Consider the following 84,034-nt stretch of genomic DNA (forward strand, 5'->3'; position numbering starts at 1 on the left):
TCCTCGGCCGCGCGGCTCGCCCCCTCCCCCCGCCCTTACGTGTCGTGAAGCCGTAAGCGCCTTGTGATGGCGGTCGTTAGCGGATAGAAACGGGGGGGAATACCCACCGGAATGAACCGTTCTCCTTTGGGCAGGTAAACGTAAAATGTCTCTCGATTCATCCGACAATCTCCGCGACCAGCCTCGGCGCCCGGGGCGCATGATCGTCATCCTTGTGGTCCTCCTGGCCCTGGCCGGGGGGGTGTACTTCTTCCGGGGAAAATCCGCCGAATCGCCGCGCCAGGGCGGGCCGGGCAAGAGTTTCAAGCTTCCCGTGACCGTAACCGCGGTCGCCCGGAAGGACGTGGACCTGTACCTCTCGGGACTGGGCTCGGTGGTTCCCCTCCACACCGTGAACGTCAAGAGCCGCGTGGACGGGCACCTCATGGAGGTCTTTTTCAAGGAAGGGCAGACGGTCAAGGCCGGAGACCTCTTGGCGGTGATCGATTCGCGCCCCTTCCAGGCCCAGCTCGAGCAGGCCCAGGGCCAGATGGCCCGGGACAAGGCCCAGCTGGACAACGCCCGCAAGGACCTCAAGCGCTACGAAGACCTCATCACCACCGGGGCCATCGCCAAGCAGCAGCTGGACACCCAGGACGCCCTGGTGCGCCAGTACGAGGGCGCCACCAAGACCGACCAGGGCCAGATCGACAACGCCAAGCTCCAGATCACATACAGCCGCGTCACCGCGCCCATCACCGGGCGGGTGGGCCTCAGGCAGGTGGACCCGGGCAACATGATCCAGGCGTCCAACCAGACCCTTCTGGTCATTACCCAGATGGAGCCCATTTCCGTTGTGTTCACCATCCCCGAGGACAGCCTGCCCAGGGTTCTCGCGCGCATGAAGGCGGGCGGGGCCGTTCCCGTGGAGGCCTACGACCGCGAGCAGAAGCACAGGCTGGCCCAGGGCGTGCTTTTGACCGTGGACAACCAGATCGATCCCTCCACGGGCACGGTGAAGCTCAAGGCCCAATTCGACAACAGCGACTGGAGCCTTTTCCCCAACCAGTTCGTCAACGCCCGCATCCAGGTGGACACCCTGGCCGGGGCGCTGGTGGTTCCCGCTCCCGCAGTGCAGCGCGGACCGCAGGGGGCCACGGCCTTCGTGCTCAAGCAGGGCGGCACCGTCGAGGCCCGGCGCGTGGAGCCGGCAGAGACCGTGGAAGGCATGACCGTGATCCGCTCCGGGCTCGCGGCCGGTGAGCAGGTGGTGGTCGATGGCACCGAGCGGCTGCGCGACGGAGCCCCGGTGGAGGTGAAAGCGGAGGCCGGCGGGGAACGCCAGGGCGGCTGATGAACATTTCCAGCCCCTTCATCCGGCGTCCCGTGGCCACCACGCTCCTCATGGTGGCGGTGCTGCTGGCCGGGGCCATGGCCTACAGGCAGCTCCCCGTGGCCGCGCTGCCCCAGGTGGACTATCCCACCATCCAGGTGCGCACCTTCTATCCCGGAGCCAGCCCCGAGGTCATGGCCTCGTCCGTGACCGCGCCCCTGGAGCGCCAGTTCGGCCAGATGCCGGGCCTCACTCAGATGACGTCGAACAGCTCCAGCGGCTGTTCGGTGGTCACGCTGCAGTTCTCCCTCGACTTAAGCCTTGATGTGGCCGAACAGCAGGTTCAGGCGGCCATCAACGCCTCCTTCAACTTCCTGCCCAAGGACCTGCCCAACCCGCCGGTCTACAGCAAGGTCAACCCGGCCGACGCGCCCATTTTGACCCTGGCGCTGACTTCGGCCACGGTGCCCTTGCCCAAGGTGGAGGACCTGGCCGACACCCGCTTCGCCCAGAAGATATCCCAGCTGCCGGGCGTGGGCCTGGTGAGCCTGTCCGGCGGGCAGCGCCCGGCCGTGCGGGTGCACGCCAACCCGGCTGCCCTGGCCTCCTACGGCCTGACGCTCGAGGATTTGCGCGCGGCCATCGGCGCGGCCAACGTGGACCTGGCAAAGGGCAGCTTCGACGGCCCCAAGCAGGCCTCCATCATCGGAGCCAACGACCAGCTCTACACCAGCGAGGAGTACAAGCCCCTCATCATCGCCTACCGTAACGGCGCGCCGGTGAAGGTCTCGGACGTGGCCGACGTGGAGGACGGAGCCGAGGACGAGCGCCAGGCCGCCTGGGCCGACGCCTCGCCCGCGGTCATCGTCAACATCCAGCGCCAGCCCGGGGCCAACGTCATCGAGGTGGTGGACCGGGTCAAGCGGCTTATGCCCCAGCTCAAGGGCAGCCTGCCTCCCGGCGTGGACGTATCCGTGCTGACGGACCGCACCACCACCATCCGGGCCTCGGTGGAAGACGTGCAGTACGAGCTCATGCTGGCCGTGGCCCTGGTGGTCATGGTCATCTACCTGTTCCTGCGCAACCTCCCGGCCACCGCCATCCCGAGCGTGGCCGTGCCGCTCTCCCTGGTGGGCACCTTCGGGGCCATGTACCTGATGGGGTTCAGCCTGAACAACCTCTCGCTCATGGCCCTGACCATCTCCACGGGCTTCGTGGTGGACGACGCCATCGTCATGATCGAGAACGTGGCCCGATACGTGGAGCAGGGGGAGAACCCCTTCGAGGCGGCGCTCAAGGGATCGAAGCAGATCGGTTTCACCATCCTGTCGCTCACGGTGTCGCTCATCGCGGTGCTCATCCCGCTTCTGTTCATGAGCGACGTGGTGGGCAGGCTGTTTCGCGAGTTCGCCATCACCCTGGGGGTGTCCATCCTCATTTCGGCGGCGGTGTCGCTGACGCTGACCCCCATGATGTGCGCCAAGCTCCTGCGCCACATCCCCCCGGAGAAGGAGGGGCGCATCCACCAGTTCACCCAGCGCGGCTTCGACTGGGTGATCGAGCGCTACGGCGCAAGCCTCAAGTGGGTGCTGCGCCACCAGCCCATGGTCCTGCTGGTGGCCGTGGGCACCCTGGCGCTCACAGTAGCCCTGTACGTGTGGTCGCCCAAGGGCTTCTTCCCGGTGCAGGACACCGGGCTCATCGTGGGCATCTCCGAGGCCCCCCAGTCCATCTCCTTCCCGGCCATGGCCGAGCGCCAGCGCGAGCTTGCCGCCGTGATCCTCAAGGATCCGGCCGTTGAGAGCCTGTCGTCCTTCATCGGCGTGGACGGAACCAACGCGTCGCTTTCCAGCGGGCGCATCCAGATCAACCTGAAGCCCCTGGCCGAGCGCAAGTTGAGCGCCACCAAGGTCATCGAGCGCCTGCGGCCCCAGGTGGCCAAGGTCGGGGGCATCACCCTGCACCTGCAGCCCTCGCAGGACCTCACCGTGGACGTGCGCGTCTCCCGCACCCAGTTCCAGTACACTCTGGAAACCCCGGACGCAGCCGACCTCACACTGTGGGTCCCCCGCCTCGTGGACGCCTTGAAGCAGCGCCCGGAGCTTACGAGCGTGTCCTCCGACCTGCAGGACCGCGCCCCCCGGACCATGGTCACCATCGACCGGGCCACGGCCTCGCGCCTGGGGATCACCCCGCAGCAGATCGACGACACCCTCTATGACGCTTTCGGGCAGCGCCAGGTGTCCACCATCTACACCGAGCTCAACCAATACCGGGTGGTGCTGGCCGCCAAGCCCGGCATGCGCCGCGACGCATCGGACCTGGGAGCCATCTACCTGCGCTCCCAGGACGGCAGGCAGGTGCCGCTGACGGCCATCGCCCGGGTGGGCGATTCCTCCGGCCCCCTGGTGATAAACCGCCTGGCGCAGTTCCCGGTGGCCACGGTTTCCTTCGACGCCTCGCCCGGCAATTCGCTCGGCGACGCAGTGCGCGCCGTGGAGGAGGCGTCCGCCGGACTGAACATGCCGGCCAGCATACAGCGCGACTTCCAGGGCACGGCCAAGGCGTTCATGGCTTCGCTCTCCAACGAGGCATTGCTCATCCTGGCCGCCCTGGTCACCGTGTATATCGTGCTGGGCGTGCTCTACGAGAGCTACATCCACCCCGTGACCATCCTGTCCACGCTGCCCTCGGCCGGGGTCGGGGCGCTTCTGGCGCTTATGGTCTTCGGCATGGACCTGGACGTGCTGGCCATCATCGGCATCATCCTGCTCATCGGCATCGTGAAGAAGAACGGCATCATGATGGTGGACTTCGCCCTGGAGGCCGAGCGCGAGGAGGGCATGGCCCCCGAGGAGGCCATCTACCAGGCGTGCCTCCTGCGATTCCGCCCCATCATGATGACCACCATGGCGGCGCTCCTCGGCGCGCTGCCCCTGGCCATCGGCGGGGGCGTGGGCTCGGAGCTGAGGCGGCCGCTGGGCATCTGCATCATCGGCGGCCTGGTCATCAGCCAGCTTCTGACCCTCTACACCACGCCGGTGATCTACCTGGCCTTCGACAGGCTGTCGCGGCGCATGCGCGGCGTGCGGCCTGCAGAGGCCGGCCAGACCGGAGAGTTCGGAGCCTAGGGCCATGAACATCCCCGGAGTGTTCATCAAACGCCCGGTTGCCACAACGCTCCTGACCCTGGGGCTGGTGCTGGCCGGGATCATCAGCTTCCGGCTGCTGCCGGTCTCGCCCCTGCCCAGGGTGGACTTCCCCACCATCTCCGTGTCCGCCGGGCTGCCCGGGGCCGACCCCGAGACCATGGCCACCTCCGTGGCCGCGCCCCTGGAACGCCAGTTCGGTCGCATCGCGGGCGTCACCGAGATGACCTCCACCTGCTACCGGGGCTCGGCCAACATCACCCTGCAGTTCGACCTCAACCGGAACATCGACGGCGCGGCCCGCGACGTGCAAGCCGCCATCAACGCCGCCCGCAGCCAGCTGCCGTCCAACCTCCCCAACAACCCCACCTACCGCAAGGTCAACCCGGCCGACGCGCCCATCCTCATCCTGTCGCTCACCTCGGAAACCGTGAGCCGCGCGCGCATGTACGACGCGGCCACCACCATCCTGCAGCAGAAGCTCTCCCAGGTGGACGGGGTGGGGCAGGTGTTCGTGGGCGGCGGCGCGCTGCCCTCGGTGCGCGTGGAGCTCAACCCCGCGGCGCTGGCGCGCTACAACGTCAGCATGGAGGACGTGCGCGGGGTGCTGGCCGCCACCAACGCCAACCGGCCCAAGGGACAGCTGGCCGACGAGGCCACCTCCCGCGAGATCGACACCAACGACCAGCTCTCCAAGGCGTCGGAATATGAGCCGGTCATCGTGGCCTTCCGCTCGGGTTCGGCCGTCAAGCTCTCGGATGTGGCCGAGGTGAAGGACTCGGTGGAGGACGTGCGCACCCTGGGACTGGTGAACGCCACCCCGGCGGTGATGATCATCGTCTTCCGGCAGCCCGGGGCCAACATCATCGAGACCGTGGACAACGTGCGCGCCCTCATGCCCATGCTTGAGGCCAACCTGCCCGAGGGAGTGAAATTCTCGGCCGTGCTGGACCGCAGCCCGCCCATCCGGGCCTCGCTCGCCGAGGTGGAGCTGTCGCTGGTCATCTCGTGCCTGCTGGTGGTGCTGGTGGTGTTCGTGTTCCTGCGCACGCTCCGGGCCACGGTGATTCCCGGCGTGGCCGTGGTGGCCTCGCTCATAGGCACCTTCGGGGTGATGTACCTGGTGGGCTACAGCCTGGACAACCTCTCGCTCATGGCCCTGACCATCGCCACGGGCTTCGTGGTGGACGACGCCATCGTGGTGCTGGAAAACATCACCAGCCACCTGGAGCGCGGCCGGACGCCCTTCGAGGCGGCCATGCTCGGGGCCAAGGAGATCAGCTTCACCGTGGTCTCCATGAGCCTGTCGCTGGTGGCGGTGTTCATCCCCATCCTGCTCATGGGCGGCATCGTGGGCAGGCTCTTCCGGGAATTCGCCGTGACCCTGTCGGCGGCCATATTCATCTCCATGATCCTGTCGCTGACCACCACGCCCATGATGTGCGCGGCGCTGCTGCGGCACGGCGGCCAGGAGGGGATGGGGCGCTTCCAGCGGGCCAGCTCGCGCGTGTTCGACTCCCTGCACGCCCTCTACGAGAGGAGCCTGCGCTGGGCCATCCGCAGGAGGCGGCTCATGCTCGGGCTCACCATCGCCGCCGTGGCGCTGAACGTGGTGCTCTATTCGGCCGTGCCCAAGGGCTTCTTCCCCCAGCAGGACACCGGCAGGCTGGCCGGGGGCATCCAGGCCGCCCAGGACGTGTCTTTCCAGGACATGGCCAAGAAGCTAACGGCGGTGGTGGAGGTCATCAAGAAGGACCCCGACGTGGAGTACGTCATGGGCTTCACCGGCGGCGGGGGGCCGGGCGGGGCCACCACCAACACCGCGCGGATGTTCATCGCGCTCAAGCCCTTCGGCCAGCGCAAGGCCACCGCCGAGCAGGTGGTGGGCAGGCTCCGGGGCCGGCTTTCCCAGGTGCCGGGCGCTCCGGTGTTCCTGCAGCCCGTGCAGGAGTTGCGCGTGGGCGGCAGGCAAAGCAACGCCCTCTACCAGTACACCCTGCAGGGGGAGAGCTTCCAGGACGTGGGTGTGGCCGCCCCCCTGATGATGGCCAAGATGCGCGACATGCCCCTGGTCACGGACGTCAACAGCGACCAGCAGGACAAGGGCCTGCAGACCAGGCTGGTCATCGACCGGGCCACGGCCTCGCGCCTGGGCATAAACGCCCGGCTGGTGGACAACATCCTCTACGACGCCTTCGGCCAGCGCCAGGTGTCGGTCAACTACACGCTGCTCAACCAGTACCACGTGGTCATGGAGGTGGACCCCAGGTTCTGGCAGAGCCCGGAGAGCCTGAAGGACATCTACGTGCCCTCGTCCACGGGGACCATGGTGCCCCTGTCGGCTTTCGCGCGTTTCGAGCCGTCCTCCACCACGCTCGCCGTGAACCACCAGGGGCAGTTCCCCTCCACCACCATCTCCTTCAACCTGGCCCCGGGCGTGGCCCTGGGGCAGGCCGTGGCGGCCATCCAGGACGCGGCGGACAAGGCCGGTCTTCCTGCCGGGGTGCGCGGCACGTTCCAGGGCACGGCCCAGGCTTTCAAGGACGCCCTGGGCAACCAGCCGCTGCTTATCCTGGCGGCCCTGGCGGCGGTGTACATCGTGCTCGGCATGCTCTACGAGAGCTACGTCCACCCCGTGACCATCCTGTCCACGCTGCCCTCGGCCGGGGTGGGCGCGGTGACGGCGCTCATGATCACCGGCATCGACTTCTCGGTAATCGCCATCATCGGCGTCATCCTGCTCATCGGCATCGTGAAGAAGAACGGCATCATGATGGTGGATTTCGCCCTGGAGGCCCAGCGCGGCGAGGGCCTTCCCCCGGACGAGGCCATCTTCCAGGCGTGCCTCAAGCGCTTCCGGCCCATCATGATGACCACCATGGCCGCGCTTCTGGGCGCCCTGCCCCTGGCGCTCTCCTCGGGAGCGGGTTCGGAGCTGCGGCGGCCGCTGGGCGTCTCCATCATCGGCGGGCTGGTGGTCAGCCAGATGCTCACCCTGTACACCACCCCGGTGGTCTATCTGTACATGGACCGCTTCCGGGCCTTCGTGGCCAGGCTTCGCGGCAGGCAGCCCGCCGCGCGCGCGTAAGACTCGGGGCTTGCGCGCGGCCCCGGCATGGAATAACCCGGCCCGGCCGCAGCCACACAGCAACTTAAACAGGATCGATCCCGCATGACCTGGTTTCAGAACATTCTTTTCGCCCTGGTGCAGGGCGTGTCCGAGCTGTTCCCGGTGAGCAGCGTGGCCCACGGGGTGCTCACTCCCTGGTTCTTCGGCTGGGACTTGAGCCCCGTGTTCCTCAAGGAGCATTTCCTGCCCTACGTCGTCATGCTGCACCTGGGCACGTGCCTCGCGCTGCTGCTCTATTTCCTGGAGGACTGGAAGCGCATCGCGTCGTCCTTGTGGAACAAGGACGGCAAACGCGAGCTTCTGCTGGTGGTGGCCGGAACCGTGCCTCCCGCCGTGCTGGGTTTCGCCTTCGAGAAATCCCTGCGGCGCATCTTCGCCAGCGTCACCAGCGCGGCGGTGTTCCTCATCGTCAACGGAGTGCTGCTGTTCGTGGGGGAGCGGCTCAAGGCGCGGGGCAGCAAGCGCCTGGAGGACCTGTCCATGCCCCAGGCCCTGACCGTGGGGTTCTTCCAGTCTTTGGCCCTGATCCCCGGATTCTCGCGCTCCGGAGCCAGCATGGTGGGGGGATTCCTCTTCGGGCTCACCCATGAGGAGGCGGTGCGCTATTCGATGCTGCTGGCCACGCCTATCATCATGGGGGCCACCATCCTGGAAGCCCCCAAGCTCCTGGCGGCCGACGTGGGGGACCTTCTTTCCCAGTCCCTGGCCGGCGGGGCGGTGGCCGGAGCGGCGGCCTTCGCCAGCGTGTGGCTCATGATCCGGTGGTTCAGGAGGCACGAGGTCAACGCCATGTGGCCGTTTTCGCTCTACTGCCTGGCCCTGGGCTCGGTGGTGCTTCTGTCTCGGGCGTTGTAACCGTCGGCGGGCCGCATTTTCGCGCCGGAAAGGAACGCGCGGCGCGTGACTTAGGTGTCCGCCGGCATCTTCTCGCAGTAGTTCAGGAACTTCCGGGCCTCGTTGAATCCCGGATTGAGGGCCAGCGCCTGGCTCAGGCGCAGCTTGCAGTTCGGAATATCCTTCTTGTCGAAGTACACCCGGGCCAGGTTGAACAGAACGTGGTCGTCGCCTGGGTTGATCTCCAGGGCCTTTTCCAGAAAAGCGATGGCCTGGTCGAAGTGGCCGTTTTTGCGCAGGCGCACCCCGAAGGAGTTGAGCCGCTCGCGGTGCTCGATGGCGAAGGCGTCCTCCAGGCCCATGAGAACCCGGAGCACCTTGAGCAGTTTCTCAAACTCGTTTTTCTCCGTGTAGACCTCTCCCAGGCCGTAGTTGGCCTCCACGTTGTTTTCGTCGATCATCAGGGCCTTGACGAATTCCCTCTCGGCGGCGTCGAGCTGGCCGTCCTGGAGGTATTCCTCGCCCTTGGAGATCTTTTCGTAGAGCGACTTGAGCGCCGGGACAGTGTTGGCCTGGTAGTATCCGGGCTCGGGAGTGTATTCGGCCAGGAACTTGTCGCTCTTGATGAAGTCCCGCAATCCGGACGGCACGTGGTAGATGTTGAGGGGCTGGATGTCGAAGTTCTCGTCGCTCAACTGGCGGGCGAACCAATAGGTGAGCTTCTGGTGCTGCGTGCGCGTGGTCCCGGTCCCCACTTCGGTGAGGACGCGGTGGGAGTAGACCCCCAGGACGATCGGATATTCGGGCATTGTGCGGCGAACCTTCCCTGTGTGATGAATGTCGAGTTGCATGCCGATAGCGCGGAATACTCGCGCTGTACATCCATTTGTGCGCACGGCGGGCCTGGCCTGCACGCGGCATGCAGCCTGGAAGAAACGCCTGGGCGATTTCATTGCGCCGGGTCTTTCGGATTATCCGTGTTGGGGGTATTGCTACCGGAAATGTGGTGACGCATTCCGGAAACGCCCCCAGGAGAGGTCTGCACGATGCAACGCAAATCCATAACGCTCATGATGGTTGCCGCGGCCGCGACGCTTGTTTCGGGTGTCCTGGGCCTTTGGCTCGGCAGCGCCCAGGCGCTCTGGACAGGAGGCATGGCGGTAGGGGCGTGCTTCGCGGCCGCGCTGGCCGCCGGAATTGTCGCGGCGGGCTCCGCCGGGGCTTCGGACCGTGTGGAGGCGTTCCTGCGCCGCGTGGCCGGGGGCGACTACAAGGTGTCCCTGGATGGCGGCGGGGAGAGCGCCCTGGAGACGGCCGCGCGCGGCGCTGTGGGGCGTCTGAAGAATGACCTGGGATTCTCGCGCGGCGTGCTCATGGGCATGGCCACCCCCTGCGTTGTGGTGGACAACGACGAAGTGTTGCGCTTCACCAACAGGAACCTTTTGCGCATCCTGGAGCAGGACGGCGCTCCCGAGGATTATTACGGGCAGAACGTGGCCCACTTCTTCTACGGGGACTCCACCCGCCAGACCGTGCTCGGCGTGGCCATGCGCGAACGCCGGGAGATCACCAAGGAGGTGGAGCTCACCGGCCGCAAGGGCGGCAAGCGCAACATCCGCATCGACGCATCCCCCCTCTACGACCTGGACGGTCGGCTGATGGGCTCGCTCTGCGTCTATGCCGACCTCACCGACCTGCGCGTCCAGGAGGCCGTGCTCGTCGGCGTCAACCAGGCCATCGCCCGGACCGCCGAGCAGGCGGACGCGAGCGGCGGCCAGGTGGCCCAGGCGGTCCAGGAGCTGTCCGGGCTGGTGAGCCGCTCCCGCGACGGGGCCGAGAAGCAGCGCAGCCGCATGGGCGAGACCGCCGGGGCCGTGGAAGAGATGAGCGTCACGGTGACGGAAATGGCGCAAAGCGCCTCCCTGGCCGCCGACACTTCGGGCAACGCCCGGCGCAAGGCGCAGGAGGGCGCGGCCATCGTGGGCCAGGTGGTGGCGGGCATCGGGGATGTGGAATCCCAGGCGCGCGCCCTCAAGGCCGACATGGACGCGCTGGGCAGGCGGGCGGCGGGCATCGGACAGGTGCTGGGCGTCATCTCGGACATCGCCGACCAGACCAACCTCCTGGCGCTCAACGCGGCCATCGAGGCGGCACGGGCGGGCGAGGCCGGACGCGGCTTCGCCGTGGTGGCCGACGAGGTGCGCAAGCTGGCCGAGAAGACCCAGAACGCCACCAAGGAAGTGGAGACGGCCATCCGGGGCATCCAGGAGGAGACCGGCAAGAACGTGGACAACGTGGACCGGGCCGTGAAGACCATCGAGCAGGCCACGCTCCAGGCCGCCCGGAGCGGCGAGGCCCTGAGCGAGATCGTGGGGCTCATCGACGAGGCATCCGGGCAGGTGCGTTCCATCGCCACCGCGTCCGAACGCGAGTCGGCCTCTGCGGATGCCGTCCGGCGATCCGTGGAGGATGTCAGCGCCATCTCGTCCGAAACAGCGCAGGCCATGACCCAGGCGTCGCGGGCCGTAGCCGGGCTGGCGGACCAGGCCCAGGTGCTGCTCGGCCTCATCAGGCGGATGCGGGAAGATGGAGGGGGCCAAGCCGCCCTGACCTAGGGTGGGAGCGTCAGGACCCTAAAAACATATTCTATGGTTTTCAGGGACGCGGCACTAGGCGGACTGCGGCGGCGTCAGCGGCAGGCGGATGGTGAAGGTGGAGCCTTGTCCGGGCTTGGACTCCACCTGGATCGTGCCCTTGTGGTTGGACGTGACGATGAAATAGGACACCGAAAGCCCAAGCCCCGTGCCTTCGCCGGGCGGCTTGGTGCTGAAGAAGGGTTCGAAGACGCGGTGGCACACGTCCTCGGGGATGCCCGGCCCGTTGTCCTCCACCTCCACCCTGGCCATTGACCCCTCCCTGCGGGTGCGCAGGGTGATCCTCGGCGGCGGGCCGTCCTTGCCGCGCCCGCGCATGGCCTGGGCGGCGTTGCGCAGCAGGTTCAGGAAAACCTGCTCGATTTGGGTGGCCGCGCAGGGCACCAGGGGCAGGTCCGGGTCGTAGTCCGTGACGATTTCTATCTTGCGGAAATCATACTTCTTCTTGAGGTCGTAATCCGTGGAACTGAGCTCCACGGATTTGTCCAACAGGACGCTCAGGTCCGTGGGGGCCTGGAGGGATTCGCCCTTGCGGCTGAAATCGAGCATGCTCGCGACGATGTGGGCGGCCCGCACCGCCGACTCCCGCACCCCGGCGATAAGGGGGATGATCTCGCGGCGGTTCAGGTAGTCGAGCATGGCCTTGAAATCGATTCCCGCCTTGGCCGCGGCTTCCTGGTTGACCTTGGGGAGCGGGTCGAGGCGGCGCAGGATGACCTGCACCCCCTGCACGATGCCCCCGAGCGGATTGTTGATCTCGTGGGCCATGCCCGCGGCCAGGCCGCCAACGCTCATCATCTTCTCGGTCTGCACCATGATCCCCTCAAGCCTGACGCGCTCGGTGACGTCCTCGATGATGAGCACCACATGGCCGGGGCCCGGGGCTTCGAGCGGGTACACCAGCACGTCCGCCAGGCGCAGGCCCTCAGTGGACGGCAGGGGGATCTTCTCCAGCTTCAGGGTCCTGTTCCCGGCGCGCACGGCCTCCAGTTCCTCCCGCCTGACCGGCAGGCGCGGCAAAACCTCCAGGATATCCAGCCCGGAAACCTCCAGGGAGCGTTTCCCGAAGAAGTCCTGGGCTTTGCGGTTGAAGTGGGTGATGCGGCCCAGGCCGTCGGCCCCGATGACCGCGGCGGGCAGGGAGTCGATGATGTTGGTGATGAGCCTGTGCGAACTTTCCAGCTGGGCTTCCACCCGCTTGTGCTCGCTGATGTCGGCGATGATGCCCACCAGCCCCAGGAAAGTCCCGTCCTGCGCCTCGAGCCGCTGCCCGGAGAGGTGTCCCCAGAATTCGCTCCCATCGGCCCGGATGTAGCGACGCTCCAGGGTCACGTGGTCCAATTCCCCGGTCAGGAGCCTTCGCATGTTCTCCCCGCCCTGGGCGCGCTGGTCGGGATGGACGAGTTCAGAATATTGCTTGCCGAGAACACCGCCGGGTGGATAGCCGAAAAGTTCGGACGTCCTGTTGTTGGCCAGCACCACCGTCCCGCCATGGTCCACCTGGAAAATGGCCGAGGGCGAGGTCTCGAAGATGACCCGCAGGCGCCCTTCGTTCTCGCGCAGGGCCTTTTCGGCGTTCTTGCGTTCGGTGATGTCCCGGAAGATGCCCTCCACACCCAGGATGTTCCCCTGTGCGTCGCGGTGGTAGCCGCTGCTGGTGGAGACCACCACCGGCGAGCCGTCCTTGCGCTTGAGAACAACCTCGAAGTCGCGCACGGAGCCGTTTTTCTCGATCAGCTTCATGAATTGCTCGCGTTCGGCGGGCTTGTTCCAGAAGCTTTCGTTGGGGCGCCCCTGCATCTCGTCCAGGGAGTCGTAACCCAATACGGCCAGGGCCGAGGGGCTGACCATGACCAGCCTGCCGTCCTTGTCGGTCTGGTAGTAGACGTCGGAGATGTTCTCGATGACCGTGCGGTAGCGGGCCTCGCTTTCCTCCAGAGCGGACAACTGGGTGCGGGTCTTGTGGTCGTGGCGCCTGAAGGCCCCATAGAGCAGGAGCGCGGTGACGCTGATGAAGACCCAACCCTTGATGGTCTGGACCCACGCCAGCAGCTCCGGCCTGGCCGAGAACAGGGCGTCGGCGGCGGCGTCGGAGAAGAGAATCCAGCACGCGCCCGCCGCGGCGTACGCGGCGCTGACCTTGGCGGCCTTTGAGAGAGTCATGAAACTGCCTCGAACATATGATGGCATTAGCTTTTGCCACGTGTTTGCACAACCCGTATTCCGTTATTTGAGCAAATGTCCACCGGGCGGCTCTCCGGCGAAAGCCGCAAAATTGCGTCCCAAGCGTTGACAAACAGGCCGGGGATTGAATATTTGAACCCCATGACTGCGGTCACACGTCCTTTCGCCTCCTTCCTCCTGCTGCTACTGCCCCTCGCGGGCAAATAATCGTTTTTTTCCTTTCTCCATCGGTAATCCATCGTCCGCCCGCCCAAGGCGGGATCAGCATACGTACATTCGAGCAGGAGACAGCCACATGCAGCCAGGCGTTTCAGGTAAGTACCGTCCTTTCCCCACCGTGCCCCTCAAGGATCGAACCTGGCCGGACAAGACCATCACTCGCGCCCCGGCCTGGCTCTCCACGGACCTGCGCGACGGCAACCAGGCCCTGTTCGAGCCCCTGGACCCGGCAGGCAAGCTCAAGCTCTTCCGGATGCTCACGGACATCGGGTTCAAGGAGATCGAGGTGGCCTTCCCCTCGGCCTCCCAGACCGATTTCGACTTCGTGCGCGAGCTGATCGAGAAGGGGCACATCCCGGCCGACGTGACCATCTGCGCGCTCAGCCAGTGTCGGGAGCACCTCATCCGGCGCACCATGGAGTCCCTGGTCGGCGCGCGCCGGGCCATCGTGCACATCTACGCCGCCGTGTCCCCGGTCTACATGGAGAAAATCTTCGCCAAGACCCCGGCCGAGGTGGTGGAGATGGCCGTTTCGTCCACGAAACTCATCCGAGAGCTGGCCGCCGCGCAGCCTGACACCGAGTGGGTGCTGGAATTCAGCCCCGAGCACTTTTTCGCCTCGGAGCTGCCCTTCGCCCGAGAGATCTGCGACGCCGTGGCCGAGGCCTGGGGGGCCACGCCGGAGAGAAAGCTCATCGTCAACCTGCCCGGCACCGTGGAGATGACCACCCCCAACGTGTTCGCCGACCGCATCGAGTGGATGTGCCGCAACCTGAAGCACCGCGAGTCCATGGTCATAAGCGTGCATACCCACAACGACCGGGGCACCGCCGTGGCCGCCGCGGAGCTTGCCCTCATGGCCGGGGCCGAGCGCGTGGAGGGCTGCCTCTTCGGCAACGGCGAGCGCACCGGCAACGCCGACCTGATGACCCTGGCGCTCAACCTCTACACCCAGGGCGTGGCCTCGGGCCTGAACTTCTCGGAGCTGGACAAGATCGCCCGGGCCAACGAGGAGCTCACCGGCCTGCCCGTGCACCCGCGCCACCCCTACGCGGGCGACCTGGTGTTCACGGCGTTCTCCGGCTCCCACCAGGACGCCATCAAGAAGGGCATGGCCGGGCGCGGCGGAGCCGACGCCTGGGAGGTGCCCTACCTGCCCGTGGACCCCGAGGACCTGGGCCGGGGGTACGACTCCATCGTGCGGGTGAACAGCCAGTCCGGCAAGGGAGGCGTGGCCTACCTCATGGAGACCGCCCATGGGCTGGTCATGCCGAGAAGGCTGCAGGTGGAGTTCTCCGGAGCGGTGCAGCGCCACGCGGACGCCAAGGGCGGCGAGATCACCCCCCACGCCCTGTGGGAGCTCTTCTCGGCCGAATACCTGAAGCTCAGAAAGCCCGTGCTCTATGCCGGGCACCATCTCATCGAGCGGGCCAAGGGGCAGGGGATCAGCCTCACGGTGAGCGTGGACAAGAAGACCATCGGGCTGTCCGGCAAGGGCAACGGCCCTATCGACGCGGCGGTGCACGCCCTGGGCATGCCCATCTCCCTGCACTCCTACGAGGAGCGGGCCGTGAGCCAGGGCGCCGACTCCAAGGCCGTGGCCTTCGTGGAGGTGTCCATGGAGGGGGTCAAGGGCATGACCTTCGGGGTGGGCATCCACGAGAACATTGTGACCGCCTCCATCAAGGCCGTGGTGAGCGCGGTGAACCGGCTTTTGACCATGGCACCCAAGGAGTTGCGGACAAGCCTGCTGGAAGGGCTCGTGGAAGACTGAGCCCGGAAGGACACTCCCCGCATCCGGAGCGCGCGAGCGCGCTCCGGGCGCGGAGGTCTCGAAAACGCGGCGCTAGTTGAGCCAGGGCTCGAAGAGTTTGTGCACCTCGCGCATCTCGGCCTCCATCTCGGCGAAGGACGGCTTCTGCACGGGGTGGCGGGTGATGATGGTCTGGCGGACGATCATGGCGAACTCGTCCCAGCGGGCCAGGCCGTAGACCTCGGACAGCAGGAAGAACGCCTCCTTGCGGACCTCGGGATCGTTCAGATCCTTTCTTTCGCCCGCGAAGAAGCTTTTGACCTTTTCAATCCATTCCATTGCAAACCTCCTGCGGATCGTTGCGTGGGCGCTCGCCGCCAGGGCGGGCGCTGAAACGGCCGGCTATTGGGGATAGGCCGTGCGGCAATACCGCTGGCACCAATCGCGGGCGGCGTCGGCCGCGCCCGCGCAGTCGGAGCCGATGTACTGCCAGGTCTGCGGGCCGTGGATGGCCTCGCATTCAGCCCTGCATTTCTCCTGCGACTCCTGCTTCGTGTTCATGACCACCGTATAGGGATCGCACACGGAGATGGTGTCGCACGAGCCGTTCCTGCCTTCGCCGTATTGGTAGCAGAATCCCTTGAACTCGGATTCGGTCATGGGCCTGACCGGCCCGCACCCTCCGGCGAGAAAAACCGCCCCCGCGAGGACGGCCAACATCATTGCGCGCATGGACGCCTCCTTGCCCCGGCGCGGGAAGCTGTACCGGACGCTTCGCCAAGGCCACATCATGAATACATGGTAGCGGGCAGAAATCAATACGCCGGAGCCCGTCCGGACTTGACGGAAATCCCCTCCTGGAGACATATGCTTGAGTCATTCCCTGCCGTTTAAAGGGACACCGTCCTTGAGGAGGCTCTTCATGCGCGTGAAAACCCTTTTCGTCGCGGCCCTGGCGGCCGCGCTCCTGTGGAGCGCCTGCCCGGCCCGGGCGCAGCAGGGGACGGACGCCCAGGCCGAGGCGGTCATGCGGTCCTGCTGCCAGCGCCTGGCCGGACTTACGGCCTATTCCTTCATCGCCGAGGTGGACCGCGACTACGCCTACCCCACGGGCGACTCGGTGCGCATCTCCCAGACCCTGACCGTGTCCGTGGCCAAGCCGGACCGCTTCCGCCTGCTCGTGGACGGGGACGACCGGGATATGGAGTACGTCTACGACGGCAAGATCCTCACGGCCTACGACGCCGACGTCGGCGCCTACGGGGTCATGGAGGGGCGCGGCACCACTGACGCCACCGTGCGCCACGTCATCGACCAGTACGGCGTGCAGGCCCCGCTGGCCAACCTGCTCTACGCCGACCCCTGCGGCTCCATGGACCTGGACGCTGTGACCGGGCGCTACCTGGGCCTGCACATGGCGGCCGGGCGCGTGTGCCACCACATGATCTTCTTCGGCCAGGACATGAACTGGCAGATCTGGGTGGACGAGCAGGACGGCCTGCCCCGCAAGCTGGTGGTCACGGACAAGAGCCTGCCCGGATGGCCCCAGTACACGGCCGTCATGACCAAGTGGAACACCGGGGCCAGGTTCCCGGCCAAGACCTTCACATTCATCCCGCCCAAGGACGCCCGCAAGATTCCGGTGCTGCCCGTGGGACAGGGACAACCCACTCAACCGGGCCAGCCGGGCGCCGCGGGCAATTAGGAGGCGGGCATGGACATCACCATTTCCCGAAAAAGCGTTTCCGGCGGCTTGTGGCTTCGCGCGGGCGTCTTCTTGCTGGCCTGCCTGCTGGTCTCGGTCTTCTGCCTGGGCGACGCCTATGCCCGGGGCGGCCGGGGCGGCGGAGGCGGCCGGGGTGGAGGCGGCCGGGGCGGAGGAGGCTTCAACCGTCCTCCGGCGGCGCGCGGAGGCGGCGGTGGCGGTGGCTTCAGCCGTAGCAGCATGAACCGCGGGGGCGCGAACCGAGGGTCGTTGCAAGGCGCGACCCCGGCCAGGGGCAGCATCGGCCAGGCCGGCCGCTCAGCGTCTAGGGGGGACCGCAATGTCGGCGGCGACCGCAATGTGGGCAACCGCAGCGTCGAGCGCGGGGACCGGACCGTGGGCGACCGCAACATCGGCGGCGGCGAGCGCAACGTCGATCGCGGCGACCGCACCAGAGGGGACCGGAATGTCGATCGCGGCAACCGCAATGTCAACACGGGCAATATCAACACGGGCAACGTCAACGTGAACCGCGGGGCCTACCCCGCGCCGGTGCCGGTCCCGGCCTACGGCTACGGCGGCTATGGAGGCTACGGCTACGGGGGCGTGGCCGCGGGAGTGGCGGCCGGGGCCATGCTGACCATGCTTCCGGCCACGGCCATCGCCCTGTCCAACTCGTCCGGCGGCGACACGGTCTACATCGCGGACGACAAGTGCTACCGGGAGGTCTACGACGAGGGCCAGGTGGCCTACGAGCCCATGCCCTGCCCGTAATCCGGGGCTGGACCTTTCATCCGGGCCGGGACGAAGAAGCCCGGCCCGCCCCATCCCCGGCACGTACCGCGGTGGCGCTTGACAGCCGGGCCGATCCGGCACACCTCATGGCGGCCCCTTGTGACCAAGGGCGCGATGGGGGGATGCCTACATGAGCTATACTGTCAAGGACGTGCTGCGCCTGGAAGTCGCTCCGGCGCTCGGCTGCACCGAACCCGTGGCCGTGGCCTTGTGCGCCGCGGCCGCGGTCTCGCTTCTGCCCGGAACCTCGTTCGACTCCCTCGACGTCTGGGTGGACCCCAACATTTACAAAAACGGCCTGGCCGTCTCCATTCCCGGCACGGGCGGGCTTTCGGGCCTGGACACCGCCGCCGCGCTGGGGGCTGCCGGGGGCGATCCGGCCCTGCGCCTGGAGGTGCTCTCGACCCTCACGGACGAGTCCCTGGAGCGTGCCAAGGAGCTTCTGCGCTCGGGCGCGGTGCGGGTGCACCTGCTGGCCGACCGGCGCGGCCTGCACGTGCGCGCCGAGGCCCGCGCGGACGGGCACGTGGCCCAGGCGGTCATCGAGGAGCATCACGACCAGATAGTCTCCCTGACCTTGGACGGCGCTCCCGTGGCGGACAGCCCGCTCTGCCGCCGGGGGGACGCGGGCAAGGCAGGCGTGGGCGCGCTCGAATCCTGGCTCAAGGGGCTGCCCCTGGACAAGCTCGTCGAGCTTGTCGATGAACTCGACGACGAGGACTTGGCTTTCCTCGAGGACGGCGTGCGCCACAACATGGCCCTGGCCGACTACGGGCTCAAGCACGGCCCGGGCCTGGGCGTGGGCAAGACCTTCGAGCGCCTCGTGCGCCAGAAGCTCATGCGCAAGGACATGTTCGTGGCCGCGCGCATGCTCACCTCGGCGGCGGCCGACGCCCGCATGGACGGCGTGCGCCTGCCCGCCATGAGCTCGGCGGGCAGCGGCAACCACGGACTCACGGCCATCCTGCCCATATGGGCGGTGAAGGACTACGTGGAGTGCGACCGCCGCACGGCGCTTTCGGCCATAGGCTTGAGCCACATCATCACCGCCTACGTGAAGGCCCACACCGGCAGGCTTTCGGCGGTGTGCGGCTGCTCGGTCGCGGCCGGGGCGGGCGCCGCGGCGGGCGTGGCCTTCCTGCTCGGCGGGGACGTGCACCACGTGGCCGGAGCCATCAAGAACCTCATGGAGGACCTGGCCGGGGTGATCTGCGACGGGGCCAAGGCCGGCTGCGCCCTCAAGCTGGCCACTGCGGCCGGCACCGCCGTGCAGGCCGCGCTGTTCTCCCTGCACGGCGTGAAGGTGAAACCCACCGACGGCATCATCGCCGAGTCCCCGGAGCAGACCATGCGCAACGTGGGTGCGCTCAGCACCGAGGGGATGATCGAAACCGACCGGACAATCCTGAACATCATGCTGGAGAAGAAAATCACCGGTCTGGCGTATTGAATGTAACGGTCCGGGGCGTTTCGTCCACTTACTCCATGAGCGCGCTCACGAAGGCAAGAGCTAAGGAGAACGACGATGAAACGTATCGCAGCCGCATTGGTGCTGTTGGCCGTACTGGCCGCCACCGCCCTGGCCGCACAGGAGAAAGGCCCCGGAGGTCCCGAGGGTTTCGGTCCCGGCCACGGCAGAGGCCTCGTCAAGATGCTGGAACAGTTGAACCTGACCCCTGACCAGAAGCATCAGGTGGCTCAGATTCTTAAGGACAACCGCGAACAGGGCAAGGCTCTGCGCGAGGCTATGAAGACGTCACACGAAGCCATGCGCGAGGTCATGGACAAGACCCCCGGCGACGAGGCCGCGGTGCGCAAGGCCGCCCAGGCCATGGCCAAGGCCGGCGAGGAGCTGGCCGTGAACATGGGCAAGGTCAAGGCCGCCATCGACGCGGTGCTCACCCCCGCGCAGAAGGCCCAGCGGGACGAAATGCACGCCAAGTTCAAGGAGCATTTCAAGGGCCGCATGGGCGGACATGAAAAGGAAGTGGACGACTGGATCGCCCAGAACCTGAAGTAACCCCTCCCGAAGTCACCCCCTGATTGAAAAACCCCGGCAGGACGCACGTCCTGCCGGGGTTTCGTTTTTTCAGCCTACTCCGCATCGATCGACGCGAAGCTATAGGGGATTCCAAAGGGACGAAGTCCCTTTGGCCGCCGGAGGCATCATCCTCTTCTCTTTACTTCCCGGTCACTTCCACCCGAAGCTTCCCGTTCTCGTCCTCGACCTCGATCTGCGGGGCGCTTGCCGCCCACGCCACATCGACGGCCAGGCACTGCTCGGTGAGCCAGCCCAGGTGGGCCTCCAGGGCTTCTTTCCACACGCCGTCGGCCTCGATGCCAAGCCGGATGCGCTGGTCGTAGGCAAGATTGAGCTTCTTGCGCTGGTCCTGGATGAGGCGGTTGAGCGTCCGGGCCGCGCCTTCTCTCTTCAGTTCCGGCGTCACGGCAAGCTCAAGGCCCGTCACCAGCCCCCTGTCGGCTGCAACGCCCACGCCGTCGCTGAGTCCTTGCCAGGCGATCACGAAGTCGCCGGGCTCCACGCGGGTTCCGGCGGCCGTGAGCGCTCCGTCCGGCCCGATCTCGTAGTTTCCGGCCTTGGCGGCGGCCAGGGTGGGCCCGAAGGATCCCTTCAAGAGGGGCCCGAGCTTCTTGGCGTCCAGTTGCACGGCGCGGCTGGCGAAGGACTCGGGGCTTTCGGGGTATTCCACGGCCTTGACGTTGACCTGCTCCTCGATGAGCGCGCGGTAGGGCTCCACGGTAGCCTTGTCCACACCGGCCACCAGGATGGCCGAAAGGGGCTGGCGCAGGTTGATGCGCACCTTCTCGCGGATGGACCGGCCGCACTCGATGATGCGGCGCACGGTGTCGATCTCGGCGGTGAGTTTCAGGTCCTCGCGTCCCGGAACGGCCTGGGGCCAGTCGGCCAGGTGCACCGACTCGCCTGCCAGGTGCTTGTGGATGTGGTCCATGGCGAAGGGGATGAAGGGCGCGAAGACGCGCGAAGCTTCCACCAGGCAGGTGTAGAGGGTGTCGAAGGCCTGGCGGGCGTCGTCGTTGATGGCGTCGGTCCAGAAGCGGGGGCGGTTCAGCCGCACGTACCAGCCCGACAGGGTGTCCACGAACGTCAGGATGGCCTGGTAGCACTTGGGCAGGTCGTAGGCCTCGATGTTTGCCTCGACGGCTTTGCGCAACTCCTCGAGCTCGGCCAGGATGTGGCGGTCGGCCAGCTCCGTGGCGGTATCGATGAGCCTGGGCTCATAGCCCGTGGCCAGGGCAGCGTAGGAGGTGAAGAAGTGGAACACGTTCCAGAAGGGGATCAGGTAACGCCGGACCGCGTCCTCCACGTCGCGCTCGGAGAAGCGCAGGTCCAGACCGCGCACCACCGGCGAGGAGAGCAGGTAGATGCGCAGGGCGTCCGAGCCGTACTTGTTCACCACGTCCATGGGGTCGGGGAAGTTTTTCAGCCGCTTGGACATCTTGCGGCCGTCCTCGGCCAGCACCACGCCGTGGCAGATGCAGTTGGTGAAGGGGGCCTGGTTCTTTAAAAGCGCCCCTTCCACCAGCAGGGTGTAGAACCAGCCGCGCGTCTGGGCGATGTACTCCACGATGAAGCTGGCCGGATAGTTGGCGTCGAACCACTCCTTCTTCTCGAAGGGGTAGTGGGCCTGGCCGTAGGGCATGGCCCCGGACTCGAACCAGCAGTCGAACACCTCGGGCACGCGCTTCATGGTGCCCGAGCATCCGTCCTTGGAGCAGGACCATCCGAGCTCGTCGCAGAAGGGGCGGTGCAGGTCCTCGATCTTTTGGCCGCTCCTGGCCTCGAGCTCGGCGATGGAGCCGGGCACTTCGAGGGTGCCGCAGGTTCCGCAGCGCCACACCGGGATGGGCGTGCCCCAGAAGCGGTTCCGCGACACGGACCAGTCGCGCGCGTCGGCGATCCAGTTCTTGAAGCGGCCGGTGCCGATGTGGTTAGGCACCCAGTTGATGGGCTCGTTGCACTCGAGCAGCTTGTCGCGGTTGTCGGCCACCTTCACGTACCAGCTGGAGATGGCCCGGTAGATGAGCGGCTGGTCGCAGCGCCAGCAGTGGGGATACCTGTGGCGGTAGTTCTCCTGGGCGAACAGGGCCCCGGTCTCGCGCAGGCGGCGGGCGACGACCTTGTTGGACTCGAACACTCCCGTGCCGGTCAAGTCGGGGGCGGCCTCGGTGAACTTGCCCTGGTGGTCCACCGGGTCGAAGATCTCGATGCCCTTGGAGGTGCACAGGTTGTAGTCGTCCTCGCCGAACGCCGGGGCCATGTGCACGATGCCCGTGCCCGTGGAGGTGTCCACGAAGGAGCCCTCCAGCACCACATGGTTCTTCTCGCTGACGGCGTAGGGGAACAGGGGCTCGTAGCGGAGGCCGGCCAGGGCCGAGCCCTTGGCCTCCTCCACGATCACCGGGTTCTCGGGCAGGAATTTCTTGTAGGCCTCCATGCGTTCCTTGGCGATCCAGACCTTGTCGTCCGGGGCGATTTCCACCAGGGCGTAGGTGATGTCCGCGCCCAGGGCCAGGGCCAGGTTGGAGGGCAGGGTCCAGGGGGTGGTGGTCCAGGCCAGGAAGGAACGGGTGGGGTCGGCCTTTTCCCGGAAGCGCACGGTGATGGCCATGTCGTCGCGCTCGCGGAAGGAGTCGTCCAAGCCGGTCTCGAAGTTGGAGAGCGGGGTCATGCAGCGGTTGCAGTAAGCCACCACGCGCGGGCTCTCGTAGACCAGGCCCTTCTCGTACATCTGCGAGAAGGCCCAGAGCACGCTCTCCATGAAGGTCAGGTCCATGGTCTTGTACTGGCGGGAGAAGTCCACCCAGCGGCCGATGCGGTTGACCGCCTTTTCCCATTCGCCCGCGTAGCCCAGCACGATGTCCCGGCACTTCTGGTTGAACTTGCCGATGCCGTACTCCTGGATCTCGGCCTTGCCCGAGATGGCCAGCTTCTTCTCCACCTCGTACTCGATGGGCAGGCCGTGGCAGTCCCAGCCCCAGGTGCGGTCCACGAAGCGGCCGCGCATGGTGAAGTAGCGGGGCACGGTGTCCTTCACGTAGGAGGTGAGGATGTGGCCGTAGTGGGGCAGGCCAGTGGCGAAGGGCGGGCCGTCGTAGAAGACGTAGGGCTTGCCGTTCTTGGTCTTTTCCAGGGACTTCCAGAAAATGCGGTCTTCGTTCCAGGAAGCGAGGGTTTCTTCCTCGAGCTTGGGGAACGACACGGACGACGGGGCTGGTTTCACGTTTGGCTCCGGAGTGGCGAAATAAGGGAGGCCAGGACTTTTTATGAAAACGTCCCGCAAGTCAAGAATGGCCGGGAGGGACATGCTCCGCCGGGAGCCGTCCAGGACGGAGTTGTCCTCCTAAAAACTGTAGGCAAGGGACAGTTGTCCGCTGATGCCGGCGCTGTGTGCCCCGTCACCGATTACGCCATCGCACCGGGCCTTGGCGGTGAACGCGCCGCGCTCGGCCGTTACGCCCAAACCGGCCTTCATGAGGTCGTGGCTGTCGTAGGCTGAGGATTGGCTCACGGCGAGACCGTAGAGCGTCCCGATGCTTTCGGCTTGGGGATTGCCGAGCACCCGCTCGTATCCGAGGGTGACGGCAGGCGCTATGGTCCAGGCGCCGAGTTGTTGCCGATCAAGGCTGACCTCCAGGTCGGCCAGCAAGCTGGAAGACGTCTTGCCCATGCCATGGACGTGCAGGGCGAGGTCACTTCCGCTTTCGTTGAAACTGCCGAGGGATACACCGGACACGCGAACCCCTGCCTGCAGGGCGACGGTGAACGGAGCCGCGTAAATAACGTCGCCGAGACCAACCCGGCCGCCGTATACGGCGCCGTTGGTACTGCCGGTGGCGGTTCCCAGGCCTCCGCCCAGGCCGCGTCTGCTTTGGTAGTCGACCCAGCCTGCATCCGCGCGCGCCTCCACATACGGGCCGGCGTCGAGGGCCGAAAACCCGTACCGTCCGCCAATCGTGGCCAGAACGGTGTTGATGGTGGCGGTGGCGTCGGCGCTTGCGACCGACCCCCAATTGTAGCCGACGCCGAGATTGACGCTGGCCTGATTGTTGATGCGGCGCGTGGCCCCGATGATCGACCCGGCGCTGTACTCCGTGCTGCGGGCAGCGCCGTTGCGGCCATCGGACCAGAAGTTGCCCCCGAAGCCCGCCAGCCAGACGCGGGTCTGCCCTTCGCCGAGATCGCGGCCGTTGGCGTAGGGCGTGATGGCCTCGTCGATACGCTGGGGCTGGCGCAGCAGATACGAGGCGGCATCGGCATGCACCTGGCCGCCGACCTGCGTCTGGACGCCCCCGAGCGTGCCCTCGTCCACGGCGGACTGCAGATAGTAATTGTAGCTGGTGTAGCGGCCCGACAGGGGGGAGTTCTGCAACGCATTCAGGAAAGCGGCGCCGGAGGCGGCGTTTCCGGCTGACCCGGCTTGCCCGGGCAACATGAGGTAGTTCACCATCTTGGCGCGCAGAACGTAGATGTCCGCCAGGGTGAGCCCCAGCCCCTGAGTCAGATAGCCGTACATCGACCCATAGGAGGAGATCACCTGGTCGAGCCCGGCCTGGAGATAGCTGGACTGAACCCCCAACAGCGCATTGGCGGTCGCCGGATTCGCTCCCGGCACTTGCGAGAGGATGGCCGCCCGCGAAGACGTGATGAATGCGGCCGTATAGCTGTTGGTGGCCAGATAGTCGTTCATGATGGTCGCCGGCGACACGCCAGCGATGCTTTCGAGGATGGCGGACGTCCAGCCGGTGCGGTCCTTGCCGCCCGAACAGTGGTACACATCGGCATGGGGGTCATTGGCCAGGGTGATCAAGACGGTGCGAAATCCCGCCCGCTGGACCGGATCGGTGACAAATGACTGGTAAGCGGCCTGCATGAAACTGATCGCAACCGAGGGGGGAGCGGTAAACGGCGGCTCGGGCACGGGAGCCGGAGTGCCATAGATGTTGACGTTGGTATACGCGGCTCCAATCGGAACCACATCGGGCGTCTGACTGATTTCTGCCGGGGTTCGCAAATCGATATCCCGGCCGATGCCGAGCCGAGAGATGGTTGCCAGGTCCGCGGTGTTGAGAGAGCCCAGTTGGTCGGACCGATAGATTACCCCGGTTCGCATCACTCCGAAGTTGCTGGCCGGGTTGACGAATCCGGTCCCTCCATTGCTCGCCGAAATTCCCGCAAGATCTCTGAAATTTTGGGCGGACGTCAGGATTGGAGTCGTAATCGCCAGCTGAGCCCGCGCGGGCGAGGCAAAGAAACAAAAAAACAGCGCAAGGATGCAAAGTGAAACGTTTCGCGTCGAGACCACCTCAGGAGCCGGCATGAATAAACTCCTTCCAGATCGAGGTCGATGCCGGAGCGCCTCCGGCCTGGCCGGTGTTGCGGATGGACCACTGCCTGGAGAGCAGGGGGCGTTTACGGCGTTGCCCATGATTGTCCTGCCTCGCCTGGGGTGACCATTCGCAACCATTGACCAATATTTATGTTTTTCTAACATATCGTTGCGTTTTCCGCAATTGGCGGCCGAAGGAAGGCGGAAAGCTAAAGTCCGGCCCCTGAATATCCGATAAGGAAGGTGTCGAAACCGGAAAACGGTTTGGGTTTCATCCAGGGAGGGGTGGGCCATGAACATACAACCGACCGAAACACCGAAAGACGTCGTGGTGGCGGCGTTGGATCAGGAGCGCGCTACGGCCGCAGTGAAGCACCAGGACGAAAAGGCCCGTCCGGTGGAGAGCCAGGACGGCCAGGACCAGGACGCATCGGGCCATCCCCTGGACAAGGGCCAGGCCGAGGAACTGCTCAAGAAGGCCCAGGTCTACTTCGAGGGAAAGGGAGTGAACCTGCACTTCAAGACCATGGACGACAGCTCCGGCGATGTGCAGGTGGAGGTGACGGACGCCCAGAGCAAGAAGGTCATCCTCAAGATTCCCCAGGACGAACTGGTCAAGCTCTCGGAGAACATCAAGCGCATGGGCAAGGGCGTCCTGGACAAGGCGGTCTGAGTCCGGCGGTTCAGGCGCGCGCCCGCAGTCTCGCGGCGGCCCCGGGGGAGAGGTGTGGACCTTCCCGGGACGGGGAAACCATGGTTAACGAATTTTAAGGCCCGGACCGCTTGATGCGGGGCCGGGCTTTTACTACTTGCTTCCTCCATGAAGACCTTCATCCGCATCGTGTGCCTGGGCCTTTGCCTGGCGCTGGCCGCTCCGGCGTCCTGGGCCAAGACCGAGGACTCCGCGAAAAAATCGTCCCAGTCGAAATCCAAATCCAAGTCCGACTCGAAATCCAAGTCGAAGAGCGGCTCCAAGTCCAAGAAGGGCAAAGATCCGTCCAAGGGCAAGTCCAAGAAGGGCGCGTCCGCCAAGGCGCCCGAAGGCGGCTTCCGCAACTTGCCCTGGGGCGCGCCGCTCACGGCCCTCAAGGAGCCCGACCTGCGCGAGCAGGAAGGGGAGCTCAAGTACTACACGGTCCCCGACGACGACATGGACGTCATGGGCGCGCACATGCGCGAGATCGTCTACGTTTTCTGCAAGGACAAGCTCTCCGGGGTGCTCACCCGCTACGACGGACAGGTGAACCACCTGATTCTTTTGACAAAGCTCAGCGACACCTACGGAACGCCCCTGGAGAGCCCGCCCAACGTGCGCGGAGACCGCTCCTGGCGCTTCGACGTGAGCGAGGGCTCGTCCATCGTGATGGAGTACGCGGAGAATTCGAGCACCGGAGCCCTGGCCTGGATGGCCAAGGGGCAGCTGACGCCTTGCGAGCAGCCTGAGCAGGCCGGGCAGTAGCGCCGGCTTTGCCGGGCGCTCCTGCCGCTCGGGGTGACCGGCGCACGGGGCCCATGCGGCACCGGCCTTGGATCCAGCGCGCCGCTGCGGCCGCCCGAATCTCTCGGGCCTGTGGATTCTGGGGGCCGCAGCGCAGCCATGCGCCAAAAAATTTCGGCCGGGAGCGGGCGGATACGATCCGTCCGCTCCCGGCCGTTGTTTCAATCCCCGGTCGCCCGGGAAACGCCTGCCGTGGCTAGAGGGTCTGCTCCACCGACGTGACCGTGATCACCAGCGCGGCCCGGGCCCACTTGAATTTGGCCACGGCCTCGAAATGCGGTCCCGAGGTCTCGAAGGCGGCCGTGCCCCGGATGAGAAACCCCGCGCCGGGGCCGTTCTTCCCGGTCACCTTGCGGCTTCCCACCGTCATCAGCACCCGGTTGTCGTGGGCCACGTTCTTTTCGGTCTTGTGGTAATACCCGGCGGGGACGATGATGCGGCCGCCGTCCATGACCTTCAGGTAGCTGTTCCAGGTGTTCACCAAGTGCGGGCCGTCCTCGCCCTGGGTGGCGATGGCCGCCACGCCTTCGTTCTTTATGACCTCGAGCATTTTTTCAGGAATCATAACCGTACTCTCCATTCAATTCGTTGTTTGGAAACGACGCCGCGCGCACATGCCTGGCGGGATCGCGCCCGTTCCCTGGCAGGATCAGGCGGTGAAGGCTCGCCGGTGCGGCCCGGGCGTCATGATGCGTTGTAGAGAAATCCGCGGGGAATGACAGGTGCAGTTTCGAAAAAAGATATGGGGACAGACGGTCGGGGCGCTGGGAGCGCTTCCAGGTCAGGCTGGCGCTTGAGGCGCGGTCGCCCCTCAGTCCGTGTCCGGCAGGTCCCGGCCGAGGCATATCCCGGCGAGCAGCCGCGTGGCCCGGTCGATCTCCTCGGGGGCCATGGAGCCGAATCCCAGGAGCAGCAGGCCTTCCGCGCCGCCGCCTCCGTCCAGGGTCTCGGAGAACGGGAACAGCCGTATGCCCGCCACGCCCGCCCGGCGGATCAGCTCCCGCTCGCCAAGGGCCATGCCGGGAATCCGCAACACCACGTGCAGTCCCGCCCCCTGGCCGATGATCTCGGCCTTGTCCCCGAAATGGGCGTCCACGGCGCGCAGGAGCGCGTTGTGCTTTTTCTTGCAGCCGGTGCGCATGCGCCGGATGTGCCGGTCCCAGTGGCCCTGGGCCATGAACCTGGCCAGGGTCCGCTGTTCCAGGAGCGAAGCCGGGGCCTGGTAGTGGCGGAAAAGCTCGTGGTAGCGGGCAAGCAGGGAGCGGGGGAGCACCATGTAGCTCAGGCGTAGCGCCGGGGACAGAATCTTGGAGAACGTGCCCAGGTAGATGATGTCCCCCTCCGGATGAAGCCCTTGCAGCGAGGGGATGGGCTTTCCCTGGTAGCGCAGTTCGCTGTCGTAATCGTCCTCGATGATGACGTTGCCGCCCGCCCGCGCCCAGTCGATGAGCTTAAGCCGGGTGCCCACGGGCATGACGTGGCCCAGCGGAAACTGGTGCGAGGGGGTGACGTAGGCCACGCGGCTCCCGCTGTCCTTCAAAGCGTCGATGTCCATGCCGCCGGGGCCCACGGCGACCGGGACCACCTCCAGGGAGTTGTTGCGCAGAACGGACCGGGGGAGGAAATAGCCCGGGTTCTCGACGCCCACCCTGGGGTGCGTGTCCTTGACGAGGGTCGCGGCCATGCCCAGGGCGTGCTGCAGCCCGGAGCAGACCACGATCTGCTCCGGAGAGCAGGCCACGCCGCGCGAGCGGTCCAGGTACTCCCGGACGGCCTGGCGAAGCTCCCGTTCTCCCTGCCCGTCGCCGTAGCGGGCCAGTTCGCCGGAGCTCTCGCGCAGGCATTCCAGGTAATACTTGCGCCACAGCGGCGCGGGGAAGCTGTGCGGGTCGAGCTTGGCCGGATGGAAATCGTAGCGGCAGGGCGGCCCGGCCCCCGGATCCGCCCCGGGTGCGGCGTCCGGCCCTCGCAGCTTTCGCTTCGCGGTCGGGGGAGGGGCTTCGTGGTCCAGGGCGGACACGAAATAGCCGCTTCGGGCCCGGGCGTGAACGTACCCCTCGGCGGTAAGCTCCAGGTAGGTGTTCTCCACCGTGTTTCGGCTGACCGAAAGCTCCGCGGCCAGGTCCCTGACGGACGGGAGCTTCGCGCCCGCAGGCAACCGGCCGGACAGCACCCGTTCTCTGATCTGCCTGGCGAGCTGCGCGTAGAGCGGGTCGGGGGAGTTGTGGTCGAGGATGAACATGACGCTCCGGGTGCCGCCGCGTGGGGCGCGCGGCCGCGTTCAGTCCGAGGTCCGGTCCCCGGACTTGGCCTGGCGGGGGTTGACTCCCTCGGGGTCCAGTCCCCGGCCCGCATCGTACACGCCCACCACGTCGTCGATGCGCGCGACGCTTCGGGCGCGCTGGAAATAGCGGCGGATGTTCAAAAAATCCGATTCGTAGCCGCCTTCCCCGCCCCAACCCCGGCCGCGTCCCGCGACCAGATCCCGGGAGAGGCACAGGCACAGGGGGTCGATGTTGCCCTGGCGCACGGCCTCCTCGGCGGTGCCGGGCCGGGGGAGGTAGGGGATGTCGAAGGCGCGGCCCACGTCGATGCGGGCGATGACCATCTCGACCTCCGGATGCGACAGGAAGCTCGCGAGGGCGTTCGGGGTCAGCGCGTTGTCGTCGTCCAGGAACATCAGGCGCGCCCCCCGGGCCAGCCCGATCAGGCGGTCGCGGATGTAGTTGCCGAAGTTGCCGCTCTTGGGAAAGTCCACGAAGGTTGCGGGCACTGTCGTTTCGGGCCGTACGCCCTTGACGCCGTCGAATCCCACCAGCCATTCCACCTGCCCCGGCCGCATGAGCCCGGCGGAAACGGCGTTCGCGGCGGCTTCGTCCAGGCTCCTTGCCGCCAGGGCCAGGGCGTTCGGGCGGTCGCCCCGGCTGGGCGTCACCACGCTTATGAGAACGTCGCCTGGCGCGGCCACATGGACCTCCCGGGGTTCTTGGCGTACTGTGCTTCGGGCATGGCCCGAGTATAGTCCCAAACGCGCCGGGAGGGAACCTCGCGGCCCGTTGGTCAACCATCTGAAAATCAAGGAGCGATCATGAAAGGAGTCTGGGACGGGCTCGACAAGGAGCGCATCAGCCGGGCGGTGCTCACGGCCTTTTCCTCCGATGAATACCTGGAACTCCTGGCCGCTATCAACAACGCCGACACCGTGGCCGAGGTGGAGGCCGCCAGGGCGCAGCTCAAGGACGTCATGGCCCTGTGGCGGCAGGAGTGTCCCGAATACGCCTTCATGGTGGACTGCCTGTACCTCTTCTCCGAGAAGATGGACCTGTACCTGGCCGGGAAAGGCGCGTGAGCGCGGCTGCGGGTCCGCATCCGGACGGCCCGGACGCAAGGGTGCGCTGTCCCTGGCCGGGCTCCGACCCCCTCTATGTGGACTACCACGACCGGGAGTGGGGCACGCCGCTTCGCGACGACCGGGCGCTCTTCGAGCTTTTGGTGCTGGAGGGCTTCCAGGCCGGGCTGTCCTGGTACACCATCCTCAAACGCCGCGAGGGCTTCCGCCGGGCCTTCGGAGGCTTCATCCCCGAGGTGGTGGCCGCCTACGGTCCCAAGGAGCACGCGCGCCTGTTGGCCGATCCGGGCATCATCCGCAACCGCCTCAAGGTGGAGGCCGCGCCCCTGAACGCCCGGGCCTTTCTGGCGGTGCAGGGCAGCTTCGGCAGCTTCGCGGACTATCTCTGGGGTTTCGTGGACGGCCGTCCCGTGGTCAACGCCTGGGAGCGCGTGGACCAGGTCCCGGCCGTGACCCCGCTGTCCGACACCGTGAGCCGCGATCTGAAATCCAGGGGGTTCAAGTTCGTGGGGTCCACCAGCGTCTACGCCTACCTCCAGTCGGCCGGCATCGTGAACGACCACCTCGCCAGCTGCTTCCGCTTCGCCGAGCTGGCCGGGGCCGCCGCACGCGCATGAGCGGCGCGCGGCCCCTCGCCGTCTACGTCTCCCCGGGCCTGGCCGCCTGGCTGGACGCCTTGCCCTTCGAGACGCTCATCGTCACTCCCGGTCCGGGCATTTTTGATCTGGCCGCCGAACTTGAAACCCGGGGCGTCACCCCGGACGTCATCATCCAGGACGAGGTGCTCGCCCCGCGCACCCTGCTCAAAGGCCTGGAGAAGTTCCGCTGCCCCAAGCTGTTCTGGAGCAGGGACCCGCACCTGAACCACTATTGGCAGGCCCCTTACGCCGGACTGTTCGACGCCGTGGCCAGTACCCAGAAGGCGCAGGCCGGGCCACTGGCCCAGGCCTGCGCGGGCCCCGCCGCCTGGATCACCTGGAGCGAGACCCCGGGGCCGTGGGTTCCTCACTCCCGCAGAGCGCACGGCGCAGCCTTCGTGGGGCGGGTGACGCAGTTTCGGCCGCTTCGGCGCATGTTCACGGAACTGCTTCTGTCCCGGCATCCCATCCGGGTGGAGACGGACATCCCCCACCCCGAGGTTCCCGGCGTGTACGCTCAGGCCCGCCTGGCCCCCAACGAATCCATCCTGGGGGAGACCACCCACCGCCTTTTCGCGGCCACGGCCCAGGGCTGCCTAGTGCTGGAGCCCGCGCGCGACAACGGATTGGAGGAACTCTTCGAGCCCGGCCGGGAGGTCGTCACCTACGAGGACGGCCTGGAGCTTCTGGAGGTCATGGCCTTCTACTCCCGGCGGGACGGGCTGGCCGAGAAGATGGGCCGGGCCGCCTGGGAGCGCTGCGGGCACGACCATCGGCCCGAAAACAGACTCGTGTCCCTGGGAGAGCTGGCCCACCGGGCCGCGCCCCGCTCCCCGAGCGCCCGGGAGCACCGCAGACTGCTGGCCCTGGCCGCCGCGCACTGCCTGGAATCCTCGCTTCTGCCCGGCCGCCTGGAGGATGTCCTGGACCTCCTGGAGGAATTCCAGGACGATCCCGAATGCGTCACGGCGGCGCTTCGCCTGCTGACTTGGGCCGGCCAGCCGCGGCAGGCCCTGTCGCTGGCCGCCTTGCTCGCATCGGCCGGATTCGCCCCCGGCGACGTCTCTTTTCAGGTGTGCCTGTGCGTCCTGTTCCTGCGCCAGGATAAATTCGAGCTGGCCCGGGCCGCGTTTGGCGCGTTCGCGGCCGCCTCAGGCGAACCGGCCGGGGAGGCCGTCACCCCGGCCGGCCTATACGCCGTCCTGGGGGACAGGCTGGCCCGCCGCGGCCGGCGCTGGCGGCCCGGATTCCCCTTCGATCCGCAACGCCACCTCCCGGCCACGGCCAGCGAGTGCTACCTCCTGAGCCTGACGCATACGCCGGGCAACCTGCCCGTGCTGCGCAAAGCCGAGGCCCTGCTGCGCGACCTGCCCGGAAGCGAGCTGGCCCGCATGGCCTACCTCTCCGAGATGTCGCTTCGAAACCGCGAGGATTTCCGCCTGGGCATGTCCCTGGGCCTTGCCGACCTGCGGGCCTTCCGGGTGGACGCGGGCCTGGACGAGCTGCGCCTGGCCCGCGAGCAGGCGCTGGCCAAAGGCAAGGCGGCGGCCTTCGAGGCGGCCCTGGCCGCTCGCGACCCTTCGGGGCGCATCCGGGCGGCGCTGTGAGGGGTCAGGCGGCGAGCTTGAGGGCCGCCACTCCGGCCACGATCAGCGCCACGCCGAGGATGCGCAAAAGGCCTGCCGGGTCTCCGTAGAACGCGAGCCCCACCAGGAACGTCCCGGCCGCGCCGATCCCCGTCCAGACCGCGTAGGCCGTGCCCATGGGGATGACCTTCTGGGCCTGCAGCAGCAGAAAGCCGCTCACGGCCATGCACACCACGGCTATGACCACGCCCAGGACGGTTCTGCCCGGCGTGTACGTCATTTTCAGTCCCACCGGCCAGCCGATCTCGAAGAGGCCGGCGCAAATCAGATAGGTCCAGGCAACCTGCACTGTCGGCATCGTCTCTCCTCGCGCCAAAGGGTGAAGATTTTTTAGCATACGGGTTTTCCCGTTGCGTGTCAGGCCCTGGCCCACGGCCTGCCTCGCACTACCGGACGTCTCGGGTGGCATGCATGTTGCTATTCACACCGCGCCAGCCCCCTGCGTCTCCGGGGAAATAGCCAGCGAGGTGCCCGACCGATGGCCCGTACCCACAGAGTCTTCATTCCCGCAGCCCGGCTCGAGGAATTCTTCGCGCCCGTACGCGCCGTTCTCTCCGAGCGCGGCGTGCCCCTGCGCCTGGGCAGGCTCCGGCCCCGCCTGGAGCTGCCCGAACTGGCCTGCTTCGACCTGCGCGTGGCGGGTTCGGTCTGGCGAGGGCGCGCCCCCTACGTCTTTCCCCTCATGGCCACCATGGAGGACATGTCCTATCCGCAAGAGGATGGAACGCCTTTGGAGTGCCTCCCCGGGGTGGACTGGGTGGTTCTCGGGGGCGATCCGGCACAATTTTCCCTGGCCCTGGGCCAGGCGTCGTCGATCTGCCGCCACGAAGCCGTGGAGCTGACGCCCTATTTCGAGGTGGCGGGTCCCCTGCCCAGGCAGCGTCAAGAATCGGACGTCACGGTGCGCCTGCGCAAGAAATGGTATTTCGTCAACCATGCGGCCGTGACCAGCCATCTGGACCAGCTCCTGGCGCTGCCCGAGGAGCGCTGGCACGAGACCGGCTACGTGGCTGTGCAGGACCATTTCGAGACTTTCCGGCCCTATATCGAGGCCCGTCTGGTCCGCGAACCCCGCGTGATCGTGGAGCTGGGCTGCGGCCTGGGACAGACCGCCAGGTCTCTGGCCTTGCGCTTTCCCGAGGCCCGGGTGGTGGGCCTGGACGTGAGCCGCGAATCGCTCCGGGTGGCGCGCGAGAAATTCAGCCTTCCCAACCTGGAATTCCGCGAGTGCAACTTCGCCGACCCCTTCGCTTTCGACGACGGCTCCGTGGATCTGGCCGTCTCCTCCTCGGCCCTGAACATCTCCGACAATCAGGCCGGGACGGCGGACGAGACGTTTCGCATCCTCTCGCCCGGCGGCCTCCTGGTGAACGGCTGCATTTTCGAGGCGTTCCACAGCTACTGGGACTTCCCCCAGAGCGCCTTCACGCCCACGCGCTCCAACCTTTTCCTGGCGGACTGGCTGGCCGCGGCGCAGCGACGGGAACTCGGCATGGAGCTCCACCACTGGACCCGGGCCATCTCCACCCACTATTTCGCCTCCGGCCGCCTGGCGGCTTTCGAGGGCGCCTTCAGCCGTTGGCAGGAGGGCGTGCGCCACGAGCCCTTCGTCCCCTACGACTACGCCCAGTGCACCGGGTTCATGGTGGCTGGCGGGTCGGTGGCCACGCCCGAGGACCTCAAGGTCCCTCCGGCCCACCACCTGGACGCCATGGAGGACATCCTGGCGGCCTGCGAACGCCTGGACCGGGCCGGGCGGGAACTCACGGACATGACCTGGCTCACGGTGGCCTCCTGCACGGGGCTCTTCCCCGAAGCCGTGGGCTTTCTGGCCGCCTGCCTGCCGCGCGCCGCCGGAGTCATTCAAGGCGCTCTCGACACCAACCTGCTGCAATACATCCGCCCCCAGGCGGCCTAAGGAGACAGCCGTGCGTTATCCTCAGCACACCACGATAATGAACAACGCCCTGTACCCTTCCATGGTCGCCAACCAGGTGGCGGAAGTGCCCACTTTCCCCCAGGAGATCATGCTCACCACCACCTTCAACTGCAACTACCGCTGCCGCATGTGCTTCCAGGGGCATTACGACAAGCGGGAGATGCCCTGGGAAATGGTGGAGAAGCTGCGCGACGCCTTTTATTTCGCCGACACCATGCAGATCATCGGCGGCGAGCCCATGATCTGGTCGCACTTCAAGGCCGCGGTGGCCCTGGCCAACCAGACCTCCACCAAGGTGCGCATCACCAGCAACGGCGCGCTCATGGACGAGGCCATGCGCCAGTTCATCATCGAGAACCAGGTCTTCAACATCAAGCTCTCGGCCGACGCGGGAAGCGCCGCCACCTACAAGTACATCCGGGGCGGCAACTTCATGCGCTTCGTGAACAACGTGCTGGAACTCTCCAAGCTCAAGCTCTCCCACGGCGTGCAGTGGCCCATCCTGGAGTTCAACTTCGTGGCCCAGAAGTCCAACGTGGGCGAGCTGCCCAAGCTCCTGGCCCTGGCGGACTCCATCGGCATCTACCAGGTGAACGTCTACTACATGAACTGTACCCGCGAGGACTGGATCCACGAATCGCTCTACTTCCACCAGGACTATGCCGACGAGTGCATGCACAAGGCGGCTGCGGCGGCCAAGCAGATCGGCATCCCCATCAACCTGCCCGCGCCCTTCGGCGTCCGGGACATCGAGGAGACCCGGGTGTTCGCCAGCTGTTCCGAGCCCTGGCGGCTTCTCATGGTGAACATGGACGGGGAGTGCCAGATATGCTGCGGCGGAGCCCCGGTGATGGGCAACCTCAACAATTCGGAATTCATGGAAATCTGGAACGGAGCGAATCTTACGGGGCTTCGCGCCGCGGTCAACGGGGAAAACAAGCCCGGATACTGCCGGAACTGTTTCGGCAAGATGCAGAAGCCGGACGCCATCTACACCCATTTTTCCAGGCCCCTGGCCGACAGGATCCTGGCCGGCGAGCTGGCCCCCGTCAGGGCCGCGTCCTGAAGCGCGCGGGAAACACGGAGAACCACATGCAATACGCCCAGAACATCAAGGACCTGAACGAGCTGGCCAACAGCGTCTACATGACGAGCCACGTGGGCCGGGTGAATTCCTTCCCGGAATTCATCACCGTGATGCCCCTGGTGAAGTGCAACTACAATTGCGTCATGTGCGCCGAGTCCGAGCGCGACTCGGACAAGGAGCTCTCGGAGCTTGCCCTGTCGCGGCTGGAGGAGGTGCTGCCGTTTGCGCGCACGCTCTTCATCACCGGGGGCGAGCCCCTGATGTACCCCCATCTGGAGCGCCTGCTCCGGGCGGGCTCGCAGGCCGGGTGCGAGCTGTGGATGGTCTCCAACGGGTCGCTCCTGACCGAGAAGAAGCGCGAGATGCTCCTCGACGCCGGGCTCTCCCAGGTGAAGATCAGCCTGGACGCCGCCACCCCCAAGACCTACCAGAAGATCAGGGGCGGCAACTTCCTTAAGGTGCTGGGCAACATCGCGGCGCTCTCGGAGCTCAAGCTCAGGCGGGGCGTGCACCTGCCTTCCATCCAGTTGGGGTTCGTGGCTATGCGCTCCAATATCGCGGAGCTCGGGAAGCTGGCCGTCATCGCCGGAAACCTGGGCGTGGACTCCATCTACGTGTCCACCTGCACCATCCACCACGAGCACATGCTCGAGGAATCGCTCTATTTCCACCAGGAGTACGCCGACCACCACATGCTCAAGGCCATCGAGATGGCCCGGGCCGCCGGGGTGCGCCTGGAGCGCCCGCCCATGTTCTCGGAGCTGGCCGCCCAGGCGGCGCAGGCCGTGCACCAGGACCGCACCTCCGCCATGTGCCGCGAGCCGTGGAAGACCATCTTCGTCCGCTACGACGGCGCCGTGAACCTGTGCTGCGGCGGGGGAGGCAACTGCGGGAACCTGAACGACTCCAGCTTCTTTGATGTCTGGAACCACCCGGCCCGCGTGGTGGCCCGCGAGCGGGTCAACTCCCTTGATCCGCTGCCGGCCTGCAAGGCGTGCCATACCGTGAAGCAGACCGCCACCAACATCTCCAGCCATATCCCGAGTCCCGAGCTGGCCCGCCTGGGAGAGGAACGCTACGGCAAGGGCGCTCCCCTGAGCGAGGCGGTGTGAGGCCGGGACGATCCCCGGCGAGTGTTCCCATCCCCCCGTGCCGTGAGGCGCGGGGGGATTTTTCGTGGCGGGGGTGCGGGTTCGGGAAGGACCTGGCCCGGAGGCGAACGTCCGCCGGCCAGAGATCCGCTCCGGGAAGGCGACGCCGCAAAGGCGGGTTTACGCTTGACCTGCCATCGTATCTGATTCACAAATTATAAGATATCAATGGGGTTTTCCCCTGTGGGTGCGCACCGAACAACCCAACGGTCTCGAGAGCGACGTATTATGCCCCGCGCACACTCCTGGACGAGCCGTTTCAGGACCATCACATTCAGACTGGCCTGTCTGGTTGCAGTCTGCGTGCTCCCGGTGTGGATCAGCGCGGGCTACCTGGTCCATTACTCGTTCGAGAACAAGCGGGCGCTCATCGGGCGCCACATGCTGGAAACGGCCCGGGCGCTCTCCCTGGTGGTCGACCGGGAACTGGTGAGCATCCAGGCCGCGCTGACGGCCCTGGCCACGTCACCCTCCCTGGACACGGGCGACATGGCCGCCTTCCATGCGCAGGTCCGCGAGGTGCTCCAGTCCTACCCGGGCTCCGACATCATCATGGCGGACGTGTCCGGCCAGCAAATCATCAACTCCTATCTGCCTTTCGGCGCCCCCCTGCCCAAACGCAACAATCCTGAAGGCGTGCGGCGGGTGTTCGAGACGGGCGTGCCGAACATATCCGGGCTGTTCAAGGGGGCTGTCACGGGCCGTGCGCTCATCAGCGTGGACGCGCCCGTGAAGGACGGGGACCGCGTGGTCTACGACCTGGGCATGAGCGTGCCGTCGTCCCGTTTCGATTCTATCCTGGCCCTGCAGCAGTTTCCTGCGGACTGGGTGGGCACCATTGTGGACGCGAACTCCGTGATCGTGGCCAGAACCCTCGATCCGGAGCAGTCCGTGGGCAAGCCCCTGCCTCCCGGCAGCAGGCTCCGGGCGGCGCGGGACCTGGACGAGGGCATGCTGGAGAGCAGGAACCTGGAGGGGCTGCCCATCGTTCTGTGCTTCAGCCGTTCGCCCGTGACGGGCTGGACCGTGGCCGTCAGCGTGCCCGAATCGGTGATGATGTCCGAGCTGTGGACCTGGCTCGGCTGGACCCTCAGCGGCACCGCCCTGTTGTCCGTCATCGGGCTGGCGCTGGCCATGGGGGTGGGACGGGGCATCGCCGGTTCCATCCAGTCGCTCGTCCCCTCGGCCTTGGCCCTGGGGCGCGGCGAGGCGGTGGCGCCCGCGGGGGCTGGCCTGGCCGAGACCGACGAGGTGGCCCGAGCCCTGGAGAGCGCCTCCGACCTGCTCAGGCTCAGGGCCGAGGAGCGCGAGGCCGAGGAGCGGCGGCGCAGGGAGGCCGAGAAGCTGCTCAAGGAACGCAAGCGCATCTTCAGGATCGTCGCGGACAACTCCTACAACTGGGAATACTGGGCCGGGCCGGACGGAGCCTGCCGCTGGGTGTCTCCGGCCTGCGAGCGCATCAGCGGCTATTCCCCGAGGGAGTTCACCTCCCCTGGAGGGCCGACCATCCGGGATATCGTGCACCCGGACGACCTGGAGTCCTGGGACGCCCATTTGCGCGAGGACGGCGACAAGGGGCGGGCCCATGGCGAAATAGAGCTTCGCATCTTCAACCGCTCCGGGATGACCATCCAGATCAGCCATACCTGCGAGCCGGTGTACGGCCAGGACGGACAGTACCTCGGACGAAGAGGCTGCAACCGGGACATCACGGAGCAGAAGCGCATTGAGGCGGACCTGCTCGCCGCCAAGGAGCAGGCCGAGTCCGCCAGCCGGGCGAAAAGCGAATTCCTGGCCAACATGAGCCACGAGATACGCACACCCCTGAATGGCACCCTGGGCATGCTCCAGGTGCTGGAGGAGACGCCCCTGGACCCGCAGCAGCGGGAATTCGTGGGGACGGCCCTGAAATCGGGCCAAAGCCTGCTGACGGTCCTGAATGACATCCTGGATTTCTCCAAGATCGAGGCCGGGAAACTGGCCATGGTCAAGAAGGTGTTCCAGCCGTCCGACCTGCTCGCCGCCGTGGGCGATCTCTTCGGTGAGGAGGCCAGGAAGGCCGGGCTGGCGCTGGTCCTGGATTTAAGCCCGGACGTGCCCCCGGCGGTGCAGGGCGATTTCGCGCGGCTGCGCCAGGTGCTGTTCAATCTGGTTGGCAATTCGGTCAAGTTCACGCCGTCGGGGGAAATCCGTGTCGGCGTGGACGTGGACAGGCAAGACGGCAAGCTGGCGTTCACCGTCTCCGACACGGGCCTGGGCATTGCCAAGGACCGGCTGGCGGAGCTCTTCGAACCGTTCATCCAGGGTGACGGCTCCTACACCAGGCTCCGGCACGGCGTGGGCCTGGGGCTGTCCATCGTCAAGCGGCTGGTGAATCTCATGGGTGGCTCGCTGCGCATGGAGAGCGAGAAGGGGCACGGCACGTCCGTCCGCTTCGACATCCCCCTGGAGGAGGCGGTACCCGTGCGGGCGCCCGAAAGGGTCGCCAAGCCGGTTCCGGGATTCTCCCACCAGAGCGTGCTGCTGGCCGAGGACGAGGCCATCAACCGGATGACCATGCGCCGCATGCTCGAGAACCGGGGATTCACGGTCCACATCGCCTCTAACGGGCGCGAAGCCCTGGAGGTACTGGAACGCGAAAGCATCGACGCGGTGCTCATGGACATCCAGATGCCGGAAATGGACGGCCTTCAGGCCGTGGCGGCGATCCGCGACAAAGCCCGCTTCGGGGAGAAGGCAAACGTGCCGGTCATCGCCCTGACCGCCCACGCCATGAACGGGGACCGGGAGAATTTCATCGCCGCGGGCATGGACGACTACGTCTCCAAGCCCGTGGACCTCGCGCAGCTGCTGGAGGCGCTGCACCGTGTCCTGAATCCCTAGAGGGCGCGGTCAGGAGCCCCGCCGGGCCTCGCGCAGATAGGCCGCCTTCAGGAGCGGGTCCTCGGACGCCTCGGCCCAGTGCAGGTGCAGGGGCCTGAGCACCGAGCGGCGCAGCTCGTCCGCCAGCGCCAGCCGTTCCCGGTTCCCCCTGTCCAGCAAATCCGCCAGGAAACGCCCGCAGGCCGCCGCCCGGTGGGAGGCCCGATGGAAGGCGTCCACCTTGGCCATCCCGGCCGCGCCCATGGCCGCCGCCCTCTCCGGATTATCCAGCAGCAGGCGCGCCTTGGCCGCGCAGTCCGCTTCGTCGTCCGGGGCGTAGGCCATGAGGTCCACGCCGTCCTGGAAAAGCTCCGGAAAGCCGTTGCCTATGACGGGGGTGAGCAGGGGCTTGCCCATGGCCAGGGCCTCGAACACCCGGAAGTTGAGGTCGCCGCGCTCGGCCACGTTGAGGATCACCCGCCCGAGCGGGAAAAGGTCCTTGAAGTCGCCCCGGCGCACCGCGAGCCCCGGCAGCACGCGCGAAAGCCGTTCCAGGAAGGCGGCCCGGCCCGGCGTGGTCTGCGGGTCCACCGTGCCCGCGAAGAGCACGTCCCACTCGGGCTCGGCCGGGGTCCAGGGCATGAGCTCCCGGTTGGGGGCGTAGGCCGGGCTCCAGAGCAGGCGATCAAGGGCCAGGCGGCCCTCCGCGAAGCGGGGCAGGTCGTCCTTGAGGCCCACCAGGCAGGCGTCGAAGGCCTGGGCGTAGAGGGGATGCCAGGCGTGGATGTGGCTGTCCACGCTGTAGAAGACCGTGAGGCAGGGATAGTTTTCCAGGCCGAGGAAGGGCGGGGGATGGCTGCGGTCGCCCAGCACCAGCACGTCGGGCGCGCCGCCGCACAGGGCCGTGATCTGCTCCCAGGTGAAGATCCGGGGCTCGTGGTAGGAGTGGATGGAAAGCCGCCAGCCGGATTCGGCCAGGGACCCGGCGAAGTACTCCCTGCCGAACCAGGCCACCAGCCTGCCGCGCCCCGCCACGGCTACTCCCTGGCGGCCAGCCAACCGCCCAGGGCGGACATGACCACGGCCATGAGGGCCATGGCCGCCGTCTCCTCCAGGGGCAGGGGGCCGAGCTTGATCCACAGGGGCGGCTCGTAGAGCACTCCGGACAGAAAGAACTGCACCGCTCGCAGGGCCGCAAGCCCGGCGCCGGCGCCGGCAAGTCCGGTCATCGCCGCGCTCACCGCCCAGGGCAGGCGCACAAACCATTCCTGAGCGCCCACCAGGCGCATGATCTCAACCTCGGCCCGGCGGCCCTCCAGGCACAGCCGCGCCGCCAAGTAGGCCACCACGGCGATGGCCAGCGACAAAGACAGCGACAGGGGGATGAGCGCCGTGACCGAAAGCCCGCGCAGGGCTGTGGCCACGTCCAGCTGCATGGGGTTGATGCGCACTTTGTCCACGCCCGGCAGGGCCTTCAGGCGCTCCAGGAATATCTGCGGCTGGCGCATGTCTTCGCTCAGCACGCGAAGCGAGGCCAGCCCCGTGGCGGGCAGGGGGCTCACATTCCCCATCCAGGAAAAGTCGAAGCCCGTGCCCAGGGATTTCTTCAGGCTCTCCAGGGCCTGGTCCGGGGTGAAGCCCACGAACTCGTCCACGCCGGGCATGGCCCGGATGGCGTCCCACTGCTTGCGCACCGCGGCCAGGTCCGAGCCGGGCTTCCAGTATATCTGGAACTGGGCGTGCCCCTGGTGGGCCTGGAGGTATTCGTCCAGGTTGGTCAGGAACATGCCGAAGGCCCCGGCCAAAAAGCAGGTAAGCCCGAGCGCCAGGGCGGACATGGCGTGCAGCCCCGGGCTGCGGACGATCTGGGTGAAGGCCCGGGACAGGGCGCGTTTGAAGAGGGTCATGGCCGCCAGTCCTCAGGGTTCACGCCGGGGCCGTCCGCGTCGTCGTCCTGTTCCGCGGTCTCGTCGTCGGTGCCCCCGGAGAGCAGGAACCCCGCCTCGAGGCTGAGCACCCTGGCCTGCGGCGTGGATCGCACGATGTCCTGGTTGTGGGTGGCCATGAGGATGGTCACGCCGTGGGCGTGGAACTGCTTGAACACCTCCATGAGGCGCTGGGCCATGTTCCAGTCCAGGTTGCCGGTGGGCTCGTCGGCCAGGATCACCTTGGGGCCTCCGGCCATGGCCCGGGCGATGGCCACGCGCTGCTGCTCGCCGCCGGACAGGCTGGCGCAATCGAGCCCCGCCATGCGCGTCAGGTGCAGGGAGGAAAGCACCGAATCCACCCGGCGTTTGATCTGGTCCCAGGCCATGCCGGACACTTCCAGGGGCAGGCGGACGTTTTCCTCCACGGTGCGGTCCAGGAGGATTTTGAAGTCCTGGAAGACTACGGCCACGTCGCGGCGCAAATACGGCAGGCGGCTTTTCTTGATGGAGCCCAGGTCGTAGCCCGCAACGCGCGCCTTGCCCCGCTGCAGCGGAAGGTCGCCGTGCAGCAGGCGCAACAGCGTGGTCTTGCCCGCGCCGGAGTGGCCGGTGAGGAAGGCGAACTCCCCCTTGGCCACCCGGAAGCTCACCGCGCGCAGGGCGAGGTGGTCCGAGAAGGCGTGGGTCAGCTGGACGGCCGAGATCATTGCCTACCGCCGCATCAGCCGCACTTGGTGAAGCCGCAGGCCTTGCACACGTAGCAGCCTTCCTCGAACACGAGCTCCTCGGCGCACTCGGGGCAGGTGGGAACATTGAGGGACTGGAAGTCCTCGGCCTTGGCCCGGCCCTGGAGGTAGCGGTTCTCCAGCACCCAGGACACGGCGTCGGGCAGCGAGAGAAGCAGGCCCTTCTTCTGGAACACCGGGTTCTCGCCGCCGATGCCCTTCAACTGCCCCACCACGTCGGCCACGTCCACGCCGGAGCGCAGGGCCAGGGACACCAGGCGGCCGATGGCCTCGGCCTTGGCGGTGATGGAGCGGCCCGACTTGCCGATGGTGGCGAACATCTCGAAGGGCTTGCCGTCCACCTCGTTCACGGTGAGGTAGAGGTCGCCGTAGCCGGTCTTCACCTTCTGGGTGAAGCCGTAGCACACGTCGGGGCGGTGGCGGACCTTGGACTCCTTGCGTTCGTCGGGCTTCTCCTGCTTGGAACCGTCGCCGGTGCACAGCACCTGGGCGGACTTGCAGCCGTCGCGGTACACGGTGACGCCCTTGCAGCCCAGCTCGTAGGCCAGCCAGTAGATCTTGTGGATATCCTCCTGGGTGGCGGAGTTGGGCAGGTTCACGGTCTTGGACACGGCGTTGTCCGTGAACTTCTGGAAGGCGGCCTGCATCTTGAGGTGCCAGACGGGCTCGATGTCCATGGCCGTGACGAAGGTGCGCCGGATTTCCTCTGGGATGTAGCTGATGTGCGCGATGGAGCCCTTGGCGGCCACCTCCTCCATGAGCTTGGGGGAGTGGCACTGGGCGGCCTTCACCGCGGTCTCGAAATAGGGGTTGGACTCCACCAGCTTCTCGCCGTCCATGACGTGGCGGGCGAAGGAGAGCGCGAAGAGCGGCTCGATGCCCGACGAGCATCCGGCCAGGATGGACAGGGTGCCGGTGGGGGCGATGGTGGTGGTGGTGGCGTTGCGGAAGGGTCCCTGCTTGCGGCCCTCGAACACGGAGCCGGGGAAGTTGGGGAAGGGAGAGCGTTCTTCCGCCAGAACCTTGGAGGCCGCCTTGGACTCGGTCTGGATGAAGTCCATGATCTTTTCGGCCAGGTTCAGGGCCTCGTGGGAGTCGTACGGAATGTTCAGCTGGTACAGAAGGTCCGCGAAGCCCATGACGCCCAGGCCGATCTTGCGGTTGGCGCCCACCATTTCCGTGATGCGGTCCAGGGGGTAGACCGAGGCGTCGATGACGTTGTCCAGGAAGCGCACGGCCAGGTGCACCACGCGCTTGAGTTCGTCCCAGTCCACGCCGTCGCGGGAGTCGCGGGTCATGAGGGCCAGGTTGAGCGAACCCAGGTTGCAAGCCTCGTAGGGCAGCAGGGGCTGCTCGCCGCAGGGGTTGGTGGATTCGATCTCGCCCACGGCCGGAGTGGGGTTGTCGCGGTTGATGCGGTCCAGGAAGATGATGCCCGGATCGCCGGACTCCCAGGCCTTCTGCACCAGGATGGCGAACACCTCGCGGGCCTTGAGCTGCCCAAACACCTCCTTGGTGTGCGGGGCCACCAGGTCGTAGGGCTCGTCGTCCTCCACGGCCTGCATGAAGGCCTCGGTCAGGGCCACTGAAATATTGAAGTTGTTGAGGTCGCCCTCGCGCTCCTTGCAGCGGATGAATTCCAGGATGTCCGGATGGTCCACGCGCAGGATGCCCATGTTGGCCCCACGCCGGGTGCCGCCCTGCTTCACCTGCTCGGTGGCGGTGTTGAAGATGCGCATGAAGGAGACCGGCCCCGAGGCCACGCCGCCGGTGGAGCCCACCCGGGAGTTGGTGGGGCGAAGCCGGGAGAAGGAGAACCCGGTGCCGCCGCCGGACTTGTGGATGAGCGCCGCGTGCTTCACCGCGTCGAAGATCTCGTCCATGGAGTCGCCCACGGGGATCACGAAGCAGGCGGCCAGCTGGCCCAGGTCGGTGCCCGCGTTCATGAGCGTGGGCGAGTTGGGCAGGAACTTGAAGGAGGTCATCAGGTCGTAGAATGTCCGGGCCAGCTTGTCCGCCTTCCAGGATGACCCGGCGTAGGCGGATTCCCGCGAGGCGATGGAGTGCGCCACGCGCCAGAACAGGCCCTGCTCGTCCTCGATGGGTGCGCCGTCGGGGCCTTTGCGCAGGTAGCGTTTGGCCAGCACGAGCCTGGCGTTCTGGTTCAGATTGGGCACGGGAAGATCGGCGGGGACTTTGGCGGCGGGCATGAACTCTCCTTCGAAAAGGCAATGGGAATATCGATGAAAACGGCCGGACGGCCGCAGACAGACCCCTTACTTCAATCGGTCCGAAAAATCCACCGCAAGGCGCGTGGGGAAGGCCATGCTGACAAGATGGTAATGCTGGTGAAACTCTGTTTTTACGAGGTGTTGAAAGGCTAGGCGCGGGGGCGTTTTCAGGCCGTTAGGAACACAAATCCTTGCCGCGTCGAGCTCTTGAGGAGTAAGGCGGCCTGCGCGGCGGGGATGGATTTCGGTGTCCGCCCGCGTCCAAAGGAGAGAGTATGCTAGGTCCCTACGTAAACGGGGTTTCGGTATTGGCGGGCAGCCTGGGCGGGGCGATGCTCGGCTCGCGCCTGAGCAAAAACCTGCGCAACCGCATGCCCATGGTTTTCGGCTGCGCCTCCATGGGGCTGGGCGTGGCCATGATCGTCAAGGTGAAGTCCCTGCCGCCCATGGTGCTGGCCCTGGTTCTGGGTTCCATCCTGGGCGAGCTCGTCCACCTGGAAACCGGCGTCCAGAAGATCGCGGCTAAAACCCGCAAACTCATCGAAAAGATCTCCAAACCGTCCGGAGATTTGAGCCACGACGAATTCCTGGAGAAGTTCGTGGCCATCATGGTGCTCTTCTGCGTGAGCGGCACGGGCATCTTCGGGGCCATGAGCGAGGGCATGACCGGCGACCCCACGCTTCTCATCGTGAAGGCCATCCTGGACCTGTTCACCTCGGCCATCTTCGCGGCGTCGCTCGGCTACACCGTGGCCACCCTGGTGGTGCCGCAGTTTGCCATCCAGGCCGCGCTCTATTTCGGGGCCGCCTTCATCATGCCCCTGGCCACCCCGGCCATGGTGGCGGACTTCTCCGCCTGCGGCGGGCTCATCATGCTGGCCACGGGGTTTCGCATCTGCGGCATCAAGCAGTTCGCCGTGGCCAACATGATCCCGTCGCTGTTTCTGGTGATGCCGCTGTCGGCCTTGTGGGCGAAATACATGGGCTGATCGCGCCCCACCGGCCGGACGAAAAAGCGCCGCGGGGGCCCGGGGGGCGCGCCGCCGCGTTGGGTTTATCCCTGACCGGCGGGGCTTAGTTGCCCACGTCCACGTTGTCCGGCGGCAGACCCTGCCCGGGCTGCATGCGCTGCCCGGTCCAGGGGGTCTCGTAGCCGCCCAGGGCCTCGACCTTGGCCTTGAACGCCTCGCTCCCGATCACTTTCAGAAGCGCCTGGATGCGTGGCTCCGTAAGGCTCTCCTCGAGCATCACCAGATCGTAGCGCTCCCGGGCCAGGGGAACGAAGTCGAGCTTCAGGGCATTGGCCGCGGCGAACACGCCCAGGCCGCAGTCCGCCCCGGCGTTGGCCACGTTGGCGGCTACGCCCATGTGGGTCATCTCTTCTTGAGCGTAGCCGTGCACCTGGTCGGGGCTGATGCCGGCCATGTCCAGGTGGTAGTCCAGCAGGATGCGCGTGCCCGCGCCGCGCTGGCGGTTGACGAAGCGCACGCCCTTGCTGGCGAGGCTGGAGACGTCCTGGATGCCCTTGGGGTTCCCCTGGGCTACGATGAGTCCCTGGTGGCGGATGGCCAGGTTGATCACCGCCACGCGCTTGCCCGGCAGGTGCTTATCGATGAAGGAGAAGTTGAAATCGCCGGTGGCGGTGTCCAGAAGGTGCGATCCGGCGATCAGCGCCGATCCGTTCGCCAGGGCGGCGAGGCCTCCCAGGCTGCCCACGTGGCTGGAGGCCAGGCGCATGGGGCTGTCCAGGCGCATGAGCTCGTCGGCCAGCAGGTCCAGGGTGATGTCGTGGCTGCCCACCACCACCAGGGTGCGTTCCAGCTCGTCGGGCGAGACCAGAAGCTCCGCCGTGATCTCCTCGCCCCGGGCCACGCCCTCTTTGTCAGGAGCGATCCTGGCCACGGCCTGGGCCCGGGTGAGGGTGGTGATGAGCCCGGCCCCGCGCGAGAGCGGCAGGGCGGAGTAGGAGTCGCCCACCCGTCCCACGGCGAGGCGTAAAAATTCCGTGAGTCCGGGCCGTGAAGGCGCGTCCTTGGCCAGGCGTACCTTGGCCGTGGCCCGCTTGGGCGGCTCGCTGCGGGTGAGCCACGCGGCCAGGGGGGCCAGGAGTTCCTCGAAGCAGACCACCGCGGACACCGGATAGCCCGGCGCGCCGACCAGGAGCTTGCCCTGGGCCACGCCCAGAAGCGACGGCTTGCCTGGCATGGCCTGGATGCCGTGCACCACCACCTCGCCGAAGCGCTCCATGACTGCGCGGGTGAAATCCTTGCTTCCGGCCGAGGACCCGGCCAAAAGCGTCACGATGTGGGCCGGGGAGTTGAGGGCCTCCTCCACCGCCCGGGACAGGGCCTCCATGTTGTCGGGCACGGGGGGGCGCCTGCGCGCGTCCACGCCCCAGGAGCGCGCCAGGGCGCAGAGCATGACCGAGTTGGACTCCACCACCTGGCCGGGGCCCGGTTCGGGGCGGGTGGTGTAGTCCATCACCTCGTCGCCGGTGGGGATCACCGACATGCGCACCTGCTCGTAGACGTCGGCCTCCCAGACGCCGCAGGAGAGCAGCGCGCCGATGTCGTAGGGGGTGAGCTTGCGCCGCCTGGGCAGCACCAGTTCCGTGGCCACGATGTCCTCGCCGATGCGGCGCACGTGGGTCCAGGGGGCCACCGGGGTCTCCAGCACCGCCCGTCCGTCGTCGTCGAACACCACGTGTTCGATCATCACCACGGCGTCGAAGCCGGGGGGCAGGGGGTGGCCGGTGTTGACCATGCCGAACCCGGTGCCCGGCTCGAGGACCACGGGGCTGCCCTCTCGCGCGGCGAAGGTCGATTCGGCCAGGACGGCGATGCCGTCCATGGCCGCGCAGTGGTACGTGGGGGAGCTCAGCCTGGCCATGACCGGGCGGGCCGTCACGCGCCCCAGACAGTCTTCCACGGGCACGCTCTCCACGGCCACCAAGGCCTGGCGGTCCAGCACCGCCCGTGCCTTGGCCAAGGCTTCCTCGATGGGCACGGTCTTGAGATAGATGTTGCGCTTGATGGTCATAGGAGCATCACCCGGATGGTTGTCCCGGCCTCCAGGCCTTCCAGCCCGGCCGGAATTGCGGCCAACCCCTGGGCCTGGACCAGGGTTTTCAGAAGCCCGGATTTGCCGAGCACGGGCACTGCCTCGGGCAGGCCCTCCGAACCCGGCGCAAGACGCATGCGCACGAAGTCTTCCCGGCCCTGGCGCGAGGCCACATTGCGGGCGAGGCGTGCGAACACCTCGGCCCTGGGCCGGGTGAAGGCTTGGGCGTCACCCGCCAGATGGGCCAGGAACGGACAGCCGAACACGAACATCACCACCTGGGCCGAGGCCACCTGGCCGGGCAGGCCCCACACCGCCTTGCCGCGCGAGCGGGCCAGGATGGTGGGCTTGCCGGGGCTGACAGCCAGGCCGTGCACCAGAACCTTCGTGTCCGGCAGGAGTTCCAGGGCCTCTATGGTCAGGTCGCGCACCCCGACGGAGCTGCCTCCGGAGAGGAACACCGCGTCCGCCACGTCCAGGGCGCGCGTAAGGGCCTGGGCGATGGAGGCCACGTCGTCGCCGACGATCCCCATTTGAAGCGGCTGCGCCCCGGCCTGGGCGCACATGGCGGCCAGGGCCGGGGCGTTGGCGTCGCGAATGCTGCCTGGGCCCGGCGTGTCCGAAACCGGCACCAGCTCGTCCCCGGTGGAAAGAATCGCCGCCACGGGCCGGGCTCCCACGGGCACTTCGCAGATTCCAAGCGCCGCGAGAAGCCCGATCTCGGCCGGGCGCACAAGCGTCCCCTTGGCCAGGACCGGCTGTCCGGCCAGGGCGTCCTCCCCGGCCAGCATCATGTTCTCGCCCGGAGCGGCCGCCTTCCTGATCTCGATGGTCCCTGCGCCCAGATCCTGGGTGTGCTCCACCATGACCACGGCGTCGGCCCCCGGAGGCAGGCTCGATCCCGTGACCACCCGCACGCAGCGGCCCGGAGCCAGGGGCTCGGCGGAGACGGCCGTGATGGAGAGATCGCCGGACAGGTCCAGGTAGGAGGGGTTGGTCTCGGTGGCCCCGAAGCAGTCGCGGGCGCGCACGGCGAAGCCGTCCATGCTCGATCGGGGCAGGCGGGGCAAATCCTCGGGCGAGAGAACATCCCCGGCCAGGAAGCGCCCGGCCGCTTCATCCAGGGGGACGGTCGTGCCGGGCAGGGGGGGGGACTCGGCGAGCACCTCGCGGAAGGCGCTCGAGGAAATCAACTCCAGATAGCCTTTGTCCATGGAGATCAACCGCCGATGGCCGTCATGGGCTTTAAGCACACGCCGCGCTTCCTCCGCTCGGCCAGAAGCTTGTGCCCCATGGGCTTGCGGGCCAGGGCGCGGCGCAGCACCTCGAGGATGCGCGCTTCGCTCGTCTTGGCCGAACGCAAGAGGGGGCGCAGCCGGTATTCGGTGTCGGAATAGAGGCAGGGCCTGAGCCTGCCGTCGCAGGTCAGGCGAAGCCGGTTGCAGCTCAGGCAGTAGTGGCCGGAAAGCCCGGAGATCACTCCCAGGCGGCCCTGGCCTCCGGCGATGGTCCACATCCTGGCTGGGCCGTGGCCTTCGTCGCCGTGGTGCACGGGGGAGAGCTCGGCCATGCGTCCGGCCTGTTCCAGGATGTCCGAGGCCGGCCAGTAGAGGGTGTCCTCCCAGAGGGTGTCTCCGCCGATGGGCATGAACTCGATGAAGCGCATGTCCAGGGGATGGGTGCGGGCCAGTTCCACGAAGGCGGCCAGCTCGTGGTCGTTGACACCGCGCAGGGCCACGGCGTTGACCTTCACCCGAAGCCCGGCCTCGAGGCATTCGTCGATGCCCCGGCGCACGTCGGCGAAGAGGTCCGCGCCGGTGATGCGGTGGAAATTCTCGGGATCGAGCGAATCGAGCGAGATGTTCACCGCCTTGAGCCCGAGCGATGCCAGGGTCTTGGCCCGGCCGGGCAGCAGGGTGCCGTTGGTGGTCAGGCGCACGTCCATGCCGGGGGCGGCCAGCATCACCTGCTCCAGAAAGCGGTCGAATCCGCGCCGGGCCAAGGGCTCGCCGCCCGTGAGGCGGACCTTGGTCAGACCCAACGGCGCGCCCAGGCGGATGATACGCAGGTATTCCTCGTAGGAGAGGATGTCCGAATGGGAGATGGCCTGGAAATCCTTGACGGGGCGGCAGTACATGCAGCGCAGGTTGCATCTGTCCGTGACGCTCACCCGCAGGTAGCTGACCACTCGCCCGAAACCGTCGGCCAGACGGCCGTGAGGTGCTTCAGATTCCTGGTGCATGGAAAAGGGCTATGCCAAAAAAGCCATGATGAAAAGAGGGGTCAGCCTCCCTCGACTATTGGCAGCAGATCGAGGACCGCGCCGTCGCGCAGCGGGCTCGCCGGAGCCGCCGGGCCGCCGTCCAGCATGGGCATGGCCTCGACGCCTTCCGGCAACGCCAGCCGCGCCAGGACGTCGGCCACTCCCGCTCCCTCCGGCAGCTCCATCCGCTGGGTGCCGGGACCGATCGCGGCCAGGCTCCCGAAACAGCGCACCGTGATCACCACAGAGTTTGCCTCACTTCACGTCGTAGCCCTTGGTCTTCATGCAGTCGTCCAAGGCCTTCTGGCGGATATCGTCCACGTCCTTGCCCTTGGGGACCACGGCCACGGCCATGGCCGCGCTGGCCCGGCAGTCGTGGTAGTCGGCCCGGGCCTCGGCCTCGGACTTGTTTGGGTTCACCACCGTGGGCTGCCCTGAACAGGCAGCCAAAAGGGCAAGCAACATGCCCGCGCACAACACTCGCATACGTCCCTCCGTCTTGACAGCTGCCGCCTACCATGACTAAACCCAAGGTCATGCGCAACCCCCACGCCCGCATCTTCAGCATCTATTATTATTCCTACGGTGTCCGCTTTCGCGGGGCGTGGCCGGGCGAGAACTCGTAGGATAAACCGCAGAGCGCCCTTCCACGGGGCCGCGAACGATCGTTCGCGGCCCCTTTTTCATGCCGGGAACGCCGTCCGCCCGGGAAAGAGCCAGGAGGAACCCATGCACATCGGAAAGACCATCCGTCTGGAACGCATCGTCAACCGCGACACGGGCCGCGCCATCATCGTGCCCCTGGACCACGGCGTCACCGTGGGACCCATCGAGGGCATCATCGACATGCGCGACACCGTCACCCGCATCGTGGAGGGCGGGGCCAACGCCGTGCTCATGCACAAGGGCGTGGTGCCCTGCGGCCACCGCGCCAGGGGCCGCGACATCGGGCTCATCGTGCACCTTTCGGCCTCCACCAACCTCTCGCCCTTCCCCGGAGCCAAGACCCTGGTCTGCGAGGTAGAGGAGGCCGTGCAGCTGGGCGCCGACGCCGTGAGCCTGCACGTCAACCTGGGCGACGAGTCCGAACGCGTCATGCTCGCCGACATGGGGCGCATCACGCGAGAGGCCTCGCACTGGGGCATCCCCGTGGTGGCCATGGTCTACGGGCGCGGCCCCAAGATCAAAAACGAGTTCGATCCCTCCGTGGTTGCCCACTGCGCCCGAGTGGGCATGGAACTGGGCGCGGACCTCGTCAAGGTGCCCTACACCGGCGATCCTGAATCGTTCTCCACCATAGTGGCCGGAGCGCGCATCCCCGTGGTCATCGCGGGCGGCCCCAAAACCCCCACCACCAGGGACTTCCTGCGCATGGTGTCGGATTCCGTGCAGGCCGGGGGCTCGGGGCTTTCCGTCGGGCGCAACATCTTCCAGCACAAGGACCCCACGCGGCTTCTGCAGGCACTGGGCAAGGTCGTCCACGACGGCTGGAGCGTGGACGAGGCCATGGAAGGGCTGGGAGAGTAGGAGAGTGGGGCGCTGCCCCACACCCCGGCAGGGCGCTGCCCTGCACCCGCCAGGGGGATGATCCCCCTGGACCCTCAATAAATTAAGGCAGGGAGTGCGGCTTTGCGCACTCCCTGCCTTTTTTGACCGTGCTCGCATCCATCGACGCGAAGCGAAAGGGGATTCCAAAGGGACTGCGTCCCTTTGGCCGCCGGAGGCATCTTCGCCTTTACTCCAACAACAGTACCACCACCTCTTTCGGCCCATGCACGCCGAAGGCCAGGGTCAGCTCGATGTCGGCGGTCTTGGACGGTCCGGTCACGAGCACCACGTTGGAGGCCATGGTCGTCCCGGAGGACAGCGTTTCCAGCGCCTCGGCCAGGGTGCTCACGATGTCCGAGGCCCGCAGGACGGCGATGTGCACGGGCGGCACCAGCGACAACAGGCGCGGCTCGCCCGGTCCGGGGATGAGCACCAGCGCCCCGGTTTCGGCGATGCCCGCCTGGACCGACGTGATGGACGCCGCGGTGCCGAAGAGGGTGTCGCGGAAGTGCTCGGCGTCTTCGGCGTAGGGTTTGGCTTCGGTGTTGCTTTTGGCCAGCAGGGTCTTGAGGTCCTTGGCGAACCAGGCTCCTGGGCCGTAGGCCAGGGTGGCGGGACCCTTGTCCGTGAGGAGCTGCGCCAGGGCTTCTTTCCACTTCTTTTCCGGCGTGCGGCGTATCTCGGCGCGCATGGCCTCCATGCGTTTGACCAGGGAGGCGGTGCGCTCGGCCGGGGCGAGCACGGGGGCGCTCCAGGCCAGGTGCGGGGCCACGGTGGGCGGCGGGCCGGGCTTGTGGGCCCCCAGGCGCGAGAGGATCTGTTCGCGGGCGTCTTGGCTACTCATGGCGGATGCCCTCCTCGCGCACGAGCTGGCGCAGGCTTTTGGGGGCGAGCTTGGGGGTAGTGCGGGCGCTGGTCCAGGCCTTGAGCGGGCCCACGGCGGGGATGCGGTCGCCCAAAAGGCCCGCCAGGCGCAGCAGGCGCTCGCGCAGCCAGGGGTTGGACTCAAGGAAGGCCCAGGCTTTCCAGGCCAGGGTCTCGGCCAGGGTGCGCTTGGAGCCGCAGCCGCGTACATGGCAGGTGTCGGGGCAGCCTTGGCCTTCGGCCCGGATGCGCCGCAGGTGTTCGGCCAGGGGGATGAGCACGGGACACACTTCTTCGCAGGCTCCGCATAGGCTGGAGGCCCCGGCCAGGTCTCCCTTGGCGTCGATGCCCTCGAACTGCGGGGTGAGCACCGAGCCGATGGGACCGGGGTACACCGAGCCGTAGGCGTGGCCGCCCACGCGCACGTACACGGGGCAGTTGTTCATGCAGGCCCCGCAGCGGATGCAGCGAAGGCCCGCCGAGAGCTGCGGGTCGGCGAACAGGCGGGTGCGGCCGTTGTCCAGGAGCACCAGGTGGACTTCCTTGGGGCCGTCCTTCTCGCCCTCGCGCCTGGGGGAGGTGATGCAGTTGAGGTAGGTGGTCATGAGCTGGCCCGTGGCCGATCCGGTGAGCAGGCGCAGGAGCGGCGGCAGGTCCGAGAGGTTCTCCACCACCTTGTCGATGCCCATGAGGGCGATATGTACGGGCGGCACGTGGGTGCACATGCGTCCGTTTCCCTCGTTTTCCACCAGCACCAGGGTGCCGGTCTCGGCCACGGCGAAGTTTACGCCCGAGAGCCCGGCGTGGGCGGTGCGGAACTTCTCGCGCAGGGTCTTGCGGGCCATGGCGTTTAATTCCTGCACGTCCTCGGTGTAGGGCGCGCCGGGCAGGTGGCGGTGGAAGGTCTCGGCCACCTGCTTCTTATTCTTGTGCACGGCGGGCACGATGATGTGCGAGGGGGTTTCGCCGTCGAGCTGGATGATGAATTCGCCCAGGTCGGTCTCCAGGGCCTCCACGTCGTGTTTTTCCAGATAGTGGTTAAGCCCGGTTTCCTCCGAGGCCATGGACTTGCCCTTTACCAGCCTCGTGGCCCCGTGCGCGCGCAGGATGTCCAGGATCATCGCGTTGGCCTCTTCGCCGGTCTGGGCCCAGTGGACCCGGATGCCATTCTTGACGCAGTTGGCCTCCAGTCGGACGAGCAGCTCCGGCAGTTTGGACAGGGCGCGGGCCTTGACGGCCTTGCCCGTGGCGCGGAGCTTGGCCAGCTCGTCCGCGTCGGGGAAGATGGCCAGGCGCTTGCCGCGCAGACCGGTCATGGCGTTCTTGAAGTTCTCCCCGAGCTGGGGGTCGGCCAGGGCCTTTTCGAGCGAGGCGGTGAAGTCGAAGTGCGGGTCGTTATGCATGGATGCGCCCCCAGAGGAATTCGGCCAGGTGCATGCCGGTGAAGGATTGCCCCATCTTGGCCGCCGCGCCGGTGATGTTGAGCAGGCATCCGCAGTCGGCCGAGAGCACCATGGAGGCCCCGGTGGCCGCGATGTCGGCGACCTTGTCGCGCACCATGGCCGCCGAGACCTCGGGGCGCTTCACGGAAAAGGTGCCGCCGAAGCCGCAACACTCGTATTCGCGGGTGATCTCCTTGAGCTCCACGTTGGCGAGGCCGCGCAGGATGGCCTTGGCCGCCTGGGTGGAGCCGGTCTCGCGCATGGCGTGGCAGGAGGAGTGCCAGGCCACGGTGACGGACGGGCCCCTGTCCTCGAAGCAGGCCCCGAGCTCGCGTCCGATGAAGTCGAAGAATTCGAAGACACGCCCGGAGAAGGCCAGCACCTCGAAGTAGCGAGGATGCCCCTCGAAGAGCTTGGGGTAGTGGAGCTTGAGCATGCCCGCGCACGATCCGGAGGGGACGACGATGGGGCCGCTCTGGCCTGCGAAGGCCTCGATCTGGCGCAGGGCGACCTTGCGGGCCTCGCCGGGGAAGCCCGAGTTGTAGGCGGGCTGTCCGCAACACCCCTGTTCCAGGGGATAGACGACGTCGAGCCCGAGGTGTTCAAGGATGCGGATGGCCGCCATTCCCGCTCCGGGGAAGGCTGCGTCCGCGAGGCAGGTGCCGAAGAATGAGACGGTGCCGGGTGAAGCCGTCTTGTGCATCGCGCCCTCGCTTTATGGAGAATTTGGCGCGAGCATAGACCAAGCGGGGGCCTGTGGCAACGAAAGGCGGCCCCGAAACGGTCAAAACCAGGGATTATTACGGGCGGAAAGACAGATTGGGGCTCTGGGACGATTCGACCGGTCTGCTCAGGCGCCGAGGCCGATGCGCGGACGTCTCCGTTTTGGCCTGGAAACACACGCCTCAATGGGATTCCAAAGGGACGGCAATTCCGCAGGAGGCGGAATTGGGCGCTGCGGAGCAGCGCCCGCAGGGCGAAGGCCAGGAAGGCCCGGGTCAACTCCCTAAGGCCTAAGGAGGCTTCTCCCCTCTCTCTGTTCCCGTCTCCGGGCTAGTTGCTGCCGGTGCTGTTCACGCCGGTGGTGCTGGTGCCGCCGGTGGTCTGCAGGGTCTGGCGCAGAGTGTCCACGGCGCGCTGCTGCACCTGGGCGTTGGAGAGGCAGGTGGCCTGGGCCTGGTCGCAGGCGGAGAGGCACTGCTGGCGCGAGGCGAAGTCGGTGATAGCGTTGCAGGGAGTGCGGCAGGAGAAGTCCTGGTTGTTGCAGTCGCAGGTGAAGCAGGTGGAGGCCGGGGGCAGGGTGTTGACCGTGGCCTGCGGGGTGGTGGACGTGGTCGTCGTAGTGGTCGTGGTGGTCTGGGCCAGCACGGACGTGGCCGCGAGCAGGACGGTCAGGGCGATGACGAGCGTTTTCATGATGGTCTCCCAGGCCCTGGCGAGTAGGCCAGGGCCTGGGATTAGTCAAGGTTACTCGGGGACCACTTCCAGCACGGGCTCGCCGTAGGCGTCGGGCTGGGGCTTGGCCACGCTGAGCAGGTGCATCCACCTGCGGATGGACCCCACGATGACCACGGCCATGAGCGCCATGACGCAGGCGGCCAGGGTGGCCAGCAGGTAGAGGTTCTTGGGCAGATAGTTGTTGAATATCTGCAGGTATCCCGCCCACATGGTGACGCAGACCATGGCCAGGCCGGGCACGGCGGTCATCCAGGCGTAGCGGGCCTTGTTCATGCGGATGATGAGCGTGGTGCCGATGATGAGTCCCACGGCGGCCAGCAGCTGGTTGGACATGCCGAACAACGGCCAGATGGTGGAGATGTCGCCGGTGTAGACCAGGTATCCCCAGGAGAGGGTGAAGATCGCGCTGGTGATGATGATGCCGGGCCACCAGCGCTTCTCGGCGAAGCGGGGGATCACGTGGCCGATCATCTCCTGCAGGAAGAAGCGGCCCACGCGGGTGCCGGTGTCCACGGCGGTGAGGATGAACACGGCCTCGAACATGATGGCGAAGTGGTACCAGTAGCCCATGAGGCCCTTCATGAAGGGGATGGCGGAGAATATCTGGGCCATGCCCACGGCCAGGGACACCGCGCCGCCGGGCCTGCCCTGGAGCTTCTCGCCCACGGCCGCGGAGAGGTCGGGCAGGTTGACCACGGCCATGCCCAGCTTCTCGAAAGCCGCCGGGGCGGCGTTGATGGCGAAGTAGTCAGCCGGGACCATGACGCAGGCGGCGATCAGGGCCATGATGGCCACGAAGCCCTCGGTGAGCATGGCGCCGTAGCCCACGAAAAGGATGTCGTCCTCGGAGCTGATCATCTTGGGCGTGGTGCCGGAGCCGATGATGGCGTGGAATCCGGACAGGGCCCCGCAAGCAATGGTGATGAGCAGGAAGGGGAACACCGGTCCGGGGATGATGGGGCCGCCGCCGTTAATGAACTGGGTGGTGGCGGGCATGAGCAGGTCCGGGCGCACCCAGAAGATTCCGATGGCCAGCATGGCGATGGTGCCGATCTTCAGGTACGTGGACAGGTAGTCGCGCGGGCACAGCAGCAGCCACACCGGCAGCACCGAGGCCACGAAGCCGTAGACCGGGATGGTCAGGGCGATGTTGTTGCGCGAGAGGGTGAACCAGGCGGACAGGGTGGGGTTGGCCACCACGTGCGGCCCGGCCAGAATGGCCAGCACCAGAAGCACCACGCCGATGATCGAGGCCCCGGCCACGTCGCCGTCGCGCCAGACGTGCAGGTACACGCCCATGAGCAGCGCGATGGGGATGGTGGCGAACACGGTGAAGGTGCCCCAGGGGCTCGAGAACATGGCGTTGACCACGGCCAGGGACAGGCCCGCCAGGGTGAGGATCAGGATGAAGAGCACGGCCACCGAGGCCACGGACCCGGTGAGCTTCCCGATCTCCTGGGTGGCGATGTAGGCCAGGCTTTGGCCCTTGTGGCGCACGGAGGCGAAGAGCACCACCGAGTCGTGCACGGCCCCGGCCAGCACGCAGCCGATGAGGATCCACAGCGCGCCCGGCATGTAGCCGAACTGGGCGGCGAGCACCGGCCCAAGGAGCGGCCCTGCGGCGGCGATGGCCGCGAAGTGGTGCCCGAACAGCACGAATTTGTTGGTTTTCACGTAGTCCACGCCGTCGGCCATTTTGACCGCGGGCGTAGCCCGTTCGGGTTTGACCCCGAGTACCGTGCGGACGAAGAAGATGCCGTAGAACCTGTAGCCGATGGCGAAGATGCAGAGTGCGGCAAAGACCAGAGTCAAGGCGTTCACGGAGGACCTCCTTTCCGACTGGTTGTGCGTACGTCTGTTGCGGTGGTCCGTTGTAGCTACAGTTTTGTTAACTCCTCGTCAACTCTTGCGATTCAGCGGACGTTGTCCTGGAGGAATTTCTGGATCGCCTTGGTGCAGTCGGGGAAATTGACGATGTCGTTGTGTCCGGCCAGGGGCACCCTGACCCGCAGCTTGCTCCCGGCCCAGGCGTCGTACAGGGCGTCGGACCGTGCATCGGAGATGACGCCGTCCTGGTTGGCCGTGATCACCATGGCCGGAGCCTGGGCCTTGGCGGCGTCGGGCAGGGCGTTCCAGCGCTCCTTGAGCAGGAGCGACACCGGCAGGTAGGGGTAATGATCCTTGGCCACGGCCAGGATGGAGTCGTAGGGCGTCAACAGCACCGCCCCAATGACCTCGCGCTCGGCGGCCACGTGGGCGGCCAACCCCGAACCCAGGCTGCGCCCCATGACGAGTCCCTTGCCGCCGGTCATGGCCGATGCCTGGTCGAACACCGCAAGGGCGTCCTCCTTCAGCGCGGCCTCGCTGGGGACGCCGGTGGAGCGGCCGTATCCCCTGTAGTTCACGGCGGCGATGGACACGTCCGGATAGTTCTTGGCCTGGCGCATGAAGTCCATCACATCCTCTGCGTTGCCGCCGTAGTAGACCAGCACCGGAGCGAGCGAGCGCCCCCGCTTGCGGGGCAGGAACCAGCCCGAGAGGGACTGTCCGTCCGGGGTGGTCACCAGCAGCACTTCCAGGCCGGGCACGGTGTTCATGAGCTCGGTCTCGATCAGGACGTTGGTCGGGAGAGGCTGGTAGAGAAGCGACCCCTGGGTGAAGTAGACGAACGCGGCGATTCCGAGCCAGCAGATGACCACGAGTCCGAGGACAAGTTTCAGCACGCCCATGGCGTCGCCTCCTTGGCGGTGAGGTGGATGCACTCTTCCAGCACGCCGAGGACCATCCCGCACAGGCCGCCGCCCGCGCCGGAAAATCCTCCCGTGCCCGGAGGAGGGCCGAAAAGGTTGGTGCGGGCCTCGCGCAGGCCGCGTTCCGGCACGGCCTCGGGGTCCACCCGCATAAGTGTCAGCGCCAGGCGTTCTGCCAGCAGGTAGCCCGAGAGCCCTGTGGCCAGGAGCTCCATGGTGCGTGAGAACTGTTCGCGGCGGCGCTCGAAGAACCGCAGGGACTCCTGCGACGGTTCAAGAGCCAGGGCCTGGTCCAGCATGGCCAGGATGCCCGAGAGTTGCGCTCCGGGCAAGCCCTGCCGCCAGCCCAGCAGCCAGGGCTCGCGCCAGCTGAGGAGGCCGTGGGCCTCGCCCAGGGTAACCGCGCCCAGCATCAGCGCCATGGCCCGGACCAGGGCCGGGTCGGTCCAGCGGGGCTCCTCGCCGCCGATCCTCCAGGACGGGCAGGCGGGAGCAGACGAGCGCGGCACGGGTGCGCCGGACAGTTCGGCAAGGATGTGCGCGAGCCAGGCGTTGGCCTCGGGCGAGTCGGGGGTTTCCAGGTGGGCGTGGGAGAGCACGTAGCGCCCCTGCCCGAAATTTCCGGCCACGATGCAGGGATCACCCTCGGCGAAGGCCGGGGCCAGGCGCACCCCATACAGGGCCTCCCAGTCCTCCAGGGCCTGTCCGGGCACCAGCGAGAGCGGGATGTCCGCCATCATGAAGCCGGGCCCGGGCCTGCCGTAGGCGGCGACCACCTCGACGGCGCCTTCCATGGGGCGGAATTTCGCGGGCCACCATACCGGGGCCAGGGGGCGCTCGAGCCCCCCGGGGGTATAGGGCGTACGCCTCGGGACGAGCTCCACGTTGCCGCTGGCGAAGTGCTGCAGGCGGTGGGCGAAGGGCTCGCGGGTCCAGGGGCACAAGGCCAGCCCGCCGGGCACGGTGAGCCCCAGGCCAGCCCCGCCGCAGATGCCCAGGTACGACCCACCCCCGGCCACGTAGCGGCGCACGGCCTCGAGCCCGGCCTGGCCGAGGCAGGCGGCCTTGCGGCTGGCGAAGCCGCCCGGCACGGCCAGCACGCGGGGCGGGGCCGCGTCCAGAAGCCCGCCCGCCAGCTCGTGCGCGCGCGTGAGCCGCACCGGCAGGCCCCAGGCGGACAGCGCCCGCAGCATGAGCACGCCCCACAGGTGGGCCTCGTCCCAGAGAACGTAGAGCATGGCCCCCTATGCCCCATCCCGTGGCGGGTGACAATACGGCCCGGGCCGCCAATCACGACCAACCCGGTTTGGATGACAACCGGGGCAAAAAGGGGTATTGCGCCCGCGACCACAACAGGAGCCTCAACCCATGTCCGAGACCACATTAGCCAAGGGCTACGAACCCGAAGAGGTCGAAGCCCGCTGGCTTTCTTTCTGGCAGCAGTCCGGAGCCGGAACCGCCGACCCGGACGCCGACGGAGAACCCTTCTCCATCGTCATCCCCCCGCCCAACGTCACGGGGGCCCTGCACATGGGCCACGCCCTGAACATCACCATCCAGGACATCCTCTGCCGCCACATGCGCCAGAAGGGCCGCAAGGTCCTGTGGGTGCCTGGAACCGACCACGCGGGAATCGCCACCCAGAACGTGGTTGAACGCGCCCTGGCCGCCGAGGGCGGTTCCCGCCACGAGCTCGGCCGCGAGAAGTTCGTGGAGCGCGTCTGGGAATGGCGCAAGGACTACGGCGGACGCATCCTGAACCAGATCAGGCGCATGGGGGCCAGCGTGGACTGGACCCGCGAGCGCTTCACCATGGACGAGGGCCTGTCGCGCGCCGTGCGGGAAGTTTTCGTGCGCCTCTACGAAGAGGGGCTCATCTACAAGGGCGACTACATCATCAACTGGTGCCCGCGCTGCCAGACCGCCCTGGCCGACCTGGAAGTGGAGCACGGCCCGAAAAAGGGCGCTCTCTACCAGATCCGCTACGACCTGGCCGACGGCTCGGGCGCGCTGATCGTGGCCACCACCCGCCCCGAGACCATGCTCGGCGACACGGCCGTGGCCGTGCACCCCGAGGACGAGCGCTACACGTCCTTCGTGGGCAAGATGGTGAAACTGCCGCTCACCGACCGCCTGATCCCGGTGATCGCCGACGCCTACGTGGACCGCGAGTTCGGCACCGGCGCGCTCAAGGTGACGCCCGCCCACGACATGAACGACTTCGACCTGGGCCGCCGCCACAACCTGGACCTCATCCGGGTGATGGACGGCGAGGGCAACATGAACGAGGCCGCCGGACCCGCCTACCAGGGGCTTTCGCGCGAGGCTTGCCGCAAGAAGGTCGTCGAGGATCTCAAAACCCAGGGCTTCCTGGTGCAGGTGGAAGAGCACGACCACTCCGTGGGCGAGTGCTACCGTTGCAAGACCGTGGTCGAGCCCCACGTGTCGCCCCAGTGGTTCGTCAAGGCCGGCCCCCTGGCCGAGGTGGCCCGGGCCGCCGTGGAGCAGGGACGCACCCGCATCGTCCCGGACCAGTGGACCGCCACCTACTACCACTGGCTGGACAACATCCGCGACTGGTGCATCTCCCGCCAGATATGGTGGGGGCACCGCATCCCGGCCTGGACCTGCGAGACCTGCGGCAAGCTCATCGTCAGCCGGGAGGACCCCACGGCCTGCCCCTGCGGCGGCGCGCTGACGCGCGACCCGGACGTGCTGGACACATGGTTCTCCTCGGCCCTGTGGCCCTTCTCCACGCTCGGCTGGCCGGACAAGACCCCGGAGCTCAAGGCCTTCTACCCGACGTCCGTGCTGGTGACCGGCTTCGACATCCTCTTCTTCTGGGTGGCCCGCATGATGATGATGGGGCTGCACTTCATGGAGGAGGTGCCCTTCAAGGACGTGTACATCCACGCCCTGGTGCGCGACGCCGAGGGCAAGAAGATGTCCAAGTCCACGGGCAACGTCATCGACCCGCTGGTCATGATCGGCAAGTTCGGCACCGACGCCCTGCGCTTCACCCTCACCGCCTTTGCGGCCATGGGCCGGGACATCAAGCTTAGCGAGGAGCGCATCGAGGGCTACCGCCACTTCGTCAACAAGCTCTGGAACGCGGCCCGGTTCAGCCTCATGAACCTGCCCGAGGAGATTCCGGGCGTCTCCCTGGAGGGCCAGCTCCCCCTGTCCCACGCCTGGATCCTGCACCGCCTGGAAGAGGTGAAGGCGTCCACGGCCGAGGCCATCGAGGGCTACCGCTTCAACGAGGCCGCCCAGGGGCTCTATTCGTTCCTGTGGCTGGAATTCTGCGACTGGTACCTGGAACTGGCCAAGTCCGACCTGAGCGGCGAGGCCCCCCAGGCCAAGGCCCTGGCCCAGAAGTGCCTGTGGACCGTGCTCTCGGAATTCCTCACGCTCATGCATCCGATCATGCCCTTCGTCACCCAGGAGATCTGGAACCACCTGCCCGGCCACGCCGAGAAGGACCTCTCCAAGGTGCGCTACCCCGAGGCCAGACCCCAGCACCTGAAGCCCGAGGCCGTGGCCCAGATGGGGCTTTTGCAGGAGGTGGTGGTCAGCGTGCGCAACATCCGCTCGGAGCTGTCCATCAACCCCGGGGCCAAGCTGGAGTGCCTGGTGCGCACGGCGGACGCCGCCGATTTGGCCATGCTGCGCGAGAACGAGCGGTTCATCGTGCTGCTGGCCAAGCTCGCGAGCTTCACCGCCGGACCGGACGTGACCGCGCCCAAGGCCTCGGCCAGCGCGGCGGCCGGAGGCAACGCGGTGTTCGTGCCCCTAGCCGGTGCCGTGGACTTCGACGCGGAGCTGGCGCGCCTCACCAAGGAGCTGGCCAAGACGTCGAAGGAGGCCGAGATCGTGGCCCGCAAGCTGGCCAACGAGGACTTCACCGCCAAGGCCCCGGCCGAGGTGGTGGCCAAGGAGCGCGAGAAGAACGAGATGCTGCGCGAGAAGGTGGCCAAGCTCGAGGAGCTCAAGGGCCGCATCGAGAGCCTGAAGGGGTAGCGCGCAGGAGTTGCCTGAAAGACCGGATGATCAAAGCCCGGCCCCGTGAGGGGCTGGGCTTTTTGTTTGTGGCCTACCCACAACGGTTCTCCGGCTTTGAGGCGCGTTGACGGTATCGCGGCACGGAAGTCATTGCGGCAGGGGGATTTTTATGAAGGAATCGAGACTTCGGGCCATGGATTCATCGGCTTCGGCTTTGTCCAGCATGCCTTTCTCCCTCCATGCCTGGGAGCGCAAGGCAAAGGCGTGCGCGGCTTTAGGCGCGATCTCAAGGGCAGTGTCGCAATCCTCGATTGCGCGGTCGAGCTGCCCCCTGTCGATCTCAATCCGCGCACGCCTCAAATATGGCGGCACGAACTTGGGACTTCGCTCGATGATCATGGCGTAATCGGCGAGAGCTCCCTCCATGTCACCTTTTTTTTCCTTGATGCGTCCGCGATAAAAATACGGGCTCGGATCGCCGGGATTGCGTTCGAGGGCTCTTGTATGCTCGGCGATGGCCAAGTCGAAACCTCCATCCTTGTTCAGGATGCTGGCGCGCAGGTAGCTGGCGCCTGTATTTTTGGGATCCAACGCGAGGATTGCGTCGCAGTCCGCAAGAGCTTTGTCGAGATCACCCTTTTTGTCGAAAACCATTGCCCGGGAGTGGAGCGCGGGTATTTTATTGCCGCCAAGATCAAGGTAAGCGTTGAGGTCGGCAAGGGCTTCGTCAAATTTTTCTTCGGACATAAATGCAGTTGCACGCTGAAAGAATGCTGCGGCATAGCCTGGATCGAGTTCAAGTGATTTGGTAAAGTCGACGATGGCTTGATCACGATCATGTTTCGTGAAACGGACAAGGGCTCGATTGTAGTACAAGACGGCGTTTCCCGGCTGGAGTTCAATGGCCTTGTTGTAATCGTCCAAGGCCTTGTCCGGGGAGGATTTCTTCAACCAGGCACTCGCCCGGGAGTTGTAGTATACCCAGGCATCCGGCTTGAGTTCGATGGCTTTGTCATAGTCGGCGATGGCCTGATCATGATTTCCCCAGATCTGCTCTATGCATCCTCGCGCATGGTAGGATACATGGTCGCCCCCGGTCAGTTCGATGTATTTCGAATAATCGGTCAGGGCATCCGCGAACTGCTTCGCAGCTTCCCGGGCGATCCCCCGGTATTTATGGGCCGCGCCGTAGTCGGGCTTGAGTTCGATGGCCCGGGAGAGGTCTTCGATGGCCTGACCAAAGTCACCTTTAGCCAGCCAAACCCTCCCTCTGTTGGTGAACGCCCCGTGAGAAGGGCTGATCGAAAGGCTCGTATTAAAGCTTTCAATGGCCTTGTCGAAGTCGTTTGCGCCCATGAGTCCGCAACCGCGCGCATACCAGGCGTATGCTGAGCGCGGCCACAGTTCGACGGCCTTGGCGCTGTCGGAGAGTGCTTGGTCGATATCGCCCTTCTGTCGCGAGACCAACGCCCGGGACGCATAGGCGTCAGCATAGCCGGGGTTGGCTTCGATGGCCTTGGTGAAGTCAGACAGGGCTTGATCGCGATTTCCTTTCGTGTCCCAGACAAGTCCTCGGTTACGGTAGGCCATGTGGTCCTTAGGGTCGAGTTCGATGGCCTTGTCGAAATCGGCCAGGGCCCGGTCCAGATCGCCTTTGTCATACCATCCGTTCGCCCGGTTGTTGAATGCAGCGCTATAATCCGGTTTGAGTTCGATGGCTTTGGTATGGTCGGCTATTTGCCGGTCGTGGTCGCCCAGCTCCTCCCATGCGTTGCCTCGCTTCAAATAGAGCATCGCTTCGTCCGGCTTGAGTTCGATGGCCTTGTCGTAGTCGGAGATGGCCTGCCCGTATTGCTTCGAGAGAACGGACGCGAAGCCCCGTTGAAAGTACGCCTCCCAGTCGCCGGGAGCCAGTTCGATGGCTTTGCCGGCGTCAGCGATCGCTCCCTGGTAATCCCGCTTGAGAAAGAGGAGGGAGCCTCTGGATTTGTAGAGCCGCGCGTTGTCCGTCTTGTAGGAAATGATTCGCGTGAGGTAGGCGATATCCCGATCCATGTTTGCTTTCGGTGCTACACCGCTGGGCATCGCCTGGTTCGTTTTCTCGTCGTAGGGGGTGAGCTGGACAGCATTGTGGTAGTCGGTGCGGGCTCCTTCGAGGTCGCCGGTGAGTTCTTTCAGCGATGCACGGCTGTAGTATGCCGAGACGTCCCTGGGGTGATGCCGGATGGCAAGGGTCAGATCGGAGATGGCCTTGTCGGGTTCGCCTTTCATGAACCTGGCAAAGGACCTGTGCCTGTAGGCCAGGGGGTGGTTCGGCATGAGTTCCACCGTGGCGTTGTAATCGAGGATGGCCTTGTCGAAATCCCCCTTCATGTCCCAGGAGAAGCCTCTCAGGAAATGCGCCTCCGGGTCCTTCGGGGAGAGGCGCAACGCCTCGGTGAAGGCTGCGATGGCTTGGTCGTATTGCTCGGAATTGAAAAGCTGCTTCCCTTTGTTTTTGCACGCCTCGGCTTCCGTGGGGATGGCGCCGGACTGCCCCGGTGGAAGGGTCGACGCCTGCGGCGGCGCGGCATCCTGTGCGGCGGCAGGCACCGGCAGAAGCAGCGGGACTAAGCAGAAAAGAAGGCAGGCCGCGAGGTGCGCTGGAAAAGGCATGGGCGCTCCGGATGGCGGCCTCGGCATGAGAGGTTGTCCGCACGTATCATAACGTGCCGCCATCATGAATTCGATGTTGCCAGTCGAATAGCATCGAATTCATGATGAGACAACGGATGTCATATTCCTGTTGCACGCGTTATAGCGCTCAGAAGGGCGAAACCGATTGAGGGTCCAGGGGGATCATCCCCCTGGCGGGTCCGGGCAGGGCCCGGCGGGGTATGGGGCTTAAGCCCCATCTAGCTCTTAAGCGCCTTCTCCATGCGCTCCAGCGCCTCTTCTTCCGTCAGCCCCCGGCCTTTGGCGATCATGGCCAGGTTCTCCTCGGCGTCGGAGCCACGCAGGTACAGCGCGTCCACGGGCGGGCCGTCGAACGTTGCCGCCTGGCTGGCGCGTGCCAGGGCCTCGGGCGTGGGGTTTTCCATGGGAAGAAGCGTGACGCCGGGGATGTCCGCGAAGGCGTCCTGATTGCGGCGAAGCCCTGTCCCGAGCGCCACCACGCGGGCCAACGCGGCGCGACCGGCCAGCGCCTCGCGGGCCTCGGCCGTGGAGAGATCGCGCGGGGGGCCGAGCGGCGCCAGGGCGTCGCCGTCCGTCCGCGCGAACCCCTGGTGGTAGACCCGCGCGGTGCGCGAGTGGGTGAGCACGTGGATTTCATCGAACCCGCGCGTATCCCGCGAATCCGCGAGGGCGCTTACGGCCAGAAGCGGCAGGTAGTCGATCCCGGCCATGGGGAGCCCGCGCGCCAGGCTGAACCCCGTGGCGAAGGCCAGCCCCAGGCGCAGGCCCGTGAAGCTGCCGGGGCCGCACACGCAGGCCACGCCCGTCAGCCGCACGGGGAAGGGCCGGTCCGCCGGGCCCTGGACGCGGCCTCCGGGGCCGAGCGAGCCCGCTTCGGATGGGTCCGGATCCCACGCGCCGGACCGGCCGTCCAGCTTGAGCATCCGGGTCACGGCCGGGGCCATCACCTCGTTCATGCGCCCGGCGCAGTGCTCCTCGAAAACCGCCGCCACCCGCCCGTCGTCCGAAAGGACGAGCTGCAGGGTCTCCTCGGCGGTGTTGACCGCCAGGATCACTTGGGTCCGCCGGTTATGATGCGCAGGATGTCGTTGGCCGTGGCCATCACCATCAGGGCCATGAGCAGGGCGAAGCCGATCTTGGTGGTCACGCCCCGGATCCTCTCGGGCACGGGACGGCGGAAGACGGTTTCAATGGCGAAGAAGAGGATGTGCCCGCCGTCCAGCACCGGGATGGGGAGCAGGTTCAGGATGGCCAGGTTCACGCTGATCATGGCCGTCAGCGTGGCCAGGTGCGAGATCCCCTGCTCGGACTGCTTGCCCACCAGTTCAGCGATCATGATGGGGCCGCCGAGCGAGGACATGGGCACCACGCCCATCACCAGCTTGTAGAACACCTGCCACGTAAGGGTTGTCACTTCCCAGGTCTGGCGCAGGCCCTCGTCCAAGGCGGCCAGGGGGCCCAGCGGGATGTTGACCGACTCCTGGGTGGAGCGGATGCCCAGGATAGGCTTCTTGATGTCCTCGCCGAAGATGTTCTTCTGCCCCACCATGTCGGGAGTGATGGAAAGGTCGATGGTTTCGCCGTCGCGGCGAAGCGTGAGCGCCAACGGCTTGCCCTGGCTGGCCTCCACGCGGGACTGGAGCTCGCGGAAATAGGAGATGGCCTGGCCGTCCACGGACAGCACCCTGTCGCCGGAGTGAAGCCCCGCGCGCTCGGCGGCGCTGTTTTCCGTCACCTGCCCCACGGCGGCCGGGGTCTCGAAGCGCCCGTAAGCGTAATACATGGACGCGTAGAGCGCCCAGGCCAGCACCAGGTTGAAGATGGGGCCCGCGGCCACGACCAGCATGCGCTGCCAGGCGGGACGGCGCACGAACCAAGTGTGCGGGGGGAATCCCACCGTGGTCTCGTCGTCCTCGGAATCCTGGGCCACCAGTTGCACGTAGCCGCCCAGGGGCACGGCGGACACGCGGTATTCGGTGTCCCCGGAGGTGAAGCTCAAAAGCTTGGGGCCGAACCCCAGGGAGAAGGTGCGCACGCCCATGCCCAAGAGCCGGGCCAGCAGGAAATGCCCCAGTTCGTGAATGAAGATGAGCACGCCGATGACGACAACGAAGGAGAGGGCCTTGCCCAGAAAGTCGATCATGTGGTTCCTGTGAGGTATGCGGCCACGGCACTGCGGGTGGCCTGGTCAACCTCCATTATGGTCATGAAATCCGGGTCGTCCAGTCCCTGCTGCCTGTCCAGGGCCCAGGAGACGGCGCGGGCGATGTCCGTGAAGCCGATTCGGTCCTTGAGGAAATATTCCACGGCCACCTCGTTGGCGGCGTTCAGGGCCACGCAGTGGCCCGGGCTCTCGGCCACGGCCTGCCTGGCCAGGTTGAGGCAGGGGAAGTCGTCCGCGCGCGGCTCACGGAAGGTGAGCGTGCCCAGGGCCGCCAGGTCCAGGGGAGCGATCTTGAGCGGCAGGCGGCTGGGGTAGCACAGGCAGTAGGCGATGGCGATGCGCATGTCGGGCTGGCCCATCTGGGCCAGGAGCGAGCCGTCGCGGTAGGCCGCCAGCGAGTGCACGATGGACTGGGGATGCACCAGCACCTTCACCCGCTCCTGGGGCAGGCCGTAGAGCCAGCAGGCCTCGATGACCTCCAGCCCCTTGTTCATGAGCGTGGCCGAGTCGATGCTGATTTTCGCGCCCATGGACCAGTTGGGATGCTTCAACGCCTGGGCGGCGGTGGCGGAGGCCAGGTCGGCTGCCGGCCATTCGCGGAATGGGCCGCCCGAGGCGGTGAGGATCAGGTGGTCCACGTCGTCGCCGGAGTGCCCGGCCAGCGATTGGAACAGGGCGTTGTGCTCGGAGTCCACGGGCAGGACCACCGCCCCGGACTCCCGGCAGGCCCGGCGGATCAGGTGCCCGGCCAGGACCAGGGATTCCTTGTTGGCCAGGGCGATCACCTTGCCGGACTGCGCCGCCGCCAATGTGGGCGGCAGGCCCGCCGCGCCCACGATGGCCGAGAGCACCACCTGCGCCTCGGGCAGGGCCGCCAGGGTGACGTAGGCCCCGGGGCCGTGCAGGATCTCCGGGCTGTATCCGGCCGGGAGCATCCCCTTGAGCTCTTTGGCCCCGCCTTCGTCCAGCACCGCGAGATAGCGCGGGCGGAAGCGCGCGGCCTGCTCGGCCAGGCGCGTGACGTTGCGCGCCCCGGCCAGGGCGGTGATCTCGAACTGGCCGGGATGGTCGGCGGCCACGGCCAGGGCGGACTCGCCGATGGAGCCGGTGGCCCCCAGCACGCACAGGCGGCGGGGGAAGGAGGGGAGGTCCTGGGCCTTGGGCAGGGGGGATATGTAGTCGATCATAGGTACTGCGTCAGGTTGCGGGCCAGGGCGAATACGAGGATGGCCGGGATGAGTCCGTCGGCGCGGTCCAGGATGCCGCCGTGCCCGGGCAGCAGGTTGCCGGAGTCCTTGATGCCGGCCGCGCGCTTGAGCGAGGATTCCATGAAGTCTCCCATCTGGGAGGCAGCGGACATGGCCGCGCCCAAAAGCGCGAAGGCGGGCCAGGGGGTCTTGCCCCACAGGGCGGCCGCCACCAGGCACACGGCCACGGTGGTCGCGAGGCCGCCGATGCTGCCCGCCCAGGTCTTCTTGGGGGAGACCGAGGGCCAGATCTTCGGGCCGCCGATCAGGTGCCCGGCGTAGTAGGCCCCGGTGTCCGTGGCCATGACCGCGGCCAGCACCAGGGCGGTCTCGCCCGGGCCGAAGGCGGTCAGGAACTGCAGGCTCCCGGGGATGTACAGGAGCGTGGCCGCCGTGAGCCAGCGCGGCGGGCCGTCCCGACCGGCCTGCTTATGGAACAGGCGCGAGAACTCCTCCAGCCAGAAGGCGGCCAGGGGCACGGACAGGGCTGCCGCCGGGCCCACGCGCCAGCCCAGCCACACCGTGAGCGCGCCAAGCGCCAGGGCCGCGCCGCGCACGCACATCCCCGCGCCGGGGAAGAGGCCCAGGAATTCCCAGGCACCGGCAAGGGACGCTGCCAGCACCAGCACGAACAGAGGCCATCCCCCGGACCAGACGCACAGCGCCAGGACCGGTAGGCCCACGGCCGCCGTGAGCAGTCGGGAACGGTGCGAACTTGCGGCCATCAAGCGCCCGGGCCGTAGACTTTTTCGGGATCGAAGACCTTGGGCGAGCATTCGCGGGCTTCGCCGTCCGGTCCGAGCTCGGAGAAGAAGCAGGAGCGGTAGCCCGTGTGGCAGGCGGCTCCGCCGATCTGTTCGATGAGCACCACTATGGCGTCGCGGTCGCAGTCCAGGCGGATGGACTTGACCTTCTGCACGTGGCCGGAGGTGCCGCCCTTGTGCCAGAGCTTGCCCCGGCTGCGGCTCCAGTAGTGGACCTCGCCGGTCTCAAGGGTTTTCTCCCAGGCCAGGTCGTTCATGTAGGCCAGCATGAGCACTTCGCCGGAGGCGGCGTCCTGGGCGATGGCCGGAATCAGGCCGCCGCCTTTTTCGAAATCGGGTTTAAGCATGTCTCGTCCTTTTGAGTTGCGCTGGGGCACCCTAATTGCCGCCCACGGGCAGGGTCAAGACCGGGGCGTTCTTGGGAGGGTCGGCCGATTGCAGGGCGAAGATGTTGAGCATGAGCTGGAACACCTCCTTGGAGCGGCTGTCCTCGTTTCGGATGAAGTACCACCAGCCGCCGTGGTTCACGGCCACGTAGGCGTCGGCCGGGTGGGTGCGCGAGGAGCGGATGTCCATGATGTCGGAGAACTGGGAGCGCAGGTCGAAGGCCGCCTTTTTCGCGACGAGCTCCTTGGGCGTCTCGATGCCTTGGGACAAAATGTCCATGGCCCGCAGGCAGTTGCGCAGGCTGAAGGGCACCACGGTGATGCCGTTGTCCTCGCCCGCCACCGTGGCCAGCTCGTGCTCCTTGACGTGCACCAGGCGCAGCTTGGCCACGTGGTTGCCGTGGGCCGTGACCGTGGTCTTGATCTCCATGCCGATGAGCTCTTCGATCTTTTTGCGCAGGACGTCGTCCTTGAAGCGCATGGTCATGAGGGTGATGTTGGGCTTGTCCTTGCCGGGCGAGACGGTGACGATGTCGAGCTCGCCCCTGTCGTCCATGCGTCCCATGATGTCGGAGAGCTCCAGGATCTTGCGGTGGGTGTCGGCGTCGAAGTATCCCGCGCGGCCGTCGACGAAGAAGTCCTGCCGGCCCATGCGCGTGACCAGGATTCGGACGAGGTATTCGATGTCCCATCCGGCGCGGTAGAGCACCACGAAGCGCTCAAGGTCGATCTCGGCCAGGAACTGCTGGGCGTAGGTCTGGCCCTGGAAGGGGGTGTAGGTCACGGTGGGGGAGTCGGAGTACTGGGCCGAGATGCTCGGCGCGTAGGAATAGTACACGCCCTTCAGGAAGTCGCGCTGATCCGGGAAGGTGCCGGTGGCGGTGCCCGTGACGTTATAGTTGAAGGTGGAGGCGATGGAGCCCACCTGCAGGAAAAGCGGCTGCTCGAAGTATTTCATGCGCACGAGGTTCAGGAGCATCTCCTCGTTGGAGGAGCGCTGCACGGCCAGGTTGTAGTCCATGCGCGTGGCCGGGAGCTTGGCCGGGCCCAGGGAGCAGCCGGAGCATGCAATAAGGGCGAGCAGGCAGGTCAGGAGGGCGAGGCGGTGCGTCATGGTGAGTCCTTGGCGTATATTCAGGACCCCATAGCCTTGTTGCCCCGGCCGGGCAAGGGAAGGCAGGCGTTGCCGGGAGCGCTGAAAACGGGCAGGAGAGCGGGAACTTTCTTCGTCCGAGCGTCTTTTCATCCGTGCAATTCCTATGAAGGAGGCCGTCGTGCGCGCGATTCTCGTCCTGCTGCTCCTTGTGGCGTCCGTTCTCCCCGTGTCGGCGGCCGGGCCGGCCGAGCCGGTGGTCATCGGCGTGGTGTACAACCTCACGGGGGCCATGGCCTCCCTGGACGCACCGGGCTATGAAGGCATGAAGCTCGCCGTTGCGCGCATCAACAAGCGCGGCGGAGTGCTCGGGCGCCCCGTGGTCCTCGAGGTGCGCGACGCGGGCTCCGACGTGGAGCGCTGCCGCGATGCGGCCGGGGAGCTGGCCGGACTCAAGGTGGCGGCAGTGGCGGGGCTGAACGACTCGGACTACGCTCTCGTGGCCGGTGAGGCCGTGACGAAAAAGCGCGTACCCTTCCTCGCGGCCGGGGCCACGCTGCCCACCCTGCCGAGGATGCTCGGCCCCTATTACTTCATGACCTGCTTCGGGGACGACGCGCAGGGCAAGGCCCTGGCCAAGTTCGCCCTACGGCGCCAGGGCGTGGATTCCATGCTCGTGCTGACGGACCGCGACCTGACGTTCACCACGGCGCTCTCGGGCTATTTCATCAAGGGGTTCACCACGCGCGGCGGCGCGGTGGCCGCCCGCCTGGGCTTTTCCTCCGGCCAAGCCCCGCCGGGCCTGGCCGAGGCCGCGCGGAGCTGCGCTGCGGCCGGAACGTGCAAGGGGGTTTTCGTGTCCGGATCCCCCGAGGACGCGCAGCCCCTGGTGAAGGCGGTCCGCGCGGCGGGTTTCGCCGGGCCGGTCTTTTCCGGCGACGGGTTTGACACTCCGTTGCTTTCGGGGGTCGCGGACCAGGCCGGGCCGGGGATTTTCTTTTCCACGCATGTGTCGTACGACAGCCCGCGCCGGCAGGTCAGGGAGTTCGTCGAGGCCTGGACGGCCGCGTACGGCTCAGCGCCGGCAAGCGGATTCGCGGCCCTGGGCTACGACACCGTGGGGCTGATAGCGGACGCGGTGCGCCGGGCGAAGACCAGCGATCCCCAGGCGGTGCGCCGGGCGTTGGCCGCCACTCGGGCCTACCCCGGGGTCACCGGCGACATCGGCTACCCCGAGGCCTTGTGCCCGCCGCTCAAACCGGTGGCGGTCATGCGTTTCCAGGGCGGCAAGCGGGCGTTCGAGGCCGAGGTTTTGCCCTAGATATGGCCCCTCCCGGGGTTGTTCCGTTTTTTCACAAGCGGAACGACGATACGGGCAACCCCGGCTGCTGCTGGATCGTCGGGCTGGAAAATTCAGAAAAATCCTGCCCTAAGGCCATTGGCGCGTTGACGGAAAGCGCGCCCCTGTGCTAGGCCATCCGCACTTGTGAAGCAAAGCACGAATGCCGCGGTGTCCGGCCGTTTTCCGGAAAGGGCGCCGGGGAGGTTTCGTTGATCTTTAAGAATCGGGACAAGGGTACCTGGGACGGCATCGAGAAGGCCGCCCTGATGGGTACCAACTTCGTGGCCCACACCGTGGTCGGACTGGTGCTCGGATACTACTGCGACAAGTGGTTCGGCACCGCTCCCTGGGGGCTGCTCTTCTGGCTGATCCTGGGCATCGTGGCGGGATTCCGCACCATGTACCTGGACGCCATGAAGGTGAGCAAAACCCAGACCCTGCCCAAGGCGGGCGGGGAGAAGGCCCCCGAGACGGCCAAGGGAGCTTCCCCGGAGACTCCCAAGGCGGCCGCCCCGGACGACGGTCACGACAAGGGGAAAGGGGGCTCGGGCAATGCGTAGTCAGCTCGACCGGCTCCTGGCCCAGTTGGGGTTCCACCACGCCGAAGGACGCGCCCTGCTGCGCGACCAGATCGTGATGGCCCTGGTGACCAGCCTGACGGCGCTCGTGCTCTCGGGTCTGGGGACCTGGGGAGTGGCCTACGCCTGCGGGGCGTTTTTGGTCACGGTGAATTTCTGGTGGATGGTGCGTTTTGCCCAGGGCCTGCTGACCAGCACGGCCGGCGCCGTGGGCGGGGCGTTTTTTCGGTTCTTCGTGCGCCTGGGTATTACCGGCGCAGGTCTGTATGTGATGATTGTGGAGGCCGGGTGGCCCGTGTGGGCGATCCTGGCCGGCATGTCCACGGTGATGGTGACGATTTTGGTGTGGGGGGCCCTGCGAAGGGCCGGGTCTAATAGCGCGAAGGAGGCCTAAGGGTATGGCTGGCGGGTTGGATCATCCGGTTCTGTTTTTGGAGTTGGCGGCCAAAGGTGCGGGGCTTCACATCCCCAACGAAGTCCTTTTCTCGTGGCTGGCTATTGCCGTGCTGCTCACCTTGGGACTCATCACCTCTTCCAGTCTCAAGATGGTCCCCGGGGGCCTTCAGAACTTCTTCGAGTTCGTCATCGGCGGGCTTGAGAACTTCATCATCGAAACCATGGGCGAGGACGGACGCAAGGTCACCCCGATCCTCGTGGCGATCTTCCTCTATATCCTGACCTGCAACTTCATGGGCCTGGTTCCCGGCTTCGACTCTGCCACAAACAGCGTCAACCACAACGCCGCCATGGCCCTGTTCGTTTTCATCTACTACAACTACTGGGGCATCAGGAACTGGGGTCCCGGCTACATCAAGCACTTCATGGGCCCCATGCCCGCTCTGGCTCCGATGATGATCATCCTCGAGTTCATGAGCCATCTGGCCCGGCCCCTGTCGCTGACCCTGCGACTGTTCGGCAACGTGCGCGGTGAAGAACTGGTGCTCATCCTGCTGTTCATGCTGGCGCCCATCTTCGCCACGTTCCCGCTGTACTTCCTGTTCATGCTGGCCGACTTCATCCAGGCCTTCGTGTTCTTCATGCTCACCCTGGTCTACCTGAAGGGAGCCTTCGAGCACGCCCACTAATCTTGGGGGAAATGGTCATCTGACCAAACAACATAACTTATTGAGGAGATTATCCATGCGTAAGACTCTGCTCATCGCCCTGAACACCGTTGCCATGCTCGGCCTTGCTTCCCTCGCCTTCGCCGCTGACGGCGCCGGCTCCGTGGGCCCCATGGCCGCCATCGGCTCCGCCATCGGCATGGGCCTGGCCGCCCTCGGCTGCGGCATCGGTCAGGGCATCGGCGTGAAGGGCGCTTGCGAAGGCATGGCCCGCAACCCCGAGATCGGCGGCAAGCTGACCACCACCCTGATCCTGGGCCTGGCCTTCATCGAATCCCTGGCCATTTACGCCCTGGTCGTCTGCCTGATCCTCATGTTCGTGAAGCCCCTGGGCGCCTAATCACGAAGCCTTCGACCGGGAGGCCCGCCTTGGGCCTCCCGGTTTTTTTCGGCGCGGCTCGCCGCGCAAAAAACCAAAGCGAAGCGAAGACGTGAAAAGCGAGCACATCCCCCGCGCAACCATCCAGCGACTCGCCCTGTACGTTCAGGTGCTCGAGAGCTTCCGCCGCGAAGGTTCGGAAGTGCTCTCCTCAGAGGTCCTGGCCAAGGCTTGCAACGTCAACCCATCCCAGATCCGCAAGGATCTCGCCTATTTCGGCGAGTTCGGCGTGCGAGGGGTGGGCTACTTCGTTTCGGACCTCATCTCCTCCATCAAGCAGGCCTTGGGCGTGGACCGCGTCTGGAAGGCCGCCCTGGTGGGCGTGGGCAACCTGGGCAAGGCGCTTCTTCGCCACCAGGATTTCCAGCGCAGGGGCTTTCACATCGTGGGCGCTTTCGACTGCGACCCCTTCAAGATCGGCGAGGAGGTCTCCGGCCTCGAGGTCATCTGCTCGCGCCGTCTCAAGGAGAAGGTCGAGGAGCTGGGCATCGAGATCGGCCTCATCACCACACCGCCCGAGCGAGCCCAGCGCGCCGCCAACTACCTGGTGGATTCCGGCGTACGCGGCATCATCAACTTCGCCCCCTCGCGCATCAACGTGCCCGATTCCATCCATGTGGAGTACGTGGACTTTTTCCACCACCTCTACGCGGTGGCCTTCAACCTGACCCTGGACAACAAGAACCGCTGACGGCACAAGGGGACGTGGCCCGCCCAGGCGGCCCGGACGGCCCGATTCAGGTGTGAGCCCGTCGTGTCCGCCGCGGCGCCTTCCGGTGAACGCATCATACGGGCAGGGCCTCGGTGAATCACCGCGCTCCGGGAGGTTCTATGTCCCCGCTTGTGGTCCTGCTCACCGATTTCGGCCTGTCCGACCCCTATGTGGGCCAGATGAAGGGCTCGCTCCTGAGCCACGCGCCGGAAACCAGCATCGTGGACCTGAGCCATCAGGTCGAACCCTTCAACATTCTTCAGGCAGGGTTCTACCTGGCGTCCAGTCGCGAACACTTCCCCCTGGGCTCGGTTTTCGTCTGCGTGGTGGACCCGGGCGTGGGCGGGGAACGGCGCATCGTGCTGCTGGAAAAATACGGACAGTGCTTCCTGGCCCCGGACAACGGGCTTCTGGGCCTGGTGGCCGCCTCGGGCGGGCCGTGCATCCTGCGCGACGTCTCCCTGCCCTGGCGCGGCCAGGCCAGTGCAACGTTCCACGGGCGTGACCTCTTCGCCCCGCTGGCGGCCCGGCTGACCCGGGGGGAACGCCCTGAATCCCTGGGTGAAGAGGTCAATCCTCACTCGCTGGAGCGCCTGCCCGGCTGCGACCCGGCGCTGCTTGCCGAGGGCGTCCGGTCCACGGTGCTGCACGTGGACCGCTTCGGCAACTGCATCCTGAACCTGGACATCGGCGGCTGGCAGACCACGCTGGGCAAGGCCCGGCGCATATCCCTGGCGGGACCCCGGACGCTCCCCTTGCGGCCCGCGCTCACCTATTCCAGCCTGGAGCCTGGAGAGGTGGGGATCATAGCGGGAAGCCAGGGATACCTGGAACTGGCCATGAACCGCGATTCGGCCGCGCGCAGCCTCGGGCTTGATCCCGGCGCAACCCTGGACATCTTTCTGGAGAAACGCTGACCCATGCATCCGCATTCCTTCGCCCACGCCCTGTCCTTCCTTACCCGCCTCGCTCCGCCCAGGATTCTCGACAAGACCGACTTCCCCAGGACCCTGGTCTGGTTCCCCCTGGTCGGCTTGGCCGTGGGGGCCCTGGCCGTGCTGCCCTCCTGGCTCGGCCTGTTTGCCGCTTATCCCTGGCTGCAGGGCTGGGTCGTGGCCGGACTTGCTTTGTGGCTCACGCGCGGCCTGCACGCCGACGGCCTGGCCGACATCGCCGACGCCTGGGGCAGCGCGGCTACGGGCGAGCGCTTCTGGGCCATCATGAAGGACAGCCGGGCCGGACCGTTCGGGGTCATCGGGCTGGTGATGGTGCTGGCTGGGCAGGTTCTGGCGTTCGGATACCTCGCGGGGCAGGGACGCCTGGGCGCGGCCTGCTGGTGCTTCGTCCTGGGACGGACTTTGGCGCTCGCGGCCTTGCGCCTGTGCCGCAAGCGCGTGCGCCCGGGGCTGTCCTCGCTCTTCGCGCCCGGAGCCACAATGGGCACGTTGGGCGTTGCCCTGGCCCAAGCCGTGGTCCTGGGGCTGGCCCTGGCCGATCTGCGCACAGTGCTGTGCGGACTTGGCATGGCAGCGCTGGTCCTGGTATTTCTGGTCAGGCTCTCCAAGAAGCAGCAGGGATTCAACGGCGACTTCATGGGCGCGGCCATCATGCTGGGCGAGCTGGCCGGAGCCCTGGCCGCGCTGGCGTAAGAGGGAAGAGCCTCCGACGACCAGAGAGGGCGCTGCCCATTCAGGGCTCTTTTAGCATTCCTAATAGCTTCGAGCTTATGTTCGAGGTCCTGCGGCAAATCGTGGAAAGGCGGGATCAATCCGCCTCGGCACATGATACCACACGGTTGCGACCGCCGGTCTTGGCCGCGTAGAGGGCCTTGTCCGCGCGGGCCAGCACTGTTGCCAGATCTCGGTCGTCACCTGAAGCGGCGGCCGCGCCGATGCTCACGGTGACGGCGAGTGGCTGCGTCCCGATGTCCACGAGGTTTTCTTCCACGGCCGCGCGCAGCCGCTCGGCCAGATGCAAGAGCATCTCCAGGTCGCAGTCCGGGGCCAATACGGCGAACTCTTCGCCTCCGTACCGGGCCAGCACGTCCGATTCACGCACTTCCCGGCGCAGAACACCCGCCACATGGGCCAGCACAGCGTCCCCGGCCGCGTGGCCGTAGGTGTCGTTGACCGCCTTGAAATGATCCAGGTCCAGCATCAGGGCCGAGCAGGGCCGTCCGCCCCTGCGGCAAAGCGCCATGATCTTGCTCCCTTCGTCCATGAGCCTGCGGCGGTTGGACAGGCCGGTGAGCTGGTCCGTGACGGCCATGTCCTCCAGTTTCGCCATGGAGGCGGCCAGTTTGCCCGTCAGGTTCCTGAACGCTGAGTAGAGGACGCTCACCTCCCGCACGGCCGGGCTGGGATCGGGCAGGAGGCACCGGGGACGATCGCTTTCCTGTTCGTCCATGCATTCGGCCAGCCGGGCGATGGGACGGCTGATGCGCCTTGCCGCCAGCAACGCAGCGGACACGGCCACCAGGATGTTGGCTGCCCCCGCCGCCACCAGGGTCCGCACCACGATGGCGAAGCGACGGGTGGCCTGGTCCTCGGCTTGCCTGCCGTAATCCATGTTCAGTTGCTCGATGAGCTGAAGGCTGTCGGTCATGGTGGCGAAAACCGGCGCGGCTTCCCGGGCCAGCACCGTGGCCTCGACGTGGAGGCCGTCGCTCTTCATTGCCGCGATCCGCCTGCTCAGGGCCAGATAGTTCGATTGTGCCGTGCGGTAGGCTCTGAAGGCGTCGCGCTCGGGCGAGGTGGCGAGCAGCGGTTCGATTTCCGTGTCGGCCCGGATGATGCGGGTCCGCTGCCTGGCCATGCGCCGCGACGCTCGCGCGATGTCGCCGTCCGAATCGGCGAGCACGCCGAGCAGTTCCAGGCGTCGGAGTTCGGCGTTCATGCGCATGAGCGCCCCGGCGGCCTGCACCGTGGGCATCCAGTTTCCGCCGAATTCCGTCAGGGATTCGCGAACTTGCGAGAATTGGAACATCCAGGCCGCCTGAAAGGCCGCATTGATTGCGATGATGACTGCGGACAAAATGAGAATTGTGTGGTACAGGCGCATTTCAAGCTCCCATTCCATCTTCATGCCGCCCGGTGTCTGTGAGGTCAAGGAGTCCGGGCCGGGAAAGGGAACCGGGATAAAAATCATCTTTTTTATCCTGTGTGTGACACAGGTCACATCGGGATTTTCAGGGCAGGCTTAGATCTTCTGTCACCGAGGCGAAACGCCAACCAACCCCAAGGGAGGATGTCTGATGAATATGTTCTGTTACCAGTGCGAGCAGACCAGCCACGGCAAGGTGTGCGATAAGATCGGCGTGTGCAGCAAGGACGAAACCACTTCCAACCTGCAGGACCTTCTGGTCTACACCCTGCGGGGCCTGAGCCTGGTGGCCGAGGAAGGCCGCAAGGTGGGCGTGGTTGACGCCGCCGTCGACCGCCATCTGCCGGCCATGCTCTTCTCCACCTTGACCAACGTCAACTTCAATCCCGAGCGCTTCAAGGCCTGGATCAAGCAGACCGTCGACCTGCGCGAGTCCCTGAAGGGCAAGGTCAAGGCCGCGGGCGGGGCAATCCCCACCCACGCCAGCGTCGCCTTCGCTCCGGCCGCAGACCTGACCGGCCTCATCGCCCAGGCTTCCGAAGGCAAGGGCGGCATGAAGGACAACCCCGACTCCGATGCAGACATCGTGTCCCTGCAGCATATGGTGCTTTTCGGTCTGAAGGGCCTGTCCGCCTACGCCGACCACGCCAACATCCTGGGCGTGGAGAACAAGGAAATCTACGACTGGATCCACGAATCCATGGCCGCCGCCACCAAGCCCGGCCTGGGCATGGACTGGTGGTTCAACGCCTGCGTGAAGACCGGCCAGGTCAACCTGCTGGCCATGGAAGCCCTGGACAAGGCCAACACCGAGACCTACGGCCACCCCAAGCCCACCGCCGTCACCCTGGGCCAGCGCAAGAACAAGGCCATCCTCATCACCGGCCATGACCTCAAGGACCTGGAAGAGCTCCTGAAGCAGACCCAGGGCAAGGGCATCGACGTCTACACCCACGGCGAGATGCTGCCCTGCCACGGCTACCCCAAGCTCAAGGAAACCTATCCGCACCTCTACGGCCACTTCGGCACCGCCTGGCAGAACCAGCAGAAGGAATTCGCCCAGTTCCCCGGCGCGATCCTCTTCACCACCAACTGCCTGATGAAGCCCGCCCAGTCCTACGCGGACAACGTCTTCACCCACGGCCTGGTGGGCTTCCCCGGCATCAAGCACGTCGAGACCTACGACTTCTCCCCGGTGATCGAGCACGCCCTGAAGATGCCCGGCTTCACCGCCGACGTCCCCGGCAAGCAGGTGCTCACCGGCTTCGCCCGCAACGCTGTGCTGGGAGTGGCCGACAAGGTCATCGAGGCCGTGAAGTCCGGCGCCATCAAGCGCTTCTTCCTGGTGGCCGGCTGCGACGGCGCCAAGCCCGGCCGCAACTACTACACTGAGTTCGTTGAGAAGCTGCCCAAGGATACCGTGGTCCTGACCCTGGCTTGCGGCAAGTTCCGCTTCTTCGACAAGGACCTGGGCGACATCGGCGGCATCCCGCGCCTTCTGGACATGGGCCAGTGCAACGACGCCTACTCCGCCATCCAGGTGGCCGTGGCCCTCGCGAACGCTTTCAACTGCGGCGTCAACGACCTGCCCTTGTCCATGATCCTCTCCTGGTACGAGCAGAAGGCCGTGGCCATCCTGCTCACCCTGGTGGCCCTGGGTATCAAGGACATCCGCCTTGGGCCCACGCTGCCTGCCTTCGTCACCCCCAACGTGCTGAAGGTTCTGGTGGACAAGCTGAACATCATGCCCATCACCACCCCGGACCAGGACATTAAGGCCATCCTCGGCTAACCCCAACCCACCAACGCAATCCCATCCTCACCACCCGGGCGGCCGGCGCGAAAGCGCCGGCCGTTCGCGTTTTTCCGGCCCTGCGCGGGACGCGGCTGCGGCGAACGCCCGGCGAGCGCGCGGATGGACGAGAACCGGCGCGAGAGGGTCGATGAGGCGCAACTCATGGCGGCTGCACTTGATCAGAAGCGGAAAGAGGGTCATGAAGGTGAGGGACCGGACCGTGCCGGAAGGACGTTTCCGTCTCGGTCAAAGTCGTTTCGTGATCCGTTTCAGTCCGTCCACGCCCTCGACCTGAAGGAGCCGCATGGTGCGCCTCTTAGCTGGTATCCGAGCCATCTGCGCCGCTTTCTGCGTGCTCGCGCTGTCCACGCCGGCCCTGGCGGGCACCCCGGTCAAGGTCGGGGTCTACAACTTCGCTCCGCTGCTGTTCTACGAAAACGGCCAGGCCCAGGGCCTGTTCGTGGACGTGCTCAGGGACGTGGCCGCCAAGCAGCAGTGGGATCTCGAATTCGTGTTCGGTTCCTGGCCCGAATGCCTCTCCAGGCTTGAAAAAAACGAGATAGACATCCTGCTGTGCATGGGGTGGTCCGAGGAGAGGGAAGGAAAGTTCGATTTCTCCAAGGAGTACCTTTTCCTGGACTGGGGGGTGATCTACCGCCGCAAGGGAGCGCCCATCCATACCCTGTTCGACCTGGCGGACAGCGATTACGATCTCAAGAATAAATATGATTTCCGGCACATCGGTGGAAAGCGGGAATCCTCGCCGGGCAAGGGAACCCGCTTCACTATCGAACTGCCTCTCCACGAGAGCAGGCCGTGAACGAGGTAGCCTCTCTCGGACTCATCGGCCTGGGTTTCGGCGCGGGAGCCTTCGGCACCCTCATCGGGGCGGGCGGCGGATTCGTGCTCATGCCGATCCTCATGGTGCTCTATCCCGGCGATCCGGCCGAAACCCTCACCAGCATCTCGCTGGCCGTCGTGTTCTTCAACGCCCTTTCCGGCACCGAGGCGTACGCTCTGGCCCGGCGCATCGACTACCGCTCCGCCCTGCTGTTCTCGGCCGCCGCCCTGCCCGGGGCGGTGCTCGGGGCGCTGAACACCTCGGCCGTGCCCAGGCGCGCATTCGACGCCCTCTTCGGCGTGCTCCTGCTGGCCGGCGCGGCCTTCCTGGCCTTCAGGAGGCCCGCAGGGAACTCCAAGGGCTCCAAGATTCCGGGCAAGACGGTGCGCACCATCACCGACGCCCACGGCAACACCTGGACCTACCGCTTCAGCCCTGCCCTTGGAGCTGGGCTGTCCATGCTGGTGGGATACGCCTCCAGCTTCCTGGGCATCGGCGGCGGAATCATCCACGTGCCGCTCATGGTCTACCTGCTGGGTTTTCCCGTGCACGTGGCCACGGCCACCTCGCACTGCATCCTGGCCGCAATGTCGCTCTCGGGTGTGATGACGCACATCATCACCGGCGCGTTTCACCAGGGCGTCCACCGCACAACGGCCCTGGCCATCGGCGTGGTGATCGGGGCGCAGCTCGGGGCCAGGCTCTCCGAGCGCGTCGGCGGTGGAGCCATCGTGCGCCTGCTGGCCGGAGGACTCGGCCTTCTCGGCGTGCGGGTGCTTCTCCTGGCCACGGGAGTTTGGAAATAAGCAGCGAAAAATTTCGCCCGGTGTGACGCACGTCACAGGCGTGTGCCCCCGAGGGGCTTATTGTCGGGTCAACACGCGAGTGGAGGAACACAAGACATGAAAGCGATACGCAAGATCGTGGAGATAGACGAAGAGCTGTGCAACGGCTGCGGCGAGTGCATTCCGAACTGCGCCGAGGGGGCCATGTACATCGAGAACGGCAAGGCCAAGCTCAAGGCCGACAAGCTGTGCGACGGACTGGGCGCCTGCCTGGGCCACTGCCCCATGGGCGCCCTCAAGGTGATCGAGCGCGAGGCCGACGAATTCGATGAAGAGGCCGTGCACCACGAACTGGAAGCCATGAAGCAGGCCGAAGCGGCCCCCACCCTGGGATGCGGCTGCCCCGGCTCCAGCATGATGACCATGACCCGTCCCGCCGCTAGCGGCGGTTGCCCCGGATCGCGCGCGGCCAGCCTGAACCGCACCCCGGCCGCACCGGCTCCGGACGCCTCCACCAAGGAGTCCTACCTGGGACACTGGCCTGTGAAGCTGCGCCTGGTCCCGCCCGAGGCTCCCTTCCTGCGCGGAGCCGAAGTGATCATCTCTGCCGACTGCGCTCCCGTGGCCCTGCCCGATTTCAACAGCCGACTGGGCGGCAAGGTGGTCATGATCGCCTGCCCCAAATTTGACGACCCCCAGCCCTACCTGCAGAAGCTGGTGCAGATGTTCAGGTCCTCCGGGGTCAAGAAGGTCCAGGTGCTGCGCATGGAAGTGCCCTGCTGCACCGGGCTGGCCACTCTGGTGAAGCAGGCCGCCGACATCGCTGGGACCGGCGTGCCGGTCGAAGACCTGGTTGTCACCCGCACCGGCGAAGTGAAGGCCGCCGAGGCCCTGGGCCGGTTGTTCTAAGACGATTTGACGATGCGGCGCCAGGCGGGGTTCGGGACGGCGTCCGGAACCCCGCCTGGGGCAGCAAAGAGGGGCTGCTCACGAAACGGAAAATGAAGCACGCCACGCCTGTGGCGACAGTTGCTACGGCCTGGGCTTGCCCGTGCCGATCTTGGCGCTGCTCTGCGCCACAGGCAATCGCCGTCAGGTTGATATTGCTGGGAACATTGAATAGTTTGCAGGCCAGCCCAGGCGCTTCCCGGATAATCACACCCGCGGAAAAGCCCTTTTGAGCGGTCGATCGTACAGACAAGCCCACCCACGCATTGTTGCGTGAAATGTTGTTCCCAATCTCAATCTAACCACCCAGGTGGGCTGCCCATGATCGTAGTGGCCGGTGCCGGAAAATTGGCTGTGGAGCTTTTGGATGCCTTGCCGGGCATGATATCCGCCAAGGTGATCGCCTGGGCGGATGCGGCAATGGCCAAGGGGCCTTGTGTCGTTGTCCACGCCGGGTCAGGACGGGAACTCGATAGCATTGTTTCGTATTGCAATAAAACAGCATCCACACTTATCGAACTTGCGACAGGATCGCTGATTGCAAGCCACGCAACAAATTTCCCCGTGGTCGTCTGCCCCAATACAAACATTCTCATGCTTAAGTTCATGGCGATGCTTGCAACGAGCGGACACCATTTCAAGGATTACAACATCAAGGTTGTCGAGTCCCACCAGGCGGACAAATCCTCCGTGCCCGGAACAGCGGTCAGCATTGCCAGCTCCCTCGGCTTGCCGAGCGACAAGATACAGTCAGTTAGAGATCCGCGAGAGCAGAGTGATGCCTTTGGAATCCCGTCCGAGTATCTCTCCAGGCATGCGTACCACCGCATCGAGATCGAAGATCCAGTCTGTAAGATTTCTTTTGAAACAAAAGTATTTGGCCGTTCACCGTATGCGGCGGGCGTAGCCCAAATCATTTGCGCTGCTCGTTCCAACGCGCTTGAGAACCGGCACTACGACATCATGGGCTTTATTGAAAAGGGCTGGCTTTAACCCTCGCCCGATCTCTTGGGCTTCAACCCGATACGCTGCCCGTTGGCGTGCGATTATTTTCCCTTTCGTGAACGGAGGGCAAAGAGAAAGACCCTCCGGCGGCCAAAGGGACCAGTCCCCTGGGCCCCCCTGGAGCTTCGCGGGATTCGTCAGGTCGGCCAGGGGCTAGACCGGAAGGCGGGAGGAGGACTTGACCTCCCGGAGAGACAGGCTGGAGCGGATGGACGTCACCCCCTCGAGCTTGCGCAGCACGTCGGTCACGAAGGTCCCATAGGCGTCCAGGTCCGGGGCCACGATCATCAGGAAATAATCCGCCTCGCCGGTGACGTTGTGGCAGGACAGCACCTCGGGAATGTGCTGGACCGCCTCCTCGAACTGCGCCGGAGCGTCGCCGGTGTGGTTGGCGAACGAAAGCTGCACCATGGCCAGCACCCCGAAGCCCATGCGGCGGCGGCTCAAATTGGCCTGGTATCCCTCGATGTACCCGTCGGTCTCCAGCCGCTTGAGCCTGCGCCAGCACGGAGTCTCGCTCAAGGACAGCGCCTCGGCCAGACGCGCGTTGGACATGCGTCCTTCCTCCTGGACCAGCCGTAGGATGCCACGGTCCACCGTGTCCAGGTCGTTTTCAGCAAGACTCTTCTTCATGTTGCACCTTGTTTGGGATAATCTTTTCGATTCCTGTGCGATCCACTCGGAGAAAGCAAGGCAATTTCTCCGCCGGGGCGATATCCTTCCAGCAAACGTCCAGGAGGATCGCCGTGATCGAGGCTGGTTTCGTTCCCATGTATCTGGCCGCGCTGGCTGTCGTGTATCTGACCCCCGGGCCGGACATGGCGCTGGTCATGGCCACGGCGGCCCGCAGCGGCGCGCGCGCCGGGTTTTTCAGCGCGGCGGGCATCGCGGTCGCGCGATTCGCGCACGTCATGGTTTCCGGGCTTGGGCTGGCGGCGCTTCTCGCCGCGCAACCGCTGTTGCTGGGCGCGGTGCGCACGGCTGGCGCGGTCTATCTGGCGTGGCTGGCCTGGAAACTCTGGAGCGCCCCAGCGGACCGCGACGGACCGCAAGATGCAGACGCGTCGCCCAGGGGCGCGGTGTTGCGGGGCTTCGCCACCAACCTGCTCAACCCCAAGGCGCTGCTGTTCTGCGGCATGCTGCTGCCGCAATTCGCCTCGCCCGGGCGCGGCCCGCTCCTGCCTCAGTTCGTCTGGCTGGGCGTGCTCCTGGTGTGCATGGGGCTGATGTTCGACACTGCCTACGTCCTGGCCGCCAGCGGACTGGCGCGGCGGGTGAGCCTTCCGGCGAAGTTCGGACGCGCCCGGAACATGGCCATGGGGTCGGTGTTCCTGGCCCTGGCCGCGAGGCTCGCGGCAGGGTGAGGGGGGGGCGGGGCGTTGCCCCGAACCCCATAAGGGGGGAAGGCGAAGATGCCTCCGGCGGCCAGAGATGGCGCTGCCCTCTCTGGGCTCTCCCGCCAGGGGGATGATCCCGCCTTACCCCTCAATAAGCTTCGCGGGCCTGACCGGCATATGCCGGTCAGG

70 protein-coding genes and 1 pseudogene are annotated in these 84,034 nt (G+C 66.4%); 36 read left to right on the forward strand and 35 right to left on the reverse strand.

Annotation, left to right across the window (positions count from 1 at the left end):
* The first annotated feature begins 199 nt into the window (after positions 1 to 199).
* The 4 genes from ML540_RS14380 to ML540_RS14395 all read left to right on the forward strand — a co-directional run bounded on the left by ML540_RS14380 (position 200) and on the right by ML540_RS14395 (position 8,446).
* A complete protein-coding gene (locus ML540_RS14380) occupies positions 200 to 1,333 on the forward strand; it encodes an MdtA/MuxA family multidrug efflux RND transporter periplasmic adaptor subunit (RefSeq protein ID WP_243362499.1) in 1,134 nt (377 codons plus the stop codon).
* Positions 1,333 to 4,443 (forward strand): MdtB/MuxB family multidrug efflux RND transporter permease subunit, encoded by a 3,111-nt coding sequence (locus ML540_RS14385; RefSeq protein ID WP_243362502.1) that lies wholly within the window; start codon positions 1,333 to 1,335, stop codon positions 4,441 to 4,443. Before ML540_RS14380 ends, ML540_RS14385 begins: the two co-directional genes overlap by 1 nt.
* A 4-nt stretch (positions 4,444 to 4,447) precedes the next feature.
* Entirely contained in the window at positions 4,448 to 7,549 is a 3,102-nt protein-coding gene (locus ML540_RS14390) for a multidrug efflux RND transporter permease subunit (protein WP_243362513.1), read from the forward strand.
* 84 nt (positions 7,550 to 7,633) lie between these two features.
* Positions 7,634 to 8,446, forward strand: coding sequence for an undecaprenyl-diphosphate phosphatase (locus ML540_RS14395; protein WP_243362515.1), 813 nt, complete (start codon positions 7,634 to 7,636; stop codon positions 8,444 to 8,446).
* Between the two features lie 50 nt (positions 8,447 to 8,496).
* Here the strand turns inward: ML540_RS14395 and ML540_RS14400 are convergent, their stop codons facing one another.
* Positions 8,497 to 9,234 (reverse strand): tetratricopeptide repeat protein, encoded by a 738-nt coding sequence (locus tag ML540_RS14400; RefSeq protein WP_243362517.1) that lies wholly within the window; start codon positions 9,232 to 9,234, stop codon positions 8,497 to 8,499.
* A 237-nt stretch (positions 9,235 to 9,471) separates the two neighbouring features.
* On the opposite strand from ML540_RS14400, the gene ML540_RS14405 reads away from it, so the two are divergent.
* The gene (locus tag ML540_RS14405) at positions 9,472 to 11,040 is read left to right on the forward strand and encodes a methyl-accepting chemotaxis protein (RefSeq protein WP_243362519.1); all 1,569 of its coding nucleotides are present in this window, start codon (positions 9,472 to 9,474) and stop codon (positions 11,038 to 11,040) included.
* Between the two features lie 54 nt (positions 11,041 to 11,094).
* Here the strand turns inward: ML540_RS14405 and ML540_RS14410 are convergent, their stop codons facing one another.
* On the reverse strand, positions 11,095 to 13,242 hold the full coding sequence (locus ML540_RS14410; protein WP_243362522.1) for a PAS domain-containing sensor histidine kinase: 2,148 nt from the start codon (positions 13,240 to 13,242) through the stop codon (positions 11,095 to 11,097).
* A gap of 316 nt (positions 13,243 to 13,558) precedes the next feature.
* Here ML540_RS14410 and leuA point away from each other — a divergent pair, with 316 nt between their 5' ends.
* Positions 13,559 to 15,256 carry a 2-isopropylmalate synthase gene (leuA, locus tag ML540_RS14415; protein ID WP_243362524.1) on the forward strand — a complete coding sequence of 566 codons (1,698 nt, stop codon included), beginning with the start codon at positions 13,559 to 13,561 and terminating at the stop codon, positions 15,254 to 15,256.
* 72 nt (positions 15,257 to 15,328) lie between these two features.
* Here leuA and ML540_RS14420 read toward each other — a convergent pair whose 3' ends face one another.
* Positions 15,329 to 15,574 (reverse strand): hypothetical protein, encoded by a 246-nt coding sequence (locus ML540_RS14420; RefSeq protein ID WP_243362526.1) that lies wholly within the window; start codon positions 15,572 to 15,574, stop codon positions 15,329 to 15,331.
* A 63-nt stretch (positions 15,575 to 15,637) separates the two neighbouring features.
* On the reverse strand, positions 15,638 to 15,967 hold the full coding sequence (locus tag ML540_RS14425) for a hypothetical protein (protein WP_243362528.1): 330 nt from the start codon (positions 15,965 to 15,967) through the stop codon (positions 15,638 to 15,640).
* Positions 15,968 to 16,157: 190 nt separating this feature from the next.
* Between ML540_RS14425 and ML540_RS14430 the strand changes: the two genes are divergently transcribed.
* The 4 genes from ML540_RS14430 (at position 16,158) to ML540_RS14445 (ending at position 19,755) form a co-directional block, all read left to right on the forward strand.
* Complete coding sequence (locus ML540_RS14430) at positions 16,158 to 16,940, forward strand: DUF2092 domain-containing protein (RefSeq protein WP_243362530.1); 783 nt, start codon at positions 16,158 to 16,160, stop codon at positions 16,938 to 16,940.
* 9 nt (positions 16,941 to 16,949) lie between these two features.
* A complete protein-coding gene (locus tag ML540_RS14435) occupies positions 16,950 to 17,714 on the forward strand; it encodes a hypothetical protein (protein WP_243362532.1) in 765 nt (254 codons plus the stop codon).
* 151 nt (positions 17,715 to 17,865) lie between these two features.
* Entirely contained in the window at positions 17,866 to 19,185 is a 1,320-nt protein-coding gene (locus tag ML540_RS14440) for an L-cysteine desulfidase family protein (RefSeq protein ID WP_243362534.1), read from the forward strand.
* Positions 19,186 to 19,260: 75 nt separating this feature from the next.
* Positions 19,261 to 19,755 (forward strand): Spy/CpxP family protein refolding chaperone, encoded by a 495-nt coding sequence (locus ML540_RS14445; RefSeq protein ID WP_243362535.1) that lies wholly within the window; start codon positions 19,261 to 19,263, stop codon positions 19,753 to 19,755.
* Positions 19,756 to 19,915: 160 nt separating this feature from the next.
* On the opposite strand, the gene ileS is transcribed toward ML540_RS14445, so the two are convergent.
* Positions 19,916 to 22,999, reverse strand: a complete 3,084-nt coding sequence (ileS, locus tag ML540_RS14450; protein WP_243362546.1) for an isoleucine--tRNA ligase — start codon at positions 22,997 to 22,999, stop codon at positions 19,916 to 19,918.
* Positions 23,000 to 23,119: 120 nt separating this feature from the next.
* Positions 23,120 to 25,096: a tyrosine-protein phosphatase gene (locus tag ML540_RS14455; RefSeq protein WP_243362547.1), complete on the reverse strand. Its 1,977-nt coding sequence runs from the start codon at positions 25,094 to 25,096 to the stop codon at positions 23,120 to 23,122.
* 301 nt (positions 25,097 to 25,397) lie between these two features.
* Between ML540_RS14455 and ML540_RS14460 the strand changes: the two genes are divergently transcribed.
* Positions 25,398 to 25,778 carry a flagellar protein FlaG gene (locus ML540_RS14460; protein WP_243362550.1) on the forward strand — a complete coding sequence of 127 codons (381 nt, stop codon included), beginning with the start codon at positions 25,398 to 25,400 and terminating at the stop codon, positions 25,776 to 25,778.
* Positions 25,779 to 25,925: 147 nt separating this feature from the next.
* Complete coding sequence (locus ML540_RS14465; protein ID WP_243362552.1) at positions 25,926 to 26,564, forward strand: hypothetical protein; 639 nt, start codon at positions 25,926 to 25,928, stop codon at positions 26,562 to 26,564.
* 235 nt (positions 26,565 to 26,799) lie between these two features.
* Here ML540_RS14465 and ML540_RS14470 read toward each other — a convergent pair whose 3' ends face one another.
* The 3 genes from ML540_RS14470 to ML540_RS14480 all read right to left on the reverse strand — a co-directional run bounded on the left by ML540_RS14470 (position 26,800) and on the right by ML540_RS14480 (position 29,571).
* Positions 26,800 to 27,168: a pyridoxamine 5'-phosphate oxidase family protein gene (locus ML540_RS14470; protein ID WP_243362555.1), complete on the reverse strand. Its 369-nt coding sequence runs from the start codon at positions 27,166 to 27,168 to the stop codon at positions 26,800 to 26,802.
* 246 nt (positions 27,169 to 27,414) lie between these two features.
* The gene (gene pdxR, locus ML540_RS14475; RefSeq protein WP_243362557.1) at positions 27,415 to 28,845 is read right to left on the reverse strand and encodes a MocR-like pyridoxine biosynthesis transcription factor PdxR; all 1,431 of its coding nucleotides are present in this window, start codon (positions 28,843 to 28,845) and stop codon (positions 27,415 to 27,417) included.
* 39 nt (positions 28,846 to 28,884) lie between these two features.
* The gene (locus ML540_RS14480) at positions 28,885 to 29,571 is read right to left on the reverse strand and encodes a glycosyl transferase (protein WP_243362559.1); all 687 of its coding nucleotides are present in this window, start codon (positions 29,569 to 29,571) and stop codon (positions 28,885 to 28,887) included.
* 120 nt (positions 29,572 to 29,691) lie between these two features.
* On the opposite strand from ML540_RS14480, the gene ML540_RS14485 reads away from it, so the two are divergent.
* Genes ML540_RS14485 through ML540_RS17850 form a run of 3 tightly spaced genes read left to right on the forward strand, consistent with a single transcriptional unit; the run spans position 29,692 to position 32,197 of the window.
* On the forward strand, positions 29,692 to 29,952 hold the full coding sequence (locus tag ML540_RS14485) for a hypothetical protein (protein ID WP_243362561.1): 261 nt from the start codon (positions 29,692 to 29,694) through the stop codon (positions 29,950 to 29,952).
* A gap of 41 nt (positions 29,953 to 29,993) precedes the next feature.
* On the forward strand, positions 29,994 to 30,569 hold the full coding sequence (locus tag ML540_RS14490) for a DNA-3-methyladenine glycosylase I (RefSeq protein WP_243362562.1): 576 nt from the start codon (positions 29,994 to 29,996) through the stop codon (positions 30,567 to 30,569).
* On the forward strand, positions 30,566 to 32,197 hold the full coding sequence (locus ML540_RS17850) for a glycosyltransferase family protein (RefSeq protein WP_279343449.1): 1,632 nt from the start codon (positions 30,566 to 30,568) through the stop codon (positions 32,195 to 32,197). Before ML540_RS14490 ends, ML540_RS17850 begins: the two co-directional genes overlap by 4 nt.
* A gap of 4 nt (positions 32,198 to 32,201) precedes the next feature.
* Here ML540_RS17850 and ML540_RS14505 read toward each other — a convergent pair whose 3' ends face one another.
* Positions 32,202 to 32,534 carry a DMT family transporter gene (locus ML540_RS14505; protein ID WP_243362564.1) on the reverse strand — a complete coding sequence of 111 codons (333 nt, stop codon included), beginning with the start codon at positions 32,532 to 32,534 and terminating at the stop codon, positions 32,202 to 32,204.
* 180 nt (positions 32,535 to 32,714) lie between these two features.
* Between ML540_RS14505 and ML540_RS14510 the strand changes: the two genes are divergently transcribed.
* The 4 genes from ML540_RS14510 to ML540_RS14525 all read left to right on the forward strand — a co-directional run bounded on the left by ML540_RS14510 (position 32,715) and on the right by ML540_RS14525 (position 39,296).
* The gene (locus ML540_RS14510) at positions 32,715 to 34,154 is read left to right on the forward strand and encodes a class I SAM-dependent methyltransferase (protein WP_243362566.1); all 1,440 of its coding nucleotides are present in this window, start codon (positions 32,715 to 32,717) and stop codon (positions 34,152 to 34,154) included.
* 10 nt (positions 34,155 to 34,164) lie between these two features.
* The gene (locus tag ML540_RS14515; RefSeq protein WP_243362568.1) at positions 34,165 to 35,241 is read left to right on the forward strand and encodes a radical SAM protein; all 1,077 of its coding nucleotides are present in this window, start codon (positions 34,165 to 34,167) and stop codon (positions 35,239 to 35,241) included.
* A gap of 26 nt (positions 35,242 to 35,267) precedes the next feature.
* Complete coding sequence (locus ML540_RS14520) at positions 35,268 to 36,374, forward strand: radical SAM protein (protein ID WP_243362578.1); 1,107 nt, start codon at positions 35,268 to 35,270, stop codon at positions 36,372 to 36,374.
* Positions 36,375 to 36,641: 267 nt separating this feature from the next.
* Positions 36,642 to 39,296 carry a response regulator gene (locus tag ML540_RS14525; RefSeq protein WP_243362579.1) on the forward strand — a complete coding sequence of 885 codons (2,655 nt, stop codon included), beginning with the start codon at positions 36,642 to 36,644 and terminating at the stop codon, positions 39,294 to 39,296.
* 9 nt (positions 39,297 to 39,305) lie between these two features.
* Here ML540_RS14525 and ML540_RS14530 read toward each other — a convergent pair whose 3' ends face one another.
* The 4 genes from ML540_RS14530 to ML540_RS14545 are packed head-to-tail and all read right to left on the reverse strand — an operon-like array spanning position 39,306 to position 44,159.
* The gene (locus ML540_RS14530; protein WP_243362581.1) at positions 39,306 to 40,310 is read right to left on the reverse strand and encodes a glycosyltransferase; all 1,005 of its coding nucleotides are present in this window, start codon (positions 40,308 to 40,310) and stop codon (positions 39,306 to 39,308) included.
* A 2-nt stretch (positions 40,311 to 40,312) separates the two neighbouring features.
* Positions 40,313 to 41,182 carry a cell division protein FtsX gene (locus ML540_RS14535; RefSeq protein WP_243362583.1) on the reverse strand — a complete coding sequence of 290 codons (870 nt, stop codon included), beginning with the start codon at positions 41,180 to 41,182 and terminating at the stop codon, positions 40,313 to 40,315.
* Complete coding sequence (locus tag ML540_RS14540) at positions 41,179 to 41,910, reverse strand: cell division ATP-binding protein FtsE (RefSeq protein WP_243362592.1); 732 nt, start codon at positions 41,908 to 41,910, stop codon at positions 41,179 to 41,181. The genes ML540_RS14535 and ML540_RS14540 overlap by 4 nt, the downstream gene beginning before the upstream one ends.
* Before the next feature lie 14 nt (positions 41,911 to 41,924).
* Positions 41,925 to 44,159, reverse strand: a complete 2,235-nt coding sequence (locus ML540_RS14545; protein ID WP_243362594.1) for a vitamin B12-dependent ribonucleotide reductase — start codon at positions 44,157 to 44,159, stop codon at positions 41,925 to 41,927.
* A gap of 296 nt (positions 44,160 to 44,455) precedes the next feature.
* Here ML540_RS14545 and ML540_RS14550 point away from each other — a divergent pair, with 296 nt between their 5' ends.
* The gene (locus tag ML540_RS14550) at positions 44,456 to 45,169 is read left to right on the forward strand and encodes a DUF554 domain-containing protein (protein WP_243362596.1); all 714 of its coding nucleotides are present in this window, start codon (positions 44,456 to 44,458) and stop codon (positions 45,167 to 45,169) included.
* Positions 45,170 to 45,254: 85 nt separating this feature from the next.
* Here the strand turns inward: ML540_RS14550 and ML540_RS14555 are convergent, their stop codons facing one another.
* The 5 genes from ML540_RS14555 to ML540_RS14575 are packed head-to-tail and all read right to left on the reverse strand — an operon-like array spanning position 45,255 to position 49,989.
* Complete coding sequence (locus tag ML540_RS14555; RefSeq protein WP_243362753.1) at positions 45,255 to 47,213, reverse strand: molybdopterin biosynthesis protein; 1,959 nt, start codon at positions 47,211 to 47,213, stop codon at positions 45,255 to 45,257.
* Positions 47,214 to 47,215: 2 nt separating this feature from the next.
* Positions 47,216 to 48,454: a molybdopterin molybdotransferase MoeA gene (locus ML540_RS14560; RefSeq protein ID WP_243362603.1), complete on the reverse strand. Its 1,239-nt coding sequence runs from the start codon at positions 48,452 to 48,454 to the stop codon at positions 47,216 to 47,218.
* 5 nt (positions 48,455 to 48,459) lie between these two features.
* Entirely contained in the window at positions 48,460 to 49,482 is a 1,023-nt protein-coding gene (gene moaA, locus ML540_RS14565; protein WP_243362605.1) for a GTP 3',8-cyclase MoaA, read from the reverse strand.
* 41 nt (positions 49,483 to 49,523) lie between these two features.
* The gene (locus ML540_RS14570) at positions 49,524 to 49,736 is read right to left on the reverse strand and encodes a MoaD/ThiS family protein (RefSeq protein WP_243362613.1); all 213 of its coding nucleotides are present in this window, start codon (positions 49,734 to 49,736) and stop codon (positions 49,524 to 49,526) included.
* A gap of 22 nt (positions 49,737 to 49,758) precedes the next feature.
* Positions 49,759 to 49,989 carry a hypothetical protein gene (locus ML540_RS14575; RefSeq protein ID WP_243362615.1) on the reverse strand — a complete coding sequence of 77 codons (231 nt, stop codon included), beginning with the start codon at positions 49,987 to 49,989 and terminating at the stop codon, positions 49,759 to 49,761.
* A gap of 243 nt (positions 49,990 to 50,232) precedes the next feature.
* Here ML540_RS14575 and ML540_RS14580 point away from each other — a divergent pair, with 243 nt between their 5' ends.
* Entirely contained in the window at positions 50,233 to 51,030 is a 798-nt protein-coding gene (locus ML540_RS14580; protein ID WP_243362623.1) for a 2-amino-3,7-dideoxy-D-threo-hept-6-ulosonate synthase, read from the forward strand.
* Positions 51,031 to 51,238: 208 nt separating this feature from the next.
* Here ML540_RS14580 and ML540_RS14585 read toward each other — a convergent pair whose 3' ends face one another.
* From ML540_RS14585 to ML540_RS14615, 7 genes are all read right to left on the reverse strand, one after another.
* The gene (locus ML540_RS14585; protein ID WP_243362626.1) at positions 51,239 to 51,895 is read right to left on the reverse strand and encodes a LutC/YkgG family protein; all 657 of its coding nucleotides are present in this window, start codon (positions 51,893 to 51,895) and stop codon (positions 51,239 to 51,241) included.
* On the reverse strand, positions 51,888 to 53,318 hold the full coding sequence (locus tag ML540_RS14590; RefSeq protein WP_243362628.1) for a LutB/LldF family L-lactate oxidation iron-sulfur protein: 1,431 nt from the start codon (positions 53,316 to 53,318) through the stop codon (positions 51,888 to 51,890). The genes ML540_RS14585 and ML540_RS14590 overlap by 8 nt, the downstream gene beginning before the upstream one ends.
* On the reverse strand, positions 53,311 to 54,060 hold the full coding sequence (locus ML540_RS14595; RefSeq protein ID WP_243362629.1) for a (Fe-S)-binding protein: 750 nt from the start codon (positions 54,058 to 54,060) through the stop codon (positions 53,311 to 53,313). The genes ML540_RS14590 and ML540_RS14595 overlap by 8 nt, the downstream gene beginning before the upstream one ends.
* Before the next feature lie 350 nt (positions 54,061 to 54,410).
* Entirely contained in the window at positions 54,411 to 54,773 is a 363-nt protein-coding gene (locus ML540_RS14600; protein ID WP_243362632.1) for a hypothetical protein, read from the reverse strand.
* A gap of 51 nt (positions 54,774 to 54,824) precedes the next feature.
* Positions 54,825 to 56,636, reverse strand: coding sequence for a carbon starvation CstA family protein (locus tag ML540_RS14605; protein WP_243362634.1), 1,812 nt, complete (start codon positions 56,634 to 56,636; stop codon positions 54,825 to 54,827).
* 92 nt (positions 56,637 to 56,728) lie between these two features.
* Positions 56,729 to 57,544, reverse strand: a complete 816-nt coding sequence (locus ML540_RS14610) for an alpha/beta hydrolase (protein WP_243362643.1) — start codon at positions 57,542 to 57,544, stop codon at positions 56,729 to 56,731.
* The gene (locus ML540_RS14615; RefSeq protein ID WP_243362646.1) at positions 57,532 to 58,803 is read right to left on the reverse strand and encodes a biotin--protein ligase; all 1,272 of its coding nucleotides are present in this window, start codon (positions 58,801 to 58,803) and stop codon (positions 57,532 to 57,534) included. The genes ML540_RS14610 and ML540_RS14615 overlap by 13 nt, the downstream gene beginning before the upstream one ends.
* A 130-nt stretch (positions 58,804 to 58,933) precedes the next feature.
* Here ML540_RS14615 and ML540_RS14620 point away from each other — a divergent pair, with 130 nt between their 5' ends.
* Complete coding sequence (locus tag ML540_RS14620) at positions 58,934 to 61,585, forward strand: valine--tRNA ligase (RefSeq protein WP_243362658.1); 2,652 nt, start codon at positions 58,934 to 58,936, stop codon at positions 61,583 to 61,585.
* 129 nt (positions 61,586 to 61,714) lie between these two features.
* On the opposite strand, the gene ML540_RS14625 is transcribed toward ML540_RS14620, so the two are convergent.
* The 7 genes from ML540_RS14625 to ML540_RS14655 all read right to left on the reverse strand — a co-directional run bounded on the left by ML540_RS14625 (position 61,715) and on the right by ML540_RS14655 (position 69,918).
* On the reverse strand, positions 61,715 to 64,222 hold the full coding sequence (locus ML540_RS14625) for a tetratricopeptide repeat protein (RefSeq protein ID WP_243362660.1): 2,508 nt from the start codon (positions 64,220 to 64,222) through the stop codon (positions 61,715 to 61,717).
* Positions 64,223 to 64,461: 239 nt separating this feature from the next.
* Positions 64,462 to 65,298 (reverse strand): tRNA (adenosine(37)-N6)-threonylcarbamoyltransferase complex dimerization subunit type 1 TsaB, encoded by an 837-nt coding sequence (gene tsaB, locus ML540_RS14630; RefSeq protein WP_243362662.1) that lies wholly within the window; start codon positions 65,296 to 65,298, stop codon positions 64,462 to 64,464.
* Positions 65,295 to 66,386: an RIP metalloprotease RseP gene (gene rseP / locus ML540_RS14635; RefSeq protein ID WP_243362664.1), complete on the reverse strand. Its 1,092-nt coding sequence runs from the start codon at positions 66,384 to 66,386 to the stop codon at positions 65,295 to 65,297. Before rseP ends, tsaB begins: the two co-directional genes overlap by 4 nt.
* Positions 66,383 to 67,594, reverse strand: coding sequence for a 1-deoxy-D-xylulose-5-phosphate reductoisomerase (locus ML540_RS14640; protein WP_243362673.1), 1,212 nt, complete (start codon positions 67,592 to 67,594; stop codon positions 66,383 to 66,385). The genes rseP and ML540_RS14640 overlap by 4 nt, the downstream gene beginning before the upstream one ends.
* Positions 67,591 to 68,379 (reverse strand): phosphatidate cytidylyltransferase, encoded by a 789-nt coding sequence (locus tag ML540_RS14645; protein WP_243362675.1) that lies wholly within the window; start codon positions 68,377 to 68,379, stop codon positions 67,591 to 67,593. The genes ML540_RS14640 and ML540_RS14645 overlap by 4 nt, the downstream gene beginning before the upstream one ends.
* Positions 68,379 to 68,765: a phosphoribosyl-AMP cyclohydrolase gene (hisI, locus tag ML540_RS14650; protein WP_243362677.1), complete on the reverse strand. Its 387-nt coding sequence runs from the start codon at positions 68,763 to 68,765 to the stop codon at positions 68,379 to 68,381. The genes ML540_RS14645 and hisI overlap by 1 nt, the downstream gene beginning before the upstream one ends.
* 31 nt (positions 68,766 to 68,796) lie before the next feature.
* Entirely contained in the window at positions 68,797 to 69,918 is a 1,122-nt protein-coding gene (locus ML540_RS14655; protein WP_243362688.1) for a hypothetical protein, read from the reverse strand.
* Between the two features lie 160 nt (positions 69,919 to 70,078).
* Between ML540_RS14655 and ML540_RS14660 the strand changes: the two genes are divergently transcribed.
* The 8 genes and pseudogenes from ML540_RS14660 to ML540_RS14695 all read left to right on the forward strand — a co-directional run bounded on the left by ML540_RS14660 (position 70,079) and on the right by ML540_RS14695 (position 75,681).
* Positions 70,079 to 71,218 carry an ABC transporter substrate-binding protein gene (locus tag ML540_RS14660; RefSeq protein WP_243362691.1) on the forward strand — a complete coding sequence of 380 codons (1,140 nt, stop codon included), beginning with the start codon at positions 70,079 to 70,081 and terminating at the stop codon, positions 71,216 to 71,218.
* A 230-nt stretch (positions 71,219 to 71,448) separates the two neighbouring features.
* Positions 71,449 to 71,799 carry an AtpZ/AtpI family protein gene (locus tag ML540_RS14665; protein WP_243362692.1) on the forward strand — a complete coding sequence of 117 codons (351 nt, stop codon included), beginning with the start codon at positions 71,449 to 71,451 and terminating at the stop codon, positions 71,797 to 71,799.
* On the forward strand, positions 71,792 to 72,211 hold the full coding sequence (locus tag ML540_RS14670) for an ATP synthase subunit I (protein WP_243362702.1): 420 nt from the start codon (positions 71,792 to 71,794) through the stop codon (positions 72,209 to 72,211). Before ML540_RS14665 ends, ML540_RS14670 begins: the two co-directional genes overlap by 8 nt.
* A gap of 4 nt (positions 72,212 to 72,215) precedes the next feature.
* A complete protein-coding gene (gene atpB / locus ML540_RS14675) occupies positions 72,216 to 72,902 on the forward strand; it encodes a F0F1 ATP synthase subunit A (RefSeq protein ID WP_243362704.1) in 687 nt (228 codons plus the stop codon).
* Positions 72,903 to 72,957: 55 nt separating this feature from the next.
* A complete protein-coding gene (gene atpE, locus ML540_RS14680) occupies positions 72,958 to 73,281 on the forward strand; it encodes an ATP synthase F0 subunit C (protein ID WP_243362707.1) in 324 nt (107 codons plus the stop codon).
* Between the two features lie 85 nt (positions 73,282 to 73,366).
* Positions 73,367 to 74,011: pseudogene (locus ML540_RS14685) on the forward strand (redox-sensing transcriptional repressor Rex); the annotation flags it as partial.
* A gap of 140 nt (positions 74,012 to 74,151) precedes the next feature.
* Complete coding sequence (locus ML540_RS14690) at positions 74,152 to 74,949, forward strand: SAM hydrolase/SAM-dependent halogenase family protein (protein WP_243362711.1); 798 nt, start codon at positions 74,152 to 74,154, stop codon at positions 74,947 to 74,949.
* Between the two features lie 3 nt (positions 74,950 to 74,952).
* Positions 74,953 to 75,681 (forward strand): adenosylcobinamide-GDP ribazoletransferase, encoded by a 729-nt coding sequence (locus tag ML540_RS14695; RefSeq protein ID WP_243362713.1) that lies wholly within the window; start codon positions 74,953 to 74,955, stop codon positions 75,679 to 75,681.
* A 115-nt stretch (positions 75,682 to 75,796) separates the two neighbouring features.
* Here ML540_RS14695 and ML540_RS14700 read toward each other — a convergent pair whose 3' ends face one another.
* A complete protein-coding gene (locus ML540_RS14700; RefSeq protein WP_243362715.1) occupies positions 75,797 to 77,017 on the reverse strand; it encodes a GGDEF domain-containing protein in 1,221 nt (406 codons plus the stop codon).
* A 274-nt stretch (positions 77,018 to 77,291) separates the two neighbouring features.
* Here ML540_RS14700 and hcp point away from each other — a divergent pair, with 274 nt between their 5' ends.
* The 5 genes from hcp to ML540_RS14725 all read left to right on the forward strand — a co-directional run bounded on the left by hcp (position 77,292) and on the right by ML540_RS14725 (position 82,496).
* On the forward strand, positions 77,292 to 78,926 hold the full coding sequence (hcp, locus tag ML540_RS14705; protein WP_243362755.1) for a hydroxylamine reductase: 1,635 nt from the start codon (positions 77,292 to 77,294) through the stop codon (positions 78,924 to 78,926).
* A gap of 307 nt (positions 78,927 to 79,233) precedes the next feature.
* Positions 79,234 to 79,749 (forward strand): transporter substrate-binding domain-containing protein, encoded by a 516-nt coding sequence (locus tag ML540_RS14710; protein ID WP_243362718.1) that lies wholly within the window; start codon positions 79,234 to 79,236, stop codon positions 79,747 to 79,749.
* A complete protein-coding gene (locus ML540_RS14715) occupies positions 79,746 to 80,576 on the forward strand; it encodes a sulfite exporter TauE/SafE family protein (protein ID WP_243362720.1) in 831 nt (276 codons plus the stop codon). The genes ML540_RS14710 and ML540_RS14715 overlap by 4 nt, the downstream gene beginning before the upstream one ends.
* 96 nt (positions 80,577 to 80,672) lie before the next feature.
* The gene (locus ML540_RS14720) at positions 80,673 to 81,464 is read left to right on the forward strand and encodes an ATP-binding protein (protein ID WP_243362722.1); all 792 of its coding nucleotides are present in this window, start codon (positions 80,673 to 80,675) and stop codon (positions 81,462 to 81,464) included.
* A gap of 360 nt (positions 81,465 to 81,824) precedes the next feature.
* The gene (locus tag ML540_RS14725; protein ID WP_243362723.1) at positions 81,825 to 82,496 is read left to right on the forward strand and encodes a dihydrodipicolinate reductase C-terminal domain-containing protein; all 672 of its coding nucleotides are present in this window, start codon (positions 81,825 to 81,827) and stop codon (positions 82,494 to 82,496) included.
* Positions 82,497 to 82,661: 165 nt separating this feature from the next.
* Here the strand turns inward: ML540_RS14725 and ML540_RS14730 are convergent, their stop codons facing one another.
* On the reverse strand, positions 82,662 to 83,141 hold the full coding sequence (locus tag ML540_RS14730) for an Lrp/AsnC family transcriptional regulator (RefSeq protein WP_243362725.1): 480 nt from the start codon (positions 83,139 to 83,141) through the stop codon (positions 82,662 to 82,664).
* 113 nt (positions 83,142 to 83,254) lie between these two features.
* On the opposite strand from ML540_RS14730, the gene ML540_RS14735 reads away from it, so the two are divergent.
* The gene (locus tag ML540_RS14735; RefSeq protein ID WP_243362728.1) at positions 83,255 to 83,872 is read left to right on the forward strand and encodes a LysE family translocator; all 618 of its coding nucleotides are present in this window, start codon (positions 83,255 to 83,257) and stop codon (positions 83,870 to 83,872) included.
* The last annotated feature ends 162 nt before the right edge of the window (positions 83,873 to 84,034 follow it).

The organism is Fundidesulfovibrio terrae (assembly GCF_022808915.1).
In the GTDB taxonomy this organism is placed as follows: Bacteria; Desulfobacterota; Desulfovibrionia; order Desulfovibrionales; family Desulfovibrionaceae; genus Fundidesulfovibrio; species Fundidesulfovibrio terrae.

Excerpts from the sequence above, each read along its gene's own strand:
- ML540_RS14380 (WP_243362499.1), top strand. The coding sequence starts at position 200 with ATGATCGTCATCCTTGTGGTCCTCCTGGCCCTGGCCGGGGGGGTGTAC.
- ML540_RS14385 (WP_243362502.1), top strand. The coding sequence starts at position 1,333 with ATGAACATTTCCAGCCCCTTCATCCGGCGTCCCGTGGCCACCACGCTC.
- ML540_RS14390 (WP_243362513.1), top strand. The coding sequence starts at position 4,448 with ATGAACATCCCCGGAGTGTTCATCAAACGCCCGGTTGCCACAACGCTC.
- ML540_RS14395 (WP_243362515.1), top strand. The coding sequence starts at position 7,634 with ATGACCTGGTTTCAGAACATTCTTTTCGCCCTGGTGCAGGGCGTGTCC.
- ML540_RS14400 (WP_243362517.1), bottom strand. The coding sequence starts at position 9,234 with ATGCCCGAATATCCGATCGTCCTGGGGGTCTACTCCCACCGCGTCCTC.
- ML540_RS14405 (WP_243362519.1), top strand. The coding sequence starts at position 9,472 with ATGCAACGCAAATCCATAACGCTCATGATGGTTGCCGCGGCCGCGACG.
- ML540_RS14410 (WP_243362522.1), bottom strand. The coding sequence starts at position 13,242 with ATGACTCTCTCAAAGGCCGCCAAGGTCAGCGCCGCGTACGCCGCGGCG.
- leuA (WP_243362524.1), top strand. The coding sequence starts at position 13,559 with ATGCAGCCAGGCGTTTCAGGTAAGTACCGTCCTTTCCCCACCGTGCCC.
- ML540_RS14420 (WP_243362526.1), bottom strand. The coding sequence starts at position 15,574 with ATGGAATGGATTGAAAAGGTCAAAAGCTTCTTCGCGGGCGAAAGAAAG.
- ML540_RS14425 (WP_243362528.1), bottom strand. The coding sequence starts at position 15,967 with ATGCGCGCAATGATGTTGGCCGTCCTCGCGGGGGCGGTTTTTCTCGCC.
- ML540_RS14430 (WP_243362530.1), top strand. The coding sequence starts at position 16,158 with ATGCGCGTGAAAACCCTTTTCGTCGCGGCCCTGGCGGCCGCGCTCCTG.
- ML540_RS14435 (WP_243362532.1), top strand. The coding sequence starts at position 16,950 with ATGGACATCACCATTTCCCGAAAAAGCGTTTCCGGCGGCTTGTGGCTT.
- ML540_RS14440 (WP_243362534.1), top strand. The coding sequence starts at position 17,866 with ATGAGCTATACTGTCAAGGACGTGCTGCGCCTGGAAGTCGCTCCGGCG.
- ML540_RS14445 (WP_243362535.1), top strand. The coding sequence starts at position 19,261 with ATGAAACGTATCGCAGCCGCATTGGTGCTGTTGGCCGTACTGGCCGCC.
- ML540_RS14455 (WP_243362547.1), bottom strand. The coding sequence starts at position 25,096 with ATGCCGGCTCCTGAGGTGGTCTCGACGCGAAACGTTTCACTTTGCATC.
- ML540_RS14460 (WP_243362550.1), top strand. The coding sequence starts at position 25,398 with ATGAACATACAACCGACCGAAACACCGAAAGACGTCGTGGTGGCGGCG.
- ML540_RS14465 (WP_243362552.1), top strand. The coding sequence starts at position 25,926 with ATGAAGACCTTCATCCGCATCGTGTGCCTGGGCCTTTGCCTGGCGCTG.
- ML540_RS14470 (WP_243362555.1), bottom strand. The coding sequence starts at position 27,168 with ATGATTCCTGAAAAAATGCTCGAGGTCATAAAGAACGAAGGCGTGGCG.
- pdxR (WP_243362557.1), bottom strand. The coding sequence starts at position 28,845 with ATGTTCATCCTCGACCACAACTCCCCCGACCCGCTCTACGCGCAGCTC.
- ML540_RS14485 (WP_243362561.1), top strand. The coding sequence starts at position 29,692 with ATGAAAGGAGTCTGGGACGGGCTCGACAAGGAGCGCATCAGCCGGGCG.
- ML540_RS17850 (WP_279343449.1), top strand. The coding sequence starts at position 30,566 with ATGAGCGGCGCGCGGCCCCTCGCCGTCTACGTCTCCCCGGGCCTGGCC.
- ML540_RS14505 (WP_243362564.1), bottom strand. The coding sequence starts at position 32,534 with ATGCCGACAGTGCAGGTTGCCTGGACCTATCTGATTTGCGCCGGCCTC.
- ML540_RS14510 (WP_243362566.1), top strand. The coding sequence starts at position 32,715 with ATGGCCCGTACCCACAGAGTCTTCATTCCCGCAGCCCGGCTCGAGGAA.
- ML540_RS14520 (WP_243362578.1), top strand. The coding sequence starts at position 35,268 with ATGCAATACGCCCAGAACATCAAGGACCTGAACGAGCTGGCCAACAGC.
- ML540_RS14525 (WP_243362579.1), top strand. The coding sequence starts at position 36,642 with ATGCCCCGCGCACACTCCTGGACGAGCCGTTTCAGGACCATCACATTC.
- ML540_RS14535 (WP_243362583.1), bottom strand. The coding sequence starts at position 41,182 with ATGACCCTCTTCAAACGCGCCCTGTCCCGGGCCTTCACCCAGATCGTC.
- ML540_RS14540 (WP_243362592.1), bottom strand. The coding sequence starts at position 41,910 with ATGATCTCGGCCGTCCAGCTGACCCACGCCTTCTCGGACCACCTCGCC.
- ML540_RS14545 (WP_243362594.1), bottom strand. The coding sequence starts at position 44,159 with ATGCCCGCCGCCAAAGTCCCCGCCGATCTTCCCGTGCCCAATCTGAAC.
- ML540_RS14550 (WP_243362596.1), top strand. The coding sequence starts at position 44,456 with ATGCTAGGTCCCTACGTAAACGGGGTTTCGGTATTGGCGGGCAGCCTG.
- ML540_RS14560 (WP_243362603.1), bottom strand. The coding sequence starts at position 48,454 with ATGGACAAAGGCTATCTGGAGTTGATTTCCTCGAGCGCCTTCCGCGAG.
- moaA (WP_243362605.1), bottom strand. The coding sequence starts at position 49,482 with ATGCACCAGGAATCTGAAGCACCTCACGGCCGTCTGGCCGACGGTTTC.
- ML540_RS14575 (WP_243362615.1), bottom strand. The coding sequence starts at position 49,989 with ATGCGAGTGTTGTGCGCGGGCATGTTGCTTGCCCTTTTGGCTGCCTGT.
- ML540_RS14580 (WP_243362623.1), top strand. The coding sequence starts at position 50,233 with ATGCACATCGGAAAGACCATCCGTCTGGAACGCATCGTCAACCGCGAC.
- ML540_RS14585 (WP_243362626.1), bottom strand. The coding sequence starts at position 51,895 with ATGAGTAGCCAAGACGCCCGCGAACAGATCCTCTCGCGCCTGGGGGCC.
- ML540_RS14590 (WP_243362628.1), bottom strand. The coding sequence starts at position 53,318 with ATGCATAACGACCCGCACTTCGACTTCACCGCCTCGCTCGAAAAGGCC.
- ML540_RS14595 (WP_243362629.1), bottom strand. The coding sequence starts at position 54,060 with ATGCACAAGACGGCTTCACCCGGCACCGTCTCATTCTTCGGCACCTGC.
- ML540_RS14600 (WP_243362632.1), bottom strand. The coding sequence starts at position 54,773 with ATGAAAACGCTCGTCATCGCCCTGACCGTCCTGCTCGCGGCCACGTCC.
- ML540_RS14610 (WP_243362643.1), bottom strand. The coding sequence starts at position 57,544 with ATGGGCGTGCTGAAACTTGTCCTCGGACTCGTGGTCATCTGCTGGCTC.
- ML540_RS14615 (WP_243362646.1), bottom strand. The coding sequence starts at position 58,803 with ATGCTCTACGTTCTCTGGGACGAGGCCCACCTGTGGGGCGTGCTCATG.
- ML540_RS14620 (WP_243362658.1), top strand. The coding sequence starts at position 58,934 with ATGTCCGAGACCACATTAGCCAAGGGCTACGAACCCGAAGAGGTCGAA.
- ML540_RS14625 (WP_243362660.1), bottom strand. The coding sequence starts at position 64,222 with ATGCCTTTTCCAGCGCACCTCGCGGCCTGCCTTCTTTTCTGCTTAGTC.
- rseP (WP_243362664.1), bottom strand. The coding sequence starts at position 66,386 with ATGATCGACTTTCTGGGCAAGGCCCTCTCCTTCGTTGTCGTCATCGGC.
- ML540_RS14640 (WP_243362673.1), bottom strand. The coding sequence starts at position 67,594 with ATGATCGACTACATATCCCCCCTGCCCAAGGCCCAGGACCTCCCCTCC.
- ML540_RS14645 (WP_243362675.1), bottom strand. The coding sequence starts at position 68,379 with ATGGCCGCAAGTTCGCACCGTTCCCGACTGCTCACGGCGGCCGTGGGC.
- hisI (WP_243362677.1), bottom strand. The coding sequence starts at position 68,765 with ATGCTTAAACCCGATTTCGAAAAAGGCGGCGGCCTGATTCCGGCCATC.
- ML540_RS14655 (WP_243362688.1), bottom strand. The coding sequence starts at position 69,918 with ATGACGCACCGCCTCGCCCTCCTGACCTGCCTGCTCGCCCTTATTGCA.
- ML540_RS14670 (WP_243362702.1), top strand. The coding sequence starts at position 71,792 with ATGCGTAGTCAGCTCGACCGGCTCCTGGCCCAGTTGGGGTTCCACCAC.
- atpB (WP_243362704.1), top strand. The coding sequence starts at position 72,216 with ATGGCTGGCGGGTTGGATCATCCGGTTCTGTTTTTGGAGTTGGCGGCC.
- atpE (WP_243362707.1), top strand. The coding sequence starts at position 72,958 with ATGCGTAAGACTCTGCTCATCGCCCTGAACACCGTTGCCATGCTCGGC.
- ML540_RS14690 (WP_243362711.1), top strand. The coding sequence starts at position 74,152 with ATGTCCCCGCTTGTGGTCCTGCTCACCGATTTCGGCCTGTCCGACCCC.
- ML540_RS14695 (WP_243362713.1), top strand. The coding sequence starts at position 74,953 with ATGCATCCGCATTCCTTCGCCCACGCCCTGTCCTTCCTTACCCGCCTC.
- ML540_RS14700 (WP_243362715.1), bottom strand. The coding sequence starts at position 77,017 with ATGTTCCAATTCTCGCAAGTTCGCGAATCCCTGACGGAATTCGGCGGA.
- hcp (WP_243362755.1), top strand. The coding sequence starts at position 77,292 with ATGTTCTGTTACCAGTGCGAGCAGACCAGCCACGGCAAGGTGTGCGAT.
- ML540_RS14710 (WP_243362718.1), top strand. The coding sequence starts at position 79,234 with ATGGTGCGCCTCTTAGCTGGTATCCGAGCCATCTGCGCCGCTTTCTGC.
- ML540_RS14720 (WP_243362722.1), top strand. The coding sequence starts at position 80,673 with ATGAAAGCGATACGCAAGATCGTGGAGATAGACGAAGAGCTGTGCAAC.
- ML540_RS14725 (WP_243362723.1), top strand. The coding sequence starts at position 81,825 with ATGATCGTAGTGGCCGGTGCCGGAAAATTGGCTGTGGAGCTTTTGGAT.
- ML540_RS14730 (WP_243362725.1), bottom strand. The coding sequence starts at position 83,141 with ATGAAGAAGAGTCTTGCTGAAAACGACCTGGACACGGTGGACCGTGGC.